This is a genomic window from Bordetella holmesii, assembly GCF_020735985.1.
GTDB classification, from domain to species: domain Bacteria; phylum Pseudomonadota; class Gammaproteobacteria; order Burkholderiales; family Burkholderiaceae_B; genus Bordetella; species Bordetella holmesii.
The window spans coordinates 908,640-1,021,415 of sequence record NZ_CP085973.1; the positions used below are offsets into that span (position 1 = coordinate 908,640).

Annotated in this window: 102 protein-coding genes, 5 tRNA genes and 6 pseudogenes (2 of these 113 running past the window's edge); 63 read left to right on the forward strand and 50 right to left on the reverse strand. The window is 62.3% G+C overall.

The annotated features are described in order from the left end of the window. A protein-coding gene (locus LK440_RS04265) for a heavy metal translocating P-type ATPase (protein WP_005014954.1) crosses the window boundary here: on the reverse strand, positions 1–1,084 show its beginning. Its footprint begins 1,190 nt before the window's first position; the window shows 1,084 of its 2,274 coding nt (coding positions 1–1,084); the start codon lies at positions 1,082–1,084; its stop codon lies beyond the left edge, outside the window. 101 nt (positions 1,085–1,185) lie between these two features. On the opposite strand from LK440_RS04265, the gene cadR reads away from it, so the two are divergent. Beyond that, complete coding sequence (gene cadR, locus LK440_RS04270; RefSeq protein WP_005014953.1) at positions 1,186–1,620, forward strand: Cd(II)/Pb(II)-responsive transcriptional regulator; 435 nt, start codon at positions 1,186–1,188, stop codon at positions 1,618–1,620. A gap of 157 nt (positions 1,621–1,777) precedes the next feature. After that, the gene (locus LK440_RS04275; protein WP_005014952.1) at positions 1,778–2,398 is read left to right on the forward strand and encodes a nitroreductase family protein; all 621 of its coding nucleotides are present in this window, start codon (positions 1,778–1,780) and stop codon (positions 2,396–2,398) included. Between the two features lie 54 nt (positions 2,399–2,452). Here LK440_RS04275 and argH read toward each other — a convergent pair whose 3' ends face one another. Next, positions 2,453–3,865 (reverse strand): argininosuccinate lyase, encoded by a 1,413-nt coding sequence (argH, locus tag LK440_RS04280; protein ID WP_005014951.1) that lies wholly within the window; start codon positions 3,863–3,865, stop codon positions 2,453–2,455. A 110-nt stretch (positions 3,866–3,975) separates the two neighbouring features. On the opposite strand from argH, the gene LK440_RS04285 reads away from it, so the two are divergent. Genes LK440_RS04285 through LK440_RS04295 form a run of 3 tightly spaced genes read left to right on the forward strand, consistent with a single transcriptional unit; the run spans position 3,976 to position 7,340 of the window. Next, positions 3,976–5,295: a mechanosensitive ion channel family protein gene (locus tag LK440_RS04285; protein WP_005014943.1), complete on the forward strand. Its 1,320-nt coding sequence runs from the start codon at positions 3,976–3,978 to the stop codon at positions 5,293–5,295. Between the two features lie 36 nt (positions 5,296–5,331). Then, entirely contained in the window at positions 5,332–6,966 is a 1,635-nt protein-coding gene (locus LK440_RS04290) for an NAD+ synthase (RefSeq protein WP_005014941.1), read from the forward strand. Between the two features lie 35 nt (positions 6,967–7,001). Beyond that, positions 7,002–7,340 carry a P-II family nitrogen regulator gene (locus tag LK440_RS04295; protein WP_005014939.1) on the forward strand — a complete coding sequence of 113 codons (339 nt, stop codon included), beginning with the start codon at positions 7,002–7,004 and terminating at the stop codon, positions 7,338–7,340. A gap of 55 nt (positions 7,341–7,395) precedes the next feature. Here LK440_RS04295 and LK440_RS04300 read toward each other — a convergent pair whose 3' ends face one another. Beyond that, positions 7,396–8,616 carry an ISL3 family transposase gene (locus LK440_RS04300; protein ID WP_005012861.1) on the reverse strand — a complete coding sequence of 407 codons (1,221 nt, stop codon included), beginning with the start codon at positions 8,614–8,616 and terminating at the stop codon, positions 7,396–7,398. Between the two features lie 75 nt (positions 8,617–8,691). On the opposite strand from LK440_RS04300, the gene LK440_RS04305 reads away from it, so the two are divergent. Beyond that, positions 8,692–10,164, forward strand: a complete 1,473-nt coding sequence (locus LK440_RS04305) for an amidase (protein WP_005014938.1) — start codon at positions 8,692–8,694, stop codon at positions 10,162–10,164. 656 nt (positions 10,165–10,820) lie between these two features. On the opposite strand, the gene LK440_RS04310 is transcribed toward LK440_RS04305, so the two are convergent. Next, positions 10,821–10,910: transfer RNA gene (locus LK440_RS04310), tRNA-Ser, on the reverse strand. 117 nt (positions 10,911–11,027) lie between these two features. Between LK440_RS04310 and LK440_RS04315 the strand changes: the two genes are divergently transcribed. From LK440_RS04315 to secG, 3 genes are all read left to right on the forward strand, one after another. Next, a complete protein-coding gene (locus tag LK440_RS04315; protein WP_005014935.1) occupies positions 11,028–12,002 on the forward strand; it encodes an NAD(P)H-quinone oxidoreductase in 975 nt (324 codons plus the stop codon). Between the two features lie 186 nt (positions 12,003–12,188). Beyond that, positions 12,189–12,941 carry a triose-phosphate isomerase gene (gene tpiA / locus LK440_RS04320; RefSeq protein WP_005014933.1) on the forward strand — a complete coding sequence of 251 codons (753 nt, stop codon included), beginning with the start codon at positions 12,189–12,191 and terminating at the stop codon, positions 12,939–12,941. 21 nt (positions 12,942–12,962) lie between these two features. After that, positions 12,963–13,397, forward strand: coding sequence for a preprotein translocase subunit SecG (gene secG / locus LK440_RS04325; RefSeq protein ID WP_005014932.1), 435 nt, complete (start codon positions 12,963–12,965; stop codon positions 13,395–13,397). A 44-nt stretch (positions 13,398–13,441) separates the two neighbouring features. Here secG and LK440_RS04330 read toward each other — a convergent pair whose 3' ends face one another. Next, positions 13,442–14,593 carry a glycosyltransferase family 4 protein gene (locus LK440_RS04330; protein WP_005014931.1) on the reverse strand — a complete coding sequence of 384 codons (1,152 nt, stop codon included), beginning with the start codon at positions 14,591–14,593 and terminating at the stop codon, positions 13,442–13,444. A 286-nt stretch (positions 14,594–14,879) separates the two neighbouring features. Here LK440_RS04330 and LK440_RS04335 point away from each other — a divergent pair, with 286 nt between their 5' ends. From LK440_RS04335 to LK440_RS04355, 5 genes are all read left to right on the forward strand, one after another. Continuing rightward, complete coding sequence (locus LK440_RS04335; protein ID WP_005014930.1) at positions 14,880–15,794, forward strand: siderophore ABC transporter substrate-binding protein; 915 nt, start codon at positions 14,880–14,882, stop codon at positions 15,792–15,794. A 2-nt stretch (positions 15,795–15,796) separates the two neighbouring features. After that, positions 15,797–16,786 carry an ABC transporter permease gene (locus tag LK440_RS04340; protein WP_005014929.1) on the forward strand — a complete coding sequence of 330 codons (990 nt, stop codon included), beginning with the start codon at positions 15,797–15,799 and terminating at the stop codon, positions 16,784–16,786. Between the two features lie 25 nt (positions 16,787–16,811). After that, the gene (locus LK440_RS04345) at positions 16,812–17,741 is read left to right on the forward strand and encodes an iron chelate uptake ABC transporter family permease subunit (RefSeq protein ID WP_005014928.1); all 930 of its coding nucleotides are present in this window, start codon (positions 16,812–16,814) and stop codon (positions 17,739–17,741) included. Next, positions 17,738–18,496, forward strand: a complete 759-nt coding sequence (locus LK440_RS04350) for an iron ABC transporter ATP-binding protein (RefSeq protein WP_005014922.1) — start codon at positions 17,738–17,740, stop codon at positions 18,494–18,496. Before LK440_RS04345 ends, LK440_RS04350 begins: the two co-directional genes overlap by 4 nt. 112 nt (positions 18,497–18,608) lie before the next feature. Continuing rightward, the gene (locus tag LK440_RS04355; RefSeq protein ID WP_005014920.1) at positions 18,609–20,198 is read left to right on the forward strand and encodes a mucoidy inhibitor MuiA family protein; all 1,590 of its coding nucleotides are present in this window, start codon (positions 18,609–18,611) and stop codon (positions 20,196–20,198) included. On the opposite strand, the gene LK440_RS04360 is transcribed toward LK440_RS04355, so the two are convergent. After that, entirely contained in the window at positions 20,193–20,993 is an 801-nt protein-coding gene (locus LK440_RS04360; protein WP_005014918.1) for an IclR family transcriptional regulator, read from the reverse strand. The genes LK440_RS04355 and LK440_RS04360 overlap by 6 nt on opposite strands. Positions 20,994–21,107: 114 nt before the next feature. On the opposite strand from LK440_RS04360, the gene LK440_RS04365 reads away from it, so the two are divergent. The 6 genes from LK440_RS04365 to LK440_RS04385 all read left to right on the forward strand — a co-directional run bounded on the left by LK440_RS04365 (position 21,108) and on the right by LK440_RS04385 (position 24,495). Next, positions 21,108–21,668, forward strand: coding sequence for a VOC family protein (locus tag LK440_RS04365; protein WP_005014916.1), 561 nt, complete (start codon positions 21,108–21,110; stop codon positions 21,666–21,668). Positions 21,669–21,695: 27 nt separating this feature from the next. Then, positions 21,696–22,526: a fumarylacetoacetate hydrolase family protein gene (locus LK440_RS04370; RefSeq protein ID WP_005014913.1), complete on the forward strand. Its 831-nt coding sequence runs from the start codon at positions 21,696–21,698 to the stop codon at positions 22,524–22,526. Positions 22,527–22,714: 188 nt separating this feature from the next. Further along, complete coding sequence (locus tag LK440_RS18060) at positions 22,715–22,918, forward strand: tripartite tricarboxylate transporter substrate-binding protein (RefSeq protein WP_080601044.1); 204 nt, start codon at positions 22,715–22,717, stop codon at positions 22,916–22,918. Then, positions 22,855–23,520, forward strand: coding sequence for a Bug family tripartite tricarboxylate transporter substrate binding protein (locus LK440_RS04375; protein WP_005014912.1), 666 nt, complete (start codon positions 22,855–22,857; stop codon positions 23,518–23,520). The genes LK440_RS18060 and LK440_RS04375 overlap by 64 nt, the downstream gene beginning before the upstream one ends. Before the next feature lie 9 nt (positions 23,521–23,529). Further along, complete coding sequence (locus tag LK440_RS04380; protein ID WP_005014910.1) at positions 23,530–24,297, forward strand: SDR family NAD(P)-dependent oxidoreductase; 768 nt, start codon at positions 23,530–23,532, stop codon at positions 24,295–24,297. A gap of 113 nt (positions 24,298–24,410) precedes the next feature. Continuing rightward, positions 24,411–24,495, forward strand: a tRNA-Leu gene (locus LK440_RS04385). A 94-nt stretch (positions 24,496–24,589) separates the two neighbouring features. Here the strand turns inward: LK440_RS04385 and LK440_RS04390 are convergent. From LK440_RS04390 to LK440_RS04405, 5 genes and pseudogenes are all read right to left on the reverse strand, one after another. Beyond that, positions 24,590–25,351 (reverse strand): annotated as a pseudogene (locus LK440_RS04390) (SDR family oxidoreductase). Positions 25,352–25,706: 355 nt separating this feature from the next. Then, positions 25,707–26,827, reverse strand: a protein-coding gene (locus LK440_RS04395) for an IS3 family transposase (RefSeq protein WP_370510769.1) whose coding sequence is annotated in 2 segments (ribosomal slippage) — positions 25,707–26,575 and positions 26,575–26,827 — 1,122 coding nt in all. Because the reading frame shifts where the segments join, the coding sequence is not laid out codon by codon here. A gap of 23 nt (positions 26,828–26,850) precedes the next feature. Further along, on the reverse strand, positions 26,851–27,120 hold the full coding sequence (locus LK440_RS18065; protein WP_370510756.1) for a trimeric intracellular cation channel family protein: 270 nt from the start codon (positions 27,118–27,120) through the stop codon (positions 26,851–26,853). Positions 27,121–27,177: 57 nt separating this feature from the next. Further along, positions 27,178–27,516: a trimeric intracellular cation channel family protein gene (locus LK440_RS18070; protein WP_017685860.1), complete on the reverse strand. Its 339-nt coding sequence runs from the start codon at positions 27,514–27,516 to the stop codon at positions 27,178–27,180. Further along, positions 27,513–27,779, reverse strand: coding sequence for an amidohydrolase (locus LK440_RS04405; protein ID WP_227944777.1), 267 nt, complete (start codon positions 27,777–27,779; stop codon positions 27,513–27,515). Before LK440_RS04405 ends, LK440_RS18070 begins: the two co-directional genes overlap by 4 nt. 208 nt (positions 27,780–27,987) lie before the next feature. Between LK440_RS04405 and LK440_RS04410 the strand changes: the two genes are divergently transcribed. The 5 genes from LK440_RS04410 (at position 27,988) to LK440_RS04430 (ending at position 37,293) form a co-directional block, all read left to right on the forward strand. Next, positions 27,988–28,506, forward strand: a complete 519-nt coding sequence (locus tag LK440_RS04410) for a sigma-70 family RNA polymerase sigma factor (RefSeq protein ID WP_005014906.1) — start codon at positions 27,988–27,990, stop codon at positions 28,504–28,506. After that, complete coding sequence (locus LK440_RS04415; protein ID WP_005014904.1) at positions 28,503–29,465, forward strand: FecR domain-containing protein; 963 nt, start codon at positions 28,503–28,505, stop codon at positions 29,463–29,465. The genes LK440_RS04410 and LK440_RS04415 overlap by 4 nt, the downstream gene beginning before the upstream one ends. A gap of 82 nt (positions 29,466–29,547) precedes the next feature. After that, positions 29,548–30,549: a TonB-dependent siderophore receptor gene (locus LK440_RS04420; protein ID WP_227944778.1), complete on the forward strand. Its 1,002-nt coding sequence runs from the start codon at positions 29,548–29,550 to the stop codon at positions 30,547–30,549. After that, on the forward strand, positions 30,546–31,952 hold the full coding sequence (locus LK440_RS04425; RefSeq protein WP_227944821.1) for a TonB-dependent siderophore receptor: 1,407 nt from the start codon (positions 30,546–30,548) through the stop codon (positions 31,950–31,952). The genes LK440_RS04420 and LK440_RS04425 overlap by 4 nt, the downstream gene beginning before the upstream one ends. Positions 31,953–32,613: 661 nt before the next feature. Further along, positions 32,614–37,293: an autotransporter outer membrane beta-barrel domain-containing protein gene (locus LK440_RS04430; RefSeq protein WP_005014902.1), complete on the forward strand. Its 4,680-nt coding sequence runs from the start codon at positions 32,614–32,616 to the stop codon at positions 37,291–37,293. A 240-nt stretch (positions 37,294–37,533) separates the two neighbouring features. On the opposite strand, the pseudogene LK440_RS04435 reads toward LK440_RS04430, so the two are convergent. The 9 genes and pseudogenes from LK440_RS04435 to LK440_RS04475 all read right to left on the reverse strand — a co-directional run. Continuing rightward, positions 37,534–38,098: pseudogene (locus LK440_RS04435) on the reverse strand (HpcH/HpaI aldolase/citrate lyase family protein); the annotation flags it as partial. Positions 38,099–38,101: 3 nt separating this feature from the next. Beyond that, the gene (locus LK440_RS04440) at positions 38,102–38,899 is read right to left on the reverse strand and encodes a GntR family transcriptional regulator (RefSeq protein ID WP_005014899.1); all 798 of its coding nucleotides are present in this window, start codon (positions 38,897–38,899) and stop codon (positions 38,102–38,104) included. Beyond that, positions 38,896–40,116: a CaiB/BaiF CoA transferase family protein gene (locus tag LK440_RS04445; RefSeq protein ID WP_005014898.1), complete on the reverse strand. Its 1,221-nt coding sequence runs from the start codon at positions 40,114–40,116 to the stop codon at positions 38,896–38,898. The genes LK440_RS04440 and LK440_RS04445 overlap by 4 nt, the downstream gene beginning before the upstream one ends. Further along, positions 40,113–41,285 carry an acyl-CoA dehydrogenase family protein gene (locus LK440_RS04450; protein ID WP_005019767.1) on the reverse strand — a complete coding sequence of 391 codons (1,173 nt, stop codon included), beginning with the start codon at positions 41,283–41,285 and terminating at the stop codon, positions 40,113–40,115. Before LK440_RS04450 ends, LK440_RS04445 begins: the two co-directional genes overlap by 4 nt. Then, positions 41,282–42,697, reverse strand: a complete 1,416-nt coding sequence (locus LK440_RS04455; RefSeq protein WP_017685857.1) for an MmgE/PrpD family protein — start codon at positions 42,695–42,697, stop codon at positions 41,282–41,284. The genes LK440_RS04450 and LK440_RS04455 overlap by 4 nt, the downstream gene beginning before the upstream one ends. Positions 42,698–42,702: 5 nt before the next feature. Next, complete coding sequence (locus tag LK440_RS04460; protein ID WP_005014894.1) at positions 42,703–43,683, reverse strand: Bug family tripartite tricarboxylate transporter substrate binding protein; 981 nt, start codon at positions 43,681–43,683, stop codon at positions 42,703–42,705. Positions 43,684–43,706: 23 nt separating this feature from the next. Then, positions 43,707–44,216 carry a MaoC family dehydratase gene (locus tag LK440_RS04465; protein WP_005014891.1) on the reverse strand — a complete coding sequence of 170 codons (510 nt, stop codon included), beginning with the start codon at positions 44,214–44,216 and terminating at the stop codon, positions 43,707–43,709. Positions 44,217–44,362: 146 nt separating this feature from the next. Continuing rightward, complete coding sequence (gene mnmH, locus LK440_RS04470; protein WP_005014890.1) at positions 44,363–45,469, reverse strand: tRNA 2-selenouridine(34) synthase MnmH; 1,107 nt, start codon at positions 45,467–45,469, stop codon at positions 44,363–44,365. Positions 45,470–45,515: 46 nt separating this feature from the next. Next, positions 45,516–48,095 carry a sensor domain-containing protein gene (locus LK440_RS04475; RefSeq protein WP_005014889.1) on the reverse strand — a complete coding sequence of 860 codons (2,580 nt, stop codon included), beginning with the start codon at positions 48,093–48,095 and terminating at the stop codon, positions 45,516–45,518. A 331-nt stretch (positions 48,096–48,426) separates the two neighbouring features. Between LK440_RS04475 and LK440_RS04480 the strand changes: the two genes are divergently transcribed. Next, on the forward strand, positions 48,427–49,809 hold the full coding sequence (locus LK440_RS04480; protein ID WP_227944779.1) for a hypothetical protein: 1,383 nt from the start codon (positions 48,427–48,429) through the stop codon (positions 49,807–49,809). A 19-nt stretch (positions 49,810–49,828) separates the two neighbouring features. Here the strand turns inward: LK440_RS04480 and LK440_RS04485 are convergent, their stop codons facing one another. After that, positions 49,829–50,383, reverse strand: a complete 555-nt coding sequence (locus LK440_RS04485) for a hypothetical protein (protein ID WP_005014885.1) — start codon at positions 50,381–50,383, stop codon at positions 49,829–49,831. 265 nt (positions 50,384–50,648) lie between these two features. On the opposite strand from LK440_RS04485, the gene LK440_RS04490 reads away from it, so the two are divergent. Further along, positions 50,649–51,170 (forward strand): DUF4142 domain-containing protein, encoded by a 522-nt coding sequence (locus LK440_RS04490; protein ID WP_005014883.1) that lies wholly within the window; start codon positions 50,649–50,651, stop codon positions 51,168–51,170. 224 nt (positions 51,171–51,394) lie between these two features. On the opposite strand, the gene LK440_RS04495 is transcribed toward LK440_RS04490, so the two are convergent. The 3 genes and pseudogenes from LK440_RS04495 to LK440_RS04505 all read right to left on the reverse strand — a co-directional run bounded on the left by LK440_RS04495 (position 51,395) and on the right by LK440_RS04505 (position 54,431). Next, the gene (locus tag LK440_RS04495) at positions 51,395–51,994 is read right to left on the reverse strand and encodes a hypothetical protein (RefSeq protein WP_005014882.1); all 600 of its coding nucleotides are present in this window, start codon (positions 51,992–51,994) and stop codon (positions 51,395–51,397) included. Between the two features lie 93 nt (positions 51,995–52,087). Further along, positions 52,088–53,374 (reverse strand): phospholipase A, encoded by a 1,287-nt coding sequence (locus LK440_RS04500; RefSeq protein ID WP_005014880.1) that lies wholly within the window; start codon positions 53,372–53,374, stop codon positions 52,088–52,090. Between the two features lie 105 nt (positions 53,375–53,479). Further along, positions 53,480–54,431, reverse strand: a pseudogene (locus tag LK440_RS04505) (IS481-like element IS481 family transposase). Between the two features lie 166 nt (positions 54,432–54,597). Between LK440_RS04505 and LK440_RS04510 the strand changes: the two are divergent. The 4 genes and pseudogenes from LK440_RS04510 to LK440_RS04520 form a co-directional block, all read left to right on the forward strand. Further along, positions 54,598–54,674: transfer RNA gene (locus tag LK440_RS04510), tRNA-Arg, on the forward strand. Between the two features lie 55 nt (positions 54,675–54,729). Further along, the gene (locus LK440_RS04515) at positions 54,730–55,647 is read left to right on the forward strand and encodes a LysR family transcriptional regulator (RefSeq protein ID WP_005014877.1); all 918 of its coding nucleotides are present in this window, start codon (positions 54,730–54,732) and stop codon (positions 55,645–55,647) included. A 269-nt stretch (positions 55,648–55,916) separates the two neighbouring features. Next, complete coding sequence (locus tag LK440_RS18170) at positions 55,917–56,207, forward strand: IS3 family transposase (protein ID WP_005013624.1); 291 nt, start codon at positions 55,917–55,919, stop codon at positions 56,205–56,207. Next, positions 56,204–56,989 (forward strand): annotated as a pseudogene (locus tag LK440_RS04520) (IS3 family transposase); the annotation flags it as partial. The gene LK440_RS18170 and the pseudogene LK440_RS04520, both read left to right, overlap by 4 nt. On the opposite strand, the gene LK440_RS04525 reads toward LK440_RS04520, so the two are convergent. Next, positions 56,907–58,183 (reverse strand): IS3 family transposase gene (locus LK440_RS04525; RefSeq protein WP_375371942.1). Its coding sequence is split into 2 segments (ribosomal slippage): positions 56,907–57,928 and positions 57,928–58,183, totalling 1,278 coding nucleotides; the frame shifts between segments, so codons are not numbered across the junction. The pseudogene LK440_RS04520 and the gene LK440_RS04525 sit on opposite strands and share 83 nt — an antisense overlap. A 91-nt stretch (positions 58,184–58,274) precedes the next feature. Between LK440_RS04525 and LK440_RS04530 the strand changes: the two genes are divergently transcribed. The 4 genes from LK440_RS04530 (at position 58,275) to LK440_RS04545 (ending at position 62,180) form a co-directional block, all read left to right on the forward strand. After that, the gene (locus LK440_RS04530; protein WP_227944780.1) at positions 58,275–59,273 is read left to right on the forward strand and encodes a threonine/serine dehydratase; all 999 of its coding nucleotides are present in this window, start codon (positions 58,275–58,277) and stop codon (positions 59,271–59,273) included. 64 nt (positions 59,274–59,337) lie between these two features. Continuing rightward, on the forward strand, positions 59,338–60,348 hold the full coding sequence (locus LK440_RS04535; RefSeq protein ID WP_005014872.1) for a DUF4392 domain-containing protein: 1,011 nt from the start codon (positions 59,338–59,340) through the stop codon (positions 60,346–60,348). Continuing rightward, positions 60,345–60,818 (forward strand): RidA family protein, encoded by a 474-nt coding sequence (locus LK440_RS04540; protein ID WP_005014869.1) that lies wholly within the window; start codon positions 60,345–60,347, stop codon positions 60,816–60,818. The genes LK440_RS04535 and LK440_RS04540 overlap by 4 nt, the downstream gene beginning before the upstream one ends. Positions 60,819–60,860: 42 nt before the next feature. After that, positions 60,861–62,180, forward strand: a complete 1,320-nt coding sequence (locus LK440_RS04545; RefSeq protein WP_032826798.1) for an MFS transporter — start codon at positions 60,861–60,863, stop codon at positions 62,178–62,180. Positions 62,181–62,739: 559 nt separating this feature from the next. On the opposite strand, the gene LK440_RS04550 is transcribed toward LK440_RS04545, so the two are convergent. Then, complete coding sequence (locus LK440_RS04550; RefSeq protein ID WP_005014866.1) at positions 62,740–64,200, reverse strand: phospholipase D-like domain-containing protein; 1,461 nt, start codon at positions 64,198–64,200, stop codon at positions 62,740–62,742. Between the two features lie 132 nt (positions 64,201–64,332). Between LK440_RS04550 and LK440_RS04555 the strand changes: the two genes are divergently transcribed. From LK440_RS04555 to LK440_RS04565, 3 genes are all read left to right on the forward strand, one after another. Beyond that, a tRNA-His gene (locus tag LK440_RS04555) sits at positions 64,333–64,408 on the forward strand. Between the two features lie 375 nt (positions 64,409–64,783). Then, a complete protein-coding gene (locus tag LK440_RS04560; RefSeq protein WP_005014865.1) occupies positions 64,784–65,113 on the forward strand; it encodes a carboxymuconolactone decarboxylase family protein in 330 nt (109 codons plus the stop codon). A 214-nt stretch (positions 65,114–65,327) separates the two neighbouring features. Beyond that, the gene (locus tag LK440_RS04565; protein WP_005014864.1) at positions 65,328–65,621 is read left to right on the forward strand and encodes a hypothetical protein; all 294 of its coding nucleotides are present in this window, start codon (positions 65,328–65,330) and stop codon (positions 65,619–65,621) included. Positions 65,622–65,624: 3 nt separating this feature from the next. Here LK440_RS04565 and LK440_RS04570 read toward each other — a convergent pair. From LK440_RS04570 to ypfJ, 3 genes and pseudogenes are all read right to left on the reverse strand, one after another. Beyond that, positions 65,625–66,388 (reverse strand): annotated as a pseudogene (locus LK440_RS04570) (DUF1828 domain-containing protein). Beyond that, complete coding sequence (locus LK440_RS04575; protein ID WP_005014861.1) at positions 66,385–66,936, reverse strand: hypothetical protein; 552 nt, start codon at positions 66,934–66,936, stop codon at positions 66,385–66,387. Before LK440_RS04575 ends, LK440_RS04570 begins: the two are co-directional and overlap by 4 nt. Positions 66,937–67,265: 329 nt before the next feature. Beyond that, a complete protein-coding gene (gene ypfJ, locus LK440_RS04580) occupies positions 67,266–68,111 on the reverse strand; it encodes a KPN_02809 family neutral zinc metallopeptidase (RefSeq protein WP_005014860.1) in 846 nt (281 codons plus the stop codon). Positions 68,112–68,175: 64 nt separating this feature from the next. On the opposite strand from ypfJ, the gene LK440_RS04585 reads away from it, so the two are divergent. From LK440_RS04585 to bamC, 4 genes are all read left to right on the forward strand, one after another. Beyond that, positions 68,176–68,802, forward strand: a complete 627-nt coding sequence (locus tag LK440_RS04585; RefSeq protein ID WP_005014859.1) for an L-threonylcarbamoyladenylate synthase — start codon at positions 68,176–68,178, stop codon at positions 68,800–68,802. Positions 68,803–68,886: 84 nt separating this feature from the next. Continuing rightward, positions 68,887–69,534, forward strand: a complete 648-nt coding sequence (locus LK440_RS04590; RefSeq protein ID WP_005014858.1) for a site-2 protease family protein — start codon at positions 68,887–68,889, stop codon at positions 69,532–69,534. Between the two features lie 85 nt (positions 69,535–69,619). Continuing rightward, a complete protein-coding gene (gene dapA / locus LK440_RS04595) occupies positions 69,620–70,525 on the forward strand; it encodes a 4-hydroxy-tetrahydrodipicolinate synthase (protein ID WP_005014857.1) in 906 nt (301 codons plus the stop codon). A gap of 17 nt (positions 70,526–70,542) precedes the next feature. Beyond that, on the forward strand, positions 70,543–71,661 hold the full coding sequence (gene bamC, locus LK440_RS04600; protein ID WP_005014856.1) for an outer membrane protein assembly factor BamC: 1,119 nt from the start codon (positions 70,543–70,545) through the stop codon (positions 71,659–71,661). Between the two features lie 70 nt (positions 71,662–71,731). On the opposite strand, the gene LK440_RS04605 is transcribed toward bamC, so the two are convergent. From LK440_RS04605 to mutS, 3 genes are all read right to left on the reverse strand, one after another. After that, complete coding sequence (locus LK440_RS04605) at positions 71,732–71,977, reverse strand: endopeptidase (RefSeq protein ID WP_169510522.1); 246 nt, start codon at positions 71,975–71,977, stop codon at positions 71,732–71,734. A gap of 245 nt (positions 71,978–72,222) precedes the next feature. Further along, positions 72,223–73,410, reverse strand: a complete 1,188-nt coding sequence (locus LK440_RS04610; protein WP_005014850.1) for a ribosomal protein uL16 3-hydroxylase — start codon at positions 73,408–73,410, stop codon at positions 72,223–72,225. After that, a complete protein-coding gene (gene mutS, locus LK440_RS04615; protein ID WP_227944781.1) occupies positions 73,407–76,034 on the reverse strand; it encodes a DNA mismatch repair protein MutS in 2,628 nt (875 codons plus the stop codon). Before mutS ends, LK440_RS04610 begins: the two co-directional genes overlap by 4 nt. A gap of 581 nt (positions 76,035–76,615) precedes the next feature. Here mutS and LK440_RS04620 point away from each other — a divergent pair. Beyond that, positions 76,616–76,882, forward strand: a complete 267-nt coding sequence (locus LK440_RS04620; RefSeq protein ID WP_005014849.1) for an LPXTG cell wall anchor domain-containing protein — start codon at positions 76,616–76,618, stop codon at positions 76,880–76,882. On the opposite strand, the gene LK440_RS04625 is transcribed toward LK440_RS04620, so the two are convergent. Beyond that, on the reverse strand, positions 76,879–77,898 hold the full coding sequence (locus LK440_RS04625; protein ID WP_005014844.1) for a zinc-binding alcohol dehydrogenase family protein: 1,020 nt from the start codon (positions 77,896–77,898) through the stop codon (positions 76,879–76,881). The two genes, LK440_RS04620 and LK440_RS04625, sit on opposite strands and share 4 nt — an antisense overlap. Positions 77,899–77,911: 13 nt before the next feature. Between LK440_RS04625 and LK440_RS04630 the strand changes: the two genes are divergently transcribed. From LK440_RS04630 to LK440_RS04635, 3 genes are all read left to right on the forward strand, one after another. Beyond that, entirely contained in the window at positions 77,912–78,661 is a 750-nt protein-coding gene (locus LK440_RS04630; RefSeq protein ID WP_456062016.1) for a LysR family transcriptional regulator, read from the forward strand. Positions 78,662–78,683: 22 nt separating this feature from the next. Beyond that, the gene (locus LK440_RS18175) at positions 78,684–78,902 is read left to right on the forward strand and encodes a LysR substrate-binding domain-containing protein (RefSeq protein ID WP_429791082.1); all 219 of its coding nucleotides are present in this window, start codon (positions 78,684–78,686) and stop codon (positions 78,900–78,902) included. A 65-nt stretch (positions 78,903–78,967) separates the two neighbouring features. Beyond that, positions 78,968–79,186, forward strand: coding sequence for a dodecin (locus LK440_RS04635; RefSeq protein WP_005014840.1), 219 nt, complete (start codon positions 78,968–78,970; stop codon positions 79,184–79,186). Between the two features lie 720 nt (positions 79,187–79,906). Here the strand turns inward: LK440_RS04635 and LK440_RS04640 are convergent. Next, positions 79,907–80,455: an NADPH-dependent FMN reductase gene (locus LK440_RS04640; protein WP_005014837.1), complete on the reverse strand. Its 549-nt coding sequence runs from the start codon at positions 80,453–80,455 to the stop codon at positions 79,907–79,909. A 70-nt stretch (positions 80,456–80,525) separates the two neighbouring features. After that, on the reverse strand, positions 80,526–80,897 hold the full coding sequence (gene hpxZ / locus LK440_RS04645; protein ID WP_005014835.1) for an oxalurate catabolism protein HpxZ: 372 nt from the start codon (positions 80,895–80,897) through the stop codon (positions 80,526–80,528). 190 nt (positions 80,898–81,087) lie between these two features. Here hpxZ and LK440_RS04650 point away from each other — a divergent pair, with 190 nt between their 5' ends. Beyond that, a complete protein-coding gene (locus LK440_RS04650; protein ID WP_005014833.1) occupies positions 81,088–81,618 on the forward strand; it encodes an antibiotic biosynthesis monooxygenase in 531 nt (176 codons plus the stop codon). Here LK440_RS04650 and LK440_RS04655 read toward each other — a convergent pair. From LK440_RS04655 to LK440_RS04680, 6 genes are read right to left on the reverse strand one after another with little or no spacing between them, the layout of a single operon-like run. After that, the gene (locus tag LK440_RS04655; protein ID WP_005014831.1) at positions 81,615–82,298 is read right to left on the reverse strand and encodes a GntR family transcriptional regulator; all 684 of its coding nucleotides are present in this window, start codon (positions 82,296–82,298) and stop codon (positions 81,615–81,617) included. The two genes, LK440_RS04650 and LK440_RS04655, sit on opposite strands and share 4 nt — an antisense overlap. Next, the gene (locus LK440_RS04660; RefSeq protein WP_005014827.1) at positions 82,295–83,674 is read right to left on the reverse strand and encodes an AtzE family amidohydrolase; all 1,380 of its coding nucleotides are present in this window, start codon (positions 83,672–83,674) and stop codon (positions 82,295–82,297) included. Before LK440_RS04660 ends, LK440_RS04655 begins: the two co-directional genes overlap by 4 nt. After that, complete coding sequence (locus LK440_RS04665) at positions 83,671–83,853, reverse strand: DUF4089 domain-containing protein (protein WP_005014826.1); 183 nt, start codon at positions 83,851–83,853, stop codon at positions 83,671–83,673. Before LK440_RS04665 ends, LK440_RS04660 begins: the two co-directional genes overlap by 4 nt. Before the next feature lie 21 nt (positions 83,854–83,874). Continuing rightward, a complete protein-coding gene (locus LK440_RS04670) occupies positions 83,875–84,696 on the reverse strand; it encodes an ABC transporter ATP-binding protein (RefSeq protein ID WP_005019742.1) in 822 nt (273 codons plus the stop codon). 3 nt (positions 84,697–84,699) lie between these two features. After that, positions 84,700–85,476, reverse strand: a complete 777-nt coding sequence (locus LK440_RS04675) for an ABC transporter permease (RefSeq protein ID WP_005014825.1) — start codon at positions 85,474–85,476, stop codon at positions 84,700–84,702. A 3-nt stretch (positions 85,477–85,479) separates the two neighbouring features. After that, positions 85,480–86,481 carry an ABC transporter substrate-binding protein gene (locus tag LK440_RS04680; protein ID WP_005014824.1) on the reverse strand — a complete coding sequence of 334 codons (1,002 nt, stop codon included), beginning with the start codon at positions 86,479–86,481 and terminating at the stop codon, positions 85,480–85,482. Positions 86,482–86,784: 303 nt separating this feature from the next. On the opposite strand from LK440_RS04680, the gene LK440_RS04685 reads away from it, so the two are divergent. From LK440_RS04685 to LK440_RS04705, 5 genes are read left to right on the forward strand one after another with little or no spacing between them, the layout of a single operon-like run. Beyond that, positions 86,785–88,083, forward strand: a complete 1,299-nt coding sequence (locus LK440_RS04685) for an imelysin family protein (RefSeq protein WP_005014823.1) — start codon at positions 86,785–86,787, stop codon at positions 88,081–88,083. A gap of 20 nt (positions 88,084–88,103) precedes the next feature. Next, positions 88,104–89,576, forward strand: a complete 1,473-nt coding sequence (locus LK440_RS04690; RefSeq protein ID WP_017685284.1) for a di-heme oxidoreductase family protein — start codon at positions 88,104–88,106, stop codon at positions 89,574–89,576. After that, positions 89,573–90,643 carry an imelysin family protein gene (locus LK440_RS04695; RefSeq protein ID WP_005014821.1) on the forward strand — a complete coding sequence of 357 codons (1,071 nt, stop codon included), beginning with the start codon at positions 89,573–89,575 and terminating at the stop codon, positions 90,641–90,643. The genes LK440_RS04690 and LK440_RS04695 overlap by 4 nt, the downstream gene beginning before the upstream one ends. Then, complete coding sequence (locus LK440_RS04700; RefSeq protein ID WP_005014820.1) at positions 90,633–91,733, forward strand: DUF1513 domain-containing protein; 1,101 nt, start codon at positions 90,633–90,635, stop codon at positions 91,731–91,733. The genes LK440_RS04695 and LK440_RS04700 overlap by 11 nt, the downstream gene beginning before the upstream one ends. A gap of 58 nt (positions 91,734–91,791) precedes the next feature. Further along, a complete protein-coding gene (locus LK440_RS04705; protein WP_005014819.1) occupies positions 91,792–92,634 on the forward strand; it encodes a mechanosensitive ion channel family protein in 843 nt (280 codons plus the stop codon). 16 nt (positions 92,635–92,650) lie between these two features. Here LK440_RS04705 and LK440_RS04710 read toward each other — a convergent pair. Continuing rightward, positions 92,651–93,406 (reverse strand): annotated as a pseudogene (locus LK440_RS04710) (IclR family transcriptional regulator). A 176-nt stretch (positions 93,407–93,582) separates the two neighbouring features. Here LK440_RS04710 and LK440_RS04715 point away from each other — a divergent pair. Next, positions 93,583–94,578 (forward strand): Bug family tripartite tricarboxylate transporter substrate binding protein, encoded by a 996-nt coding sequence (locus tag LK440_RS04715; protein ID WP_005014814.1) that lies wholly within the window; start codon positions 93,583–93,585, stop codon positions 94,576–94,578. Between the two features lie 102 nt (positions 94,579–94,680). Here LK440_RS04715 and LK440_RS04720 read toward each other — a convergent pair whose 3' ends face one another. Beyond that, entirely contained in the window at positions 94,681–95,490 is an 810-nt protein-coding gene (locus tag LK440_RS04720; RefSeq protein ID WP_017685279.1) for an RNA methyltransferase, read from the reverse strand. A gap of 144 nt (positions 95,491–95,634) precedes the next feature. Here LK440_RS04720 and LK440_RS04725 point away from each other — a divergent pair, with 144 nt between their 5' ends. The 3 genes from LK440_RS04725 to LK440_RS04735 all read left to right on the forward strand — a co-directional run bounded on the left by LK440_RS04725 (position 95,635) and on the right by LK440_RS04735 (position 99,089). After that, positions 95,635–96,414, forward strand: coding sequence for an inositol monophosphatase family protein (locus LK440_RS04725; protein WP_005014810.1), 780 nt, complete (start codon positions 95,635–95,637; stop codon positions 96,412–96,414). 204 nt (positions 96,415–96,618) lie between these two features. Then, positions 96,619–98,205, forward strand: a complete 1,587-nt coding sequence (locus LK440_RS04730) for a TerC family protein (RefSeq protein ID WP_005014808.1) — start codon at positions 96,619–96,621, stop codon at positions 98,203–98,205. Positions 98,206–98,225: 20 nt separating this feature from the next. Beyond that, positions 98,226–99,089 (forward strand): undecaprenyl-diphosphate phosphatase, encoded by an 864-nt coding sequence (locus LK440_RS04735; RefSeq protein ID WP_005014806.1) that lies wholly within the window; start codon positions 98,226–98,228, stop codon positions 99,087–99,089. Between the two features lie 110 nt (positions 99,090–99,199). Here LK440_RS04735 and LK440_RS04740 read toward each other — a convergent pair whose 3' ends face one another. From LK440_RS04740 to LK440_RS04750, 3 genes are read right to left on the reverse strand one after another with little or no spacing between them, the layout of a single operon-like run. Next, positions 99,200–99,970 carry a UDP-2,3-diacylglucosamine diphosphatase gene (locus LK440_RS04740; RefSeq protein ID WP_005014803.1) on the reverse strand — a complete coding sequence of 257 codons (771 nt, stop codon included), beginning with the start codon at positions 99,968–99,970 and terminating at the stop codon, positions 99,200–99,202. Continuing rightward, a complete protein-coding gene (locus LK440_RS04745; RefSeq protein WP_017685276.1) occupies positions 99,963–100,604 on the reverse strand; it encodes a peptidylprolyl isomerase in 642 nt (213 codons plus the stop codon). Before LK440_RS04745 ends, LK440_RS04740 begins: the two co-directional genes overlap by 8 nt. Then, positions 100,601–101,281, reverse strand: a complete 681-nt coding sequence (locus LK440_RS04750) for a tetratricopeptide repeat protein (RefSeq protein WP_005014797.1) — start codon at positions 101,279–101,281, stop codon at positions 100,601–100,603. Before LK440_RS04750 ends, LK440_RS04745 begins: the two co-directional genes overlap by 4 nt. 200 nt (positions 101,282–101,481) lie before the next feature. On the opposite strand from LK440_RS04750, the gene cysS reads away from it, so the two are divergent. The 6 genes from cysS to LK440_RS04780 all read left to right on the forward strand — a co-directional run bounded on the left by cysS (position 101,482) and on the right by LK440_RS04780 (position 107,191). Next, positions 101,482–102,939 carry a cysteine--tRNA ligase gene (gene cysS / locus LK440_RS04755; protein ID WP_005014796.1) on the forward strand — a complete coding sequence of 486 codons (1,458 nt, stop codon included), beginning with the start codon at positions 101,482–101,484 and terminating at the stop codon, positions 102,937–102,939. Positions 102,940–102,949: 10 nt separating this feature from the next. Next, positions 102,950–103,594 (forward strand): DNA-3-methyladenine glycosylase family protein, encoded by a 645-nt coding sequence (locus LK440_RS04760; protein ID WP_005014794.1) that lies wholly within the window; start codon positions 102,950–102,952, stop codon positions 103,592–103,594. Between the two features lie 33 nt (positions 103,595–103,627). Next, the gene (locus LK440_RS04765; protein ID WP_005014792.1) at positions 103,628–104,593 is read left to right on the forward strand and encodes an acetyl-CoA carboxylase carboxyltransferase subunit alpha; all 966 of its coding nucleotides are present in this window, start codon (positions 103,628–103,630) and stop codon (positions 104,591–104,593) included. Between the two features lie 17 nt (positions 104,594–104,610). Beyond that, positions 104,611–105,660: a tRNA lysidine(34) synthetase TilS gene (gene tilS / locus LK440_RS04770; RefSeq protein ID WP_005014790.1), complete on the forward strand. Its 1,050-nt coding sequence runs from the start codon at positions 104,611–104,613 to the stop codon at positions 105,658–105,660. Between the two features lie 84 nt (positions 105,661–105,744). After that, positions 105,745–107,004: an aspartate kinase gene (locus tag LK440_RS04775; protein ID WP_005014786.1), complete on the forward strand. Its 1,260-nt coding sequence runs from the start codon at positions 105,745–105,747 to the stop codon at positions 107,002–107,004. 94 nt (positions 107,005–107,098) lie between these two features. Further along, positions 107,099–107,191, forward strand: a tRNA-Ser gene (locus LK440_RS04780). Between the two features lie 64 nt (positions 107,192–107,255). Here LK440_RS04780 and LK440_RS04785 read toward each other — a convergent pair. Further along, positions 107,256–107,726: a nuclear transport factor 2 family protein gene (locus LK440_RS04785; protein ID WP_005014784.1), complete on the reverse strand. Its 471-nt coding sequence runs from the start codon at positions 107,724–107,726 to the stop codon at positions 107,256–107,258. 125 nt (positions 107,727–107,851) lie between these two features. On the opposite strand from LK440_RS04785, the gene LK440_RS04790 reads away from it, so the two are divergent. After that, positions 107,852–109,234 (forward strand): MFS transporter, encoded by a 1,383-nt coding sequence (locus LK440_RS04790; protein ID WP_169510540.1) that lies wholly within the window; start codon positions 107,852–107,854, stop codon positions 109,232–109,234. A gap of 15 nt (positions 109,235–109,249) precedes the next feature. Here LK440_RS04790 and LK440_RS04795 read toward each other — a convergent pair whose 3' ends face one another. The 3 genes in view from LK440_RS04795 to LK440_RS04805 are tightly spaced (at most 16 nt apart) and all read right to left on the reverse strand, a layout consistent with a single transcriptional unit that may run on beyond the window. Beyond that, a complete protein-coding gene (locus tag LK440_RS04795) occupies positions 109,250–111,343 on the reverse strand; it encodes a TonB-dependent receptor (protein ID WP_005014780.1) in 2,094 nt (697 codons plus the stop codon). After that, complete coding sequence (locus tag LK440_RS04800; protein WP_005014779.1) at positions 111,343–112,005, reverse strand: TetR/AcrR family transcriptional regulator; 663 nt, start codon at positions 112,003–112,005, stop codon at positions 111,343–111,345. The genes LK440_RS04795 and LK440_RS04800 overlap by 1 nt, the downstream gene beginning before the upstream one ends. A gap of 16 nt (positions 112,006–112,021) precedes the next feature. Then, positions 112,022–112,776 carry the 3' end of a membrane-bound PQQ-dependent dehydrogenase, glucose/quinate/shikimate family gene (locus LK440_RS04805; RefSeq protein WP_005014777.1) on the reverse strand. Its footprint extends 1,606 nt past the window's final position, so only the last 755 of its 2,361 coding nucleotides appear in the window; its start codon lies beyond the right edge, outside the window — the gene reads right to left on this strand; it ends in the stop codon at positions 112,022–112,024.

Consider the following 112,776-nt stretch of genomic DNA (forward strand, 5'->3'; position numbering starts at 1 on the left):
CGATAAAGCGCTGTGTCGGAGCACGCGCGCCTTGTGCCTGCTCGACAGCGTGGATGATGCGATCCAGGGTCGTGTTTCCGGCCGCGGCCGTGACGCGATAGTCGAATCCGCCGTCGGCGTTGATGGTGCCCGCGTATACCGGGTCCCCCACGGTCTTTTCCACCGGCAGGCTCTCGCCGGTGATAGGTGCTTGATTCACGGCGGAGCCGCCATCGATCAGGGTGCCGTCGGCGGCGATGCGCTCGCCGGGGCGCACACGCACGGCGTCGCCAATTCGCAGCGTGGCGGCCGGCACGTCGCTCCAACTGCCATCGGGGTTGCGGCGATGGGCGGTCTGCGGCGCCAGATCCATCAGACCGCGCACGGCATTGCGCGCGCGGTCCAGCGCGCGGGCCTCGATCAACTCGGCCACATTGAAAAGAAACATCACCATCGCCGCTTCAGGCCACTGCCCAATGAGCACCGCGCCCGTGACGGCGATGCTCATCAAGGCGTTGATGTTGAGATTGCCGTTGCGCACAGCGATCCAACCTTTCCGATAGGTACCCAGGCCGCTTGCTGCGATGGAGACCACGGCCAGAAGCGCCGTCAGCCAGATTGGCAAGGACGCGAAATGCGCTGCCTCGGCCAGGGCGGCAAGCATACCGCCTGCGGCCAGCAAACGCCAGGCGGTGTGCTTGGCGGACTGGGGCGACGCCGTTGTTCCGACCGGCTCTGGGGTCATACCCAAGCTGGAGATGGCCTCGATGACGGCATCCCGGCTGCCGTCGGCATGCACGACCGTCAGCACACGCTGCATGAGGTTGAACTCGAGCGCGTGCACTTGCGGCATGCCGCCGAGTTTTTTCCGGATCAGCGTCTCTTCCGTCGGGCAATCCATCTGGCCGATGCGCAGGCGCGACAGCTCCTGGCCGTCACCGGCCTGCAATCCCGTGGGATCAGGAAAGTCTGCGCGGCGGCTGGCATGCTCGTGACCATGAGCGTGGGTGTGTCCATGGTCATGCTCGTGGTGGCCGGCCGCATGGGCGTCATCGCGGTGCGAGCAGCAGGCGGCAGGGCGGTCGTCGTGCGTGGGCGTGGACATGATGATTCCGTATGTTGCGTCCCCAGTTGGAGCACAGGGTATGTTGGCATTGCACACCCTGGAGTTACTATAGGGTCAAGCCTTCCGATCCGGAGTTTCCTATGAAAATCGGCGAATTAGCCAAGGCAGCTGCCACCACGGTGGAAACCGTACGCTATTACGAGCGTGAAGGGTTGCTGCCCGCGCCCGAGCGCGGCATGAACAACTACCGCAGTTATGGGCAACTGCATCTGGAGCGGCTGCGGCTGATCCGCAATTGCCGCGCGCTGGACATGACTCAGGACGAAATCCGCGCCATTCTCAGCCTGGCCGACAACCATCAGGCAGGCTGTGGGGGTATCAACGAACTGTTCGATGAGCATATCGCCCATGTCGATGCCCGTATTGCCGAGCTCACCCAGCTCCGAGAGCAGCTGAGCGACTTGCGCCAGCGCTGCGGCTCGGCGCGTCAGGATGCGGAGGACTGCGGCATTCTGCATGGCCTGTCAGAGATGCAGGTCGAGGAAAGGCCGCAGCGCCACACTCACCTGGGTTGAACGGGCGCGGCAATACCCCCGCGGCCGAGCGGGGAGCTAAGGTCGCCGCCGGGGTAGGGCTTTACAATAGGAATGTTTCTCATTGATTGGCCCGGACTGACGGGCCGGCATATTGCAGCTTGCTACCATAGCCGCAATCCGTACCTATTCGAGCCCCATGACCGACGCCCTGACTCAACCCGCCCTGCATGCGCTGAATACCCGCCGTTCCGTGAAATTTCTCCGCGGTCCGGCCCCCAAGCCTGATGAGCAGGCCCTGATCCTTCAAGCCGCCATGAGTGCGCCCGACCATGGTGCCTTGCGCCCCTGGCGCTTTGTGCGCATCCAAGGTGATGCGATTGCCCGTTTTGCCGACGTGGCGCTGGATGCGGTCAAGCGTAGTGGCGACGCGCGCATGACCCCCGAGAAAGAAAAGTCGGTGCGCGCCTGGATGGCGGATGTCCCGCTGTTTCTGGCCCTGGCGGCCAAGATCGACCACAACTCCAAGGTGTGCGAGCAGGAGCAGGTGCTGGCTGCCGGCGCGGCGGTGATGAACATCCTCAACGCTACCCATATGCTGGGCTACGGTGCTTTCTGGAGCGCGGGCCTGGGCACATATGTTGAAGAAGTGCAGGAGATCCTTGGCCTCGACCCGCTGGACTATCGTTTTCTGGGCTATCTGGCCATCGGCACACCAGCTTGCGCCGTGCCGCAACACGAGCGCCCGGATTTCCACGATTTTCTGAGCGACTGGACGGGGGCTGAACCAGCCGCCGGCAGCCAGGCGCCCGAGGTCTGAAAAGCAAGTGGGCCCCACGTGTGGGGCCCACTTTGCATTGCGCCGAACGTGCGCTCAGGCGCTTTCTTCGATGACCCTCTGGGCTTCAATGCGCACGCGCTCAGGGGCGGTGCCACCGATATGCTTGCGCGCGGCCACCGAGCCTTCCAGGGTCAGCACCTCATGGATGTCGGCCCCGATGGAGGGGTGGTAGGCCTTGAGCTCATCGAGCGTGAGATCGGCCAGGTCGCAGCCGCGCCGTTCGCAATCGCGCACCGCGTGGGCAACGACTTCGTGGGCGTCGCGAAAGGGCAGGCCGCGTTTGACCAGGTAATCAGCCAGATCGGTGGCCGTGGCGAAACCCTGTAGCGCGGCGGCGCGCATGTTGTCAGGCTTGACCTTGATGCCACCGGCCATGTCGGCAAAGATGGTCAGCGTGTCGCGCACCGTATCAACGGTGTCGAACAGGCCTTCCTTGTCTTCCTGGTTGTCCTTGTTGTAGGCCAGGGGCTGGCCTTTCATCAGGGTCAACAGGGCGACCAGATGGCCGTTGACCCGGCCGGTCTTGCCGCGCGCCAGTTCGGGGACGTCAGGGTTTTTCTTCTGCGGCATGATGGAGCTGCCGGTGCAGAAACGATCAGCCAAGTCGATAAAACCCACGCGCGGGTTCATCCAGAGCACCAGTTCTTCGGACAGGCGCGAGACGTGCGTCATGATCAGAGCGGCGGCGGCGCAGAATTCGATGGCGAAGTCGCGGTCGGATACGGCGTCGAGCGAGTTGCGGCACACGCCGTCGAAGTCCAGGCTGTGGGCCACGCGCTCGCGGTCGATCGGATAGGACGTGCCCGCCAGGGCGGCTGCGCCTAGCGGCAGGCGATTGACCCGCTTGCGGCAATCGGCCAGTCGCTCGGCATCGCGGCCGAACATCTCGGCGTAGGCCAGCAGATGATGGCCGAAGGTGACCGGCTGGGCCACCTGCAGATGGGTGAAGCCCGGCATGATGGTGGCTGCGTTGTCCAGCGCCACTGTGGCTAGCGCATGGCGCAACTGGCGCAGCAGACCGATCAGGATGTCGATCTCATCGCGCAGCCACAAACGGATGTCCGTGGCGACCTGGTCGTTGCGCGAGCGGCCGGTGTGCAGGCGTTTGCCCGCATCGCCCACCAGTTCCACGAGGCGTTTTTCGATGTTCAGGTGGACGTCTTCGAGGTCGAGCAGCCACTGAAAGCTGCCCGCGTCTATCTCGGAGAGAATCTGCTGCATGCCCCGTTGAATGTCGGCCAGATCCTGGGCGGAAATGATGCCCTGGGCGGCCAGCATGTCGGCATGGGCCAGTGAGCCGCGAATGTCGTGGCGCGCCAGGCGCTTGTCGAAATCCACCGACGCGGTGTAGCGCTTGACGAGATCGGAGACGGGTTCGGAGAATCGCGCGGACCAGGCTTGGGCCTTGTTGGCGAACTGGTCTTGTTGGGAGGGATTATTTGCCATGATGTCGAGAATTATAGGGCCTTGAAGGCATACTGGCGCGCGGGCTTTGCCGCCCGCGATATCGGATAATGTGGCTGCAAGGACCCCGACGCAAGGAGCAAGCTTTGACAATGCAGTGGCAGACCGTGGCCGCAACCCTGGACGAGTACACCCCTGGCCAGCCCTGGGCGCAGACCCTGGTCGGCGTGGCCGTGCTTGTTGTGGCGGCGCTTTTCGTCCAGTGGGTCGTGGCGCGCCTGGTGCTCTATTTCGCCCATCGCCTGCTGCGTGCGTCCGGGCATGAGGACTGGGACAAGGCCTTGCTGCGCCGCCGGGCCTACCACAACCTTTGGTACGCCGTGCCATTTGCGGTGGTGTCGGTAGGTATCGGTCTGGTGCCTCATGCCGAACGCGTCGTCACGCTGGTCGGCCGACTGGCGCATGCCGGGGCCTGGATCTGCGTGTTCGTGGCCGTCAGCGGCGTGCTCAGCGCCTGGCAGGACACCTACTCGGCCACCACGCGCGCGCAGACCCGCTCCATCAAGGGCTATATCCAGATCACCAAGCTCGTCATGGTGGCCATTTGCGTGGTGCTGGTGCTGTCGATCCTGATGGACCGCTCGCCACTGTGGATGATTTCCGGCCTGGGGGCGCTGTCCGCCGTGCTGCTGCTGGTGTTCAAGGACACGTTGTTGTCGCTGGTGGCCAGCACGCAACTGACCTCCAACGACATGCTGCGCATCGGCGACTGGATCGAGATGCCGCAGGCCAACGCCGATGGCTTCGTCAAAGACATCGCGCTGCACACGGTCAAGGTGCAGAACTGGGACAACACGGTAACCACCGTGCCGACCTATAAGCTGTTTTCCGAAAGCTATCGCAACTACCGCCAGATGTTCGAATCGGGCGGGCGGCGTATCAAACGCACATTGCGCATCGATGCCACCTCGGTGCGTTTTCTGGACACCGCCGAGTCGCAGCGCCTGATGCGCTTTCGGCTGCTGCACGATTATCTCGAGGCCAAAGAACACGATCTGGCTCGGGCCAACCAGACCCTGGGAGATCTGGCCCAGGTGCCGGCCAACCGGCGGCGACTGACCAATATCGGCACGTTCCGCGCCTACGGGCTGGCATACCTGCGCCAGCATCCCGAGGTGCGGCAGGACATGGCCATGATGGTGCGCATGATGGAGCCCCAGGCCGAAGGCATCCCCGTGGAGGTTTATTGCTTCACGGCACTGACGGCCTGGGTCGAGTATGAGCGCATACAAGGCGACATTTTCGACCATCTTCTGGCTATTCTCCCCGAACTCGGCCTCAGGCTCTATCAGCAGCCTTCCGGCGCGGACCTCAGTGCCTTTTCCGGCCAACTGGGCCAGACCGCCCTGCGGCACGCGCGTCTGGAGCAGGCGCCGGCGGACGCGGGCTGGGACGAGTCGGCCATGCGATAATTTCACATCCCTTTGTCTGCATTGGAATCGTCGTTCATGAGCGTTGTCCGGGTAGGAATCGCGCAAATCAATGCCTGCGTGGGCGACCTGGCCGGCAACGCCGCCAAGGTTCTGCAGGCGGCCCGCGAGGCCCATGGCCTGGGAGCCGACATTCTGGTGGCTCCTGAACTGGTGTTGACCGGTTATCCCCCCGAAGATCTGTTGCTGCGTCCGCTATTCATCGAGCGCCAGCATGCCGAGCTCGAGAAATTGGCCGCAGAACTGGGCGCGTTGGCAGGTCTGCACGTGCTGGTCGGACATGTCCAGCGCCGCGAGGGGCGGCTCTACAACGCCGCTTCTTTGCTGGCTGCCGGGCGCAATCTGGGCACCTATTGCAAGCGCGAGTTGCCCAATTATTCGGTTTTTGACGAGCAGCGATATTTCACGCCGGATACCCGGCCCCTGGTCTTCGAGGTCAAGGGCCAGCGGTTTGGCGTGAATATCTGTGAGGACATCTGGTTCGAGCGCACGGCGCAGGCCGCAGTCCATGCCGGCGCTCAGGTTCTGCTGGTGCCCAACGCCTCGCCTTACAACCTGGGCAAGCAGGCCGAGCGCCTGATGATGGCGCAACGCACCGTGGCGCAGACGGGCTGCGCCCTGATTTACGCCAACATGGTGGGCGGCCAGGACGAACTGGTTTTCGATGGCGCGTCCTTCGCCCTGGATGGCGAAGGCCAGGTGCGCGCCCGTCTTGCGGACTTCGTCGAGGGCGTAAAGATCGTCGAGCTGCATCCCGGTGGCGTGATCGAGCCGGTCGGTGCCGATGCGGCCGTGCAGCCGGACAGCGACGAAGCGCAGGTCTGGAACGCGCTCGTATTGGGCACGCGCGATTATCTGGGCAAGAACCGGTTTTCCGGGGCCATCATCGGCCTGTCCGGCGGCATCGATTCGGCCGTGGTGCTGGCCGTGGCGGTCGATGCGCTGGGCGCCGACAACGTGCATGCCGTCATGATGCCTTCGCGCTACACCGCCGATATTTCTCTGACGGATGCCCGCGACATGGCCCAGCGGGTGGGTGTGCGATACGACGAGATCATCATCGGCCCGGTCGTCGATGCCTTCGAGGACGCGCTGGCCCCGCATTTCGCGGGCCTGCCGGTGGACGCGACCGAAGAAAACATTCAGGCGCGCGCGCGCGGTACCTTGCTCATGGCGCTGTCGAACAAGACTGGCCGACTGGTTCTGACCACGGGGAACAAGTCGGAAATGACCACAGGTTATTGCACGCTATACGGCGATATGGCGGGCGGTTTCGCGGTCATCAAGGATGTCCCCAAGACGCTGGTTTACCGGCTTGCGGCCTGGCGTAACACCCAGGGCGACATCATTCCCGAGCGCATCATTACCCGGCCCCCCTCGGCGGAGTTGCGTCCGGACCAGAAAGACCAGGACAGCCTGCCGCCGTATGATGTCCTCGATGGCATTGTGGTGCGCTACATGGAGCAGAACGCCTCGGCGGCCGATATCGTGGCCGAAGGGTATCCGCCGGAGGCTGTCGAACAGGTATTGCGGCTAATCCGCATCAATGAGTACAAGCGCCGGCAGGCGCCACCCGGCCCACGCATCACACCCCGCGCATTCGGCCGGGATTGGCGCTATCCTGTCACCAACGGATTCCGCGAATCTCCCTGAGCCGGCACGCCACAACAATCTCCAGGACTGCGAAAGTGAAACAAGTTACCGCCATCATCAAACCGTTCAAGCTCGACGAGGTTCGCGAGGCGCTGGCCGAGGTCGGCGTCAGCGGTCTGACGGTTACCGAGGTCAAGGGCTTCGGACGCCAGAAGGGGCACACGGAGTTGTATCGCGGCGCGGAGTATGTGGTGGACTTTCTGCCCAAGATCCGCGTCGAGGTGGTGCTGGCCGATGATCTGGTCGACCAGGCGATCGAGGCCGTCTTGAAGGCCGCACGCACGGGCAAGATCGGTGATGGCAAGATTTTCGTCACGCCCGTCGAGCAGGCCATTCGTATCCGTACGGGTGAATCCGACGAAGAGGCGCTCTGAATCGTTGTCACTCGGTTTGCCAGGAAACGCCGCATCCGCGGCGTTTTTTTTGGGTTCATCGAGGAATACCGGGGAATGCAGACCGGATCTTGAGGAAGAAGTACTCCTGATCGCGGTAGCCGTAGGCGCGGCGCTTGATGACTTTGATGGTGTTGTTGATGCCCTCGACGATGCTGGTGTTGAGCCGGTGGCGACAGCGAGACAGAATCCCGTGCAGATAGGCTTTTAGCTTGAGCGCGAAGTGAGCCAAGGCGGCGATGCCGCTGCCCCGAGCCTGTTGCAGCCAGTGATCCCATGCCTGGCGGGCGTAGCCGGGGTGTTGGTAGAACCACAGCTGTTTGAGCTCATCGCGCATCAGATAAGCGGTGAGCAAGGGCTGGTTGGCCTGGAGCAACTCGTCCAACTTTACCGATTGGCACGGATCGAGGTTTTTGCGATTGCGCAGCAGTAGCCAGCGACTGGACTTGATCACCCGGCGGGCCGGCTTGTCGTGCCGCAACTGGTTCGCTTGGTCTACACGCACCCGGTCTATCACTTCACGGCCGTACTTGGCCACGACGTGGAACAGGTCGTAGACGATCTCGGCGTTGGGGCAGTTGGCCTGGATCTCCAGCTCATAGGCCGTCGTCATGTCGATCGCTACGGCCCGGATCTGCTGGGCAACCCCAGTTGGCAGTTGTTCGAAGAAGGCTCTGGCCGTCTCGCGCGAGCGGCCATCACCGATCCATAGCACCTGACGGCGGATCGGATCGACAACGACCGTGGCATAACGATGGCCCTTGTGTAGAGCGAACTCGTCCATCGCTAGGTAGTGGATCTGGCTCCAGTCCGGCTCTTGGATCGCCCGTCGCAGCAGGGCCTTGTCCAGCGCCTTGACCGTGTGCCAACCCAGTTGGAAGAAGCGCGCCACGGCCAGAATGTTGCTGGACTCAAGCAACTGGCTGACCGCCTCGGCCAGCCGGTCGGTCACTCGCTGGTAACGGCCCAGCCAGCTCAGCCTCTCCAGATGCGGTCCACCGCACTGCTCGCACCAGACCCGCCGACGCGGCACTACCAGCGTCACTCGCAGCGCCATTAGCGGCAGATCCCGCACCCGGCGCGTGGTCGTCTCATGCACCTGCCGACATCGGTTGCCGCAGTGCTCGCAGTGCATCGTTCGCGCTGAAGGCTTCAGGTAAATCGTGACCGTCCGGCTCTCACCTTCAGGCCACACGACCCGCTCCACCCGATAACCTTCCCACCCACCCAACCTCTCGATCGTCTTGCGGTCCAGCATGATCCCGGCCTTGATCCTTGAAAAATCAAGGATCAAGCGTAACGGCAATCAAGCACGGCTCCACGCTATTCCGCGATGAACCTTTTTTTTTTTGCCCCTGACTACTCCATTCAAACCATGAATACATACGAAAACTGTGACGGCCTTGACCTGGCCTCGGCGGTTCGGCGCGGTGAAACGTCGCCGACAGAGCTCCTGCAGGAAGCTATTGCACGCATCAGAACTCGGAATCCGGTCTTTAACTGCGTTGCCTACTACGACGAAGATATCGGCAAAAAGGGCATCGAACAGGCGTCGCGTAGCGGACCGTTCTATGGTGTTCCTTTTCTGTTGAAAGATATTGGCGCGACCGCAGTCGGTATGCCCTTGAGCAATGGCTCTCGATTCTTCAAGGGGATTGTGTCCTCCGAAGATTCTGAATTGGTTACGCGTTATCGCCGCGCCGGGCTTGCCATCTTTGGCACCACGACCACGCCTGAGTTCGCCGTCAACTGCACGACAGAGGCCCTTGCCTATGGTGGACCGACCCGCAATCCGTGGGACATCTCGCGCTCCAGCGGCGGGTCCAGCGGTGGAGCAGCGGCGTCTGTTGCCGCCGGTATTGTCCCTGTGGCTCACGGCGGCGACGGCGGCGGGTCTTTGCGCATTCCTGCCTCGGCTTGCGGCCTGTTCGGCTTTAAGCCTTCGCGCATGCGTACGCCCACCGGCCCCAATGGCGGCGAGGGCTGGGGTGGCCTGGCTGGAGATCATGTCGTGTCTCGCTCGGTCCGCGATAGCGCCGCCGCGTTGGATTTCAGCCAAGGTGCGGATGACGGCACCCCGTACACAGCTCCGCTTTTTGGCGGCTCTTATCTGAAAGCGGTGGGGGAGGCGCCCCGCCGATTGCGGATAGGCCTTGTCACTCGCTCACCTTCCGGCGAGACCACCCATCCGGATTGCGTCGCCGCGGCGGAGGATGTGGCCGCGCTGTGCGTGTCGCTGGGGCACATTGTTGAGCCGATCGACTTTCCAGCGGCCATCGAGTACGAACGCTTCGGCCACGCCATGCGCCTCATCGTGGCTTCTGGCACGGCGTCTGCGGTTCAGGCGCGGGAACAGGCGCTGGGCCGCAAGGCCACCGAAGAGGACCTGGAACTGTCTATTTTCACGGCCGTCGATTTTGCCCGTCGCCATAGCGCGGTTGAGTATTTCGAAGCGATCTCGCTGATGCACACCACCGGCCGGCATTTGGGCCGCCTCATGCGCCAATACGATGTTTTGTTGACGCCCACGCTGGCGAGCCCTCCGGTAGAGCTGGGCGTGTACGCGGCCGACAAGGATTATGTTGCGCATCGCAGCGCAACGTTGAAATACACCGCCTTCCTTCCATACTTCAATGCCAGCGGGCAGCCGGCGATGTCCATTCCGCTGCACTGGAACAGCGTGGGCCTGCCGATAGGCGTGCAGTTTGCTGCGGCGCAGGGTGAAGAAGCTCTCCTGTTTAGTCTAGCTGGCCAGCTCGAGGCGGCCCGGCCGTGGTTCCATCGCCGGCCTGCCAACCTGCCGTAGACGCGGCTGCACACGGCCTACGATCCAAGTTCTATTGATGTAGCCCTTAGCGTTCGGGAATCCCGACGGTCCGGCAGCACGGCATCTCCGTGCGTCGATCGCCTGCACGTCGGGATCGTTTCCTGTGACCTGAAAGGGGCGAGGTACATCTTCAGGGGAGGTCTTGCAAGGTAGGGCGCTATGCGTTGACTTGGGCGGCCGATGGGTGCCCGTAAAGCTGCATGGGAGTTGGGTTTCGGATAAAAAAATAGACCTCGTGTTGAGGTCTATTGGCAGAGAATTGGTGCCCGAGGCCGGAATCGAACCGGCACGCCTTGCGGCGAGGGATTTTCTTACCACTTCGGCTTTCGCCGCCAGCGCGCGCTGTTGGTGGTCTGGAGCACGCCTTCACCTTAGCCTTGCAGCCTTAGGTGCCCGCCGTCTGCTCTCTACACCTTCCCGGGCCGGGGCCTGGGCTTGGCTCGGCGTTGGCTCGGATGCCGGGGCATCCAGGGCGTTCGCCGAATTTGACGGGCTTCACCTCTGGAGTTTCCTCCGGAGGGCTCAAATTGTTCAAGTCCCTTGTGTCTACCGATTTCACCACTCGGGCAGAGTGCGCATTGCACTGCAAATCTATCGCGCCATACTGCTGTGCGCCTGGCTTGCCACAGTGTGTATGGCGGAAGCGGTGGGATTCGAACCCACGAAGGGTATAAACCCTTGCCGGTTTTCAAGACCGGTGCCTTCAACCGCTCGGCCACGCTTCCTTGATTCGACGCCGCCAAAGGCGTCATGAAACCCTGTTGGCCGCCAGGACGTGGCGCAGGTTTTCCGTAAAGGGCGTCATAATAATCTATTTGCTCAACGAAGGACGGAGACAATTCATGCGCGCAGTGGAAATCAGCCAGCCAGGCGGCCCCGAAGTGCTGGTGCCGGCCCAGCGACCCACGCCCGAACCCGGAGCCGGGGAGGTTCTGATCAAGGTGACCGCGGCGGGCATAAACCGGCCAGACGTGTTTCAGCGCATGGGTAATTACGCGCCTCCGCCGGGAAGCTCGGATCTGCCCGGCCTTGAAGTGGCCGGCGAGATCGTGGGCGGCGATGCCGCGGCGGGCGGCTTCAAAGTGGGCGATAAGGTCTGCGCCTTGCTGGCCGGAGGCGGCTATGCCGAATACTGTGTCGCGCCCGCACTCCAATGCCTGCCGATTCCCAAGGGCTTGTCGGACGTCGAGGCCGCCGGCCTGCCCGAGACCTATTTCACGGTCTGGAGCAATGTGTTCGATCGTGGCGCGCTGTCGGCCGGCGAAACCCTGCTGGTGCATGGCGGGGCCAGTGGTATCGGCACCACAGCGATTCAGATTGCGTGCGCCTTGGGGCATACGGTTTACGCGACCGTGGGCAGCGACGAGCGCGTGGCCGCCGTCGAGCGGCTCGGTGCCAAGGGAATCAACTACAAAACCCAGGATTTTGTTCAGGAAATCAAGACCTTGACGGGCGGCAAGGGCGTTGACGTGGTGCTGGATATGGTGGCTGGCGACTATATCGGCCGTGATCTGAGCTGCCTGGCCGATGATGGGCGCGTCGTGATCATTGCCCAGCTAGGCGGCTCCAAGGCCACCATCAACACGGCGGATCTGATGCGTCGTCGTCTGACGGTGACGGGGTCCACGCTGCGTCCGCGTCCGGTAGCGTTCAAGGGGGCGATCGCCCAGGCCCTGCGCCAGAGAGTCTGGCCGTTGCTGGAGCAAGGCGCGATCAAGCCCATCATCCATGCCACCTTGCCACTGGAGCAGGCCGCCAAGGGGCACGCCATGATGGAAGCTGGCGAACAGGTCGGGAAGATCATCCTCACCGTGTAACACCCTTGGGGCGGCGGAAACCGCTCCAACAGGATACAATCGTGGGTTTAACCCGGGGTGCGGGGGTTTTCTGCGCTCCGCTGACTCGCCTGGCAGGCTTTGCGCCTCATCTTGGCGAGTGTCTGGTGGGCCTTTCTGGCCGACCGGACTTCACCATTTGTGAATAGCTTTCAACCCATAGAGCGCATGACCGAAAACGCCGCCACTCGTCGTACCCGCCTGGTGCTGGGCAACTGGAAGATGCATGGCAGCCTGGCCGAAAATGCCAGCCTGCTGGCTGCCCTGCGCGCCGCCGACCCCGTCTCGCATTGCGAGATCGGTGTCTGTGTGCCGTTTCCCTATCTGGCTCAGACACATGCCGAATTGTCGGGCAGCACCGTCAGTTGGGGGGCGCAGGATGTCAATGCCCAGGCCAAGGGGGCGTTTACCGGCGAGGTTTCAGCGTCGATGCTGAAAGAGTTCGGCTGCCGTTGGGCCCTGGCCGGGCACTCCGAGCGCCGCAGTTTGCACGGTGAGACCGATCAACAAGTGGCCGACAAGGCAAGTGCTGCGTTGGCCGCGGGGCTCGTGCCGGTCGTTTGTGTGGGCGAGTCTCTGGCTGAACGCCAGGCTGGCCAAACGCTGGCCATCATCGAGCGCCAACTGGCACCCGTTTTGGCATTGGGCCGCGAGGCTGTGGCGGGTATGGTTCTGGCGTATGAGCCCGTCTGGGCCATCGGCACCGGATTGTCGGCGACGCCCGAGCAGGCTCAGGAAGTCCATGCCGCCATTCGGGCGGCATTGACCACGTTGGGCGCAGCGCAGGTTCAGGTGCTGTATGGCGGTAGCGTCAAAGCCGCGAATGCCGCCACGCTTTTTGCCATGGCCGACATCGATGGCGCGCTGGTTGGCGGCGCCTCGCTGGTGGCCGAAGAATTCTTGCGTATTGCCGCAAACTAAAGTTTCCGTTCGGAGTCTGTAATGTCTTTGATGCTTACCATCCTGCTTGTCGTCCAGGTGATCTCGGCGCTTACCATCATTGCCTTGGTGCTATTGCAGCAGGGCAAGGGCGCTGACATGGGGTCGTCGTTTGGTTCCGGTTCCGCCGGCAGCCTGTTCGGTGCCACGGGTGCCGCCAACTTCATGTCACGCAGCACCAAGTGGGCGGCCGTGGTCTTTTTCGCCACGACGGCTGGCCTGGCGTATATGTCGCACAAGGGCAGTAGCGGCCCCACCGTTGAGAGCGGCGTGATGCAAACTTTCCAGGATCGCTCTGTGCCTCAGGCTCCGGGCACGCCGGCCACTGGTGGCGCCGCATCGGTCCCGCAAGCGCCGGCCGCTGCTCCGTCGGTGCCCAGTGCTCCGGCTGACGTGCCGCAAACGCCGGCAGCACCAGCTCCTGCCGAAAGCAAGTAATCGGCCTGGCCAATAAAACAACGGCGCCCAAGGGCGCCGTTGTTTTATTGGGTTTGACTGCGGGAGCTTGCAAAGCGCGTGGGCGCGACTTCGCGCAGCCAACGCCAGTACACATGTTCGGTTCGCTCAGCCAAGCGCCGCAGCGAGAACTTGTCTTCCCCGCGCACCCGCTGCTTGCCCGCTTGACCCATCAGGCGGCGTAACTCGGGCTCTGCAATGAAGCGCTGCAAGACAGCGCGCAGTGCCTCGATGTCGTCCGGGGGCACGAGCATGCCGGTTTCTCCGTCGTGCAGCATTTCGCTGACGCCGCCCACATCCAGTCCTACTACGGGCAGTCCACACGCGGCGGCTTCGACGAACACGGGGCCGGACGCTTCTTTGCGGGTAGGCAAGGCAAAAATGTCGCTGCCTGCCATGATATTTGGGACATCATCCCGAAAGCCCATCATGTGGACACGACCTTCGAGGCCATGCGCGTTGATCAGGGACTGCAGGGTCTCGAACATGGGCGAGCCTGTGCCAACGATGACCAGATGCACGCGCGGATCTGCCTTGATTACCGGTTGCAGCGCTTCGATCAGCTCGGGGTGCCCCTTGGTGGCTCGCAGCACGGCCACACTGCAGATCACGATGTCTTGATCCGACAGCCCGAGTTCGGCGCGCAGGGTGGATCGAAGATCGGCGGGTGGAAGCTTGATCGGGGAGTAAATGGTCTCCATGCGGGCCGAAGGCACACCGCGCTCGATCAGATAGTCGCGTACGTGGTTGCTCACCGTGCTGATGCGGTGCGGCACCCAGGTATAGGCCAGCATCGAATTGACGCGATTGCTGAGATGGCGGGTGCGAACGACCAGGGGGGTGCGTGCCAGGCGCGCACCGATGCCCGCCAGCAGGGTATCGATGCGGCTGTGGGTATTCAGGACGTCGAAGTGCCCTTGTTTCAGAATGCGCCGGATTTGCGGCAAACCGCGCAGCAGGTTTGCCATTCCGCCCATGGGCAGACGGTGCACGGTGAAACCGAGTTCGGCCGCTTTGGCGGCCATCTGCGCCTGGGGCTGGCAGATGAGTTCAACGTGGTGGCCGCGCTCGCGCATGGCGGCCATTTCTTTGAGAATGCGCCGTTCCTGACCGCCGAGGCCGGTCGCGGCTTCGGCATGAAGGATGCGCAATGGATGCAGGGGGAGAGAACTGGACATCAGAGTAATGCAGCGATGCGAGAAACATCGCCGAGGCTGGAGTAAACCCAACCTTACTTGCTATTCCGTGCCTGGTTTGCAATGAAAATGTGTTTTCCATGAGCGCAAAAAACAGCCGCCCCAGGGGAACCGTCAATACTGAAATCACCCGAAACACTTTATGAAAAACGGATGGGTTTAGTGCAGGGGGCGTAGCTGTCGGCAAGCTGAAGATACTGTTATATTGAGAACAATTCCTATTTGTAAAATTGGCTGCCTAAAGCAGCCGCTGTAACCAGGAAAAAACATGTCTCAATACCCAGGGCTGCGCCGCTGGCTGGCTGGTGCCGTGCTCGCCGCCTCTCCTTTTTTCGTGTCGGTCGCCGAGGTCGCGCATGCGCAAGGCAGCACGAACGTACCGCCGAATCCGGCCAAAACGGTCGTGATGGACTTGGCCGTGCTGGACACCCTGCATACGCTTGGCGTGGACGTCGCGGGTGTACCGTCTGCCACCAAATGGCCGGATCATCTGGCGCAGTACGCGGACAAACGCTACCCTAAGGTCGGGTCGATGTCCGAACCGGACTACGAGGCGATCCACCGCCTGGGGCCGGACGTGATTTTTGTTGCCGGGCGCTCGGCGCCCAAATATGCCGAGCTTGCTCGTCTGGCGCCGACAGTCGATCTGACCGTCGATCCCAAGGATCTGGTCGCAAGCGTGCAACGTAATACGCACACCCTGGCCGGCATCTATGGCCGCCAGGCGCAGGCCGATGAAAAACTCGCTGCCCTGAACGCTTCGATTGCCGCGCTGCGCGCGCGCGCTGGCCAAGCCGGCACCGGGCTTATCGTGTTGACGACCGGAGGCAAGATGAGCGCCTATGGCCCCGGATCGCGCTTTGGTGTCATCCACGATGCCTTTGGTGTGACGCCCGCTGCGCGCGATCTGAAGGTCTCCAATCACGGTCAGGCCGTCTCTTTCGAGTTCATCTCGCAGGTCGACCCTGACTGGCTGTTCGTCATCGATCGCGATGCCGCCATCGGGCGCGAAGGCACATCGGCAAACGCCTTGCTCGACAATGAGCTCGTCCGCCAGACCAAAGCCTGGAAAAACAAGCATGTGGTTTACCTTGACGCGTTCAATTGGTATTCGCTCGGTGCTGCCGGTCTGACGTCGTTGCAGCAAAGCGTGCAGGAAGTCGACGCGGCACTTGCGAAATAAGCATGGCCGAGGTTGCGCGGCGCAGGCAGTCCTGCGCGCTGGCTGCCGTGTGCGTACTCCTGCTCGCTTTGTGCATGACAAGCTTGGGGTTGGGGGCGGGGCAGTTTGCCTACGCGGATCTGTTTGCTCCTGCGAAGGCGGATCGCGCCTGGCAATTGTTGCTGGTCAGCCGTGTGCCGCGTACGGTGGCGCTGCTGCTGGCCGGGATGTCGCTGGCGGTGGCGGGGCTGCTGATGCAGATGTTGGTGCGCAACCGCTATGTCGAACCCTCCACGGCGGGCACCATGGAGTCGGCCACGCTTGGCATTTTTGTGGTGACTTTGTTGGCGCCTGGCGCGCCCGTTCTTGCCAAGATGCTCGCGGCCACCGGCTTCGGGCTGGCCGGCAGCCTGGTGTTTCTCGCGCTGTTGCGCCGCGTTCCCTTGCGCAGTCCGTTTCTGGTTCCGCTGATCGGCCTGATCCTCGGTGGGGTAATCCATGCCGTGACGACGTACGTGGCCTTGCAGCACGATCTTTTACAGTCGTTGCATGCCTGGACGACGGGCGATTTTTCGGGCGTGCTGCGAGGGCGCTATGAGCTCTTATGGCTAGGCGCCGTACTGACCTGTGTGGCCTACCTGGCCGCCGACCGTTACACCGTGGCCGGCATGGGCAAGGACTTCGCTTCCAATCTGGGTTTGAACTATGCGCGGCTGACCATGGTCGGGCTATTGATCGTCTCGGCGATTTCCGCCGTGGTGGTGGTGACTGCGGGCAGCATCCCGTTTCTGGGGTTGATCGTGCCCAATGCAGTGAGTCTGGTCATGGGAGACAACATGCGGCGCGCCATTCCTTGGGTGGCGTTGCTGGGCGCAGTGTTCGTGCTGGCCTGCGACATTCTTGGCCGGCTGCTGCTTTATCCCTATGAGGTCCCGATCGGCACGGTCGTCGGCGTGGTGGGCAGCGCGATCTTTCTGTGGCTGCTACTTAGCAAAAGGGGGCGTCTTGGTTGACCCTCTGCGCGGCAAGCCCACTCGCATGGGGCTTCTGGCCGCCATGGCCCTGCTTTGTTGCATTGCCTACATGACGCTGGATGCGCGCGGGCAGTGGTCTTTCGTCATTCCGTTTCGGGGTGGAAAGTTACTTGTCATGGTGCTGGTGGCCTACTGCGTGGCGTTGTCCTCGGTACTCTTTCAGACCATCACGCATAACCGTATCTTGACGCCGTCGATCATGGGCTTTGATGCGCTTTATGTGGCCATCCAGGCCGCCGTCGTCTACGGCTTTGGACTCAATGCGCTGAGTGGGCAACCGCCGGTATGGCAATTCGTCCTCGAGGCTGGCGCCATGGCAGGATTCGCCTGTTTGTTGTTTCGCTGGCTCTTTACCGGGGCGACACAGAGCCTGCATCGGATGATGCTGGTCGGCATCGTGTTTGGCCTTCTGTTTCGCAGCCTCTCGAGCTTTGCCATGCGTTTGATCGACCCGAACGAGTTTCTTGTGCTGCAGGACAGAATGTTTGCCAGTTTCAACAGTGTACGAACCGGCCTGTTGCCACTGGCCGCTGCGGTGGCGCTGCTGGTCAGCCTGGGTTTATGGAGAATGCGTCGCCGGTACGATGTCGTGGCGCTGGGTCGGGAAATCGCGATCAATCTCGGCGTCAGCTATCGCAACACCTTGCTGGCCACGCTGGCGGGTGTGGCGGTGCTGGTAGCCGTGGCCACGGCCCTGGTCGGGCCGGTCACGTTTCTCGGTCTCCTGGTCAGCAATCTGGCCTATCAGAGCATGGCGAGTGACCGCCATGCGTTGACCGTGCCCGCTGCCGTGCTGTGGGGCGTGATATTCCTGGTGGGCGGACAAACTCTGCTGGAGCGCGTGCTCGGCTTGAGCACCACGGTTAGCGTGGTGATCGAATTCATCGGCGGCCTGCTCTTTCTTATCCTGATCCTGCGCAAGGCACGCCCATGATAGAACTTCGATCGCTCAGCAAACGTTATGGGCAAAGCGTCGTGGTTGACGATGTCAACCTGGTCTTGCTCGACGCGGGCATCACGGCCATTGTCGGACCTAATGGTGCTGGAAAATCCACGCTGTTGTCCATGGTCAGTCGCCTGTTGCCTGTGAGTGGTGGACAAGTGCTGATAGACGGATTGGATGTCGCGCGCAGCGACAGCCGCGAGCTGGCCCGGCGGTTGGCGATCCTGCGGCAGGACAATCACTTGCCGCTGCAGCTGACGGTGCGCGACCTGGTCGCCTTTGGCCGTTATCCGCACACCGGCGGGCGGCTCACCATCGAGGATCGCAAGCACATCGACCGTGCCATCTCCTATCTTGATCTGGAACCTCTGGCGGGAAGATTCCTCGACGAAATGTCGGGAGGCCAGCGCCAGCGTGCGTTCGTGGCCATGGTGCTGTGCCAGGACACGCGCTACGTGTTGCTCGATGAGTCCTTGAATAACCTCGATATGAAGCATGCCGTGGCCATGATGCGCATCTTGCGCCGTGCCGCCGACGAACTAGGCAAAACCGTGGTCATCGTGTTGCATGATCTGAACTTCGCTTCGGCGTATGCCGACCACATCGTGGCCATGTGTCAGGGTAATGTCGCGTACCAGGGAAATCCTGAACAAATCATCCGCTCCGAGATTCTCAGCCAGCTCTATGCGCTGCCGATCGCCGTGCACGAGCTCGACGGGCAGCGCATCTGCGTCTATTACCGGTAATGGGTCGGGTACGGCGCCGCGGTAGCGCCCTGTCGTCATTGTCATGTTCTGTAAACCTGGCGATGGACGTGCAGGCTACAGTGCAGCGTACCCTCTCTGCATAGGTGGCGCCGTGCGCACTCCGCTCCTGTTTCTCTTTGGCATGGCGTTGCCCGCTGCGGGCATGGCAGCATCGCTGTCTTCCACGATAGATGCGGTCACCGTGTATCAGGACCGCGCCGTCGTGGCGCGTCATGCCAGCGTCGATCTGCCCGCGGGCGAGCACGAATTGGTGTTCGATAAACTGCCCGCCACCTTGCAGGACAACTCGGTTCAGATCGCGGCCAAGAGCAAGGGACAGGCCACGCTCCTGGACGTACGAACCGGCTCGGCGCTGACGGCAGAGAACAGTAACGAGCGTCTGAGGGCCGTCGATGAGCAGGTCCGTCAGTTGCAGGCGCGCCTGGCTGGCCTGGAGGATGAGGCCGCCGTTCTGGACAATCAGCGCGAATGGGTCATGCTCGTCCAGCGCGGTGCCGCCGAGCCCGCACGCGACGGATCGCGCCTGTCGCTGGAGCAACTCAACGGTATCCAGGCCGCCAGCGCCCAGACGCTGTCGGGCGCGTTGGCCGGTTTGCGACGCGTTGCCGCCGAGCGGGAGCAGCTCGGGCGCGAGTTGGCCGTCTTGCAGGACAGCCAACAGCAACTGCGCGGCGATCTCGGCCGTCGCAACAAGGCGGTGACGTTGCGCCTGAAGCTGGCGCAGGCGGGCAAGGTGGACCTGGGGCTTTCGTATGCCGTGCCTGGCGCACGCTGGACGCCTGCTTATGATGTGCGGTTGGGCAAACAAGATGGCCATGTGGAGCTGACTTATTTCGGCGTCGTGCAGCAGAACACTGGCGAGGATTGGAGCAAGGTCAGGCTGACGCTGTCGACGGCCCGTCCGGCTCTGGGCGGCGCGGCTCCCACGCAACATCCTTGGATACTGGATCAAGCGGTCGCGCCGCCGCCAGCCCCGGTGGCAGCCCTGAGTTACGAACGGTCACACAGCGCGCGCCCTGCCAGCGAGGCAGATGATGCGGCTGAGCTGGCGCAGGCCAAGGTGCATAACGAGCAGACCAGTGCCTCTTTTGCGATCGACAGCCCGGCGACACTACCCTCGGGCAGCGCGACGCAACGCGTGGCGATAACGACAGCGAGCCTGCCGGCGCAGTTGCAGTACGAGGCGGTGCCGGCCCTGCGCGAGACCGCGTATCTTACGGCCAGAGTGAGCAATGCCACCGACTATCCCCTGTTGGCCGGATCGTTGAACAGTTTCCTGGGCGATGCTTTTCTGGCCACCAGCAAAATCCCAACCGTGATGCCGGCCGAGCAGGTGGATCTGGCGCTGGGAGCGGACGAGGGCATAGCCATCAAGCGCACTCTGCTGGAGCGGAAAACGGAGAACACCGGCTTTTCCGGCAATGGCCGGCGGCAGACTTACGAGTACAGATTCACCATCAAAAACAACAAAAGCAGTGACGCGCAGGTGGTGTTCAGCGATCGCCTGCCGGTTTCTCGTCACGAGAAAATCGTGGTCAAGCTGATTGGCGCGAGCGACGCTCACAAAGGCGAGGATGGCAAACTCACCTGGAACTGGACACTTCACCCCGGGCAGTCGCGTGACGCCGTGTTGAAGTTTTCGATCGACTATCCCGGCGATATGGCCGTCTCCGGGCTATAAGCTGCCTGCTGTCGGCGCCGCATGTGCATTGAGGTCAGCGGCCGTAGGGCCCGCCGTGCATGCGCTGCCCAGCGTGGTGTGAATGCGTTGGGCGCACTCACGCAACGCGGCCAACAATGGCGTTTTGTCGCTAGTGGCCAGCCGCGTCTGCCTGGATACCAGCCCCAGGGAGGCCACGATATGCCGGTCGGGCTCGGTGAATGGCAGTGCCAGTCCGGCCAAGTTGGGGTCCAGCGCCCCTTCGGTGTAGGCATAGCCCCGGCGCCGTAGCTGCTTGACCTCATCGACAAACTCGTCCCAGCTCAGATCCGGGGGGGCATCTCCGCACTCTTGATGCAGCTTGCGCATCTGGGCGCGCGGCAGCGCGGCCATGATGCACAAGGACATGGCTCCTCGGAACATCGGCATGCGCCGCCCGCGTCCGAAGCTCATGCGCGCAGGATCTGCGCCTAATTCGTGATGCACCGTGATGATGCGGGCGCCGCAAATGGTGGCGAGGACGGCGTCCATGCCGGTGTCCGCTGCCAGCGCCGCCATCGGCGCTGCCGCGGCCGTGATGAGTGGGTCGCCGGTGCGGATATGGTAATCCAGCTCCGTGGCGGCAGGCCCGAGCACAAACGTCCCTCCCACGTCGCGGCGCAACAATCCGCAGGCCACTAATTCCCGGACATAGCGATAGACCGTCGGCACGCTGTAACTCATGGCCTCGGCGATAGCCTCGGCCGGCCATGCCGCGCGAGGGCTCTTGAATAGATCCAGGATGGCAATCATGCGGGCGAGGCTGGTTTCGGCCATGGGGTGGCGTGATCCTTAAATTTGAAAATTATCACTATAAGATAATTGACGAATTTTTTCAGGGCAGACACCATTTATCGTCGATTTATCAAATGGCGATAAAAAATGAATTCTATGACCTGGGAAGAGGGTCCTGCGCTCGCCTTCAGCCACATGGGCTTTTACGTCATCGACCTCGCGGCGATGACCCGATTCTACCAGCAGGCCCTGGGCTTTACCGTGACCGACAAAGGGACGATGGGGCAGGCGCAATTGGTGTTCCTGAGCCGTGATCCGGCCGAGCACCATCAGATCGTGTTGGTGTCAGGGCGCCCCGATGCGGTGCCGTTCAATGTGATCAATCAGGTGTCTTTTCGTGTTCCGGACCTGCCGGGCTTGCGGCATTTTCATGCGCGCCTGCTGGCCGCTGGCGTGGCCGACATGCAGGCCGTCACGCATGGCAATTCGGTGTCTTTCTATTGCCGCGACCCCGAGGGCAATCGTCTTGAGGTGTTCATGGATACACCGTGGTACTGCGAGCAGCCCCTGCGTCAGCCGGTGGATCTGACCCTGGACGACGCCAGCATCATGACGCTGGCCGAACGCATCGCGCGCGATCGGCCGGGTTTTCAGCCACGCACGGAATGGCAGCAGGCCATGCATCTGCGCATGCTCGCCGACCGGCGCCAACCTTGATTTTTTTTGACCCGAGACCTTTGCACTATGAAACTCATCAGCTTCCTCTTTGATAGCCAGGCCTCCTATGGCGTGTTGCAGGACCAGTATGTTCTGGATCTCGGCGCCCACTACGGAGCCCAGGCCCCTGATCTAAAGACCTTTCTGGCCGCAGGTCTGCCGGCAGATGTCGGGGCGCCGCGGCGGGAGTTGGCCGGACTGCGGTTGTTGCCCGTCATTCCCAATCCCGGGCAGATTTTCTGCGTAGGTCTGAACTATGCCGACCACGTCAAGGAGACCGGCCGCCAGTCGACCGAGCATCCCACCATTTTCATGCGCGTGGCAGATTCGCAGGTCGCGCATGGGGAAGCCATCGTCTTGCCTGCGGAGTCGTCACGGCTCGATTACGAAGGTGAAATTGCCATCGTTATCGGCAAGGCCGGCCGGCGAATCGCCGAAGCGGATGCCGGCGATTACATCGCCGGCTATGCCTGCTACAACGATGGCAGCATTCGCGACTGGCAAACCGCCACCTCGCAATGGACCGCCGGCAAGAATTTCTGGCGCACAGGCGGCTTTGGTCCCTGGCTGGTCACGGCCGACGAAATACCGTTCGGCTCGCCGATGACCTTGGTCACCCGGCTCAATGGCCAGGAGATGCAGCGCACCACGACCGATCTGCTCATCCATTCCTTCGCGCGGCAGATTGCCCATCTGTCGACGTTCACGCCTTTGGCGGTGGGTGATGTCATCGTCACCGGCACGCCCGGAGGCGTGGGTGCCAAGCGCCAGCCGCCAGTGTTCATGCGCCAAGGAGACGTGGTGGAAATCGAGGTCGACCGCATCGGCGTACTGCGCAATACGGTCGCCACAGAATAAGTCCTACACACGACAAAAAATTGGAGAAGACAATGAAAATGAAACCTGTCTGGTTGGGTGCGCTTTTGGCTCTGACACTGGGTTCGGCCTGTCATGCCGAAGTGTTTCCGTCCAAACCGATTACCGCGGTAGTGCCTTACGCCGCCGGAGGCCTGACGGATCAACTCGCGCGCGAGGTGGGGGCCAGGATGGCCAAAAGCCTGAGGCAGCCCGTGGTAGTCGAGAATCGGCCAGGGGGAGCCGCGCAGATCGCGATGAACTATCTCAAGCAATCGCCCGCCGATGGTTATCAGATTTTTTCGGTGACGTGCCCTCTTTGGCGACCAATATGGGCCTGTTTTCCAAGCTCAGTTATGACCCGCGTCGCGACCTGCGACCTGTCACGCAACTGATCGAGTCTCCCGCCCTCGTGGTGGTGCCCAACAATCGGTCGTATCACGACTTTCCCGCCCTGGTGGACGCGGCAGGCAAGCAGACGCTGGCTTATGCCTCGCAGGGCGTGGGGACGGGTGGGCAGTTGTTCGGTACGCTGTTGTCAGCCAAGATCGGTGCTCCCATGACGCACGTGGCCTACCGCGGCTCCACGCCGGGGTTGGCCGATGTCATCAGCGGTCAGGTGGATTTCATGTACGACGCTATTCCGACGTCGGGCGTATATGCCAAGGCAGGCAAGCTGAGGGCCCTGGCCATCGGGTCGGAGGCGCGTTCCGCACTCTTTCCGGAGGTCCCCACGTTGAAAGAACTGGGCTACGCCTCTATCGTGCCGACGTTCTGGTGGGGAGTGGCCGTCAAGGCGGGAACGCCTGAGCCGGTCGTGGCCAAACTGCACGATGCCATCGTCGCCGCCATTACCGATCCCGAGGTGGCCGCCAAGTTCACCGGGCAAGGGGTGCTTGTCAAAACCTCGTCGCCGGATGAGTTCGCTGCTTATATCGATAGCGAAATCAGCCGCTGGACACCCATCATGAAAGAAGCCGGAATGTCGGCCCAATAAGGATTGAGCATGCAGCGTTACGAAGGGAAGGTAGTATTCATTTCGGGAGGCCTGGGCGATATGGGGCAGGCCATCGCCCGGCGGTTGGCCGACGAGGGGGCCTCGGTCGTATTGGGCGATATTGCCGTGCGTTCTGGAGAGCGACGCGCGGGCGACGACCCTCTCCATAGGGTGCCGCTGGACGTCACCAAGCCCGGGAGTTGGGCAGATGCCCTGCAGGCGGTGCTCGACCTTCACGGCCGCCTTGATGTGGTGGTCAACAATGCGGGGGGCGTTTCTTCGGAGTCGGTCAGTTTCGAGGACATCGATGTTGCGGAGTGGGAACGCCTGTTCGCGATCAATGTGGACGGTGTTTTTCATGGGGTGCAGGCTGCCATGCGCGTCATGAAACAGCAGCCCGACGGGGGAGCCATCGTCAACATGGGGTCCATCGCCGGTTTTGTGGGTTCGGCGACGGGCGGCGCTTATGGCACGAGCAAGAGCGCGTTGCGCAATCTCACGCAACAGGCTGCGTTGAGTGCTGCCCGGGCGGGCTACCGCATCCGTGTCAATGTCGTGCACCCGGGGTATGTATGGACGGCGCTCATCGCCGAGAAGCTGGCCGCGCAGTTCGGCGGACAAGAGGCGGCGCGGGCGGCGGTTCGGGCCATGAATCCTATGCAGACCATCGTCACGGCAGAGGACGTCGCTGCATCCGTAGCCTTTCTGGGCTCCTCGGATGCCCGTATGATCACTGGTGCTGAGCTTGTGGTCGATGGCGGCAGGCTGATCCAATAGGCAGCGCAGACGGTCTGGGGCTTGCTGTTTTGCGAGCTAAAAAAACCGTGCTAGAATGCCCGACTTCCTAGGACGTGAATGTATTTTGTTTGCGAGCCAGGACGGAAGTTTTGGCCGACGTGGTGAAATTGGTAGACACGCTATCTTGAGGGGGTAGTGGCGAAAGCTGTGCGAGTTCGAGTCTCGCCGTCGGCACCAAGAATACTTAGCAGTACGCAATTGCAAAAACCCGCGATTCTCTTAGAGACGCGGGTTTTTTGTTGCCCGCCTTCTGGGCGGCGCCTTGGCGCATTTACGCGGCTTTGAGTGCGCCGTTATCGATGGGAATCACCTGCCCGGTGATGGACTTGCCTGCGTCGGAACTCAAAAAGACGCAGAGCGCGGCGATGTCTTTGGGGTCGACAAAGCTTTTGATCGACTGGATGCTGAGCATGGAGGCACGTTCGTCTTCGACCGTTTTGCCATTGGCGCTTGCCCGGCCTTGCAGCACATTTTCGATGCGCTGGCCTCCCACGGCGCCGGGAGCGATGGCGTTGACGCGGATGTTGTCGTTGCCCAGTTCGATGGCCAGTGTCTGCGCAAGGGAGATCAGGCCGGCCTTGGCCACGCCGTAAGGGCTGCGGTTGGGGTAACCGAATCACCCTCCCAACGACGACATGATGAGGATGCTGGCCGTTGGCTGCTGTTTGAGGTGCGGGATGGCCAAGCGGGTGACATTGAAGGTGCCGATCAGATCCACGGCAATGACTTGCTCCCATTTAGCGGGGTCTACGTCTTCGACCGTCGCGGTCGGCCCGGCGATGCCCGCGTTGTTGACGAGCACATCCAGGCCTCCCAGGGCCTTGATGGCAGCCGGGATCATTTTCTCGATGTCGGCGAGTTTGGCGTTGTCGCACAGCGTTGCCAGCAGGCCGGGGACTTCCCGTTGGGCAGCGTCGATCGCCTGCTGATTGATGTCGGTGATGAAGACGGTGGCGCCCGCCGCGACGTAAGCCCGGGCAATTTCAAGCCCGATGCCGGATGCGGCTGCGGTGATTAGAACTTTCTGGCTCATGTTGATCTCCCGTGTTTGGCGGTGAAGCTGTCGTCGGGCCCATGGCGTGGCGATGGTTCGCGCTAGCGTTCCGGCTCGACGACAGGGGTTGGGCAGCGCTCAGGAACAAACGATGGTCTGAGTCGCGAACGCCGTGTCTGTGGCCTTGCGCCAGTCGCCAAAGGCTTGCGCGCAAACTTGGGCGGGTCATGATCGCGCTCCCTGAGTGCGGCGATGCTCTGTAGGTATTCTACGGCGGGATATCTCACCGCGCGCGCAACACCGAATGCCAACCGAGCTATTGCTCTTTACGTGGCGACGGGATCAGTCGCTATGTTTTTTCCGTAGTCGGAGGCGCGCTGACCTGCCCCCAGATTTAGTACGGCACCGACATAGAGCCCAGGGGTAAAAGACCTTCTTTCTGATGAGCCTGCACGAATTGCGCCGGCGTTAAATATCCGAGCGCGCTGTGAGGCCGATCGGTGTTGTACTCGACTCGCCAGTTTTCGATCAAGCTTTTAGCCTGTCGCAGGGACAAGAACCAGTGCTCGTTAAGGCATTCGTCGCGGAACTTGCCGTTGAAACTTTCGATATAAGCGTTCTCCACCGGCTTACCCGGCCGAATAAACGACAGCTTTACGCCTGCTTGGTAGGCCCAGGCGTCCAAGGCTCTTCCGGCGAACTCTGGCCCGTTGTCCACGGTAATAGATCGCGGCAGGCCACGCATCTCCGCCAGCCGTTGCAGCACCATGGCAACACGCAGTCCCGGCAACGACGTATCGACCTCGATGGCCAGGCATTCGCGAGTGTAGTCATCGACGATAGTCAAACAGCGGAATCGGCGGCCATAGGCTAGGCCGTCGGCCACAAAGTCCATTGACCAACTCTGATTCGGCGCGATTGCCGCTAGGCGAACCACGCGCTCGGTCGCCGCGATTCGCTTACGCTTTCGTTTTCGCACGCTTAACCCTGCCAGACTGTACAGCCGCCAGATTCGCTTGTGATTTGCTTGCCAGCCTTCGCGACGTAAGAGCACATGGATCCTCCGATAGCCGTAGCGTCGTTTCGCCACTGCCATCTCTTTCATGCGCTCGGTCAGCGCAGCATCGCCTGAGCGTGTGCTCTCGTAGGCAAACAGCGACCGCGAAATTCCTACCAGCCCACAGGCCCGGGTAACACCCATGCTGCGCTCGGTCATTAATGTCCTGACCGCCTCGCGTTTGGCCTGCGGGCTGACTACTTTCGGCTTAGCAGATCCTGAAGCGCCGCCTTGTCCAGCATCGACTCGGCCAACAGCTTCTTGAGCTTGTTGTTCTCCTGCTCCAGCTCCTTGAGCCTCTGAGCGTCCGACACCGTCATGCCACCGAACTTCGCCTTCCAGTTGTAGTACGTTGCCTCGGAGATTCCGTGCTTGCGGCACAACTCTGCGGGCTTGGCACCTGCATCGGCTTCCTTGAGCACGCCGATGATTTGCTCTTCCGTAAATCGTTTCTTCATTGCCATTCCTTTGGGAACGGACTCTACATCGATTTCGTACTAATCACGGGGAGCAGGTCAGCGCGGCAAGTTCCATTTGCAGCGTAGCGACAGATACCGGAGGGCGAAACAAACAGCGCGAACCTGGTTCGCGCGCTCGACATCCATCCAAGGCGTTCTCCCACCACCTCGATGAGCGCGCCGACCAATGCGGCAGAGGCGTAGATTTCGCGTTGGAAAATGACCGGTACGCGGTTTAGCAGCACGTCACGCACCACGCCTCCGCCCACTGCGGTAAGGACCCCGAGCAACACGGCGGCCTCGGCGTTGTGTCCATAGAACAGCGCTTTCTGCGCTCCCGTGACCGCAAACTAGCCCAGCCCCAGGGAATCGAATAAGGTTACCGGGTGCGCCAAGCGGGCCACCAGAGAGCCTGCGGCGGTCGTCATGACAGCGGCCGCCATGGCCACGGTCAGGTTGCGCCAGTCTGTCAGGCCGGCCGGAGGGACCGCTCCGATGCACAGGTCACGCACGATGCCGCCGCCGCAAGCCACGGAGAAGGCGATGACCATGACGCCAAACCAATCCAGGCCGCGATTTCGGGCCGCCACCGCGCCGCTGATCGCAAAAGCAAACGTCCCCGCGAGATCAAGCACGATAAACAGACCGCGCTGATTCAAGGCCGCGAGGGCGAATTCGTGCGCGCTCATGGTGCCGGACACAAGCAGGCGTTGAGGGCGCGCAACATGCCCGCTGGTCCAGTGCCGTTTTTCATGAGGCTTACCACGCCTGCCACGCCGATATGGGGGAGCAGCTTGTAACCGTAACGCGGCATTGCCCGGGCAAGGATCGCGGCGCTGCACAGGTCCTGCATGGGCAGTTCAGGGAGTGGGTGCAGAGCCTTGTCGATGGCTTCGAGCTCGGCCAGCAGGGGCGGGCCTGGCTGCTTCAATGCTTGAGTCGGCGCTTGCAAGAGCGTTCCAGAAATAAATGACGGGAGCGGGCAGGTTGTCCCGAGCCGTTGCATGCCTGTCAATTCGTGCCTGGGGGGGGGGGCGGGTCTAGCGTCGGGCAGTCTTCCATGCCTTACGCCGCCGCGCCGCAGCGCGTGCCCGCACGTGCCCGTCTGATATAGAATGCGATCGATTCCCATTCCTGATGGAAGATCGGTCCGCGCCGCCATGCTTTCGCCGTCTACTCTTTTATCGGACCAGCAACTTCTGGTTCGCATCCATACCGAAGACCGGGCCTGGTTGTTGGGCAGGCTTTATACCCGGTTGCGCAACATCGAGGATGCTGAGGACATCGCCGGCGATACCTTCGTGCAATTGATTCAGACGCCGCGGCTGGCTTCTGTGCGCGAACCGAGGGCGCTCATCATCACAATTGCCAAGCGCCTGGTCTGGAAGTTGTGGCGCCGCCGGGAACTCGAAGCCGCCTGGCTCGAAAGCCTGTTTGCGCAGGGGGAGGCTCTCGCGCCTTCCCCTCAGGAGCAACTCAGCGCGCTGCAGACACTGCAGCAGGTCGACCAGATTCTCGATGGCTTGTCCTTCAAGGCGCGCGCGGCCTTTCTGTACAGCCAGCTCGATGGTTTGACGCACAAGGAGATCGCGGCCTCGCTGGGAGTGTCGGTAAGCATGGTGCGGCAGTACATCGCGCAGGCGCTGGCGCGCTGCTATGCGCTGGCGGAATCGACGTGAAGCGTGACCAGGCCGCAGCAGAACCCGGCGACAGAGCGATTGCTTTCTGGATGACGCTGACGTCGGGCGAGGCGACCGATGCTGACCGGCATGCCTGCGCCGTCTGGCGTGCCGCGGATCCCGCGCATGAGCGCGCCTGGGGCCGCTTGCAGCAGGGGTTGAATCAGTCGGTCGGGCGCCTGGAGTCGGTGATGAAAACCGAGTACCACGCGTTGCGCAGCACCTTGGAACGTCCCGCTCGGCGCCGGATTCTGCTGAATGCGGCGGGCCTGGTGGGCGCCGCGGCAGTGGGTGCCTGGGCCACGGATCACGTCACCCCCTTGGGCAATGTGCTGGCCGATCTGGGCACTGCCACGGGAGAACGCCGGTCCTTCACATTGCCGGATGGCAGCATGCTGACGTTGGACGCACGCAGCCGGGTGGATCTGGCCTTTGCGGGGCGGCAACACAGCATACGGCTGTTGGAGGGGGCGCTGCTGCTCCAGCCGCGTGAGGACCCCTTGGCCTTGTTTGAGGTGTTGACGCCGCACGGGCAGGTGCGTAGCGCCGGCGCCAGTTGCATGGTGCGTCTGGAGCGGCAGTCCAGCCTGGCGGTGGCCTTGCAAAGCCGCATCGAGGTCTTGCCGCGTGCCGGCGAGCCGGTCATGCTGGACGCCGGCGAGGGCACGCGTTTCGGGCAAACCTGGGCCGATCGGCCTCAGCCCATGGAATATGCCGCCGCCTGGCAAGAGGGCTGGCTCAAGGTGCGCGATCAGCCCTTGGGGACGGTGGTCGCGGCGCTGGAACGTTATCGGACGGGCTTGTTGCGGGTGAGTCCGCAGGCTGCCACGCTTGCGGTCTCCGGACTTTATCCTTTGGATGACGCTGATCGTGCCCTGAGTGCGCTGGAACACACCTTGCCCATCACCGTCAGCCGTTATACGCGTTGGCTAACCGTGATCGACGTGCGCGCGGCCTGAGTTTTTCTCAAAGCCACTGTCACTTTTCGGGTCTCGCGGCACATATCTCCATATCGCTGTGCGCAACGTATCGGAGATCCTCATGCGCGTGTTACCTGTTCCTTCCGCCCTGAGCTTGGTGGTGGCCCTAGCGGCCGTCAGCCTGTCTCAGCCCGTTCATGCCCAGTCATCGGCGCCGCTGGCATTTGCACTGCCTGCCGCGAGCCTGGACACCACGCTGACGGAAATCGCGCGGCTGGGCAAGATCGTCGTGTCCTATGACCCGCAGTTGGTGCGCGGCCTGCACGCACCCGCGGTGCGCGGCGTGTACACCGTCGACGCGGCGTTGCGCGCAGCCTTGGCCGGTAGCGGATTGGAGCCTGCGCGAGTGGCCGATGGCACGCTGACCCTGCGGCGCGTGGATGTACAGGCAACGACCCTGGCGCCCGTTGCCGTCTCGGCGCAGGCACGGACGGACTCTAGCGGCAGCTATGTGGTACCGGCCAGTAGCAGTGCGACCCGCCTGCTGCTGTCGCAACGTGAAACGCCGCAATCGGTCACGGTGGTGACGCGTCAGCGCATGGATGACCAGGCCATGCAGAACCTCGATGATGTGTTGCAGGCCACCACCGGCATTTCGGTCATCCAGAACGGATCGGAGCGCTCGGTCTATCAGGCACGCGGGCAGTTGGTCGACAATCTGCAGATCGATGGCTTGGCTACCAATATCAGCAATGCCTACTCGTTCGATGCCATCAACAAGCCCACCACCGAAATCTACGATCGGGTCGAGGTGGTGCGCGGCGCCACGGGTTTGCTTGAAGGCGCCGGGAACCCGGCCGCAGCCATTAACCTGATCCGCAAGCGGCCTGGCATGGAAAGCCAGGGGATCGTGACCGTCTCCGCAGGTTCCTGGGACGATTATCGGACAATGCTGGATGTCTCTTCGCCCTTGAACGCGTCCAAGACTTTGCGTGGCCGCGCCGTGATGGCCTACACCAATGCGGGTAGTTTCATCGATCATATGCGGGCAAGGAGAATCAGCTTTTCTACGGCATTCTGGAAGGCGATGTCACGCCGGCGACCACCGTCACCGCGGGCCTGAGCTACCAGAAGGATCGCAACCAGGGCTACGACTGGTCCGGCCTGCCTACGCGCGCCGACGGTTCCTTCTACCCGATGACACGCAAGACTTCCCTGGTCGGCAGGTGGAACTATCTGGACAAGCGCAATATCAATCTGTTCGCCGATATCAAGCATGAGCTGGACAATGGCTGGAAACTGACGCTGGCTGGCAACTGGCTGTCTGCCAAGTCTGATTTTCTGGGCAATTACACGCAACGCACCACCGGCGATCTGTTCACCCTGAATCCGCGCTTGTTTCAGTATGATGACACGCAATGGGGGCTGGATGCTTATGCATCGGGTCCCTTCCAGTTGCTGGGGCGTCAGCACGAGCTGGTCATCGGCGCGTCGACGCGCAAGGACGACTTCAGTTACCACGGCGGACGTGACGTCAGTTACCGCTATCTGGTTGATATGAACAACCTCGGGGCTTTTGACCCGCCGGCGCCGACCGGCCTGGATGCGGATATGTGGCATTACAACATCACGCAGAAACAGCAAGGCATTTATACCGCCGGGCGCTTCAGCCTGGCGCAAGGCACGACCTTGGTCGTCGGCGCGCGCATGAGCTGGTTCGATTTCGACCGATATGCCCAGACGACGGTGCGTACCGAAAGCCGTTATAAGCAGAGCGGAAAAATCACGCCTTATGCGGGTGTGGTGCAGGATCTGAATGAGGACATTTCTGCCTACGCGAGCTACACCGAGATCTTCAAACCGCAGGAAAACATCGGCGTGGACAATGAAGTGCTCAAGCCGATGACTGGGCAGAATTATGAAGTTGGCTTGAAAGGGGAGTTTCTGGAGAAACGGATCAATGCCGCACTGGCGGTTTTCCAAACGGACCAGAAAGGCCGGGCGGACTTGATCGAGAACAGTAATCTGTGCCCGCCTGGGGTTTTCTATTGCTATAGGGCTGCGGAGAAAGTGCGCAATCGGGGCGTAGATTTTGAGATCAACGGTGCGCTCACTCCGGCCTGGCATGTGAGTTTCGGGTATACCTACACACAGTCGAAATATGCCCAGGGCCCGCAGTCAGGGCAGGCGTTTGCCACGACCTACCCGCGGCATTTGTTGAAAGTGTCCACCGATTACCGCTTGCCCCAGCGCTGGAATCAACTGCGCATTGGCGGTTCGGTGTATGCGCAGAGCGGCATTTACAACGTCAGCGGCGCCAATGAGGACGAGTATCGTATTTCGCAGTCGCCTTATGCCCTGATTGGATTGCACGCGATCTATGAGGTCAATAAGAACCTGACGGTGCAGTTCAACGTAGATAACCTGTTCGACAGGGAATACTACCAATCCGTTGGTAATCCGAATTACTGGAGTTTCCAGGGCCAGCCGCGCACGTTCCGCCTGGCGCTGCGGGCTACCTTCTAGCCAGCAGGCCATCAAAACAATACCTCCGCTGGCATAAGGCTGCGGCCACTTCAGGTGCGGTCACGGTAGGGCCGCTTGGGCAGAAACCGCTTCTGTTCAGGCGGCCGCTGTAGTCCGTTGAGGTGCGACTGAGCGCAGGTATTTGCGCATCCATACCATATGGGCGGGCGCCAGGCACTTTGCGGTGTCGCGGCGGCCAAGGCGCGGTGCTGCTTCCGTGGATACCTGAGCCTGCCTGCCTCCTGCCGCGAAAAATGCGCGGGGCAGGCGCAGCGTCATGCGTAATATCTGTATCAGTTGCTATTTATTATTCGGTATGTGCCGATTTTGCAACATATAAATAATAGTAGCTCTCATCGCGGGTTAACTGCTAGGCTAAATCGCTCAGCGCGTTGCTAACGGATACTGGCAGTGCCACGACAACCTCATGGCAGTTGAGTGGTTAACGCAAGCGGCAGCGTCAAAGAAATTTTGGTTGTCTCACACACAATGGCTGTACAGGCGGTAACCACGGAGGTGAGTTATGCGTTCCAGTCTAGGCCGATTTACTCCTGCCCGCAGAGCCTTAATAGCGGCGCTGGTCTCCAGCCCCCTCATCATTGCAAGAACCGAAGCGTTCGCCGCTGCCTTTACTTGGGACCTGCCCGGGTCAGGCGACTGGATGACGCCAGGAAACTGGACGCCGGTCGGCCCGCCCGATGGCAGCGGCAATGTGGTGGTCGACAACGGGGGCACTGCGGTGTTGGCTCCCGGTTCCGGGACGTATGGGGGCAGCACCATCAATCTGGGCAGCACCAGAGGCACGGGCGCTTTGGTGGTCACCGGCGCGACGCTCACTACCGGCGGGTTATCGATCGGCGACAACAACACGGGAAGCCTGACGCTCAATAATGCGACCGTGTCCGCAGGGTATTACAACGTCATCGACATCGGGCTGGGCGGAAATGGCAACGGCCTTGTGACGATCAATGGCGGATCGCTGATATCCAATCAGTACCTGAATGTGGGCAGCACGGGTAAGGGCACGCTGATCCTCAATAGCGGACAGGTGCAGGCGGGCACCAACTGGTCGGTGAGAATCGGCGAACAGGCCGGGTCCAACGGACATGTCATCGTCAACGGGGGGGTGTTTCGGGGCAGCGTTGGTCTGGACAACTTCGTCGTGGGCAGATCCGGCGTGGGCCTGCTGGAAGTCCACAACAATGGCATCGTCAACACGTCGTGGACCTTTGTGGGCGGCGAGTACCGCGACGGCAACACCCCGACGTCGTCGGGCGGCACGGGCACCATCATTCTGAATGACGATGCGCTGCTGACCAGTGCCGATGGCATCGTCATCGGCGGACAGGGCAGCAAGGGCGATGTCACCGCCAACGACCGCTCGAGGATAACCAGTAGTGTCGACATCTACGTGGGGTATGGCGGACCGGGCACGCTCACGTTGAACGGCGCCCAGGCCAGCGCCACCGGTAGTTATTACGTGGGTTATACCGGGCAGGGTGTTCTCACCCTCGATGGCGGACGTGCCTCCGGAGCGCGGGCCATCATCGGCTCACAGGGCGGATCCACAGGCACGCTGCGTATCACCAACGGGGGAGTGTTTACGATTGATGGCGGTACGGTGGGCAGTGCGACCAATGCCGTCGGGAGCGCCCTGGTTTCCGGGGCGGGTTCCGAATGGCGGGTTAACGGGATACTTTATTTTGGCGGCAACGGGCAGGGCACACTGACGCTGCAAAATGGCGGCAAGGCCACCGTGACCTCCGATATTTCCTTGGGCCCGGGGGCCGGCAAGGGGGTGGTGAATATCGGCTCCGCGGCAGGGCAGGCGCCCGTCGCGCCGGGCACCGTGGACGGGCCGTCCGTGGTCTTTGGTCCGGGCACGGCTGAGTTGAATTTCAACCACACGTCCGCCAATTATGTCTTCTCTCCGGCGCTCAACAGTAGTGCGGCGGGCACGCAAAGCGTCAGTAATTACGCCGGGAAGACCACCTTGACGGGGGGCAACGCCAATTATCAAGGGAGAGTCAATGTATACGGCGGTGAACTCGCCGTGGATGCGGCCGCGACCACGAGTACCCAGAACCTGGGTACGGGAGGCATATTCATCGACCGCAATGGGTTGCTGACGCTCAACACCACCGGTGCCTTGGTCTTCACCAACGTGCTGACTGGAACGGGCACATTGCAGGCTAGCAATGGCGGGCAGAGTTTCAGTTTCGGCGCAGGCGTGGGCTCGGCTTATGCCGGTGCGGTGAAGTTAGGCCAGAACCGGTTTGAGCTCGGCGACGCCTCCGGCGCCAACGCCAATACCGCCGCGCTGACCAACGCCACCCTGGTGCTGCAGGCCGGCAACACGACCGACGTGGGGCAGGGGTCCCAAGCGATTGGCGGATTGATCATCGATGGCGGCACACTCAACTTCGATGTCACCACACCTTCCGCCTCCGTTTCCAATAGCACGATCGACACCAGTGGTTTGCTGCATGCCGGTCGCGTGGGTAATGTGGGCATCGTGTTGCCACCTGGTGTCGATATCAAGAACTACACCCCGACGGCCCCCGGCACCGCACATTTGTTCGACCAGCAAAAAGGTATCGGTGGGGTCGATATCAAGCTCGTCAATAGCCTGGGCTCCTTAAGTGGCACAGGGGCGAACCTGGTCTTGGTCGACCAGAGCAGCAATGTCATCACCGATGCGCAAGTGGCCAATCTCTTACAGGGGGGCGTGCTGGCTGCGGAGGCGACCTACGACTATCGTTTGCACACCGGCCGGCAAGATGACGGGCTCTACGCCGGTTATGGCTTGACCCAGTTGAATCTGATAGGGACGGGCGCCGATGCGCTGCTGCTGAACCTGTCGGGCGCCTCGGGCTTGGTCAACAATCTGGACGTCAAGGTGACCGGGGTGGGCGACCTCGCGGTGGACGCCCTGTCCGGGCGTTTTAACGTCATTTCATTGTCCGGCACGCACAACGATTACACCGGCGTGACCGATGTACGCACGGGCACGCTGCTCATGGCCAACCCCAATGTGCTTGGCAAGACCGCCGAGCTGTTGGTGCAAGGCGGCGCCATCGCGGACTTGGCGGGCTACAACCAAAGTGTGGGCAAGTTGACGACGTCGGCGGGTTCGGCGGTCCATCTCGATGGCGCGACCTTGACCGTCACGGATGCTCAGCGCCAGGCCGGTGACACGTCTGGCGGCTATCTGGCCAGCAATACGCTGTTTGGGCCTGGGCAATTGGTCATCGATCCTTCGGTGTTGGCCATCGACGGCCAGCAGAGTGGATTTGCCGGTTCGGTGACGGTCACGGGCGGATCCACGGTCGTGCTCAATACGGCCGACGCCCTGGATACGGCCGTGGGAACTCAGGGCGTGGCCGGGATTGGCGTCAATCTGGTGACCGCGGCGGATCGACTGGTGTTTGGCGATCTGTCGCAACGCACCAGTTCGGCCGTTACCGGTTTTCAGAATGGGGCGACCACGCTGATGATCGCCGGTGCCGGACAGGTACAGGTGATGGATAAGGCGGATGTGACCTTTCTGAAGGACATGACCTATACCGGAGGCACCACGATAGGCGCGGCCAGCCGGCTGCAACTGGGCAATGGCGGCACCACGGGTTCCATTATCGGCAATGTGGCCAATAGCGGGACCCTGGCCTTTAACCGTGCCGATGACATCACGTTTGCCGGCGTGATCTCCGGCAGTGGCGGCGTGACCCAGGATGGCGCAGGCACTACCATGCTATCGGGGGCCAATACCTATCGAGAAGCCAGGCAGATCAAGCAGGGCGTGTTGGCGGCTGGCGCGGCCAACGTATTCAGTCCCAACTCAGCCGTCACGGTGGGGGCGGCCGGCATGATGAAGCTCCTGGGCCTGCCCCAGACGGTGGGCGGCATGAACAACGCCGGGGTGGTGGATCTGGGCGGCGCGCCTGGCACCGTGCTGACCGTAAGCAACAACTATGCGTCCAATGGCGGGTCGTTGCTGACCCGAGTGGCGCTGGGCAACGACAGCTCCGTGGCCGATAAAGTCGTGGCCGGCAGCGTGACGGTCGACTCGGGCGGCGCTACGCGAGTGTTCGTCAGCAATGCGGGTGGACTAGGTGCGCTGACAGCGAACGACGGCATCGAACTCGTGCATGTGACCGGGGGAGCGGCCGCATCGGCGGTGGACGCCTTTGTCCTCGGGTCGGCCGTCAAGGCAGGCGCTTATGAGTACCAATTGGTTCAGCATGGCGTGCGGGATGCCAATGGCAACTGGTATCTGCGCTCTTCGCTGGATGTTCCGGTCGATCCGGTCGACCCGGTTATCCCGACAGACCCCTATCGGCCGGAAGTGCCGGTGTATATGAGCTCTCCGGGCTTGGCCAGCCGCTTTGGGCTGGCCATGCTGGGTACTTGCGATGACCGATCCGGCGCCTACGTCGACGCCATGACCACAAATTGTGGTGACGCGGGAGCAGGCAAAGCCGTATGGGGCAGGCTGTTCGGTCAGAGAGGCAACACGGATTTTGCCGGTTCAGGTTTTGCGGACAGGCTCGAAGCTTTCGCCAGCAAAGGACCCGCCTACCATTACACCTTGAGCGGATTTCAGACCGGGGTGGATTTGTACCGCAGCCTGGATGACAACAACGCGGGCAATATCGCAGGCGTTTATTTCGGGGCGGGGCAGGCACAGGCCAAGGTCGATCAGGCCAATGGCGGCCGTGTCGGCCGCGTCGATATGGACGCGTACTCCGCAGGCGCCTACTTCACGCGCCGCGCCAGTACCGGCTGGTATGTCGATGTGGTTGCGCAGGCTACCCGGTATGGCAGGATCAAAGCCAAGTCCGATGATGGCGAGCGCCTGCGCTCCGACGGCTGGGGCTATGTAGGCTCGCTGGAAACCGGTTATCCGATTGCCTTGAGCGAAAAATTCTCCTTCATTCCGCAGGCGCAGCTGATTTATCAGCATGTGTCCTTGACGGGAGGCAGTGACAGCTTCGGGAGCGTGGATTACCGGCCGAGCAATGCGCTGTATGGCCGGGTCGGTGGTAAGTTGAGCATGGATCTGTCCTCGCGCCCTGACCGCAATCTGAGCGCGTTTGCCCGGGCCAATCTGTGGCAGGACTTCGGCGCGAAGGCGAAAACCGAGTTCAATACTCTCGACGGCCAGAACCCGGTGCTGCTCAAAACCAAGCTGGGGGGCAGTTGGGCGCAGGTCGGCGCGGGCATCACGGGCCAGGTCGGCAAGAGCACCAGCCTTTATACCTCCATCGACTACAACTTTCCCATAGACAGCGGCAAGGGGTCGGGCATCGGAGCGATGGTGGGATTCAAATACCAGTGGTGAGTCCTGTGGGCCGGGCCGCATCCTGCGGCCTGGGCACAGCCGCCGCCTGGGCTTCATCCACGATGGCTTGCGCCAGCTTGGCGATGGGCTTGTCAACCAGCTTGCCGTCGACGGCCACCGCGCCCAGGTCACTTCGGCTTCGCTGGGCGCAAAGCCCTGATTGACCACCTCGACCTGCTTGGGGTGAATGCAGAGTTTGGCGCCCATGCCCCAACGTTTGGAGCGTCGCACCTCATCTTCCAGGCGGACGGCATCATCGGTGGCCAGCGATACCCCATCGATGGGCGGCAGCAGGCCGGCATGACGCGAATGCAATACCAAGTGGGTTCGCACCGCGTCGAGTTCCGGGCCGTCGCCCTGTATGCCCGAGTCGGCCATGAAATCAAAAGAGCCAAAGGCCAGCCGCTCGACGCGCGGGGCAGCCGCCAGCTCGGCCAGGTTGAACCATCCAGCTACGGATTCGACCAGCGGGAGGATGCGCTGTTTGGCCGCTGAGCAGGCGAGCGAGGCTTTCCAGGTCCGAGCGCGCCTGGGCTTTGGGTAGCATTACGCGGCTGACTGCCGGCCAGGCCAGCAAGGCGCGGTCGGCCTCATGCCAGGGGGTGTCCGCCGGATTGATGCGCAGGCAAACCCGGGCAGCCGTGTCGCGCAGCCACATGCCCACCGCCTCGCGCGCGGCATCCTTGCGTTGCGGAGTGACCGCGTCTTCGAGGTCGATGATGACCTGGTGCGCGCCGCTATGCACGGTTTTGTCGAAGCGCTCGGGACGATCTCCCGGCACGAAAAGAAAACTGCGATCTGTCATGAGTCAGCGATCCTTCATGCCCACGCCCCATTCGCGGCGCAGGATGGTGCTGTAACTGAAGCGGTCGGCCGGGTGGATGCTGGTGGCCAACTCGACGAGCTGGTTGCGCCGGTTGCGATATTTGCGGGTGACCAGCAGGGCGGCGGTGTGCGGCTGGGCATTGAGGGCGAGCGCGTCGGCATTGGTGAGCACGATGGCGCGGATCTCCTGTTCCACGGCGGCGATCACTTCGCCGAAATGCTGCTCGATCTGCGCATGCACGGCGCCCTTGAGTGGGCCATGCATGCCTTGGATGGAGCGAAACGCCGGATGTATCCAGATTTCGGTCGTGCAGATAGGCTCTTGCGGATTGCCGGCATGTCGCCGGCCACGCAGATGCAGCCAGGTCTCGCCAGCGGTGGCGTGCAGCGCGCGCGCGCGCTCCGCGTCGATCTCCACCGTCTCGCGCGCCTCGATGACCAGGGTGGTCTCCGATGCATATTGGTAGAGATCGCTGACATCGGCCACGCTTTGCCGGTAGCCGGACGATACGGTCCGTGCGCAGACCGTCGTGCCGATGCGCGGCTGACGCACCACCAGACCTAGCTCCACCAGCCGCTTGACCGCCTCGCGGGCCGTCGAGCGGCTCACGCCGAACTGCTCGCACAGCACGTACTCGGTGGGCAATTGCGAACCGACGGGGTACTGGCCGCTCTCGATCTCGCTCAGCAGCGTTTGCGCCAGCTGCATATAGCGCGGTTGGCTGGTCTTCAGCGCCGGGTTAGGTGCGAAAAGAGAGGCGGGAGCGGCGTCGGAGGTCATATTACAGAGCGTTGGCGAAGCTGATCGATATTCTCCGCATCGTAGCCGAGTTCCCGCAGAAGTTCGTCAGTATGAGCCCCCATGGACGGCGCCGGATTCACAGGGTGAGGGCCGGCGCGCACGGGCGAGGCGACCATGCGAACATCGCCTTCGGGATGCGCGAAGTCCAACACCCGCTCTTGCTCTCTGACAAAGTCGCTGTCGAGCGCCTGCTGCACGTCATAGACCGGAGCCGCAGGAACCTTGCCTGCGAAGCGGCGCATCCACTCCGCGGTGTCCTCCTGTTGCAGGACGGCGTCAAGCTCCTCGGTCAGGCGCTCGCGATTGGCCAGACGGTCCTTGAATGTCTTGTAGTGCGGCGCCGAGATCCATTCCGGTTTGCCGATGCACTCGGCCAGTACGCCGAAGAATTTTTCCTTGTTGCACATGAGAAAAATCCACCCATCGCGGGTTTTGTACAACTGGCTCGGGGTCAGCGAGGGATGGCCGGAGCGCGGTTCGCGGCCGATGGCTTTGCCGGCATTCAGGTACCAGGTCGCCACATAGGCCAGGTTGTGCAGTGCGACGTCGAACAGACTGACGTCGATGTCGCGTCCCTGGCCGCTGGCACGCGCGCCCAGGACACCGGCCAGCAGCCCCATGGCGGCCGTGGTGCCCGTCATCAGATCGATGATGGACAGGCCCATGCGCGCCGGGGGGCCGTCCGGTTCACCGGTCAGGGAGAGATAGCCCGCCTCGGCCTGCATGAGATAGTCGTAGCTGGGCCAGGCCGCGCGCGAACCGCTGCGGCCATAGGCCGACAGATGGCCGCAGACCAGTTGCGGATTCACGTCTTTGAGCTGTTCATAGGTCAGCCCCAGCTTGCCCGGTAGATCGCCGCGCAGGTTGTTGAACACCACGTCAGCACCGGCGGCCAGCTCGCGCAGCACCTTCTTGCCTTCGGGCAGCTTGAGGTCCAGGGTGATGCTTTTCTTGTTGCGATTGAAGGACTGGTAAAAATGGCTGTCCCCTGGCCCGAAATAGTACGGGCCGACCGAGCGGCCCACATCGCCGCCATCGCGCGGGTTCTCGATCTTGATGACTTCGGCGCCCAGATCAGCCAGATGCTGGGTGCCGAAAGGGCCGGCGCCGTACTGCTCGACGGCGATGATGCGCAGACCGGCCAGGGGCAGGCCTGCCTGCGGCAGGAAAGACGAGGGTTCGCTGGCGGCGCTCATGCCGGGTTCCTTTCGATCAATTGCTTGGCGATGATGATGCGTTGCAGTTCGTTGGTGCCTTCACCGATGAGCAGCAGCGGCGCGTCACGGTACAGACGCTCGACGTTGTATTCCTTGGAGTAGCCATAGCCGCCGAAGATGCGCATGGCTTCAAGCGCGTTTTCCTGTCCGGCCTCGGTAGCGAAGTATTTGGCCATGCCGGCCTCCATGTCGCAGCGCTCGCCGCGGTCAAACGCGGCGGCCGCCGCATACACGAGCAGTCGCGCGGCCTGGGTTCGGGTGGCCATCTCGCCCAGTTTCAGCTGGATGGCCTGATGCTCGGCGATGGGCTTGCCGAAGGTCTTTCTGACCTGCGCATAGGCCACGGCTTCGTCCAGCGCCACCTGCGCCACGCCCAGGCCCCGTGCGGCCACATTGATGCGGCCGAGCTCCAGGCCGCCGAGGACCTGTTGCAGGCCCTTGCCTTCGATGCCGCCGACCAGGCGATCGGCGGGCACGCGATAGTCTTCGAACGTCAATGCGCAGGTGTCGATGCCTTTGTAGCCGAGCTTCTCCAACTTCTTGCTGACAATGAAGCCGGGGCCTTTCTCGGCGATGAGCAGGCTCATGCCTTTGTGGCGCGGCTCGGCCTGCGGATCGGTCTTGACCAGCAGCGCCAGGCAGTTGCCATACATGCTATTGGTGATCCACATTTTGCTGCCATTGACCACGTAGGTGTCGCCTTCACGGCGCGCCACCGTGCGGATGGCCTGCAGGTCGGTGCCGGCGTCGGGTTCGGTCAGCCCGACGCCGCCGCGCAGCTCACCGGTGGCAAAGCGGGGCAGGAACTCCTGCTTCTGGGCCGGCGTGCCGGACCGCTGCACGGCCATCGCCATGATGAGATGCGAATTGATGATGCCCGAGATGGACATCCATACCGCTGACATGCGTTCGATGATCTTGGCATAGGTCGTCGTCGACAGGCCCAGCCCGCCATACTCAGGATCGATGATGCAGCCGAACAGGCCCATTTCCTTCATCTTCTCGACGATCTCTTCGGGGTAGATATCGTCGTGTTCGAGACGTTGGACATGCGGCTTGACCTCAACCGCCAGAAAGCGATCCAGCATGTCCAGGATCAGGCCCTCCTGCTCCGCGTCCTGTTGGGGGGCCAGCGATTGCGACGTCATTGACGATTCTCCATACGGGCTTGCACGCCCAACAGTTCGGACAGCGCGGCGGCGCTGCCGTGTTCGATGTTCAGGACAGCGTTGAGCACACGATCGGCATGCTTGCGGTCGACCGCGCGCGAGGCGTTCTCATAGAACTTCACGACGATGTCTTCATTGGTGATCGGGCGGCCCGGCGCGCCCCGGTTGATGGGTTCGGCATGCGAGAGCACGCGGCCATCGGTCAATTCGATATGGACCTCGCCACCGAAGTAGCGCGGAAAGTCCGCCTGCGGATCGGGCACGCACTCCACCAGCGCGGCCAACTGCAGGGGTTGCGGATCCTGCCAGGCTGCCGGATCGAGCGCATCGAGCGTGAATCGCCCGAAGCGCAGGCCGGTCGCCACGGAGTAGGGCACGCTGAACTGCGCCTCGTAGGCATTGGAGGGCCGCAGTTTCTTGTCGCGCGGTTCGCAGACGGCTTTCATGGCGCCGGGCGGCACCTTGGCCACGATGCGCCGGATCGGCGCGCCATCCCAGGTTTTGGACAACAGCCCGGCCGCATCGGCGAAGGCATGCGTGAAGTGGCAGGCGGGCACCGGTTTGATGGCGACATTCAGCGTTTCCCAGACTTCGCCCAGGCCTGCCGTGACCATGCCCAGATCGCACTTCTCGTACAGTGCGCCGAGGTGGCTGGGGTACAGACCGAAACGGCCCTCATACGCCGCGCCTGGCCCCACGAAGCCATGTTTGGCCAGGGTGGCCGCCGTGATGCCGGCCGCGGCGGCCCAACCGGGATGCAGCCGTTTGGTCCAGGCGCCATCCTCCAGGCATTCCAGGCTGCCGGAGGCGACCGACAGCGCGATACCCTGCGCGTCGATGGTGCGTGCGGTGTCCAGGCGCAGCAGCCGGGCTGCCGCCAGCGTGCAGCCGAACGCGCCTATCAACCCGGTCGGATGAAACCCGACCTGGTGGAAACCGCCCTTGGCGGCCGCGCCCAGGCGAGTGGCTGTTTCCATGCCGAGGACATAGGCATTGAGCAGGTCCCGGCCCGACGCATTCAGGCGCGTGGACAGCCCCAATACGGCGGGAAGCACGGAGGTCGTGGCATGAATGACCCCGCTGGGGTGCGTGTCGTCATAGTCCAGCCCGTGAACGAGCAGGGCGTTCATGATGACCGCGTCGCGCATGGGCAGTTTCTGGCCATGGCCAATGACGGGTTGGTCGCCGCCGGGGCCGGCCAGTTCGCGCAGACCGGCCAGGGTCTGGCGTGCGAAGTCCCATTGCGTCGAAGCCAGCGCGATGCCCAGGGCGTCGAGCATGAGATGGGTGGCGCGCAGGCGGACCTCGGCCGGAATGTGGTCGATATCGGCGTGCACGGCATGGTGCGCCAGTTGCGCCGACAGGCGCGTCGTCGTGTCGGATGTCGTCATCAGGATCAGTCCACCTTGGCGCCAGCGAGGTTCACCGCGATGGCCCACTTGTCGATTTCGGATTGGATATAGCTGCGAAACTCCGCCGGCGGCATCACCACGGCCTCCGCGCCCAGACCGTTGAGCACGCGCCCGACTTCCGGCGCTGTGGTCCAGTTCTTGGCCAAGGCCTGATAGATCTTGTCGATGACGGGCTGGGGAGTGCCTTTGGGGGTGGCCAGACCGACCCAGGCGGGCGCCACGAAATGGCCCAGGCCCGCTTCTTCCATGGTCGGGATCTCGGGCGCGGCGGGATTGCGTTTTTCGCTGGCGACGGCCAGCACGCGCAGTTTGCCGTTGCGCGCATAGGGCAGAAGGACGGCACCGGTGTCGATCATGGCGCTGACCTGGCCGCCGATGAGGTCGGTGGCCGCTGCGGGGCTGCCTTTATAGGGCACATGTACCAAGTCCATGCCTTGCTCGTACTTGAGCAACTCCATGGTGAGGTGGCTGGTCACGCCGCTGCCGCCCGAACCGTAATTGAGTTTGCCTGGCGAAGCTTTGGCGAGTTTGACAAAGTCGGCGGCCGTCTCGGCCTTGACGGACGGATTGACCACCAGGAACAAGGGTACGACCGAAAGCAGCGAGATGGGCTCGAAGTCCTTGAGCGGATGGTAGGGCAGATGCGAGTACAGGCTGGGATTGATCGCCATGGTGCCGCTGGAGCCCACCACCAGGGTGTATCCGTCCGGATCGGCCTTGGCGACCAGATCAGAGCCGATGCTGCCCGCCGCGCCGGGTTTGTTCTCGACGATGACGGGTTTACCCAGCGCATCCTGAATCTGTTTGGCAGCAATACGGGCGACGATGTCTGTTGCTTGCCCGGGCGGAAAACCCACGATCATGCGTATCGGGCGCTCAGGGTACTCAGCCTGCGCCGGCAGGCTGGCTGCGCAGGCGGCAACAAGCGCCAGGGCGACGTGCCAGGGGGGGGAAAGTAATCTCATTGCTTGTCTCCTCTTGTGCTTTTTTAGATTTGGTCGTCGACGCCATGCCCGCGTTTGGGAACGAGCGACATACGCAAAAACTCCATGACCATCACCCCGTTCTGATTGAAGGCGCGTGTGCGCGTGGTGACGATGCCCTGAGTGGGACGGCTTTTGGATGGCCGCACCTCCAGCACTTCAGACTCGGCATACAAGGTGTCTCCGCCGAACACCGGCGCGGTAAGCTTGATTTCCTTCCAGCCCAGATTGGCCACGGCCTTGGCGCTGACGTCGTTGACGGTCATGCCCAGCACCACCGCCAGCGATAATCCGCTGTTGACCAGCAGGCGGCCGAACTCGCTTTTGGCCGCGTAGTTCGCATCGCAATGCATGGGATGGGCGTTCATGGTCATCAACGAGAACTGGATGTTGTCGTTGTCCGTGATGGTGCGGCCCGGGCGATGTTCATACACGTCGCCAGGCTGGAACTCTTCGAGATAACGGCCGTAGGAAGCCCGGTAACGTTGAGGGCCGACTTCGATAGCTGACTGCATGAAACATCCTCCTCACTTATTTGTATGTATTGATCATTTGTTCGTACAAATAAGTGTAGGCGGATTGGATCTGGAAAGTATTGGGGTTTACCAGTAACCGGACTCGCCTGCGCTGCGGCCAGGCGTGGGTACGCGCGCCAGCAGGCTCAGCGCTGCCGCGACCTGTCGTGTGCCAGATAGTCCAGGACCGCGCGCTCGTCACCGGCAAAAACGATGCGGTCCTGCTTGGCCTTGCGTTGATAGCTGTACATGGGATCGTAGTACTGGGTCAGCAACGCGGTAATCCAGGCCCGATGCGCTTGAATGTCACCGCTGGCGGCCTGCCGAGTCAGTGCAGCATTCATCAAAGCGGCGATTTGCTGATAGCGCAGGCCTCCCAAGCGCTTGCGAATGGCGGCCAGGCTGTCTTGCAGACGCTGGGCAAAGGCGATATAGCCTTGCTCTTGACCGTCGCGCTGCACGAAATCGGCGCAGAGATCGATGACGTAGTCGCGCAGGATGCGCTCGACGCGATGGGTCAGACTGTCTTCGAGCCAGACCAGGGGGCTGACCTGCATCAGGCGGTACAGGTCTGGGGGCAAACTGCAGCTTCCGATGGCTTGCCCTTCGTCTTCGACCAGGAAGGTTTCGTGGCCCAGATGGCGCTTGCGCAGCACGTCTATGGCCAGGGCGTTGTCAAAGCCGACCTGCACCGGCTGGGGCTGAACCCGTTTGCCGAAGCTCGAGCCCCGATGGCAGGCATGGTGCTCGAGGTCGAGTGCGTAGGCAAGCGTGCGCAGGACATCAGTTTTGCCAGTGCCGGTCATGCCTCCGAGAACCATAACGCGGCATTCATGCAGGGCGCTTTGCAGGGTGGCAAGCAGAAAACCTCGCATGGCTTTGTAGCCGCTGGCCACCCGGGGATACGCCACACCTGCCTCGCTGCTGAGCCAGCTCTGCACGATCTGCGAGCGCAGTCCGCCGCGAAAACAATAAAGATAGCCGTCGGGATGCGCCTGGGCGAATGTCAACCACGCTTGAATACGCGCTTGCTTGAGCGCCCCGCTGACCAGCCGGTGGCCAAGCGCGATGGCGGCCTGCTGGCCGTGTTGCTTGTAGCAGGTTCCGACCATTTCGCGCTGCCTATCGTCCATCAGCGGGAGATTGACCGCGCCGGGAAAAGCGCCTTTGGCGAACTCAATGGGCGCGCGCACGTCCAGCAACGGGACATCGGCGAGAAACAACTCTCGATAGGTCTGGCAATCCTGGCGCATGACGACTTCCGGACAAGCGGGGCCACATTCTACGGACGCCGTCGGGCTAGCGGCCAGTCCGCGGCAATGGCAGTACCGAGGGGAGGTCGCGAGCGAACCACGCCTCGAGCTCACTGGCCGGCAGGGGGCGAGAAAAAAGGTGTCCCTGCGCCACCGGATACCCTTGCTGATGCAGCAGGGCGTTCTGCCTGCTGGTCTCCACACCTTCGGCCACGACGGTCAGGTGCAGGCTCTCGCCTATGCCGAGAATGGCCGCACTCAGCGCGCTGGCCGCCGCATCGTGATCGAGGTCGGCCACGAAACTGCGGTCCAACTTGAGTTCGGATACCGGCAGGCGCCGCAGATAGCTCAGGCTGGAGTAACCGGTACCAAAGTCGTCCATCGACAGCCGTATGCCCAAGGCATGCACCTGACTGATGGTTTGCATGGTGCTGGGGTGGGTGTCCAGCAGGATGCTTTCGGTCAGCTCCAGCGTCAGGTCTGCAGGTGCCAGCCCATGCCGACGCAACGTCTCGCAGATCAGGCGCGGCAGTTCCGGGTTGTGAAAGCTCGTGGGCGACAGGTTGACCGACACGGCGGGCACCGTCAGACCCTTGCTGCGCCACCCGGCTAATTGACGGCAGGCGGAACGCACGGCCCACAGCCCCAGATCGGCGATCAGGCCACACTCTTCTGCCAGGGGGATGAATCGCGAGGGGGGAATGTCGCCCAGCGTCGGGTGCGTCCAGCGCGCCAGGGCTTCGACGCCATACAGGGTGCCGGAGGCCAGCGCGATCTGGGGCTGATAGTCCAGGCGCAACAAGCCTTTTTTCAAGGCATGACGTAAATCGTTCTCCAGCGCCAGGCGCTCTTGGGCCAGGCGGTTCATCTCCGTGCTGAAAAAACTGAAACCACCACGCCCGGCTGCCTTGGCCTCGTGCATGGCCAGGTCAGCACGTTGCAGCAGCGTCTCCATGTCCCGGCCATCGGCGGGAAACAATGCAAGCCCCACGCAAGCCGAGACCGACAGATCGGTGTTGGCCAGCCGCAGGGGCCGTGCCAGTTCGCCTTGCAGATGTTCGACCACGTCGGCGGCACGGTCTGTCCCGGTATTCGACAGGACGACGACGAAATCATCGCCAGACAACCGTCCCATCAGATCGTTGGGCCGAAATTTGGCACGCATGCGCTCGGCCGCGGCACGCAGCAACTCGTCGCCCGCGACATGGCCCAGGGTGTCGTTGATCTGCTTGAATCGGTCCAGATCGATAAACAGCACAGCCAGCGGCGTCCTGTTGCGCGCGGCCGCGGCGATGGCTTGTTCGGCTTTGGCCAGCAGGAGATTGCGGTTGGGTATACCCGTCAGGTCATCGTAGAACGCCAGCTGGCGGATACGCTCGCGCGCATGCTCGCGCTCCAGCGCGAGCGCACACAAGTGCGTGCAGGCGTCGACCAGGCTTTGATGAAAGGCCTGCGCGGCAGCGTTGCGTGGATGGCGATAGTAAAACGCGAAATAGCCCACGACGGCGTTTTCGCTGCTGCGGATGGGTGTGGCGGCGCAGCCGGTAAATCCCTCCGGCAGTACCATGCCCAGGCAGTTGGAACACAGCAGTTCGATGGCATTGCCTGCGACGCTGCTGCCTTGCTGAGGCAACGGTGGCTCCAGGCCCGACGCGCAACCAGAACCTATCGATGTACTCTGCAACTCTTGGCAGAAGTGGGCAGGCAGGCTCGGCGCGGCCAGTGTCCGCAGGCCAGCCTCATGGTCCAGCTCAAGGATGATAGTGGCAATCTCGGGAGCAATACGTTCGACCTCCTTGCAGACGAGTTCAAGGACATCACTGAGCGCCTGTTCATGCACCATGGCCTCGAGAACCTGTTGTTGCAAGGCTTCATGCAGTTTCGCGTGCGTGATGTCCGTGAACATCGTGACGATATGGGTGATCTCGCCCTGACTGCCGAAGATGGGGTTGGTGATGATCTTGGCCCAGTAGCGCTGACCCTGTTTGCCGACGACGATTTCCTCGAGCTGCGACGACACTCCTTTGAGCAACTGCTTGTGGCGTGCCTGGGCGTAGGCGCTTCCCAGGTGCGGAGTGAGCAATTCAACGGTATGCCGGCCAATCACTTCCTCGGCACTCCAGCCAAACATGCGCGTGAAGCCGGCGTTTGCATAGATGAATCGCGTGTCGTTGTCGGCCATGATGACCGCGGTGTCGGATGCATCCGCGGCAAGCGTGAGGCGTTGCACGTTCGCGTACTGCGCCTGTTCCTGCCTTACCTGCTCGGTAATGTCGGTGGCGGCCTTGAGAATGTGTTGGATATTGCCCGATGCATCGTAGACGGGCGTATAGGTGGCTTGCAGCCAGCAAATTCTGGCGTCTCGTCCTATCTGTTCTTCTTTGACCGAGCACGCCTCGCCGGCGAGCAGCCCTGGCCAGAAATCGGACTCGCCCGTCACTCTCGAGCAGAAGCTGTTGCGGTGCCTGCCGAGCACCTCCTGGCGCGGCAGCCCCAGGATGGAGAGATAGAGATCATTGGCTCGTTGCAGCCGACCGTCGAGGCTGTATTCGGCTAACGCCATCAGCCGGTTCAGCGCCTCCAGTTGCGCCATGGGCCGATCGACAGGCTCGCTTTGCTTGAACATCCCCACCTTCTCGCAATGGCTTGCGGCGTCACATACCGCGGGTCAGGGGCTGGTGCCCCAACAGTTGCTGCGGGTAGTTGTCAGGGAGCGCGTCCGGATGTGCTTCGAGACGCCAGTGCCGACACGGCAAAGCGTGTTTGCTTTATAGAATGACGGACGGCGCTGCCCGCTCTGACTTTAAATCTTCTTTCGGGAATGTCAAACGAATTCTTTTCAACCCCATGCAAGCTTTTTTGACGCTGCCGGCGTCTTTCAAAAGGCAAGTTGCTTGGCGCTGCGTCTAACCTACAGTAAGCTCGCCCGGGGCGATAGTGGTTAAGACAGTGGTCAGATGAGCAGACTATCGGGCGCGATGCTGCTGCGCCGTTACGAACAACGCAGAAAGACGCGCTGGCTCAGACTCTGGCGCGATAGTCTTTTCACCAAGGATCCGGCCGGCGCCCGCCTGGCCATACCGCTTGCTGCCTGCCTGGTTTATCTGTTTGCCGAATGTGCGCTGAGTGCGTGGCTCATCGAGCTCTGCGCGGTGGACGCTTACGAAGCGGCGTCGTCGACCGTGTGTATCGTCGGGCGCACCCTCAGCGCGTGCGCGATCGTGTTGGTGGTCTGGCCTATGTTGCGCGTCCACACGCGTCGCAATCGGGCGCTGCTGGTCTCGTGTGTGCTGGTGGCAGGTTTGGCGTGGGCCGGCACGGGCATCGAGCGGGCTGTCCTCGCCCAATGGGTCGAGGATTCGAGTGCGCAATCGCGCGTCGCGGCGCTGACAAGCATGCCGCGGCGCTCCAGTCTGCCTGACGACGAGCCGGAGTCCATCTCGCTGGCGGCTCGATGGCCGAACGGGATGCCCGTTTCCGTCTCGGGCAAAACCGTGGCCGCCATGATTGGTTTTTTGGTGAAATCCGATCCCATGCCGCCCGATGAGGCCGGATTGGAGCAGGCCTATCAACGCTATGTGAACAGCCAGTTCACCATCCGTGACCGCTTTCTGGCTTACCGTGACCCGGATGCCTTCAGACATCAGGCCATGGGCCGCTGGCAAGAGAAGGGGCATGTTTCGATGACCGCTTCACGCGGGGAGCAAACGGCATTTGCCGCGAGAGGGCAAACAGTACTGCAGCAGCAGGCGCACATCGACGGCTTACCGTCTGGCCTGAGTCTGGGGCAGTTCGCCGCCCACCCCCTGGTTCAGGAAAGCTGGCGGACCTTGTTGGGCTATCCGCCAGGCAGCCCGCCTCTTTCCTTGACGCCCCTCGGGCGCGAGAACTTCGCGCTCTATTACTTTCGGCCTTTTCTGTCTGCCCATGCCGTCCAGGCAGCGGGGCGCAGCACCTTGGCCCCTCAGCGTTACGTAAATGGTGCCGAGCACGAGGCTCAGGGTCGACGGGCTTACGAGAGGATGGTGGCGCCCATTCTCGGCCTGGCCCTGTCGCTATTGGGCATGCTCACGCAGTTGTGCCGCGCAGGGCTGTTACTCATCCAGTATGCCAGCGGGTGGCGGTTTCGCCGCGTGGGATTCGAGTTGGCCGCGCTCGCGGCAGGGGTGTGGCTCATCTGTCTGGCGGCCAGTTGTCTGCCGCTCCCGCTGACTGCCGAGCCTCCTTATGCATTATGGTCAGCATCCGAAGGCGCAGGCAGCCGCTGGCTCGATGGCCTGATGCGTCTGGAGGTCATTGGCTATCCGTTGTTTGATCTGGTCTTTCACCTGCTGCCGTGATGCATGTCCGCGCATGACCTCATGGTGGGTTGTGATCGGCAAAACCCAGATGTTGCAATAGCGGCCATAAGTCCGGATAGGCATCCGTCCAGCGCAACTCCACGCTGGCTTGCAGCGGGGATGTCATGCGCTGTATGCCAACGGCACGCGCCTGGTCGGCGTCACTGGGCGTGAAGGCGCTGCCCGGAAACGCCATGAGTTGCCCGGTCAGGATGGGTTGTTTGCAGTGGCTGCAGTGGTTGGTCCACACCCCCCGGCGTTTAGGGTCCGGCGCGAAGCCTGGCGTGTAGGGGGTGATGCAGTCCAGGGTGGGCCGGTCCAGCAGACTGACGCCCGACAGAACGGCCCCGCTCGGGTCGCGGTGCCAACCGTCTTCGCGCAGAAGCCAGGCCTGAAAATCGCCGTCCGTCTGCCCCAGTGACTCTGTCTGCTCGTCGTCGCTGTCGTCCGGATCCAATGTTTCATGGGAGGGAGGTACAGCCAGCGCGTGCACCGCCGTGGTCTGTCCGCAGGACGAGCAGGTGCAGTGATTACTCAAAATCAGATAGTAGGGGGCACGCAGATTGTGGGGCATGGCCGTTGGTATGAAAGGGAGCAGGGCTGAGGTGAGGGGGCAGTGATGCAGGTGCGACCGGCAAGGTTGGGCCAGCGGCTGGATTGGCTCGCAGAGAGTGCAACAGTCAGGCGTTGTCGCCAAGCATCAAGAAGCAACAGACCGATGCCGTCTGTGTGCGGCAGCGGAGGACGACTTCGCACGCCAGGCAGGGTATAAAACGAGGACGTATACGATCCACCTGGTCTGGTGGCGCTTATCCAGGCGCCCATGTCATGGAGCAACGATGAATATTCAATCCCTGGTGCGCAACGGGCTGGTGTTGGCGGCCTTGTCTTTGTCCGCGGCATCGTTTGCGCAAGACGCGCTCGGCGAGGCCGACAAGCATTTCCTGGAGCGTGCCATCCAGGGCGGGTATGCGGAGATCGCGGGCGGAAAGTTGGCCGCCGCGAATGCATCGACCCGCAGAGTGAAGCAGTTCGGCGAACTCATGATCACCGACCACGCACGTCTGACCGACGATCTGCTTGCCTTGGCGCGCAAGAAGGGCGTGCAGCCGCCGGAAGACTTGTCGTTTGCGCAAAAGGGCAAGCTGGCTGTCATTGCCGCAGAAGGCGGCAGCGATTTCGACAAAGCCTATGTTGATCAACTGGCCGTGGCGGCACACGAGGACGCGATCAAGCTCTTCCAGCAAACGGAGTCGCAGGGCAAGGACGAGGACGTCAAAGCGTTTCTGGCCAAGGCGCTGCCGGTTTTGCAGCAGCATCTGGATATGGCGCGGACACTGCAAGGCCAGAAAACCCAATAAGTCAGCGCGTGCCGGGTATCGAGGACGCTTGACCTTTATCAAGGCTGGGGCGGGCGGTCCTGACTACCATGGGTTTGTCGCGGCTTGCCCGAACCGGTCGCGACAATTCGCAATAGGAACCTCGAGTTGGCCCTGGAGGCTTGCCTCCAGGGCTCTTTTTTTGCCCGGTCGGCAAGGGGAGGGCGTTTTCGCGATGACCGTCCCGTCACGGGGGGGCACGCGGGTTAGCGCGGCCGCAGCGCCGCGACCTTGGCCGGCATGGACTCAAGCACCCGCTGCACCAGTTGCGCATGGCCCTGTGGGTCATCTTCACGCGAAACGATCTGTACGACCACCAGACGCGGGCCGGAGCCGGCCAACAGGCTTGTGTTCAGGGTAGGCGTGCCCGCGAAACTGCCTTTGGCGTTGATACGCCGAAGGCCCAGCTCGCCGCTGCGCAAGCTGTCTTCATCAATGGGCTGGTAGTCCGCCGACGCCTGCTTCTGTTGGCTGACAAACCCTTGCGCTGCACCATTGAGGAAAACGTGGTCGTCATCTGCGGCGGCCACGCCGCCTGGCGTGGGCGCTTCACTGATCACCACGACCTGGCGTGCATCGTTATTCACAAACAACTGCCCGCTGGCGCCGGCAGTACCCTCTTCGGCGCTGCCGGCAGGCAGCTCGCTGGCGGTAAAGCCGCCCGGCAGTTCGAACTTCAGTTTGCCCTGCAGCAGGCTTACCTCCTGCTGCAGGCTGGCGGGATCGGGCTGGGACTGTTGGGCCTGAGAGCCGATGGCATAAAGGCAAAGGCTCAGGGTCAGGCTGATAAGCAGACGGCGGCGCATGGCGGTCTCCAGAGCGGCGGGCGGCTCACCATGCTACACGGCCCGAACCGTCAGCAACGTGACAAGATCTGTCTTTCGGGGGCGGATCGGATCTTAGGGCACCAAGGACAGACCGATCCGGAACTGCGATTCGTTGCGCTGGTTGTAGCCCAGCAGCGTTTCGCCATATCCGTTGAAATACTGCAGGTGCAGATAGCCATTCATGTCCAGGAAGGTTCGCTTGAGCGGCCAGGCAAAATCCAGCTGGGTGGTACGCCGCTGGTTGTCACCTTGTCGGTACATGGCCGAGACGACCGCGCCGCCGTCCTGTTGCCAGCGGAGTTTCCAATCCACATGGCCGGCATAGGCCGCGTAATCGCTGTTTTCGCTGGCCACGCCGAAGTAGGCGCGCACGCGCGGCGAGAACGACAGCGTGCTGCCGCCATCAAAGCGATAGTAGAGGGCCGGTTCGATATAGGCGTCATTGACTGAGCGCGAGTCATCGCCATCTTTGCCGTTAGAGCGATGTTCCACACCGGTGTTGACGCCCGTACGCCACTTCGCATTGGCCGATGACCACAGGCGATCGTTCTTCCAGAACACGCTGGGATTGAAGGTGGTGTCGATGAAGGGCATCGAATCCCCTTGCAGGTCCCACAACGAGGTCTGGGTGTAGCCGAGGTAAAAGTTTTCGAACCAGCGCGCATCGCGTCCGTCGGCCGGGCTGAAGAGACGGTACTTGGCGCTCAACTGGAAACGGGCTGTCGTGCGGCCGCGCCAACCGATGTCGAAGTACATGGGTTCGTAGGCCGATAACGCGATACGGAAGCTGTCAAAGCCGGAGTTCTGCGTCGTGGCCTGCTGGCGTGCCACGCTTTCTGGCGCCGGCCCGGCTTCGGGCGAAGCGCCCGCGGCCATGACCGCGGCAGCGGGGACTTCCTGTCCGCTATGCGCGTCGGTCACAGGCACATTGGCAGTCTGGCTGACCAGGTTTCCCGCCTCGCGTCCCGTGGCATCCAGTGCCATGAGCGCCGGTTCGCCTTCGATACTGATGGCCTGCAAACCTTGGGCCGATACCGGCACCACGGCCGCCCAGGAAAGACGCGCGAAGTTATTGACCGGCACGCTCAGCGCGGAAGGATTGCCCTTCAGGCGCGCAAATGTGCGCACCACCCGGCCTTGGGGGTCGCGCCATTGCAGCACCAGGCGCGCGGGCGGCTGCCACTGCGCTCGCGTGTTGCCGTCATTGAAATAAATGGCTTCGATGCGCACGGTCTCGCCGGGCGCCGCAGAAGGGCGGTCAAACCGGTAAGTGACGCCGGCGGCAGCGGGCAGGGAGGCGGCCAACAGAACGGCCAGCCCTAGGGCGCGCGTAGCGCCCGAGGCAGTCGCATAGGACATGGTGTGGTCAGGATAATAAGGACGGGGCAATTTAGCATTTTGTCCTATGCCCTGTTTCATCTGCCCGAAGCAGCAAGCGCAACCGCTTGTAAGGCCAAGCGGCGGTTAGCTGTGAACTGTCAATAGGTTGTATTCGTCCAGGTTGAGTCTGGAGATGGGTACAGCGCGCCCGATGCCTTGGTGGGGTCGATGCCAGTTGTAGTGGTGTAGCCAGGATTTCATGGCATCGGCTCGGTGTTGGGAGTTCTGGTAGGTGTGAGCGTAAGCCCACTCACGCAAGGCCGACTGGATGAAGCGTTCGGCCTTGCCATTGGTCTGTGGGCGGTAAGGTCGGGTAAAGCGGTGCTTGATGCCCAGCTCATGGCACAGCGCGGCGAAGGCGCGGCTGCGAAAGGCCGAGCCATTGTCGGTGAGCAAGCGCTGGATGGTCACGCCCAGGCGCTGGTAGTAGGCCACTGCGTCCTTGAGGAACTGGACGGCGCTGGGGAAGCGCTCGTCGGGGTGGATGTCGGTGAAGGCCACGCGGGCGTGGTCATCGATGGCCACGAAGACGAAGTCCCAGCCGGGCCCCCTCAACGGTATCGCGTCGGTTGCCCGTGACCCGGTGGCCAGGGCGCTGGATACGTCCCAGCTTCTTGATGTCGATGTGCAGCAGATCGCCGGGGGCCTGATGCTCGTAGCGCACCACCGGCTCGGCCGGCTCCAGGTCGGCCAGGTGCGACAGACCGGCGCGGGCCAGGACGCGGCTGACGGTGCTGGCTGACACGCCCAGCGCCTGGGCGATGCGCGCTTGGGTCAGCCGCTTGCGGCGCAGCTCCACGATAGCCAGCGCCTTGGCCGGCGCAATCGCTCGGGGCGAGACCGTCGGGCGCGAGGACGCATCGGCCAAGCCCGCCTGGCCCTGAGCCAGGAAGCGGCCCAGCCATTTGCGCACAGTCGGCGCGGTGACCCCATAGGCGCGGGCCGCTTCAGGCACACAAACTTGATGGGCGATCAATTGCTGGACCATTTCGAGTCGACGTAGGAAGGTCAATCGGGCATGCTTATGGGTGTTCATCCGGCCGGGCTCCTTGAGTGAACTGGGGGGTTGGCGATTTCCAGTTTCTCAAATCCGGTTCGGATGAACCATGCATACAACCTATTGAATCTTCACAGTTAGCCGGCCTCGGACGCGTAGGCCCGCACGCCTCAGAGTGGCCGCAACAGGTTACAATCCGGCCGCGCCGCCCTTAGCTCAGTCGGATAGAGCACTCGCCTTCTAAGCGAGCGGTCACACGTTCGAATCGTGTAGGGCGGGCCAATTCCGGCTCCTTCAGGCTGGGGTTGCCCTGACGCCCCTCAGGCAAGATGACCCCATGAGTTTCAAAAGTCTGGAAGTGTTTTATTGGGTGGTCACACTCAATAGCTTCAACAAGGCTGCGGCCAAGTTGCATACGACCCAACCGGCCGGCTCGCAGCGGGTGGCAACGCTGGAGTCGCAACTGGGCATCAAGGCCTTGGACCGTACGTCGCGCACGATCAAGCTCACGGCCAAGGGCCGCGTACTCTACGACTATGCCGAGCGCTTCATGGCCTTGCATTCCGAAATGATGCAGAAAGTGGCCGAAGAGCAGGCAGTAAGCGGGGTGATCCGTTTGGGCGTGGCGGAAACCATCGTCCACACGTGGCTGGTGGAATTTCTCGAGCAATGCCGCAAACGCTACCCCAGCGTCACGATAGATTTCGTGGTGGACATCACACCCGCTTTGCGCGAGGAGCTCAAAAGCGGCGCGCTGGACATGGCGTTCATGCTGGGGCCGACGCACGACGATGATCTGGTCGAGACCGCGCTTTGCAGTTATGAGCTGAATTTTCTGTCTGCACCAGGACTGCGGCTGGGCAAGGAGCCGCTGTCCAACAGTGACATCGCTGCCCATCCGCTGATCACGTTTCCGCGGCGCACGTATCCCTACACCTTCCTGCGGCAGGAATTGACCACGCCTGAGCATGGCGCGCCCCGCATATTCACCAATTGGTTGTTATCGACCATCGTTCGCATGGCCGAAGATGGCTATGGCATTTGCGTAGTGCCGCGGCTGGCCGTGCTCAAAGAGGTTGAGCAGGGCCGGCTCAAGGTGCGCAGCACGCAGTTGGCGTTGCGTGACCTGTCTTTCGCCGTCGCATATGCCCGTGGCAGCGACGAGCCTACCAAGGCCGCGCTGGCGGCGCTGGCCTGCGAGATAGCCAAAGCCTCGACGGTGGGGCATCGCCGGCGTCGGCGCCCTGCAAAATAAGGGGTAAGTGCTTTCCCTGATTGCCAGGGGCTTCGCGTACGGTGGCCGGCTGCGGTCTCCCATGAGAATGTTGAATCAATAAGATAATCTTATTATTCATGATAAAAAATCAAGATTTGTTGTTATAGAAGGGCTCCGCTGTAATGCCAGCGTGACCTGCCCCCAGATTTAGTACGGCACCGACATAGAGCCCAGGGGTAAAAGACTGAATCGCCCCGGGTTTCCTAGACACCTAGTTGCCTCACAATTAAGGCGATATGGAGGTGTGTATGGAAGGCAAGACATCGCGGCAGCGATTCTCAGAAGAGTTCAAGGTACAGGCGGTAAAGCAAGTCACCGAAGGGGGACACAAGGTCGGCGATGTTGCGACACGATTAGGCGTGAGTCCCCACAGCCTTTATGCATGGCTCAAGCGGTATTCGGGCAGTCCTGAGCAGCGGACGCATCAAGATAGCCAGAGCGCGGAGGTCCGTCGGCTTAAGGCTGAGCTCAAGCGGGTGAGCGAGGAGCGCGACATCCTAAAAAAGGCCGCCGCGTACTTTGCCAAGCAGTCCGGGTGAAGTACGCGTTTATCAAGGCCCATGAGGAGCAATACGCTGTGCGTCGCCTATGCGCAGTTTTGGGGGTACATCCCAGCGGCTATTACGCTTGGAAGGTGCAGCCTGTGAGTGCGCGCGGGGCACAGGATAAGCGCGTCGGCGCGCTCATCGAGCAGTGCTGGGAAGACAGTGGCCGGATCTACGGTTATCGTAAGATCAGCAGTGACTTGAACGATATGGGAGAGCGGTGTGGCAAGCACCGCGTGGCCCGCTTGATGCGCCAAGCTGGCTTGCGATCACACACAGGATACGGCCGTCGTCCGGGAGGCCGAGGTACTCGTCCCAGCGTTGTTGCTCCGAACCATCTACAACGCCAGTTCCGGGTCGATGCCCCCAACCAGGTCTGGGTGACCGACATTACCTACATCCGAACACACGAAGGTTGGCTCTATCTTGCCGCGGTATTGGATCTGTTCTCGCGGCAGATCGTGGGCTGGTCCATGAGCGATCGGATGACCCGAGAACTTGCCATCAACGCATTGCTGGCTGCGGTCTGGCGTCGTAAACCAGAGGCCGAAGTACTCGTGCATTCAGACCAAGGGAGTCAGTTCAGCAGTCATGACTGGCAAGACTTCCTGAAAGCCCATCGGTTGCGCCCCAGCATGAGCAGACGAGGAAACTGCTATGACAACGCCGTTGCTGAGAGCTTCTTTCAGTTGCTCAAGCGTGAAAGAATCCGACGCAAGATCTATTCCACTCGCGACCAGGCACGCGCCGATGTGTTTGACTATATCGAGTTGTTCTACAACCCACGACGGCGCCACAGCTATATCGGCCAGGTTTCTCCGGTAGAGTTCGAACGGCGCTACTTTTTGATGAACGGGACTGTCTAAGAAACCCGGGGCGATTCAGACCTTCTTTCTGATGAGCCTGCACGAATTGCGCCGGCGTTAAATATCCGAGCGCGCTGTGAGGCCGATCGGTGTTGTACTCGACTCGCCAGTTTTCGATCAAGCTTTTAGCCTGTCGCAGGGACAAGAACCAGTGCTCGTTAAGGCATTCGTCGCGGAACTTGCCGTTGAAACTTTCGATATAAGCGTTCTCCACCGGCTTACCCGGCCGAATAAACGACAGCTTTACGCCTGCTTGGTAGGCCCAGGCGTCCAAGGCTCTTCCGGCGAACTCTGGCCCGTTGTCCACGGTAATAGATCGCGGCAGGCCACGCATCTCCGCCAGCCGTTGCAGCACCATGGCAACACGCAGTCCCGGCAACGACGTATCGACCTCGATGGCCAGGCATTCGCGAGTGTAGTCATCGACGATAGTCAAACAGCGGAATCGGCGGCCATAGGCTAGGCCGTCGGCCACAAAGTCCATTGACCAACTCTGATTCGGCGCGATTGCCGCTAGGCGAACCACGCGCTCGGTCGCCGCGATTCGCTTACGCTTTCGTTTTCGCACGCTTAACCCTGCCAGACTGTACAGCCGCCAGATTCGCTTGTGATTTGCTTGCCAGCCTTCGCGACGTAAGAGCACATGGATCCTCCGATAGCCGTAGCGTCGTTTCGCCACTGCCATCTCTTTCATGCGCTCGGTCAGCGCAGCATCGCCTGAGCGTGTGCTCTCGTAGGCAAACAGCGACCGCGAAATTCCTACCAGCCCACAGGCCCGGGTAACACCCATGCTGCGCTCGGTCATTAATGTCCTGACCGCCTCGCGTTTGGCCTGCGGGCTGACTACTTTCGGCTTAGCAGATCCTGAAGCGCCGCCTTGTCCAGCATCGACTCGGCCAACAGCTTCTTGAGCTTGTTGTTCTCCTGCTCCAGCTCCTTGAGCCTCTGAGCGTCCGACACCGTCATGCCACCGAACTTCGCCTTCCAGTTGTAGTACGTTGCCTCGGAGATTCCATGCTTGCGGCACAACTCTGCGGGCTTGGCACCTGCATCGGCTTCCTTGAGCACGCCGATGATTTGCTCTTCCGTAAATCGTTTCTTCATTGCCATTCCTTTGGGAACGGACTCTACATCGATTTCGTACTAATCACGGGGAGCAGGTCAAGCGCAATCTCGCATTCAGCAAGGAGCCGTCTTGTCTACCCCCTCTTCTCAAGCCGCTTTTGCAGTGTCGTTCAGCGACGTGCAGCAAGCCTACGAACGCATCCGTTCGCACATCGTCCGCACCCCATTGCTGGAGAGCGCCACACTCAATGAGTTGCTGGGAGCCCGCGTTCTGGTCAAGGCCGAGTCGTTGCAAAACGCCGGTGTGTTCAAATTTCGCGGTGCCGTCAACCGGCTCCTGCAACTGAGCCCGGCACAACGCCAGGCGGGCGTGGTGGCATTCTCGTCAGGCAATCACGCGTTGGCCACATCTGCGGTGGCACGCAAACTGGGGATCCCCGTCTCCATCATCATGCCGTCGGACGCACCCAAGGCCAAGATCGATGGCGCGCGTGCAAACGGCGCGACGGTAGTGCTTTACGACCGCCAGAAAGATGACCGCGAAGCCATCGGTGCAGAGATCGCCGGCCGTACCGGGGCGGCGATCGTCCCGCCTTACGATGACCTCGACATCATGGCCGGGCAGGGCACGGTGGGCCTGGAGATCGTCGAGCAGGCCAGGGCAATGGACGCGCGTCTGGATGCGGTCATCGCCGCGTCCAGCGGCGGTGGCCTGGTTGCGGGAGTGGCAATCGCCGTCAAGGCCCTGTCGCCCGATACCGCCATCTTCGCCGGCGAGCCGGCAGGCTTTGACGAACTGGCCCGTTCCCTGGCCTCGGGTCAGCCTGAGAGTAATGCGCCCGGAGCAGTGTCGATCTGCGACTCGCTGCAAGTCATCAAGCCCGGCAAGCTCACATTCCCCGTGAATCTGCATTACCTGGCTGGCAGTCTCGTGGTGACCGACGATGAGGTACGGCGGGCCATGAAGGCCGCCTATCAACATCTGCGTTTGGTCGTCGAGCCAGGCGGCGCGGTACCGCTGGCAGCGTTGTTGGCCGGAAAGCTCGATGTCGCGGGCAAAACCGTTGCCATCGTGCTGAGCGGCGGCAATGTAGACACCTCTGTATTCATCGAAGCACTCAACGCCTGAACTCATCAGGCTCAATTCTGATTCGAATACCTATCATCGCGTCGCGCGCACGATCGATGATTTCATGCGCATCGACTATACCGGCGTGGGCTTGATCGGCCACCTGTACGCTGCCCTGCAATCCCGCCAGCCTGGTTACGCCTGCATGGGGGCGGCCGAACGACTGTTCAAGGCGTCCCAGGACAGCACGGGCCCGATTTTGATCGCCACGGGTTTCCCGGAGGGCGGCGGGGCGCCCGAGACCGATGGTCCCATTGGCGCGGCTCTGATGGCGCGCGCTTTCTTTCTCGGTCTGCGGCGCGAAACCGTCATCGTCATCGATGAAGATTGGGAAGAGATGATGGTCGCCACGTGTCGCGGTGCCGGATTGGCGCCGATGCCGTTTCCGGCCGACGGGGTGATCAAGCCGCTTGACTTCCTGCGGCCGGTCTACATCAAGACCGTACCGAAGGATGACAAGGGCGCGCATGCCATTTGTGACGATCTGATTGCCGTGACCCGTCCATGCGCGGCCATCGCCATCGAACGTCCGGGCCGTAATGCCAAAGGGTTGTATCACGGGCTTGGCGGGCGCCCGCTCGATGGGCTGGTGGCCAATCTGGATTACCTGTTCGACAAGGTCAAGGGCGCCGGCATCCCTTTCATTGGCATTGGCGACGGCGGCAACGAGCTTGGCATGGGCGTGATTGCCGAAGACCTGCCGCGCTTTTCCCCCAAGGCGGCCGACACGGGCACGCCAGGTCGCGGCGGGGTGGCGGCGGTGACAGCCGCCGACTGGCTGGTGGTGGCGAATATTTCCAATTTTGGCGCCACGGGCGTGGTGGCGGCCCTGGCCGCGTTGCTCGAGAACCCGGTGGTGTTTCACGAGCCGGAGCTGGAGACTCGCAGTACGCAGTTGTGCGTGGCCAGCGGTGGGGTGGACGGAATGTTCATGGCGCCTGAACCGGCACACGACGGCATTGCCATGCAAGAGTATGCCGGCATGGTGCAGGCCTTGCACGGCAGTGTGATGCGCGCGCTGGGACATTCGGTCAATTGGCAGGGGCATCGCGGCGACTGGAGGCAACTGAAATGAGCCACACAACCTTCTCCGGGCGGCTGGCCGAACTGGGCAAACGCTTGCCGGCCGTCAATCCGCCTCGTGGTAGCTATGTTCCGGCTGTGCTGGCCGGCGAGTTGCTGTTCATCGCCGGCCAGGCACCTCGGCTCGACGGCGTGCTCAAGTACGCCGGTCGGGTCGGCCGGGATCTAAGCGTGCAGGCAGGGCGCGAGGCTGCGGAATTGTGCGCGCTGAACGTGCTGGCTCATCTGGCCGCTGCCTGCAACGACGAGCTCAGCCGGGTCGTCGGTGCCGTGCGGTTGGCCGGTGTCGTCAATTGCGCCGAGGACTTCGATGCGCACTCCAAGGTGCTGGACGGGGCATCGGAACTGATTGCCGCCGTGCTGGGCGAGCGCGGGCGGCACGCCCGCATTGCCACCGGAGCCTCATCACTGCCATCGGGGATGGCGGTGGAAGTCGAAGCCATCTTCCAAATCAAACCATGAGTTCATGGCGGTAATTACGCCAGACATAGCAAGGGGAAAAACGTGCAAGCAATTCTGACTCCGTCTACAACTGCGGCACAACCACTGGACCGCCACGCCGTCTATCGCAAGATCGCATTGCATATCATGCCGTTCTTGATGCTGTGCTACGTGGCGGCGTATCTGGATCGCATCAATATCGGCTTTGCCAAGCTGCACATGCTCAATGATCTGGGCTTTAGCGATGCAATCTACGGGCTGGGCGCGGGTTTGTTCTTCATCGGCTATCTGATTTTTGAGGTGCCGAGCAATCTGCTGATGATGCGTATCGGCGCGAAGAAAACCATCTCTCGCATCATGATTCTGTGGGGCTTTATCTCGGCGGCTTTTGCCTTCGTGGAAACGCCGACGCAGTTCTATGTGTTGCGTTTTCTGCTGGGCGCGGCCGAGGCCGGTTTCTACCCTGGGGTCATTCTCTATTTGACCTACTGGTTCCCCACCAACAAGCGCGCGAAGATGGTTGCTCTTTTTGTGGGCGCCGTACCTTTGTCGGGCATGATCGGAGCGCCGCTGTCCGGAGCGATCATCGGGCTTGGCCATGGCGCCCACGGCCTGTCTGGCTGGCAATGGATGTTCCTCATCGAAGCCGTGCCATCGTTGATTCTCGGGCTGCTGTGCCTGAAGTTCCTCGCGGACACGCCGGCCAAGGCAGGTTGGCTGTCTGCCGCAGAGCGCCAACTGGTGCAGGATGAACTCCAGGCAGAGAAGGCGCTGACGCAGCACGACAAATCCACCGGTTCACTCGCCGCCACGCTCAGGGACAGGCGCGTCTGGAAGATGACCATGATCTGCTTCTGCTCGGCGATCTGCTCCTACGGGGTCTCGTTCTGGCTGCCAACCTTGGTGCAGCAGCTCAACGTGGGCGACGTCATGCACGTTGGCCTGTATACGGCCGTTCCTTTCACCGCAGCCTTCGTCATCATGTATTTGATCGGGCGCAGCTCTGACCGCATGCGTGAACGCCGCTGGCACTTGGTTGGGCCGTTCAGCTGCGTATGCGTCGGTCTCATCGGCAGTGTGATCTTCCATGATTCGATGGGCCTGGCGTTGCTGTCGCTGACCGTGGCGGCCGTGGGGGCCTACAGCACGACATCGATGCTGTTCACCATACCTGGGTTGTTCCTGTCTGGTGTAGGCATGGCGGCAGGTGTGGCCATGATCAATTGCTTCGGCGGCCTCGGTGGCTTTGTCAGCCCTTATGTGGTGGGTCTGGTCAAGGACATGACAGGCAGCACGGACAATGGCGTGATCTTCATCGCCACCATTGCCCTGGTCGGCGCGGCGCTGACGCTGACCTTGCCGAAAAAACTCGTCAATCGATAGTTTCCGGTACGGCCATGACCGCCATGGCTGGCTAATCCGCTCTCCGAGTTTGCACCCGGCCCCTCGCCACCTGGCTCCGCCAGCGCGGCGAGGGGCTATCCATGTGGGGGCTGCGGCGGCTCGCCGTCGTCCCCGGTCGTGCTCGTGCCCTCAGGATTGGATGTGCGCTGCCTGGTGTCAGGGGTAGCTCCCGCACGCCAGCGTGCCGATAAGGAGACGTCATGGATCCATGGGTTAATCAGGTATTGCAGGGTTATCAGACCCGCATGGATCAGGAGCGGGCGCTTCCGCGAACGGAGCCGCCGGGCGGCCGCGATGGTGGTCATGATCAGCGCATGCGTGCCACCGGCGCGCAGACTGGTGACGTCGATTTTGTGTGTGTGGATCTCTGGAAGGAAAGGCCTATGCCCGAGCCCTGCGCGCCAAGCCCGGCACACAGAGCGTGCTGCTGCCTGTTGGCTCCGGAATCGAGGTCAGCCGCTATTTGCCGGCCCGATTGTCGGCTGACGCAAAAAAAAGCGGCCTTGCAGGCCGCAGCGTCCGGGTGCTTTGGCGACGTTTAAAGATAGGGCGTTGCCAACCAGATCACTTTATTGCGTAATCGGGTGGCAAAAGGTCTGGCCAGCAACGACTCCAATGTGACGCGCTGACCCGCGGCGATGCGGGCATCGATGCGGGCAGACACCCATTGCGCCAAGCTGGCATCGTAGACTTCCGTGTCCAGTTCAAAATTCAAGCGCAGGCTGCGCGGATCCAGATTTGAGGACCCCACGTACGACCAGACACCGTCGACGGTCATCAGTTTGGAATGGTCAAACGCACCGCCCGCGCGCCACACTCGGCAGCCGGTGCGAACGATCTGATCCAGTTGTGCCTGCATGGCGTAATCCACCAGGCGCAGATTGTTCTTGTCCGGGATGACGACATCGACCACCACACCCCGCCGGGCTGCTGTAGCCAGCGCGCCGATCAGTGTCTGGTCTGGCAGGAAATAGGGCGACTGGATGCGCACATGATGCTGCGCGACGGCCAGGGCCCCGAGCAGCATATTGTGGTTGTTGCCCAGCGCGCGATCCGGCCCCGAGGCCACGCAGCGCACCGGCACGGTACCGGCGGATTCGGTCAGCCTCGCGGAAAACCAGGGTTCGCCGGCCAGGGTTTCGTGGGTGGTGAAATTCCAGTCATGGGCGAACACCGACATCAACTGGCCCACGACCGGACCATGAAGTTCGAAGTGGGTGTCGTGATTGGTTTGCGCGCCAGACAAGGCGGACACGAAGGCCGCTCGGATATTCATGCCCCCGGTCAGGCCATGGCAGCCGTCGACCACCAGAATCTTGCGGTGGCTGCGCAGATTGGCATAGGGCATGCGCAAGACCCCCAGGGGGTTGGTCATGAAGCGGGCCGTGGGCACACCGCCTTTGATCAGCCGGCCCACGATGGGCGGGTGGGAGTAGCGGCTACCCACGGCATCGATGAGCACCCTGACTTGCACACCGCGAGCCTGCGCCTCGATCAACGCGTCGGCGATTTCACGCCCGATCGGATCGTTGTCGAAGATATAGCTCTGCATTGCGATGCAGTGTTGGGCCTGACGAATGGCGGCCAGCATGGCGGGATAGGTCTCGTCGCCGCCATTGAGTGGGCGTACGCGATTGCCACCCAGAAGCTGAAAATAACTTAACTGGTCACCCAGCGTGCGCAGGGAGGAAAACTGTGCGGCGCTATAAGGCACGACGTCGCCCAGTGTGGCCGAACGCAGCAGATCCACATTGGCGACAGCCGCTTCGTCGCGCTGCTGCGACACCAGGCTGCGATGCGTGCGGTTAACGCCGGCCACGAAGTAGAGCAGGGCGCCAAAGATCGGCGAAAACATGGCTACGCCTACCCAGGCAATGGCGGCGCGTACGTCCTGTTTGGTCATGGCCACGTGTATGGCGGCTACGGTCCCTGCGATGACGCTGATGGCAAATACCAAGTGCGGCCAGTACTGGCTCAGAAGTTCGTCAATATGCTCCATGCGCATTCCATACGGCTGAAGTCGCACCGCGCGACTCTGTTCCCGCGCAAGGATAGCAATCCTGGCCGCTTGGTCAAACGGAAATTGGCGCACACCGTAAATTTTGTGCTAGAATTCTTTTTCTTTGCAGCGGTGGCTGTAGCTCAGTTGGTAGAGTCCCGGATTGTGATTCCGGTTGTCGTGGGTTCGAGCCCCATCAGCCACCCCACCGAATGTAGATGAATCAGGCGCTTGAGCGATTGCTCAAGCGCCTTTTTTATTTTCTTGCGCGGGCCGCAAACGCCTGGCGGGCTCGCTGTCTGCGGGCAGGTTTGCGGCGGTGCCTGAGTGTGCCGAACCACCGCAGCCGTGGCCCATTATGTGGTCTGATTCGACTGCATCACGCATCTCCTGCGTGTGGCCCGCCTCGATGCGGCAATGAGATCGCCGTTGCGCCAGCCGTTCGGAGCGTGTCGGGGTGGCGCCGGCGGCTCGTACTGCAAAATGCGCCAAGCGTCTATTTCAAGGTTGGCCGGGGCCTCGCACAATGGCAGTCGCAAACGCAATGGCGCGTTTGCTCACAGCCTGATGCCAAGGAATCGCCATGCTCGATTGGGACGACTACCGTAAAGACTTGAAGACCCGTATTGCCGAACTGGGCGTGCTGTCGCCCGGCACGCTCAGTGGGTATCAAATGCTGGCCGGGGCCGCCGGCAAGACCGCGCAACTGGACGGAAAAACCCGCGAACTGATCGCCTTGGCGGTAGCGGTGACCACACGTTGCGATGGCTGCATCGCGGTGCATGCTGCGCAGGCCGGCCGGGAAGGGGCCACGAAGGAAGAGATCGCCGAGGCGCTGGGCGTGGCCGTCGCGCTCAATGCGGGTGCCGCCATGGTTTACTCGGCCCGTGTGCTCGATGCGCTGTCCGATTAGGGAGCCGCGGAGACATGCCGCGCAGCATCGGGGGCGTTTTTCTGCCGTCGGCCGCCGCACCGTCGGGCGGTCACATACGGCGTCTATCCTGAGCGGCGCGGGATGGTGGTAGTAAGCCAAGATACGCGCAGGCTTCTTTCGCTTGGCCAGTAGGGTGCACCAAGCGTTCTAAGCAATTACAAAATATATCGCTACTGAACAAAAGATACGGGGTATGCTCATAATCAGAGAGGGTGTCCCAGTGTTAGCAAACAACTCGGTTTACAAGGGATACCGCCTGACGGCAAAGGTGGCGCGCGAGGTGAGTCCAGCCGCTAGTGGCCCGTTGTTTACGGCGACCATAGTCGTTGTTCAGGCGGATTCCATTCACGACGAAGGTGATGAGTATCCGGTGCCCTGCTTCGCGGAGGGGGCCAGCGTCTACAGCCCTAGAGAGGCTGTCCATGCGGCGGTCACGCATGGCCGCGAGATCGTCGACGGCCTGATCACGATGTCCCGCGCCGTCTGAGTGTCAGCCGGTGAACAACTCGGTCCAGTTGCGCGTCCGATTGAGGGTGCGCACCAGCGCTGATTGTTCGAGAATGGCCGTAGCCTTTTTGAATTCCTCAGTAGAAGCGCCATCTTCCAGGATGACCATGCGCGCATTGCGCGCATCGGCCATTTTGACGTCCGACATTTTTCCGTGGGTTTGATAAACCTGGGTCCAGTCGACTTTTTTCCGGCTTTCAGGGCAATCGGCTCGATGTAAGTGACCGAGTTGTTTTGTTCGGCGCGTACGGCAAATACAAAATCGGCGGCATGGCCGCTGCTGCCCTGTGCGCGTGCGCCCTTGAGCAGGCGGTTCGGCCCCAGGGCATCGAGCAGTGCTCGACCCACTTGGGCCCGGAAGCGCAAGCGACTGAATTTGGGCATCCACTTGGCGCATTGGAAAGACAGGGCCATGGCTAGCTTCACGGCATCCCAGAGCGCTTCCTGCAACTGGCTCTTGGGGCCGCTGGCCACAATGGCTCCGCCTTCGTCGAAACTCGCGAGAGTCACGCCCGGCGTCTGGTTGAGGACTTCCAGGCGCTTGCTGACAAGTTCGATCCCGTAGTTGGCCGCGTGCATCGCGGTTTCGCCGCCATCGGTCAGATAAAAGCTTTCGTCATCCGGGTACGCGATGAAAAAGGCGGCGTGTTGCCCGTCCAGGCCTAGCGTCATGGGGGCAATGGCGCGGATGGCGCGTTCGCCGGCGGGGATGACCGTCCAGCCGGAAGCTTCGAGGAAATTGCTCATAGGATCAATTCGATTTGGCGGCCTTTCAAGGGATGGGCAAAGCCGCCGGCCAGCGTCAGATTCGCACGCGGCAGAAAGTAGTCGATCAGTGCCGAGATGCTGCTCAGCGCCGGGATGATGGGTTCGGCATAGCCTTCGCCTTCGGCTACCCAAATGTGCTGGTGGCTGCGATCGGTCAGCACGCGGCGATAATTGGGCAGGCCGTTGCCCACCAGGCTGCTGTGGAAGCTGTCATCGCTGTCCACACTCAATACTCGGTGCGGGCCGACAAACAGGCTGGCGCTGAAGGTCTCGCCCATCATGATTGCGGCCTGGCCTTGCACGCTCGTGCGTGGGCTGCGATAAAAGACGCGAAAAATCACATCCTCGCGGACCTCGCCTTTGACCTTACAGGCTGAACCAAACTCCATCCACAAGCCAGGCGCAGCCGTGCCCGAGGCATTCAGCGGCCGGTGCACCCAGGAAATCGGTTTTACGGTTTCCTTTGGTTCGGCCAGGATCTCCTGGACCTCGTCCGGGGTGATGAGGGGTTCGACTTTGTTGGCCATGGGCGAAAAAAAGAATGAATGCGTATGCCAGTCCAGGAGCGGGGCGCCGCCCCTCCAGCCAGTGAGGTCTTGCGCGCAGAGCCTGCCGCCAACCTTGGAGCCTGACCGATGGGATTGGGCTCCCTGGATGGGTTGCGGCAAAAAGTGCCTCGCCAAAGAGACATCCAGGCGACAGAGCCGCACGCTCGAACAAGTGCGATCCAGTCATGTACGCAAAAGGGGCGCTATCTTACAAGATAGCCAGCCTTCAGGCTGAATGACCGCATCCGGTATGGTAACTGGCTAGAAAAACCACAAAGTATGCGGGTTTTATGTGCGAGCGACAAGTCTTAGAGCTGGCCTGCGCCGAAGGTGTCACAGTGGCGCAGATCGCCGGATTCCAGGCCGCGCTTGAACCAGCGCACGCGCTGGGCCGAGCTGCCGTGCGTGAAGGCGTCAGGCACGACATAGCCTTGACTCTTGCGTTGCAGGGTATCGTCGCCGATGGCGCTGGCGGCGTTCAGGCCTTCTTCGATATCACCGTTTTCCAGAATGTGGCGCGCCTGATTGGCTCGCCGTGCCCACAGGCCGGCAAAACAGTCCGCCTGCAGTTCCGTGCGAACCGACAACGCATTGGCCTGAGCCGGGTTGAGTCGCCTGGCCTGATCGACCTGGTCGGCGATGCCCAGCAGGTTTTGGACGTGATGGCCGACCTCGTGAGCGATGACATAGGCCTGGGCAAAGTCGCCCGGCGCGTTGAGCTTGCGCTGCATTTCGTCGAAAAAGCTCAGGTCCAGATAGACCTTGCGGTCGGCAGGGCAATAGAACGGCCCCATGGCTGCCTGTCCGGTGCCGCATGCCGTTTGCGTGGCGCCACGGAAGAGCACCAGCTTGGGCGCGACATACTGGCGGTTGAGGTCGCGCTGGAATATCGTGCTCCAGGTGTCTTCGGTTTCGCCCAGGACACGGGCGATGAACCGGCTGGCTGGATCATCGCTACGCGGCGCCGGCGCCTGCTGTTGCCCGGAGTCGGGGCCTTGGGCCATTTGCAGCACGACTGAGGGGTCGACCCCAAAGTACATGGCGACCAATGCGAGCACAATGGTGCCCAGGCCGATGCTGCCCTTGCCAAGGCGTGGGCCTTGGCTGCGGCGGTCTTCAATATTGTCACTTTCGCGCGAATCATCCATGCGCATGGCGCTCTCCTTGGGCGTAGCCGGCTGCATGGCCGGTTCGCAGGACTAATGGTAGGATAAATCCATGGCTCTGCATCTGACTATTCATCCCGATAACCCACAGGCGCGTCTGCTCAAGCAGGCCGCGCAGTGCATCAGTGACGGCGGTCTGGTCGCCGTCCCGACCGACTCCAGCTATGCGGTGGTCGCCCGGCTGGACGACAAGGACGCCGCCGACCGTCTGCGTCGGCTGCGGGGTCTGGATGAGCGCCATCACCTGACGCTGTTGTGCCGCGATCTGGCCGAGATCGGCCACTTCGCCAAGGTCGACAACCGGCAGTACCGTTTGCTGAAGCTGGCAACGCCGGGGCCGTGGACCTTTATCCTCGAGGCAACACGTGAAGTGCCGCGGCGCGTATCGCATCCTTCCCGCAAGACCATAGGGATACGCGTGCCCGAGCATGCGGTCGCGCTGGCTTTGCTCGAGCAGGTGGGTGCCCCTTTGCTGTCGACGACGCTTATCCCCCGCGACGAAGAAGATGCCCTGAACGATCCCGAAGACATCGGGCTGCGCTATGCGCACGAGTTGGCCGCCGTGATCGACGCCGGTGCGTGCGCGCAGCATCCGACGACGGTCATTGACCTTACCGGTGACGAGCCGGTGGTGCTGCGGCGCGGACGCGGTGATCCGCAAGCGCTGGGTTTGTCCTGATCGGGCAGGCAGCAAGTGCTCTCTCAGTGTTGATTTGCGACGGCATGCCCCACGGCGCCAAGCTGCCTCTACAATGGCGCGGCCATGAACGACATCATTCAGACCATCGCCGTCTACGCGATCCCTGTTATTTTCGCCATCACCTTGCATGAGGCTGCGCACGGCTACGTTGCTCGCCTGTTTGGCGACCCGACCGCCCAGCAGGCAGGGCGGGTGACGCTCAACCCGCTCAAGCATATCGACCCCGTGGGGACTTTGCTGGTGCCGGTCGTCATTTTGTTGACCTCCAAGCTGTTGGGCGCCGGCGGTTTGTTGTTTGGTTGGGCGAAACCCGTTCCAGTTGATTTCGGACGTCTGCGCCGCCCCAAGCGCGATATGCTCTGGGTTGCGCTGGCGGGGCCGGCGTCGAACCTGCTCATGGCCATTGTCTGGGTGCTCTGTTTTCGGCTCTATCGCGAAATGGAGCTGACTGAAAATTTCTGGTACGAAATGGCCCAGGCCGGCATCAGCGTTAATTTGGTGCTAATGGCGCTTAACCTGCTGCCTATTTTGCCGCTTGATGGCGGGCGGATTCTGTTTAGCCTGCTGCCGCACCGTCTGGCTTGGCAGTATTCTCGGATCGAACCCTATGGTCTGATCATCGTCCTGTTGCTGTTGGTGACGGATGTCCTGTGGGTGTTGATGGAGCCGATCTTTTCCCTCGGGGCCAGTATCGTGAACTGGTTTCTCTAGGATTTTGTTCAATATCCGGTAAACTCGCCGGTTCAATAGATTGACGCCTGGAGCATGGGTTCCAGGTCAGGAGCCCCTCGAAATCATGGCATCCTCTGCTTTGACCGCAGACATTACTTTCAAGGGCAGCATGGTGGCTTTGGTCACCCCGATGCAGCCCGACGGTAGCCTGGACTACACCGCATATCGGGCGTTGATCGACTGGCATGTCCAGGAAGGTACGAACGCGCTGGTCGTGGTCGGCACGACAGGCGAGTCGCCCACCGTTTCCATGGACGAGCACGCCGAGTTGATCCGCGTAGCCGTGGAGCATGCGGCAGGCCGTATCCCCGTGGTCGCCGGAGTCGGCGCCAACTCCACCGATGAGGCCATTCATCTGGCGCGCCATGCCAAGGCTGTGGGCGCGCAGGCCGGCCTGTCGGTGGTGCCCTACTACAACAAGCCTACCCAGGAAGGCATCTACCAGCACTTCCGTGCCATTCAGGAAGCGGTGGATCTGCCGACCATTCTGTATAACGTGCCCGGCCGTACGGTGGCCGACATGTCCAACGAAACCGTGTTGCGCCTGGCCCAAGTGCCGGGCGTCATCGGCATCAAGGATGCGACGGGTGACATCGCCCGTGGCGCCTTGCTCCTGCGTGAAGTTCCGGCGCAGTTTCAGATCTTCAGTGGCGATGATCCCACCGCCGCGGCTCTGATGCTGCTGGGCGCGCAAGGCAATATCTCCGTGACCGCGAACGTAGCGCCCAAGCTGATGAGTCAGCTGTGCGCCGCCGCCCAGGCCGGTGATGTGCCCCGCGTCCGAGAGCTTAACGCCCATCTGGCCCGTCTGAACAAGGCCTTGTTCGTCGAGGCCAATCCTATCCCCGTCAAATGGGCGCTGGCTCAAATGGGACGCAGCGCGCTGGGTTATCGCCTGCCGCTGGTCGAACTGGGGGCTGCGCATCACGACACTGTTCGTCGCGCACTCCAGGAAGTCGGTCTGCTTTAAATATCGTGAGGACGCGTATGAATACTCGTCATGCCGGCATTTCGGCATTGATGGCCCTGATGTTGTTGTCGGGTTGCAATGACATCAACCAGCTCATGGGCAATGATGAATCCATTGACTACAAGAGCACTCGCCGTGGCGAACCGCTCTCCATTCCGCCAGATCTGACTCAGGCAAATGCCGATCCGCGCTACAAGGCGCCAGCGTCGGGCTCGACCACGTTCTCTCAGTATCAGGCGCAAGGTCAGCAGGTTGTGTCGGCCCCGCAAAGCAGCAATGTCCTGCCGCAGCGTGATGACATGAAAGTCGAGCGCGATGGCAATCTGCGCTGGCTGGTGGTGCAACGCTCACCAGAGCAGATCTTCCCCAAGGTGGTCGATTTCTGGACCGACACGGGCTTTACCGTGGCGACCAATGATCCGCGTTCGGGTCTGATCGAGACCGAATGGGCAGAAAACCGCGCCAAGATTCCTGAAAGCTGGCTGCGTCAGTTGCTCGGTGCCGTGCTGGAAACGGCCTGGGATAGCGGCGAGCGCGAAAAATTCCGCACTCGGGTCGAACGCGTCAACGGCCACACCGAGATCTTCATCAGCCATTCGCAGATGCTCGAGAAGCGCACCGGTCCCGATGGCGGCCAGGTGCAGTGGACCAACGGCAAGGAAGATCCCGGCCTGAACGCCGCCATGCTGGCGCGTTTGATGGTCTATCTGGGCACCGATGTGGACGCTGCGCGCAAGCTGGTGGCTCAGGCCGAGGCCGCGCCCCAACGTCCGGCCGTCGAGCAAAGCGTGCGTGCTGAAGGTGCGATGCTGGTGGTCGCAGAGTCCTTTGACCGGGCATGGCGCCGCGTGGGCGTGGCGCTGGATTCGGGCGGCTTCGCAGTGGATGATCGCGACCGTAGTGCGGGCGATTACTTCGTGCGCTATGTCGACAGCGACACGGGTCTGAAGAACGATGAGCCTGGCTTCTTCAGCCGGCTGTTCGGTGGCGATAAGAAGGCTGCCGCCGCGCAATACCGGATTCATGTGGCCGGCTCAGGGGATCAGACTCAGGTCACCGTGCTCGACAGCAATGGCCAGCGCGATAACAGCGCGACGGCGCAACGTCTGCTGAGCGTGCTCAAGGACAAGATGTAAGTCCTGATGCTGCAATGAAAAACGGCCTTCCGCGATGGAAGGCCGTTTTTTTAGGCGCTGCGCAACCTGATCAGGAGGCCGGCGTGGTGGCTCCACCGCTGGGCGTCGTCGAACCGGTGCCCGGCGTGGTGTCGGGAGCGCTATCTGCCGGAGCCGGATTCGTGCTCGGCTCCGGGGTGGTGCTCGGGGCCGATGGCGAAGAGGTGGGCGTGGTCGGGGTCGGCGTGGCAGCCGGCGCGGCGGGCTCTTCCTTCTTGTTGCACGCAGACAAAGCGACGGCCAACACCGAAGCAACGATCAGGGTTTTGCTCATCATATCGAGACTCCTGTTTGTGGGATTGTGGTGTATCCCTTGGGTATTAGGGGAAACCAGAATCCAGGCTACAGGAAACTGTCAGGCGCTTGGGTGTTGAAATTAAAGCGGTGGCATCCCAATTGCAACAGGGCTTGCGGTTATGTGTATTGCATGTCGAATTGTTGCAAAGCGTGGGCGCAACGGCAGCCGCTTGGGCAGATTCGTCCTAGAGTCGGCTGCACGTCTGAGTTTTTGGGCGCCTAGGATCATGCCCGATAGTGCAGCCAGCCTGAGTCCAGCCAGTCTGCCAGACAGCTGCGTGCGTCGTCAGATAACCGCTTGCAGCGTGGATCTGCGCAGTCGAGCACGCGGGCGTCGGCGAGTTGCTTGAGGGCAGGCTCGGCGCAGACCATGGCCGTTTCGCCGTTGATGAAGAGTTGCTTGCCTCGATAAAGCATGCGGCTGCGCCGGTCCAGAACGAGTCTGCCCAGGGCGGGCCAGTTGTCTTCGAGATCCACGTCGGTTTCGGCGCCGTCGAAAACCGCCAACTGACTGGGCTCCGTGAGCCAGCAGCCGAGAAAACGGGACGCGAGTGCATCATCAAAACGCAACTTGGACAACGTATCCAAGGTGGCTTCTACCAGCGCATCGGGTAGCGCGGCAGGCGTTCGGGTGGCGGCCTGGCCGGGGTCGCGATAGAGCCCATCCAGTTTAGGGCCGGGCAACGCCGGCTCGCCATAAGGGCCTCCTAGCAGGCCGATGCGCGCCATGGCCTGGTCGGCAGCCGCCTCGAGCAAGCCACGGGCCAGTGCAGCCTGTGTCGGCGCCCGAAAGCCGATGGAGATGGTCATGCAGTCATCTCCCACCGCCACGCCATCATGTGCGGCCTGAGGGGGCAGGTAGAGCATGTCGCCCGCCTCCAGGACGACATCGTGTTCGGGCTCGAAGTGACTGAGTATCTTCAGGGGCAGATCCGGTTCGAGCGACAGGTCTTTCTGGCGGCCATAGCGCCAGCGGCGTTGACCGGCGGCTTGGAGCAAAAAGACATCGTAGCTGTCGAAATGCGGACCCACCCCACCACCGTCCGACGCCACGCTGACCATGAGATCATCGAGCCTTGCGTCCGGGATGAAGCGAAAGCGCTGCATCAGCTCTGCCGCGGCATCGCTGTGCAGGTCGACGCTCTGCACCAGCAGCGTCCAGTCCGGCTCGCTGGCCTTGGGCAGACGCGCAAACGGGCCGTTCTCCATCTGCCACTGGCCTTGCTCGCGCCAGATCAAACGCGATTCGACGTCGTCGCGCCGGGCGAGCTTTTTCAGTGCTGCAATCGTCTCCGGCGGCTTGAAGCCAGGAATGGCCTGCCTGATCAACAGGGGCTTGCGCTGCCAGTAGCGGCGCATGAAGTCGTCGGGGGAGATCCCGCCCAGCAAGGCGAGAGGCTGATCGAGGGTCATTGCAGGGCCTTCAGGCGGTAAAGGGCGTCCAGCGCTTCGCGCGGGGTGAGGCTGTCGGGGTCGATATCGGTCAGTGCGGCGTGCAGCGCGGCGCGAACGGCATCGTCCTCGTCACGGTCGGCTTGCGCTTGGTGGTGGGCATCGGCATCGAGCGCAGCGGAAAACAATCCTAGTTGCGGGGTGGGGGCACCTTGCGCCTCCAGGCGTTCGAGTTCACGCGTGGCATGCCGGATGACGGCGGCAGGAATACCGGCGCGTTGAGCGACCTGTATACCGTAACTGCGGCTGGCCGGGCCTTCGCGCACTTCGTGCAGAAAGACAATGCCACCCGCGGATTCGGCTGCGGCCAGATGCACATTGGCTGCCGCGGGTTGCTCCGAGGGCAGCCGAGTGAGTTCGAAGTAATGTGTCGCAAAGAGCGTAAGGGCCCTGTTGTGCGTCACAAGCCGCAAGGCTATGGCCCAGGCAAGCGCCAGGCCATCGTAAGTCGACGTGCCCCGGCCGATTTCGTCCATCAGCACCAGGCTGTGCGGGGTACTGGCGGCCAGTATGGCAGCGGCTTCGGTCATCTCCATCATGAACGTGGAGCGGCTGCCCGCCAGGTCGTCGGCGGCGCCGATGCGGGTGAAGATGCGATCGATCCTGCCCACGCGGGCACGCCGGGCGGGCACGAAACTGCCCGTGCGCGCCAGCAGTGCGATGAGCGCGATCTGTCGCATATAGGTTGATTTCCCGCCCATGTTGGGGCCGGTGATCAGCAACATGCGGCGCGTGGCGTCGAGGCGGCAATGATTGGGGGTGAAGCGTTCGATGGTGCGCTCGACGACTGGATGCCGGCCGGCATCGATATCGATTTCGGCGGTTTCGATCAGGTCCGGGGCGACCCAGTCATGGCGGCGGGCGTGTTCGGCCAGGCTGCCCAAAGCATCCAGCTCGGCCAGTGCCGCGGCCGCGTCGGCCAGCGGTCGAACATAGCCCGCCAGCGCATCGAGTACCTGCTCGAAGAGCCACTTCTCGCGCGCAAAGGCGCGATCCTGAGCCGAGAGGACTTTGTCTTCCCAGCTCTTGAGTTCTGGGGTGATATAGCGCTCGGCGTTTTTCAGCGTCTGCCGGCGTCGATAGTCCGTGGGTACCTTGTCGGCCTGGCCTTTGGATACTTCGATATAAAAGCCGTGGACACGATTGAACTCCACCCGCAGATTGGATATGCCGGTACGTTCGCGCTCCCTTGCTTCGAGTTGCAGCAGAAATTCGCCGCTGTCGGCGGCCAGTACGCGCAACTGGTCGAGTTCCGAGTCAAAGCCCGTGGCGATGACGCCACCATCGCGTAGCGCCAGAGAAGGCTCCTGAGCAATGGCGCGCATCAGCAGGTCGGCAATGGCAGGGTCGAGCGTGAGTTGATCCGCCAATTCGGCCAACCGAGCAGATTCGGCAAGCGGGGCGACCAGCATGCGCAGTTGCGGCAGGGTGCCCAAGGCATCCCGCAGGCTGGCCAGCTCACGGGGGCGCACCGAGCGCAAGGCGAGGCGTGCGGCAATGCGCTCGATATCCGGAAACACTCCCAGGGCCGAACGCAGCGCATCGAGCAGGCCGGCCGCGCCGAAGGTCTGCGCCATGTCCAGCCGCGCGGTCAGCAGCGTGGCGATGGCCTGCTGGCGAGCGGCCACGGGTGCATTCTCGCGCAGCGGATGATGGAGCCAGCGACGTAGTAACCGGCTACCCATCGGCGTGCAGCAATCGTCCAACAGGGAGAACAGCGTCGGGGCATCCTCGCCGGAGAGCGTTTGCGTCAGCTCCAGATTACGCCGCGTGACCGGGTCCATCAGGACATAAAGCCCGGCCCGCTCGGCGCTGATGGTTTGCACGTGCGCCAGGGCCTGGGATTGGGTGCGGGCCGCATAGCGCAGCAAGGCACCCGCCGCGCAGACGGCCACCGGCATGTCCTCGATGTCGAAGCCGGCCAGCGAGTCGGTCTGGAAATGCGCCAACAAGTGCGCGCGGGCACCGTCGGCCTCGAAATGCCAATCGGGTACGCGGGCACGTGCGCCCCCATAGCTTGTATCCAGCTCTGCGCTATCGGCGTAGATGAGCTCGGCCGGACCTATGCGATGCAGCTCCGAATCCAGTAGAGCAGGGGCGCACTCGGTGACGTGGAACTCGCCGCTGGCCAGATTCAGCCAGGCAATCCCTGCGCGAGGGTCGCGCTTGCCCGAGATGCAGACCGCGGCCAGCGCACGATCGGCTTTAGCCGGCAGCAATGCGTCGTCGGTCAGCGTGCCGGGCGTGACGATACGCACGATCTTGCGCTCGACCGGACCTTTGGAGGCCGCGGGGTCGCCGATCTGCTCGCAGATGGCCACGGACTCGCCTAGTGCCACCAAACGGGCCAGGTATTGCTCCATGGCATGTACCGGCACACCCGCCATGGGTATGGGCGCTCCATTGGAGGTGCCCCGTTTGGTGAGCGTGACGTTCAGAAGACGCGCGGCTTTCTCGGCATCCTCATAGAACATCTCGTAGAAATCCCCCATGCGATAGAACAACAGCAACGACCCGGCCTCGGCTTTCAGGCGCAGGTATTGCTGCATCATCGGGGTATGTGCAGAGTGATCTGATTTATTCATTGAATTCGACAACTGGCGGCATCCTTGATCGCCCTTGGGTGATTGTGCTGTCTTGCGAGCCAGGCCGGTCAATGCCGGCAGCCGGCCATGTCTGCAGCTTACTGGAGGACGCCCAGCGTTGCTGCGTCGGATGGCTCGTCAAGCGTGCACGCATAGGTGTCACCTGCCGGCGCAGGCGTGACGGGTTTCGCATCGGCGCTGCGCTGAGGTGCCGCGCAGGATCCCGCGTGGCCTCGGTTCACCTGGGCCTGGCCTCGCGACGGGCCTGGCGGGCACCGGCGACGGCCAAAGACAGCCATCCGGGCGTCGGCGAGGGACCCGGTTCGCAGCGGCGAGCCGGGGAAACACCTGAGCCGGATTGTACGCGCAATGCGGGCCGGTTCCGCGAGGTGATGGCCAGCGAGCGGGGGCCCTGGAGCCGCGCGCGTGTATCGCATGGAGGCCGCGTATCGATCGGGCGAAATTCAAGGCTTGCCGGTCAAGCCCGGCTTGCCGCCACGGTGCAATCACTGGGCAAAGAGCACGGGCATGTTCTACGCTTTGGGGTATTGCCTGGCAGTGACCGGGCGCGGAGATCATGCATGTTGACCATCGTCTTCACGGCCATGGGTCTGGCCATTCTCGGGCTGTTCGGCTATTTCGGGCGCCGGCGGCCGCAACTGGCCTATTTCGGTTTTATCGCCGCATGGTTGGCGCTATGTGTGGCGCATTTGACCTACGCAGTCCGAGTGGCGGCGCTGGGCGATAGTGAAGAGGTGGCCGGTCACGCCGTGGTCTTTGGCGTGCCGGCGCTGGTGGCGTTCGTGCTCGGCGTGGTGGCCGCGCGCAGCGCAAAGGTGCCAGATTAAGCGGCAAAACCCTCCAGTACGATTTTCCCGCGCGCGCGCCCGCTTTCGATGAAGGCATGAGCTCGTCGCAGGTTGGCGGCGTTGATATGACCGTAGTGCTCCCCCAGGGTGGTCCTCAGGCGTGCGGTATCGATCAGCGCGGCGACTTGCTCGAGCAGCTCATGCTGGGCTGCCATGTCGGGTGTTTGGAACATCGAACGAGCAAACATGAATTCCCAGTGCAGCGATGCGGACTTGCTCTTGAGTTGACGCACGTCGATGGCCGACGGGTCGTCGATCACGGCCATGGCGCCCTGCGGTGCGATGGCTTTGACGAGTTCGGGGAAATGCTGGTCGGTCTGGGTGAGGGCGGCGATGTAGCGCACTTGATCATGCCCGGTGGCTGCCAGTTGGGCGGCCAGCGGGCGGCTGTGGTCAATGACATGATGCGCGCCCAGTTCGGTGACCCAGGCCCGGGTTTCGGGGCGTGATGCGGTGGCGATGATGGTCAGCCCGGTCAGTTGGCGAGCCAGTTGTACGAGGATCGAACCCACGCCGCCTGCGGCTCCCACCACCAGGATGGCGTCCTGGCTGGGGCGCTGATTGTCCAGCACACGCAGTCGGTCAAAGAGCAACTCCCAGGCGGTGATCGCCGTCAACGGCATGGCCGCGGCCTGGGCGAAGTCCAGCGAGCCGGGCATGTGCCCGACCAGCCGCTCGTCGACCACATGCAGTTCGCTGTTGGCTCCAGGCCGATTGAGCGCGCCGGCATACCAGACGCGATCACCAGGTTTGAACAGACTGACTTGTGGGCCAACGGCCTCCACGACACCGGCGGCATCCCAGCCGATGACCTCGGGTTGGCCGTCCTGCGGCTTGCGGTTGTGGCGGATCTTCACGTCCACCGGGTTGACCGAGATGGCGTGCACCCGCACGCGCAAGTCGCGCGGTCCGGCGTCGGGCACGGGCAGGTCGATATCCTGCAATGCTTGTTCGTCGCTGGCGGGCAGGTTGCGGGTAAAGGCGATGGCTTTCATCTGTGATCCTCGAGTGCGTGGGGGACTGCATCATCCTGACCCGGTCAGCCTTGTAGAAAAACCCGCTAAGATCTGCTTCAGTTTCAAAGGATTTTTGAAAATGGCCGCCGAGCGAGTGGAAGACCTGCGCATTTTTGTATCCGCCGCGGCGGCAGGGAGTTTTTCCGCCGCCGCACGTGAGTTGGGCTTGACGCCGGCCGTGGCCAGTGCCGCTGTCAAACGGTTGGAAGGGGCATTGGGTGTCCGGCTTTTTGTACGTTCGACCCGCAGCTTGCGGCTCACCGTCGAGGGTGAGCGGTATCGCGACCACGCGCATGCCGCGCTCGCGGCGCTTGCGGCCGGGCGAGGGTCGGTCCAGCGCGACCGTCACTCGATATCGGGTAAGTTGTCCTTGTCCATGCCGTCTGATTTGGGGCGGCATATGCTGCTGCCCTGGTTGGATGATTTTCAGCGTGAGCATGCAGGCATACGCTTGCAGATCCGTATCAGCGATCGTTTGACGGACCTGCATCGGCAAGGGGTAGATATTGCCATTCGGTACGGCGACCCTGGTGATTCAACCATGATCGCGCTTCCTCTGGCGCCGGATAACCGTCGGGTGCTTTGTGCAGCGCCAGAGTATTTTGCGCGCCGCGGTATGCCCCGTGTGCCCGAAGATTTGCATAACCACAATTGCCTGACATTCATGTTGAGCGACGCTCCGCACGATCGCTGGCGTTTCGAGCGCGACGGGAAACACACTGACGTCGCCGTGGAAGGGTGATCGCGCTGCCGATGATGGCGATGTGGTCAGGCGCTGGGCGTTGGCGGGCGACGGGCTGGCTTACAAGTCCTATTTCGACGTTTGCGAGGACTTGCGAGCAGGTCGGTTGGTGGTGGCGTTGCCGGATTATCAGGGCGAGCGTTGTCCGGTATATCTTTTGTGCGTGGAGCGTTCCCGTCTGTCTCCCGCAGTAAGGCGCTTACGCGATTTTCTGTCTGCGCGCTTTGCGCAGGCGGCTTGAGCCCATGTTGGCCTGCCTGCTTGCGGCATGGTTCAATGGGGTTCACTGGCTGAAGGGAGATTGTGATGTCCAAGAAAGCACATGTGTATAAACAGATAGAGCTCGTGGGGTCTTCGTCGGTCTCGACCGATGACGCGATCAAACAGGCCATCGAACGGGCCTCGCGCTCGTTGCGGCATCTCGATTGGTTTGAGGTCACCGAGGTGCGTGGCCATATCAAGGATGGCAAGGTCGAGCATTGGCAGGTCGGCCTGAAACTGGGCTTGCGTCTCGAGGACGAGTGAGCGCTCTGCATCTTTTTTGATCGGCCGTTGCAAGTGGCTGTCGAACAAGGGGATTTTGCCTTTGTTCGGCAACTATTCAAGGGTTTGTCCACATTTTGCGGGGATAACGCACAGAGCCGTTTGCCGCCGTCGTCACCAGTCGCCCGAGCAATTTTTGATCACGTCTTGCAAGTGCCCGGCCCGTATAGGGTTTTCGGGTTTGCCCCAAAGCTGTTCAATACCTTGTCCACACTGCACGGGGATAAAAGGCCACGGGTCGTCGAGCGGCGACGGCCCGTGGCGGCCGTCAGTGTCCTGGGCAGTTGTTGCTCGTGGTCGCTAAGTCATTGATGGGGATCATTGTTTTGGGCTTGTGCGCGAGCTATCAAGCGCCTTGTCCACACATGCAGGGGATAAGTGTGCAGGAGCCGGCGAGGCATCTGAAGAACTGCCCTGCTGACTCGCGGGTTAACCCTGAACTGCTCTTTTTTTCGAACGAAGGACCTTAAGATTTTGATTTGAAAAGAATTTTTTAGGATGTGAGCAATCTGTCCTCATGCTTATCCACAAAATGCGGGGACAACTTGAGAGCTTGCATGAAGTGTTGATCAGATATTGATCATTGAGATCAAGTCATTGATATGACGGAGTAATCCGGGAGTACCCGCCATCTGTCCTCAAGCTTTTCCACATCGGCCGGGGATAAGACTGCCGCCCGCAGGCGAGCGGCAGTGGAGCAGATCACACGGACTTGGAAACCCAGTCTATATACCGGTCCACCCAACCTTGCAGGAATTTGCGAGTGTCTTCGTTGGTGATCTGGTATTGGGCGTCGATCAGGCCGTCCTTCATTTGCAGAAAGACTTCCGGTGTGGTGAGGACATTGACGCCTTCGGCAGCCAGGATATTGCGCAGATGTTGTTGTGCCATGGCCGTGCCGGCTGCGCTGGGCGAGGTGCCGACGATGCCGCCTGCCTTGCCTATCCACACATTCTGTCCCCAGGGCCGGGTACCCCAATCGATGGCATTTTTCAGCGCCGCCGGGATGGAGCGGTTGTGTTCTGGCGTGACGAACAGCACGCCTTGGGCGTCTTTGATGTGCTGCTTGAGCTTGGCCGCTGCCGCAGGCATGTCGTTTTCGAGATCCTGATTGAACAGCGGCACGTTCAAATCCACGTAGTGGAATTTGACCTGTCCGGGAACGAGTTTTTCCAGGGCGCGCGCCAGGCGCAAATTGATCGACTCGGCGCGCAGGCTACCGACAAAAACCGCGATATTGAGGGTGCTCATGAAAGGCATGCTCCGGGGTTGACGGGAAGCCCAGTGTAGACCTGTAACGAAGACGGCTCAATGTATGCGCTCAGGTCATCTGGCTGACATGCGCGGCGATGACTCGCCAGCCGTCAGGGGTGCGCATCCAGGTCTGGCTCTGCCTGCCGATGGCTGCGCCCCGGGTGAACTCGAGATGTGTGGTGGCGAAGTCTTCGCCGTAGGTCGTGACTTGGGTTCGCAGCACCTCGCGCTGCAATCCCGCTGCATTGCGCTGTCGGCGAAACGCCTGGATCGCGTCGTAGCCATAGAGATGTTCGCTGGCGCCAAGGCGCACGGTGTGTGGACTGTTCCAGAACAGTTCATCCAGCACAGCGATGTCATTGTTGACCAGGGCGTGTTCGTAGCGGTCGAATGCCTGTCGAACTTCGGCCAGGATATGGGGCAGGTTGATGGCGGTCATGAGGACTCCGATGCACCGAATCGGTGCTAGGGTTATCACCAATATGGTGTGGGGTGTGGTGCGGGAAAAAGCTCTGACAGGGTTGGCCAGCGACGGCCAGAGGCGAAATGCTGTGCGGCAAGGTTGGCACGGCGATTGCTAGGGTAAGTACCGAGGCGCGATGTTGGCGCCGCTTGCCTAGGAGTCTGCGATGTCCCACCCTGTCACGATGTTGGTCACCCGGCGCATTTCGCCACAGCGCTATGGGGCTTTCCTGGCCTGGATGCGCCAGGGAGAAACCCTGGCGGCCGGTTTTCCTGGCTTTCTGGGCTCCGGGGTGTTGCAGCCTCCCGAGGGTGGCGATACTTACCAGATCGTGTTGCGTTTTGAGGACGAGGCCAGCCTCAAGCGCTGGGAGAGTTCGCTGCCGCGGCGCATGTGGCTCGAGCGTGGCGCAAGCCTGGTGCAACACAGTCAGGTCGAGCGTGTCAGTGGTATCGAAAGCTGGTTTGGTGCGCGTAAGTTCACGCCGCCACGCTGGAAGCAAGCCATCAGCATTTGGTTGGCTTACTTTCCCATGCTTTTGCTCTTTAGCACTCTGCTCAACGAACAATTGAGCGCTCTGCCGGTATTCTGGCGCGTGTTGGTGACCACCCTGAGCATGACGCCGGTACTGTCCTTCATCTGCATTCCGGTGATTTCGCGCGTTTTGCATCGGTGGTTGCACGCCGGCCGCGCTTAGGCCGCCGGCGCACCGCGTCGCGAGTACAGCCGGTGCAACGTGATCTTGCGCACTTCTGCCTGACTGGCGGCAATGTGGGTGCGCAGCAGGGACATGGCGCGCGCGGCATCGGCTGCGAGGACGGCTTGCAGGATAGCTGCGTGTTCCTCGCAGGTTTTTTCCACTCGCTCGGCAAGGGTGAAGTCCAGGTGCCGCACGATACGGATACGTTCGGTGGCTTCACGATGAATGCGGGCGATCTCCGGGTTGCCGGCCGCGCGCACCAGTTCCAGGTGGAACTGTTCGTCCAGGCTGGCTACCTGCGCGGCGTCACGGTGCGGCCCGGCCACCAGCCAGATATCCACCAATGCCTGCAGCGTGTTCTTGACTCCCGGCAGGCGGCATAACCCTTCGACCGCGGCTTGCTCAAGCACCAGGCGCAAGTCGTAGAAATGGTCCAGGGTTTCGAAGTCCAGCGGCCGTACCAACCAGCCATTGCGGTGGCGCACCTCGAGATAGCCTTCGCGTTGCAGCCGGAACAGGGCTTCGCGCACCGGGGTACGACTGACCATCAGCCGTTCGGCCAGTTCGGTCTCGGTGAATCGGTCACCGGGTGCGAGGCGATAGTCGAGAATGTCCTGTTTGAGCGTGTCGTAGACGGAATCGGCGCGCGACCGGATTCCGGCGGCACCGGCGCTCATGCCGCTACCTTGCGGGTGTATGCCACACCCGCGCGCTCCAGCAGGCGAGCCGCGGCCAGGCAAAGGTCCTCGCGCCAAGGAGCCGCTATCAACTGCACGCCCAATGGCAAATGCGCCGTGTCGCCCTGGCCTTGCCATAGCGGAGCGGTCGCCACGGGCAGGCCAATGCAGGAGATGGGCTGCGTGAGCAGGCCCATGCTGGCGCGCGCGGGCAGTTGCTGCCCCGCGATGCTCAGCGTGTCGGTTCCTATCGGCGTAGCCGGCACCGGAGTGGCTGCGGCGATCAGGACGTCGTAGTGCTCGAACCACGGCAGCACGGCGTCTCGGAAGCGTCGTCGTATACGTTGAGCCTGTGTCGTCCAGGTGGCAGGGATCAGGCTGCCTGCCGCCAGGCGATCGCGTGAGTACGGCTCATAGTCGTCGTAATGGGTGGTGAGCCGTTGACGATGCAGGGCGCCGCCTTCGGCGCCCGTGATGATGAAGGCGGCCGCGCGCGCCTGATCGGTGCCTTCGAATTCCACCACATCGCGGGCGCCGAGCGCGGCGGCCGCCTGTGCCACGGAGCGCCGGGCCTGGGGGCCGGCCCATTCATCGAAATAGCCCCCGAGTATGGCAACGCGCAGCGGACGCCCTTCCAGAGCTGGCAGGCTAAGTTCGGGTTGACACTGCGCGCACGCCGGATCCTCGGCCCAGGCACCTTGCAGGCTGTCATAGGCCAGGGCGAGGTCCGATGCCGTGCCGGCAAACGGGCCCAGGTGGTCCAGGCTGTAGACGAACGGAAAGCTGCCCGAGCGCGGGAGCCTGCCGTAAGTGGGTTTCAGTCCAAAGACGCCGCAAAGCGAGGCAGGTACTCGGATGGATCCATTGGTGTCCGAACCCAGCGTCAGCGGTACCAGCCCGGCGGCCACCGCTGCAGCGCTGCCGCCCGAGGACCCGCCGGCAATCCGACCGGGGTCGTGAGGGTTGCGGCATGGGCCGAAGTGCGTGTTCTCGGTCGTGAAGCCATAAGCATGCTCATCCATGTTGAGCGCGCCGACCAGAACCGCGCCCGCGTCCCGCAGACGCGTGATCAGGGCGGCGTCCCGATGCGCCGGCGCGTTGCCCGCATTCACTTTGCCGCCGGCCAGGGTCACGACCCCCGCGATGTCATACAGGTTCTTCACGGCGTAGGGCACGCCGGCCAACGCGGGCAGCGCTTCGCCTCTGGCGCGGCGGGCATCGATCTCGGCCGCCTCGCGGTACGCACGTTCGAGCGTCACCTCGGTAAAGGCATTGCTGCTGTCGGCACGTACGCGGGCCAGAGTGTCGTCCAGCACATCGACGGCACGGCGCTGGCCCGCAGCGATCTGTTTGGCGATGTTCAGTGCGCTGCTCATGCGCGGTATACCGTGGCAGGTTCGGTCTCGAGCGGTAAAAGCTCTGCGGCAAAGCTGGCGGCGATGGCCTGGATGCGCGCGAACTGCAGGCTGACCTCCTGCGTGGCGGCTTCGCTCAAGCGGTAGCCCTGTAAAAGCAGCGCACTGCGGACATAGTGATCGATGGTGTCTTGCGTCATGCTGAACTCCCGGAGCGGTGCTTATTTGCGGACTTCGCGCTGGAAGATTTCCAGGCTCAGTTTCTTGGCTTGGATGAACGACGGCTCGCTCAACGTCTCGACGGTGCGCGAACGCGGATCGTCGTAGTGCAGGATCTCGGCCACGCGGGTGGGGCGCTTGGTCAACAGCAGGATTTCATCGGCGAGATAGACGGCCTCTTCCAGATCATGCGAGACGAGCAACATCGTGGTGCCTGTCTGCATATGGACTTCTTGCAGTTTTTCGCGGATGAACAGCGTCATTTCGAAATCCAGTGCGGAAAACGGCTCATCCAGAAACAGCACCTCCGGCCCCGGGGCCAGCGCGCGCATGATGGATGCGGTCTGTTGCTGGCCGCCTGACAACTCGTATGGATAGCGGTTCAGATCGAATTTCACATCGAATGAGGCGATGAGTTCCTCGACACGACGTTGTACGTCCGCCTTGCTGCGGCCTTCGAGGCGTAGCGGGTAGGCGATGTTGTCGATGGTGCGCAGCCACGGGAAGAGGGCTTCCCGGTAGTTTTGAAACACATACCCGATCTTGGTCTGCGCCAGCGACTTGCCGTCAAACAGGATTTCTCCCGAGTCGATGGGGATCAGGCCGGCGATCATGTTGATCAGTGTGGATTTGCCGCAACCGTTGGGGCCGAAGACCGAGACGATCTTGCCCTTCGGGATGTCGAGATTGAAGTCCTTGTACAGCGGCGCGCCAGCGAATGTCTTGTGCAGACCGCGGATAGTGATGTGCGTGCCGGTTGGGCCTGGCTGGAAAGGCGCAGGACGGGGTTCAGGCCAGATGGTGGGATTGATGACGGTGCTCATGGTTTACCTGCCACTCCAGTGGACGATGCGCTTTTCGATCAACAGAAAAAGAATGTTCAGCAGGTAGCCCAGCGCGCCCGCGGCCAGGATCGCGGCATACATTTCGCGCACGTTCAACACCTGTTGGGCATTGATGATGCGGTTGCCCAGACCGCTTTCGGCACCAATGAACATCTCGGCCACGATGACGATGACCAACGCCATCGATACACCGCTGCGCAGGCCGACGAAGGTCTGCTGCAGGCTCTCCCAGATCAACACATCCTTGAACACCCGCCAGCGGGAAGCGCCCATCACCCGCGCAGCCATCACGCGTTGTTTGCGAGCATTGAGCACGCCATAAGCGCTGTTGAAGACGATGACCAGCAGCGAAGCGAATGCGGCGATGGCGACCTTGTTCATGTCGGTCACGCCAAAGATCATCAGGAACAGCGGAATTAGCGCCGACGATGGAGTGGAACGGAAGAAGTCGATCAGGAACTCGACGCTGCGGTAGAGTTTTTCGTTGCTGCCCAGCAGGACACCCAGGGGTACGCCGATGATGGCCGAGATCACGAACGCCTGGAGGCTGCGGTTGACCGATGCAATGAAATCATTGAGCAGGGGGCCGCCAGCCAGGCCCTTGACCAGGGCCACCAGGGTGGCCCCCGGGGTGGGCAGCAGTACCGGGCTGACCAGGGACAGGCGTAGCGTGAGGTCCCAGACGAGGAAGAGGACCACAGGTCCGATCAGAGGCAACCAACGCGTGAAATCGCGGCCTCGCTTGGTGGATGTGCTCATGACTCAACCCTTGTAGAGCATGCTGGCCACGTCGACTTTCTGCGCGAACACACCTTTGTCGGCGAACAGATCGAAGAACTTCTGGAAATATTGAACGTCGCTGTCGGTGAACTCGTTGTAGAGCGTGTAGGCAGCCAGCGGCACCTCTTGAGTCATTGGGCCTTCGATCGCGGTATAGCCCTTCATGTACTGGCGGGCCTCGTCGGGATGCTTGCGTACCAGATCGATGCCGCGCGCGTACGCCTGGATGAAACGCTTGGATTCTTCGGGGTGCTTCTTCAGAAAAGCCGTGGTCAGCGAGGCCGAGCCGCCGAACCACGGTGCCATGGGGTCACCCAGCACGTACTTGGCGATGACGCCTGCTTCGAGCACGCGGGTGGTGCCATTGAGGCGGCCCACTGTACCGGTAGGCTCCAAGGTGTAGCAGGCGTCGAGCTGGCCAGCTGCCACCGCCGCGACGTGCTGGCTGATGGCCAGTTCCACAACGGTCGCGCCGGTTGCGCCGGCACGCTCGAGCACGGTGCGGGCCAGCGTGGCGTTCTGTATGCCAGGGCCGGAACCGACTTTCTTGCCCTTGAGCTCGGCAATGGACCTGACCGGGCTGTCCTTGGCGACGATGAATTCGTCCAGCACATATTGAGCGTTGCTGGGGTTGGAGGCGAAGATTTTGAACAGCCCCGGTGAGGCGATTTCGCCGATAGCCAGGTTGGCCGAACCCGTGCCGTTGGCACTGCCGTCGGAGCGTCCGGCCAGCATGGCCTCCATGACCTGCTGAGCACCCGCGAACTTCTGCGGTTCAACGTTCAGGCCGGCCTCTTTGAAATACCCTTTTTCGACGGCGGCGTAAAACGGCAGGCCGGCGGCAACGGGCCAGAAACCGATGCGGATGACCGGGCCGCTCTGGGCCCTGCCCAGGGCGGGCAGCCCAAGGCAGGCTGCGCCCAGAGCGGCGCTTTGCACGAGACGGCGGCGGGAAAGATTGATGGCGGACGTACGTTGGCTCATGAATGCGCTCCGGTTGGCGCTTGTCTTGGCGACAAGCTTGTATACCAACCCAAGCAAGGAGCGTGCCAGCTTTGCTAAAGCCTGCCGTCTGACCCGCTGCCGCAGGGGGCAGACGACCTCTGCCCTCTCGGCGGGCCTGATGCCTGCACCGCCATGGTGCTTGGAAACTGCCCCAAAGCTGGTCCGATGGAGCTGAAAGCTGACGGAATTCTGAACGGCAAACGAAAATTGTTTACACTTGCAGCCACTAAAAAGTCATCAAACGGGCCGGCCGCGGGGCTGCCCTCAATCAGGAGAAGTTGGATGCGCAAGTTGCTGCAAGGCATGTTGCTGGTGGCCGCCGTCGTTGCTGGGGGCGCTCAGGCAGCCATCGAGCCCAAGGCCGTGGTCAAAACCTATGCGGACATCGCGGCGGCCGGCTACCAAGATTCGCTGACCACGGCACAAGCCCTGCAGAAGGCGATCGATGCGCTCATCGCCAACCCCAGCGAGGCCACACTGGCTGCTGCCCGCCAGGCCTGGATCGAAGCCCGTGTCCCTTATCAGCAGACCGAAGCTTTCCGCTTCGGAAACCCTATCGTCGATGACTGGGAAGGTAGCGTCAATGCCTGGCCGTTGGATGAGGGGCTGATCGATTACGTGGATGCCTCTTACGGCACCGAGAGCGACGAAAACGCCTTTTACGCCGTCAATGTCATCGGCAACGCCCAGATTTCCGTCGGCGGTAAAACCATCGATGCCAGCAAGATCACGCCCGAGCTTCTGTCGGAGGTGTTGCACGAAGCCGATGGCAATGAAGCCAACGTGGCCACGGGGTATCACGCCATCGAGTTTCTGCTTTGGGGGCAGGATCTCAACGGCAGCGGCCCCGCGCCCAAGGACAGGGCGGGCACCCCGCAGCAGCGCCATGCTGGCAATCGTCCGCATACCGATTTCGATCCCAAGCACTGCACTGGGGGCAATTGCGAGCGCCGCATCGAGTTTCTCAAGGCGGTGACTCAGCTGCTGGTCGACGACCTGAAAGACATGTCCGAGCAATGGAAGGCCGATGGCGCAGCCCGCAAAGCCGTGGCCGAAGATCCCAAGGCTGGCCTGGTGGCCATGCTCACGGGACTGGGCAGCCTGTCATATGGTGAGTTGGCCGGCGAGCGCATGAAGCTGGGGCTGATGTTGCACGACCCCGAGGAAGAGCATGATTGCTTCTCGGACAACACGCACAATTCGCACTACTACAACCAGTTGGGCATCCGTAATGTCTACCTGGGCAGCTATCAACGCCCCGATGGCAGCAAAGTGCAGGGCGAAAGCCTGTCTGACCTGGTCAAGGCGAAGGATGCCAAGCTGGATGCCGAGGTCCGTACCAAACTGGACGCTACGGTGGCCGCCATGCAGGCCATGCGCGATCGCGCCGAAAAGGTTGAGACCTACGACCAGATGATTGCCGAAGGCAACAAGAAAGGCAACGCCGTGGTTCAGGCAGCCATCGATCGCCTCATCGATCAGACGCGTAGTCTGGAACGTGTCATCGCCTTGCTGGAGTTGGGCGACGTAGCCATCGAAGGTTCTGACAGCCTCGACAAGCCTGACGCCGTTTTCAAGTGAAACCTTCGCTTGTTTGGCTGATGGTGGCGCTGGCCTCGGCCGGCGCCAGCGCGCGCAGCGACCTGAGCGCTGCCGATACGGAGCGTGTGCAGCGCATTACGGCAGCGACCAGCGATTTCTCGGCGGCCGAGCCTTTCGAGACCATGCAGGCGGGGGCGGCTACCATCAAGAAGCTCATCAATGCCGATATCTTCTCGCATGCCTCGGCCAATCTTAGTTTCGAAGGGCGGCAGCAATTCTTGGTGGGCAACGGGTTGTTTCGCAAGGACTGGGTCTCCGCGCCATCGTCGACCCAGGCTTCTGACGGGTTGGGGCCGCTGTTCAATGCGCGCTCCTGCCAGGGTTGCCACGTTAAGGACGGCCGAGGCTCTGTGCCGGGATTCGATCCTATGGAGCGCACCGACGCGGTAGCGCTGCTGTTGCGCCTGGCCGTGGCGGCGGTGCCGGCCGCCGGGCAACCCGCGCTGTCGACCGCGGAGCTCGCCTCCCTGCCTGATCCGGTGTATGGTACCCAATTGCAGAATTTCTCGGTCGCGGGCCTGCCCAGCGAGGGGCGCCTGGAGGTGGATTACACCCCTGTCACGGTGCCGTTGGCCGGAGGCGAGACGGCCACCCTCATGAAACCGGCCTATCGGATCGAGGACTTGGGCTATGGCCCCATGCAGCCCGGTGTGCAGCTATCGCCGCGCCTGGCTCCGCCCATGATCGGCCTGGGGCTGCTCGAAGCCATCGACGAGCAGGACATCCTGGCCAACGCCCGTGCGGACAAGGGCGACGGAATCCGCGGTAAACCGAATTGGGTGCTCGATCTACGCACAGGCAAGCAGGCATTAGGACGCTTCAATTGGAAGGCTGGTCAGTCCACTGTCGAGCAACAAAGCGCCTCGGCATTCTCCAATGATATGGGGCTGTCTTCACCGCTGTTTCCGAGCCATTATGGCGACTGCACCGCCGCGCAGCAGGCCTGTGCGCAGATGCCGCATGGCGCGCAAGCTCACCTGGGCGAGCACGAGGTCCCTGGCCGGCTGATGGACTTCGTGACCTTTTATTCCAAGAACCTGGCCGTGCCCCAGCGCCGCGATGCCGATGACGCGCGCGTGCTGGCCGGCAAGAAGCTGTTCTATCAGGCCAACTGCATAGGTTGCCACGTGCCCAAGTACGTCACGCGCCGCGATGCCTCCCAACCGGAGCACCAGTTCCAACTTATCTGGCCCTACACGGATCTGTTGCTGCATGACATGGGCGACGGGTTGGCCGATGGCGTCAGCGACGGTCAGGCCAGCGGACGCGAATGGCGCACGCCGCCACTTTGGGGCATAGGGCTGACCGCACAGGTCAATCCCAGCGCGACCTATTTACATGACGGCCGTGCCCGAAGCCTGCTGGAGGCCATCCTCTGGCACGGTGGCGAGGCCCAGGCCGCCCGCGACCGCGTCGTCGAGATGACGCCGGCCGAACGTGCCGATCTGATCCGCTTTCTGGAGTCTTTATGAAGTCCCCGCTCTTTGTGCTGGCTGGCGTGCTGTGCTCGGTTCCCGCATGGGCGGCGCCGCCGTCCGACCTGGGCCAGCGTCTGGCCGAGGGCTATGCGCGGCCGGCCATGGCGACATTGGACGACAGCGCGCGCAGCATGCATCACGAGCTGCAGGCATGGTGCAAGACGCCCTCCCAGGCGGGTACGGAGAAGGTGTCGGCAGCCTTCGCCACCTTGGCTCGGGCGTGGTCCGCTGTCGCATTTCTGCGCTTTGGACCGCTGGTCGACAATAACCGTTTCGAGCGCCTGTATTTCTGGCCCGACACGCGTGGCGTGATGCCCAGGCAACTGCACAGCGCGCTGGCGGCCGCCGATTCTGCGGTGCTGGCCGAGGGTGGGTGGGCAGGCCGCAGCGTGGCCATTCAAGGCCTGCCTGCGTTGGAGTATCTGCTCTATGGCGATCCGGCCTTGCTGCGCGCCTCCGAACCCCAGGCGGCGGCATCCCAATATGCCTGCGCCTATGCCACGGCGGTGGCCGGCAATATTCACGATGTGGCCGCGCAGTTGCGGCAGGCCTGGAGCGCGCAGGCGCAGTTCGGCCGCCAGTTCACCGCGCCTGCGCAGGATAATGATCTTTACCGGGGCAGCGAGGAGGTCGCTGCCGAGGCCATGAAGGCGCTGTCGACCGGGCTGCAGTTTGCGCGCGATGTCAACTTGCTGCCCGTATTGGGCGCCGATGCGCAGGCGGCGCGTCCCAAACGTGCCGCCTTCTGGCGAAGCGGTCAGACTGGTGCGACGCTGGCGGCGAGCCTGAACGGATTGCTGGCGTTCTATCAAGCCGGAGGCTATGTGTTTGCTACGGGCTCACAGGGGCTGGCCGACACGTTGACGCACGAGTTAAAGCAGGCCGCTGCGCTGGTGGCGTCCGTGCCGGCGTCGGCCGAAGCCGCCTTCACGCAGGCGCAATCGCGAGAGGCCTTGGTATTGGCGGCCATGGTCATCAAGAACGCCAAAGATGTGGTGGACCAGGATATCGCGCCAGCCCTGGGCGTGACCATAGGATTTAATGCACTCGATGGCGATTGACCGGCGGGATTTCTTAGCACTGGGCGCCAGCGCACTCTTATTGCCCGGGCGCCTGTCCGCGGCGCTGCCGCAGGGTGAGCTCTATGTAACGGCGCGTCTGCGAGGCCGACGGCATGAGGTCGTCGTGCTCGACGAACGGGGGCGCGATCGGCATGTGGTTGCCATGCCCGATCGAGGCCATAGTTTCGCCATCGATGGCGAGCGCGCCACCGTATTTGGCCGCCAGCCAGGGTTTTTCGCTTTGAGCTTCGATCTGCGTGGCCAACGGCCGCCGCAGGTCATCGAGGCTGCCGCTGGGCGGCATTTTTTCGGCCACGGGGTGTACCTGCCCGGCGGCAGGCTGATGCTGGCCACCGAAAATGACTATGACGCCGGGCAGGGCGTTATTGGCATTTACGATGTCAGTGGTACGCCGCGCCGGGTGGGTGAGTTCTCCAGCGGCGGGATCGGGCCGCATGAGGTCATCCTGTTGCCTGATGGCAAAACGCTATGCGTGGCCAACGGCGGCATTCTCACCCATCCCGATTATGGCAAGCTCGAGCTGAACCTGGATACGATGCGGCCGTCGCTGGCCTATCTGGATGCCACCAGCGGGACATTGTTGGAAAACGTCGAATTGCCCGCGCGTTGGCATCGGCTGTCCATCCGGCATCTGGCCTTGGCTGCCGACGGCGCGGTGTGGTTCGGCTGCCAGCACATGGGGCCGGCCAATGAGCGTCCGGCCTTGGTTGGCCGGCATCGGCGCGGCCAGCCAATGGAGTGTTTTGCCGGCGATCCGGAACGATTGCGGGGCATGCGCAACTATGTCGGATCGGTGGCCGCAGACGCCAGCGGCCACGTCATGGCGACTTCCAGCCCCGTGGGCGGGCAGGTGCTGTACTGGGATGCCCTCAGCGGCAGGCAACTCGGCGCCACAGCATTGGCCGACGGTTGCGGGGTCGCGCCTGCACCGGGAGCCGGGTTTCTGGTTTCCAGCGGGTTGGGCGCGATGGTCGCAGCCGGTCCCCACACGCCGAGCGCCCCGTTGATATCTGCCAGCCGCGATCAGTCCTGGGACAACCATTTCCGCCGCGTGCCGCGCTTGGGGTGATCCGGCGCTTCTGCTAGAGTCCGGAAGTTGCTGACGCCGGGACTGGCCAGGAGTACACATGAAAGAATGGTTTATAGGCATGGGCGCTCTCATGCCCCAATTGCTGGAGCTGGGCATCAACCTGCTCGTGGCGCTGTTGATCCTTATCATCGGCTGGTGGGTCTCTTCGGGTTTGGGCCGATGGGTCCGCCGGGTGGCGCAACGCTCTGCGCGTATCGATCCCACCATCGTGCCGATGTTCCAGACTACCGTGGTCTGGGCCGTGCGCATCTTTACCGTGATTGCCGTGCTGGCCCGCTTTGGCGTGCAGACCGCCAGCCTGATCGCCGTACTGGGCGCGGCCGGCCTGGCCGTTGGCCTGGCGCTGCAAGGCACACTGCAGAACATTGCCGCCGGGATCATGCTGTTGATACTGCGGCCCATCCGGGCCGGCGAGTATGTCGCGCTGAGCTCGGGTAACGAAGGCACTGTGGAAGAGGTCGGCTTGTTCCTGACGCGATTGGTGCAGTCCGATGGCATCAACATCACCATGCCCAATAGCGCAGTGTGGACATCGACCATCACCAACTACAGCCGCAACGTCAATCGCCGTTGCGACATCCCGGTGATCATCCATTATGCCGACGATCTGGAGGCCGCCGTCAGTCGCCTTGAGGCATTGGTCAAAGACCATCCGCTCGTCGATGCCACGCCCGCACCGGTGGTCCGCGCCATCGAGTATCGCGACAACGGCACAGTGGTCAATGTGCGCGTCTGGACCAAGGCGGCAACCTACTGGGATCTGCGCTGGGACTTGTTCCAGCAGATTCGGAGCAAGCTGGCCGAGGCAGGCTTTCGCCCGCCCATCCCGGTACGCGAAATCCAGGCCCCGCCGTCTGCGGATAAGGACGCCGCGGCCTGACCTCAGGCCGGCCCGCTCAGGTCTTGAGCCGGGCCAGCTCGGTTTTGATCCAGCCAGCGATCTCGCGCTGACGCTGCGCTGGCATGCGGTCGATGATAGCCGTCACGCTGACGGCCAGCAGAGGCAAACCCTGCCCATCGAGCAGGGCACAGCCGACGCCCAGGGCGCCGCGCACGGCGTGATTGCCCACGACCGAATAGCCGCGCGAACGCGTGTTTTCGATGAGGCGATGCATTTCGTGCGTTGTCATGCCACCAAACTCATCCAGCCGGCCAGAGTTGCGAGCCACGATGTCGTGGGCGCTGTCGTCGGCCAACGCGGCCAGGATGGCCATGCCGCCCGATCCCACACCCAAGGGTTGGCGTTTGCCAGCGTAGGTCGCGAGAATCTGCACCGGATAACTGCCGATTTCGCGGTGCAGGCTGACCGAGTCGTCGCCGTCGCGCACGACCAGAAAGACGGCGTCGCCAGTGCGGTCTGCCAGACGCTTCAGGATGGGCAACAACGGGCGCACTCGCGGGTCGGGCGAGATGATGTCTGGCTAGGCCCCGAGTTCTGCGCGGTATTTTTTGCTGCCCTGGACGGTTGACACCAGCCCTGCCTCCAGCAGGGCGGCCAGCAGCCGATAAATGGTCGGGCGCTGGATGCCGGTTTGTCGTGCAATGTCGGTGACGCTTAGCCCGTTATTGCCCTGATCGCGCAAAGCCGCCAGTACGGTTAGCCCCCGGCGCAGGGTACGCGGCCCGGCAGCCGCGGTCTCACTCTCTTGCATGTATGTCTCTGATTATCTAGGCCAAATCGCGGCTCGTCGGGCCCTGGCGCCCGGTGGCTGGCCAGCGTCCGTAAGGTGGACTCTACCTTGCCTTAACCGCCATGTATAGCGCATCATCCAAACAATCATAATTTTTATACGTCCATACCATGGACACTTTGCATGGAGACAATCGCATGACATTGGCCAAAAAGCCTCGTCTGGCGCGCGCCCTCACCGGATTGATCGCCGGTACTGTAAGCGCTTTTGCCCTGAGTTCGACCCCCGCGCTGGCTGCCTATCCGGACAAGCCCGTGCGTATCGTGGTGGGGTTTTCCGCCGGGGGCACGACCGACGTGATCGCCCGAATCATGGCCAAGGAACTGACCGAGGCACTCGGGCAATCCTTCGTGGTCGAGAACAAGCCGGGCGGCGGCAGCAATATCGCCACGGACTATGTCGCCCGCGCGACTCCCGATGGCTACACGCTGCTGTTCGTGGCCGTGACCAGTGCGATTAATCAGACGCTGTATTCGAACGTCAATTTCGATTTGGTCAAGGATTTCGCGCCGGTGGCGCTGGGTGCGAAGGTGCCCAATGTCCTGGTGATCAATCCGCAAGTGCCGGTCAAGTCCGTGCAGGAACTGGTGGCTTATGCCAAGGCCAACCCAGGCAAATTGGCTTTTGCCTCCTCAGGCAGCGGCACTTCCATTCATATGGCCGGCGAGCTGTTCAAGCAACGCGCCGGCATCGATGTGCTGCATGTGCCCTACAAGGGCAGCGCCCCAGCGGTGACCGATCTGATCGGCGGCCAGGTGCAATTCATGTTCGACAACATGCCTTCGTCCTGGCCCCACGCGCAATCGGGCAAGCTGCGCGCTTTGGCAGTGACCACGGCCGAACGCTCCAAGAGCGCACCGGATCTGCCCACCATGCAGGAGGCCGGCTTTGATAAATTCGATGTGTCGTCGTGGTTCGGTCTGGTCGCGCCTGCTGGCACGCCGAAGGATGTGATCGACACGCTGAACGCGGCCATGATGAAGGGTCTGGATAAACCTTCCGTGCAAAAAGCCTATGAAAGCCTGGGGGCGATCGGACAGAAAACCACGCCGGCCGAGTTTGGTGCGTTCATCAAGTCGGAAGTCGAAGGCTGGGCCCCCGTGGTCAAGACTTCGGGTGCGCGCGTCGATTGATTGTTAGCACGGCGAAGCAGGGGGGCTGACGCGGTGCGTCGCCCCTTTTTTTATTGTCTTGCGGTGCGGCAGCCGGCCGCATCCTCTTTTGGCCGCCCGAGATCAGTTCGCTTCGTCGCGGCGGCTTTTGCGCGGTGCGGCCCGGCTGGCGACGTCGAGCATGGCGGTGCAGACACCGCGAAGCATATCGATTTCGTCACGGGTCAGGGCCGCGCGAGTAAACAGGTGCCGCATGCGTGGCATGAGTTTCTTGGGGTGGGCCGGGTTGAGAAAATCCACCGCCACGAGGGCCTGCTCCCAGTGCGCGAGCATGGCGTGTACCGCTTCGCCGCTGGCCAGTTGCGCGCCAGGATCCGGTTGTTGCGCTCTGGATGGTGGCAGCAGCGTGGCTCCGGCGCCGTCGAGCAGTGCATAGCGCAACTCCCAGGCTGCCAGTTGCAGCGCCTGGGCCACGTTCAGCGAACTGTATTCGGGATTGGCGGGGATGTGGCAGATACGCTGGCAGAGCCCGATCTGCTCGTTCGTGAGCCCTGATCGCTCTGTCCCTAAAACAATGGCCACCGCGCCTCCCGGATTGTTATCCAAGTGTTCGCGGCTGAGCGTGGCCGCCTGGCGGATGTCGCACGGCGGAGGGCCGAGATCGCGCACGCGCGCGGTCAGGGCAAACGCCAGGGTTACCGGTGCCAGCGCTTCTTCGAGGGTGGCGCAGATGTGGGCGCGCTCGAGGACGTCGACCGCGCCGCTTGCCAGGGCCAGCGCCTCGGGCTGGACCGTCATGTCAGGCATTTTAGGGTCGACCAGAACCAGATCGGCAAAGCCCATGGTCTTGATGGCGCGGGCTGCCGAACCGACGTTGTCGGGGTGGCTGGGCTGCACCATGATGAAGCGAGCACGTGAAAATTCTTGAGTCATTTAAAATGGGAAGTTTGGCTTTGTGCTTTCCTGGGTTTTGCGGGGCGCCAGGTTGGGAGCCGCAGGGCAAAATGCCTTCAGGCGAAGTACGATACTCCCTTGCCATGCATCCGCGCAGGCCAGGCCTTTACCGAACGGAATTCTATGCACCCGATGCTCAATACCGCCATCAAGGCGGCTCGCCGTGCCGGCGCCATCATCAATCGCGCCAGCCTCGATCCCGACCGCCTGACCGTGGCGCGCAAGGGTCCGCGCGATTATGTCACGGAAGTGGACCGCGCCGCGGAGGAGGCCATTGTCGAGTTCCTGCGCGCGGCTTACCCCGATCATGCCGTGCTGGGCGAAGAATATGGCCTGCAGGGCCCAGATCAGGCAGAGTTCCAGTGGATCATCGATCCTCTGGACGGCACGACCAATTTTATCCACGGGCTGCCGAACTACGCGGTTTCTATCGCGCTGACGCAGCGCGGCCAGGTGACGCAGGCCGTCGTCTATGATCCGGCACGCAATGAGTTGTTCACGGCCAGCCGTGGCGGCGGCACCTTCCTCAATGACCGCCGTGTGCGCGTCTCTGGCCGCATCCGCTATCACGAAGCCTTGCTGGGCGCACACTGGCCCACGCCAGCCGATGCGGATCAGGGATCTTCGCGGTTCCGCAACATGGCCGAAGGCAGCACCGGCGTGCGTCGTCTGGGGTCGACCGTTCTGGAGCTGGCTTATGTCGCCAGCGGCCGCCTCGATGGTTTTTGCGGCGTGGGCCTCAAGCCCTGGGACGTGGCCGCGGGCAGTCTGCTCGTACTGGAAGCCGGCGGTCTGGTGGCCGATTTCGACGGCGAACAGGGCTGGATGGACACCGGCAATGTGTTGGCCGGCAGCCCCAAGATCTTCACCCATATGCTGACGGCGCTTCAGGCCAAGGCCTGATCTGCCAGCGCTAGCAGGCGTGCCCGTGCTGGCACGCCGGACGGACCCCCGAGCTTGGACAAACATCCAGGTTGCGGGGGTTTTTCATCGGTTTGTCAGGTTTGTTGCCGGGCATGCGCTCGCCATGGGCCGCCAGGTTTTGTCACCCGCGTGACACATTTTTTCCATGTACGATAATCGGTCCTGTAACTTGTGGAGTGCCTGATGGAGTGGCTGCTGGACCCCGCCGCGTGGGTCGGCCTGCTTACCCTTGTCATCCTTGAAATCGTCCTCGGGATAGACAACCTCATCTTCATCGCCATCCTGGCGGACAAGCTGCCTCCTTCGCAGCGTGACCGCGCGCGCATCGTCGGCCTGAGTCTGGCGTTGGTCATGCGGTTGGGCCTGTTGTCGGTGATGTCGTGGTTGGTCACGTTGACCCGGCCGCTGTTTTCCCTTGGGCCCTTTTCGTTTGCGGGCCGGGATCTGATCCTGATGCTGGGCGGCTTCTTCCTGCTCTTCAAGGGCACGATGGAACTGCACGAGCGGCTCGAGGGCGGCGGGCAGGAGGTGGTGGGAGGCTTGCGCTCCTACCCGAGCTTCTGGGTCACGGTCACGCAGATCGTGGTGCTGGACGCGGTGTTCTCGCTGGACTCGGTGATCACTGCCGTGGGCATGGTCGACCACCTGGCCATCATGATGATCGCTGTGATCATCGCCATGGGGATCATGCTGGCGGCCTCCAAGCCGCTGACCCGTTTCGTCAATGCCCATCCGACCGTGGTTGTGCTGTGTCTGGGCTTTCTTCTGATGATCGGGTTTTCGCTGCTGGCCGAAGCGTTTGGCTTCAAGGTGCCCAAGGGCTATCTGTACGCCGCCATCGGATTCTCAGTACTCATCGAGGCGCTCAACCAGGTGGCGCGGCGCAATCTGCTCAAGCTCGATGCCCGCCGCCCCATGCGCGACCGCACCGCCGAGGCGGTGCTGCGCATGCTGGGTAAGCGGCCGCAGAAGGTCGACGCCGACCTCGAACCGGATCGACAGGCACCTGCTACAGCCGCCTTCGGCGTGGAGGAGCGCAACATGGTCAGTGGCGTGCTGACCCTGGCCGAGCGCTCCATCCACTCGATCATGACCCCGCGCATCGATGTGTCGTGGGTCAATATCGAGGATGATCCCCAGGCCATCCAGAAGCAGATCATGGATACCCCGCACAGCTTTTTTCCCGTCTGCCGGGGTTCGCTGGACGAGGTCATCGGCATAGGCCGCGCCAAGGACATGGTGGCTGACCTGATTGCCGAGGGTCAGGTGCGCCGCAACCGCCTGCGCGATCCGATCATCGTGCACGAATCCATCGGTATCCTGCGTCTAATGGAAACCCTCAAACGTTCGCGCGGCCAACTGGTGCTGGTGGCCGATGAGTTCGGCGCCATCGCCGGGCTGGTCACGCCCATCGATGTATTCGAGGCCATTGCCGGCGAGTTCCCCGACGAGGATGAGGTGCCCGATATTATCGCCAAGGACGATAGTGTCTGGGAAATCGACGGCGCGGCTGATCTGCGGCATGTGGAGCAAGTGCTCGATACCGAAGGGTTGATCGACGAATCCGAGGATTACTCCACGCTGGCAGGTTACCTGCTGATGCGCTTTGGGCAGTTGCCGCAGCCGGGTGACAGCTGCGAGTACGAGACACCTTATTTCCGCTTCCGTTTCGAAGTTCTGCGCATGGATGGCCGCCGCATCGCCTCCGTGCGGGTGGAACGATCCATCAACGAAGCGCTCGAAGATCCCGACAATTACGATCACGACTAAATTTTTCGGATGTACATTCTGTGAGCGACAGCACGCTTTACCTTCTGAAGGCTTTTTTCCTCGGCATCATCGAGGGCCTTACTGAATTCATACCCGTCTCCAGCACGGGTCATCTCATTCTCTTTGGCGATTGGATACAGTTCGAGTCCGGCTCGGGCAAGGTGTTCGAGGTGGTGATCCAGCTGGGGTCCATTCTGGCGGTGATGTGGATTTTCCGCGCGCGCTTGTGGCAGTTGGTCCGCGGCACGCTCTGCGGCGAGCGCCAGGAGCTCCTGTTCACACGCAACCTGCTGCTGGCCTTTCTGCCGGCTGCGGTCATCGGTGCCATTTTCATCAAGAGCATCAAGCAGACGTTTTACCACCCGGGGGTGGTCGCGGTCACGCTGGTGCTCGGCGGCTTGATCATGCTGTGGGTGGAGTGGCGGGCTCCTAAAACTCCGGGTGACGCCCCGGGGGCGGCCGATGACACGGCCTCGGATGAGCGTGCGACGGCGCGTCGCCTGGAAGACATCAGTTGGAAGCAGGCGCTCGGAGTGGGCGTGGCGCAGTGCCTGGCCATGATTCCAGGTACCTCGCGCTCGGGTGCGACCATCATTGGCGGCATGATTGCCGGCATTCAGCGCAAGACCGCGACCGAATTCTCTTTTTTCCTTGCCATGCCGACCATGCTGGGTGCGGCTGTCTATGACATGTACCGCAATATGGATGTGCTCACCAGCCATGACCTGAGCGGGATTGCGGTCGGCTTCGTTGCCGCGTTTCTGAGCGCGCTGGTGGTGGTGCGCGCCGTTCTGCGCTTTGTGGCGAATCATACCTATCGCGGCTTCGCCTGGTACCGCATCGCGCTGGGTATCGTGGTGGCCATCTGGCTGTTGTCCAAATGACTGACGCTGGCGCAAGAAGCTCCAACTAAAAAGCCTGAACCCGGCCACGCGCCGGGTTCAGGCTTTTTTGGGCACCTTGCGCAGACAAGAGCCCAGGCCGCTGCGGTGTTTTAAGCCGCCACGTCCAAGTCGTACAACTGCAGGCCGTCGCGGTCGATGACCAGCCAGCCACCGCGTGACTCGCCGTGGTCACAGTCCCAATCGGGCAGTACCCAGCGCTCGCGCTTTTTGCCGTCGACCGCCATGACATGACGGTCCGGGCGATGCGTATGGCCATGGACGATGATGGCGACGTCAGCGTCACGGAAGGCGGACTCGACTGCCTGCGTGTTGACGTCCATGATCGCCATGGTTTTGGTCTGGTTGGCTGCCATGCTTTCGCCGCGGGCCTGTTGGGCCATCTGCAGTCGCTCGGGGATGGTCTTGGCCAGAAACTGCGCCTGCCAGCGGGGATCGCGCACCATGGTGCGGAACTGCTGGTAGGCGACGTCGTCCGTACAGTACTCGTCGCCGTGCGTAATCAGCAGCGTACCGAAGTCCGAGTCGATCAGGGCCGGCTCGGGCAGCAGCGTGGCGTTTACGGCATCGGCCAGTTCCTGGCCGATCAGGAAATCACGGTTGCCGCGACCCAGGTAGACCGGGATGCGCGCAGCCGTCGCCTTGATGCCCTGCAGTGCCTGGGCGAGCCAGGGCGGTGCTGCCCGGATGACATCGTCGCCGATCCAAGCGTCGAAGATGTCGCCGGGCAGCAGCAGTGCGTCGGCCTCTTCGGCGGCAGCCTGCAGAAAGCCCATGAAGGCTTCCGAGGTGGCCACGGTGGCCGGCCCCAGGTGCACGTCAGAGGCCAGCCAGATCGAGCCTGGCAGTGCCAGCTTATTCAAGGACTTCGGCCTTCTCGATGATCACGTCCTCTTTGGGGACGTTCTGGTGAAAACCGTTGTTGCCGGTCTTCACGCCGCGGATCTTGTCGATCACGTCGGTGCCTTCGGTGATCTTGCCGAACACCGCGTAACCCCAGCCCTGGGGCGTGGGGGCGGTGAAGTTCAGGAAGTCATTGTTGGCGACGTTGATGAAGAACTGGGCGGTGGCCGAGTGCGGATCGCTGGTGCGGGCCATGGCGACGGTGTACTTGTCGTTCTTCAGGCCGTTATTGGCTTCGTTTTCGATGGGCGCCTGGGTGGGTTTTTGCTTGAGGCCCGGCTCGAAACCGCCGCCCTGGATCATGAAGCCGTCGATCACGCGGTGAAAGACCGTGCCGTTGTAGAAGCCGTCTTTGACGTAGGTAAGGAAGTTTGCAACCGTCTTGGGGGCCTTTTCGGCATCCAGCGTGATGACCATATCGCCCTGGTTGGTTTGCAGTTTGACGCGAGGATTGCTCATGGAGGTAGTGCCTTCTGAAAGAGAGGGGGAGGAGGAGGCCGGTTGCGCGCCAGCGCTCAGGGGCAGCAGGGTCGCCAGCAGGAAAGCGCCGGCCCACTGGCCCAGCGGCTTGATGCGAGAAACAAAAGCGGTCATGAGTGCGATTTGTCCTTCAGTAGCTTGTCCAGCTCCTGGGCTTTTTCCTTCATGCCCGGAACGCCGCGCGCAGCTTCTTGCCGATAGCTACGCAGGGTGATCATGAGCTGGATGTCGCCCAGATTGGAGCGGGCGGCCGCGTAATTCGGATCGGCCCGCAACGCCATGTTAAGCGCATCCTGGGCCTGATTGAGTTCTCCCCGGGCGGCATAGAGCACCGCCAGGTTGTTCCAGGGTTCGGGCAGCTCCGGAAAACGCGTGGTCATTTCAGCATAAATGGCCTCGGCCTCCTGGGGGCGCTTGAGGGCCGCGAGCGCCCGGGCGTGCTGGAACATCAACTGCACGTCGGTGCCAGGGATCTTGCGCGAGGCCTGCTGCCGCGCTTCGATCATTTTCAGGGCTTCTTCGTTGCGGCCGGCGTTGAGCAGCTGCTCGATATGGTCGGTGATCTGCGAGGCAGTGGGATCCAGGCGGGTGTCCACGCCGGGTTTGACGGCTTCGAGTACCTTGGCCAGGCCATCCCAGCCACCTTCGGGCCGCGGTTCATCGAGCTTGGTCATGTTGGCGTTGCGTCCTTCGGATGCGCCGCCGTACATGGACTGGGCCTGAACGACCGGGGCCGCGCCGCACAAGGCCAGCGCCAGCAGAAAAGAGCGGATAAGCGGCTTGTAGGTCATGGGGGTCCGTTGGTCTATGGCCTGTCCGAAAGCGCGGCAGCAGGCCGCTTGCTATACTTTACGATCGCCATTTTAGCCCCGGTTGCGGCAATGGCCTTCAGGCATGCCTTCGAAGGGCGGCATGCCTATCGCCCACCCACCATGTCGGGGGTCGGGCTGGCAACCTTCCCGACGACGCCCAGATAGCCCAAACGAGCGCCATGCTGCACATCTACAACACATTGTCGCGTACCAAAGAAGTCTTCACACCGGTGCACGCCGGCCAGGTGCGCATGTACGTGTGTGGCATGACTGTCTATGACTATTGCCACCTGGGGCATGCCCGCATGCTGGTGTCGTTTGACGTCATTCAGCGCTGGCTGCGTGCCAGTGGCTATGCCGTCGACTATGTGCGCAATATTACCGATATTGATGACAAGATCATTCGCCGCGCCGTTGAGACGGGGCGTCGCATGCACGAGGTGACCGAGTATTACATCGATGCCATGCATGCCGATGAACGCGCGTTGGGTGTGGCGCGGCCGGATCAGGAGCCGCGTGCCACCGAGTATGTCAGCGAGATGCTCGACATCATTGGCCGCTTGCAGCAAAACGGTCTGGCCTACCAGGCCGACGACGGCGACGTGAATTATTCCGTGCGCGGCTTTGCAGGCTATGGCAAGTTGTCGGGCAAGTCCCTGGATGATCTGCGTGCCGGCGAGCGGGTGGCCGTTGATTCCTCCAAGCGCGACCCGCTGGATTTCGTACTCTGGAAGTCGGCCAAGACCGAAGAGCCGCCGGAAACCAAATGGGAGTCGCCCTATGGTTTCGGCCGTCCTGGCTGGCACATCGAGTGCTCGGCCATGAGTAAAAGCCTGCTCGGCCTGCCACTCGATATCCATGGCGGTGGTCCGGACCTGAAGTTTCCCCATCACGAAAATGAAATCGCCCAGACCGAAGGGGCCTTCGGCGGTACCCTGGCCAATGTCTGGATGCATTGTGGCCCGTTGATGGTCGACGCGGACAAGATGTCCAAGTCGCTGGGTAATTTCCGCACCATCCGTCAGACCATCTCGCAAAACGAGGGGCCCGGCAATCGCGCGGATTACGTCGTCAATCCGCGCGAGGCGGAGATGTTGCGCTTTTTCATCGTGCGTAATCACTACCGCAGCGCCCAGAATTACACCCCGGACAATCTGATCGACGCGCAGAATGCGCTCGATCGTCTCTACCAAGCGTTGCAGAATGTGCCGGCCGACACCGCAGGCATCGACTGGACGGAAGCCCAGGCCCAGGCCTTCAAGGCTGCCATGGACGATGACTTCAACAGTTCCGGCGCGGTCGCTGCGCTGTTTGAATTGGCCGGCCGCGTCAATCGTGAGCGTGACAGCCGCGCTGCAGGCCAGTTGAAGGCGTTGGCCGCCTTGCTGGGCCTGCTGCAGCAGGAGCCGCAAGTCTATTTCCGTTCGCCCACACGGTATTCCGCGGCAGCCATGCAGCAGGAGGGGGCTGGCGCCCAACTAGAGGCTGGCCAGATCGACGCGCTGATCGTCGAACGTGCACAGGCCAAGCAGGCGCGCGATTTCGCCCGGGCCGATGCCATCCGTGGCGAATTGCGTGCGGCAGGCATCGAGTTGGACGACAAGCCCGGTGGCGTGACCCAGTGGCGTCGCGCCTGAGATCCCGCTCATGTCCAGTACTGATCTCGAACTCGTCAAACCCGACTATTGGGAAGAGGCCGTGGCGCATCTGATGCGTCGCGACCGCATTCTGAAAAAAATCATCCCGCAGCACAGCCATACCTGGCTGAGTTCGCGCGGCACGCCATTCGTGACGCTGGCGCGCGCCATCATCGGCCAGCAGATTTCGACCAAGGCGGCCGATGCGCTGTGGGCGCGTCTGCTGGAGGTCGCTGGTAAGCGTCCGACGCCGGCCACGGTGCTGCGCGCCGGTGTCGCCGGGCTGCGTGCCGCGGGTCTGTCCCAGCGCAAGGCCGAATACGTGCAGGATCTGGCTGATCATTTTGGGCAGCGCAAAGTTCACCCCGAGCGTTGGGCGACGATGGATGATGAAGCCGTCATTTCGGAGCTGGTTGCCATTCGTGGTATCGGGCGCTGGACGGCGGAGATGTTTTTGATTTTCAATCTTCAGCGTCCGGATGTGCTCCCGCTGGATGATCTTGGGTTGCTCAAGGCAATCTCGTTACACTATTTCAGCGGCGAGCCCGTTTCCCGCTTCGAGGCCCGCGAGGTCTCTTTAGCGTGGCAGCCCTGGCGTACCGTGGCGACCTGGTATCTGTGGCGCAGTCTGGAACCGACCCCGGTCCAGTACTGAGCTTGCCGGCGCCCATCAACGGAACCACACTTCATGCGCAATACATTTCTGGAATTTGAACAACCGCTCGCCGAACTTGAGAACAAGATCGAGCAGCTGCGCTATGTGCAGGCCGATTCCGCTGTCGATATTTCCGATGAAATCGGACGTCTGCAGCAGAAGAGCCAGACCTTGGCCAAAGAGATCTACGCCAAGTTAACGCCCTGGCAGACGGCGCTGGTGGCGCGCCATCCGCAACGCCCGTATACGCTGGATTATGTGCGCGAGATCTTCACCGATTTCCATGAGTTGCATGGCGATCGCATGTATGCCGATGACCAATCCATCATCGGCGGTATGGCGCGATTCAACGGCATGCCCTGCATGGTGATCGGTCACCAGAAAGGCCGTGACACGAAAGAACGCGCTGCGCGCAATTTCGGCATGCCGCGCCCGGAAGGCTATCGCAAGGCATTGCGCCTCATGCGGCTGGCCGAAAAATTCCGGTTGCCTATCTTTACGTTCGTGGACACGCCGGGCGCCTACCCGGGCATTGGCGCCGAAGAGCGTGGCCAGTCCGAAGCCATTGGCCATAATCTGTATGTGATGGCCGAGTTGAAGGTGCCCGTCATCGTCACCATCATCGGCGAGGGCGGCTCCGGTGGCGCGCTGGCCATTGCCGTGGGCAACGCCGTGCTCATGCTGCAGTACTCGACCTATTCGGTCATTTCGCCGGAGGGATGTGCATCCATTCTTTGGCGTAGCGCCGACAATGCTCCCGACGCGGCCGAGGCCCTGGCCATCACCGCGCCGCGCTTGAAGGATCTCGGCCTGATCGACCGCGTGGTCAATGAACCGGTCGGCGGCGCGCATCGTGATCCACGTGTCATGGCCCGCCTGTTGCGCCGCGCCCTGGGCGATTCGCTGCGCCAGTTGCAGGGCTTGAGCCCCGAAGCACTGGTCGCGCAACGCCTCGAGCGGGTACTGGCCTATGGCCGCTACCAGGAAGTTCGCGGCTAAGTCCGCCAGGGCGACGCATGTCTCGCCGCCCGCTTGACGCAGCGTATGCGCAGGTTCTCGGGCCGGCAGCCGTCGGGCGGGTGCGCGCGGCGCTAAGCGACGTGCCGGCAGGGCAGGCCGTGGCCGTGGCGCTGAGCGCGGGAGCCGATTCGGCCATGCTGGCGTTGGCGGCGGCGGCAGCTGCGGTGGACAGACCGCTGTTGGCGTTTCATGTCCATCATGGATTGCAGGCGCAGGCCGACGAATGGGCAGCCCATGCGAGGCGATTAGGCGATTTGCTCGGCATCGCGGTGCGCGTGGTGCAGGTGACGGTGCCGATGGATGGCAGCGGCATGGAGGCTGCTGCTCGTGCGGCCCGCTATGCCGCGCTGGCCGATGCGGCGCGCCGCGACGGGGTGAGTCATGTATTGCTTGCTCACCATCAGGATGATCAGGCCGAAACCGTACTTCTGCGGCTGCTGCGTGGCAGCGGCGTCGACGGCATGGCGGCCATGCGTGCATCAAGCCAGCGCGACGGGGTGACCTACCTGCGCCCCTGGCTGGACCTGAACCGCCAGGAAATCCGCCGTGCTGCCACGGCATTTGCCGAGTTGACGGGCTGGCAGGCCGTCGAAGATCCCAGCAATGCCGATCCGCGCTATACGCGCGCCGCTGTGCGTACCGCGCTGTCTCCTTTGCTGGACGCGCGCTGGCCTGGGTGGCAGGCCATCGTGGCGCGTCACGCGCGGCAGATGGGCGAGGCGGCGCAGATCCTGCACGAGGTCGCCGGCGAGGATTTTGCCCGGCTGCAGCCGGATGCTGATGGCCGAGGGTTCGGTCTGGCCGCCTGGCGCGAACTGTCGCCGCCACGCCAAGCTCAGGTCTTGCGCTATTGGCTGGCGCAGGCCGGCCTGCGCATGCCCGCCGAATCAAGGCTGGCCGAACTCATGCGTCAATTGCGGCAATTGCATGCGCTCGGGCATGATCGGCAGTTGCGGGTCAGGCACGAGGGCCATGAAATTCGTTGTCATCGCGGCAGGGTATGGCTGGAGATCGCCCCAGGTCCGGTCGACGCTGCGCCGCGCTGACGCAAAGCTGTCTGCGCAAATTTTCACCATGCGCTAGAATCATCGACTTTGCCCGACTTTGCGGGCCCCCAGCCAGAGTACGAGATGTCCCTGATCGTTCACAAGTATGGCGGTACGTCGATGGGCTCCATCGAGCGCATCAAGAATGTGGCGCGCCGCGTCGCGAAGTGGCACGCCGCCGGCCACCAGGTGGTCGTGGTCCCGTCGGCCATGTCGGGCGAAACGAATCGCCTGCTCGGTCTTGCTCGCGAAATCACGCCGCAGCCCAGCGGCCGCGAACTCGACATGATTGCCGCCACGGGCGAGCAGGCCTCCAGCGGTTTATTGGCCATCGCCTTGCAGGCCGAGGGCGTGCAGTCGTGTAGCTACGCTGGCTGGCAAGTCCCCGTTGTGACCGATTCGGCCTATACCAAGGCACGTATCACCTCCATCGACGATGCCCGCATCCGCGCCGATCTGGACGCCGGTCGTGTTGTCGTCGTCACCGGTTTCCAGGGCGTGGACCCCGAAGGCTACATCACAACGCTGGGCCGGGGTGGTTCAGACACCTCGGCGGTCGCTGTGGCCGCCGCGCTGAAGGCTGATGAATGCCTGATCTACACGGACGTCGATGGTGTGTACACCACCGACCCGCGTGTGGTTCCCGAGGCTCGCCGCATGCCCGTGGTCTCGTTCGAGGAAATGCTCGAAATGGCCTCCCTGGGCTCGAAGGTGCTGCAGATCCGTTCGGTCGAGTTAGCCGGTAAATACCGTGTGCCGACCCGCGTACTGTCCTCGCTGACCGACCCGCTCATTCCGCTCGAAGAAGAAATGGTTTCGGGCACGCTGATTACTTTTGAGGAAGACGAAAAAATGGAAGCCGCCGTTGTCTCCGGCATCGCCTTCAGCCGCGACGAAGCCAAGATCACCCTGTTGGCCGTGCCCGACAAGCCGGGTATTGCCTATTCGATTCTGGGCCCGGTTGCCGCGGCCAATATCGATGTCGACATGATTGTGCAGAACCAATCGGTCGCCGGTACGACCGATTTCTCCTTCACGGTCAACCGCAATGAATTTCTGCGCACTGTCGAACTGCTCAAGCGTGACGTGATCCCTGCGGTCAGTGCCCGCGAATTGATCACCGACGAAAAAGTCGCCAAGGTGTCCATCGTTGGCATCGGCATGCGCTCGCATGTCGGTGTGGCCAGCCTGATGTTCCAGACGCTTTCGCAAGAGGGCATCAACATTCAGATGATCAGCACCAGCGAGATCAAGACGTCGGTTGTCATCGACGACAAGTACATGGAGTTGGCCGTTCGCGCCCTGCACAAGGCCTTTGGCCTGGATCAGGCTCCGGCTGCGTGATAAGAGGCGGATGCTTATGCGTCCGCTTTTTTGCATTTTTTCCGGGCTCATCCGAAAAAACTGTAAAAAATTCGTGTAAAATCTCGGATTCTTCGGAGACGTGCCCGAGAGGCTGAAGGGGCTCCCCTGCTAAGGGAGTATGTGGCTAAAAACTGCATCGTGGGTTCGAATCCCACCGTCTCCGCCAAGATTTAAGGCCCGCGATTTTTATCGCGGGCCTTTTCATTTGGCGCAAGCCATTTGCCAGTGGTTTACAACCCCAGTTCACTCAGGCCCGGGTGATCTTCTGGCCGCCGACCCAGTGGCCAGCGAAACAGACGGTCGTCTTCGCGCAGGGGCATGTCGTTGATACTGGCGTGGCGATAGCGCATCAAGCCCTGATCGTTGAACTCCCAGTTTTCATTGCCATACGCGCGAAACCAGTTACCTGAGTCGTCGTGCCACTCATAGGCAAAGCGCACCGCGATATGGTTGCGGTCATGCGCCCACAACTCCTTGATCAGCCGGTAATCCAGCTCGCGCGCCCATTTACGCCTGAGAAAGGCGATCACCGCTGCGCGCCCCTCAATGAACTCAGCGCGATTTCGCCAGTGCGTGTCAGGCGTATAGGCCAGGCTCACCTTGACGGGGTCGCGCCCATTCCAGGCGTCCTCAGCGGCGCGCACTTTCAGGACGGCGCTTTCATGGCTAAATGGCGGCAGAGGCGGTCTCGATTCCTGCATGGCTGCTCCTCTCATGGTTGGGGCTAGACAGCGCGGCGTAAGCGGTGATTCGCGACTTATCGATGTTGGCAGTATAGTGAAGGCCAACTCATATATAAGACTTGGGCCTCGCCTTTCCTGTAGCCATGCTGTTGACCTTCTCACGCAATGAAGTCCATCCGGCCGGCGCCGGCGTTCCACAATCCGAACGGTTTGGCGCCATGGTGGCTGTCATGCTGGCAGTCTGCATGGCCAGTCTGGATACGGCGATCGCCAACACCGCGCTGCCGACGATCGCGCGCGAGATCAATGCGACCGAGTCAGCCTCGATTTGGGTGATCAGCGCCTACCAACTCGCCATGGTGGCCGCGTTGCTGCCGGCGGCGGCCATGGGCGATGTATTCGGCCATCGACGTGTCTATCTGGTGGGGTTGATTGTCTTCATTCTCTCGTCTCTGGCCTGTGGGCTGGCCCCCTCGCTGCCGGTGCTGGTGGCCGCGCGCATTCTGCAAGGGTTGGGCGCAGCCGGCCTGATGGGCATCAACGGGGCGTTGGTGCGCTTTATCTACCCTTCGCATGCATTAGGGCGGGGCGTCGGGACCAATGCGCTGGTGGTTGGCCTGTCGTTTGCCGCCGGGCCCACGCTGGCGTCGCTGATACTGGTTTACGGCTCGTGGCACTGGCTGTTTCTGATCAACGTGCCGGTAGGTGTCGTGGCGCTGGTGCTCGCCTTGCGCGGTTTGCCCGCGACCGCACGTTCGGGACATCGCTTCGAGTGGCGTGCGGGTTTGCTATGCGCGGGCTTTCTGTCTTTTCTGGTGTTGGGGCTGACAGAAGCCGGTCACTACGTGCCGGTCTGGCGCGTGGCCTCGGAACTTGCGATCGCCGCCTTCTGCCTGGTGCTGTTGTTGTATCGGCAAGCCGGTCATCCGGCGCCCATACTCGCCGTGGATCTGTTGCGGCGGCCCGTTTTTGCACTGTCGGCCGCCACGGCCGTCTGCGCGTTCGCGACCCAGGCGCTGGCCTTCGTCTCGTTGCCCTTCATGCTGCAACAGGTGTTGGGATACACGCAGGTCGAGACAGGTTTTCTGATTACGCCATGGCCGGTGGTGGTGGCGGTGATGGCATTGATCGCGGGCCGGATGTCGGATCACTATCCTGCCGGTCTGCTGGGCGGCGCCGGTCTGGCCGTACTGGCGCTGGGCATGCTCAGCCTGGCGACAATGTCCGCGCAGCCGACTGCCTGGGATATCGGTTGGCGCATGGCGCTGTGCGGAGCGGGTTTTGGTTTTTTCCAGTCTCCCAATCTGCGGGCCATCATCGGCGCAGCACCGCCCGGACGGGCGGGCGGGGCCAGCGGCATGGTCGGCACGGTGCGTCTGCTGGGGCAGTCCTCCGGCGCGGCCCTGGTGGCAGCCTGTCTGCACCTGGCCGGGGTTGGCGGAACCGCCTGGGCTCTGTGGCTAGGCGTGCTGTTTGCCGCGCTGGCCAGCATTGCCAGCTTCGCGCGCCTGCGTTTTGCCGACTGACGGTGGCCGGCTTGCTCAGAAGCGGTAGGTCGCGGTCAGGCCCGCGCTCCAGTTGCGGCCCGGGGCGGGCTCGAAGTAGCGACCATTGCCTTCGTTGACGATGACCGAGCCGGCGTAGCGGCGGTCGAACAGATTGTCCACGCGGGCATAGGTGCTCCAGGTCCAGGGCCCATGCTTCCAGATGTAGCCTGCCGATAGCGCCGCCACCACATAGCCGGCGGCCGCATCGCTGTTGGCGTCGTCGACGTACAGCTTATCCAGATACCGGCCTTCGATACCGGCCTGCCAGCCTTGCGGCGGCGCCCAGGCCAGCGCGGCGTAAAGGGCCTGGCGGGCAATGCCGGGGATCGTATTGCCCGCTGCGATGCCCGTGCCGGCCACGTCGTCGCGGTAGCGCGCATTGATATAGGTATAGGCCAGACGCGTTCGCCAGTGGGAGCCGAACTCGCCGTCCCAGGCCAGCTCCAGCCCGTCGCGGCGTGTGCGTCCGCCATTGCGGAAGGCGCTGCGGCCGTCGATGCTACCTGCCGAGACGATTTCGTTTTCTGTGCGGGTGTGAAAGACCGCCGCCGTCGCCAGGCCGGTCGGAAAACGGCGCTTGATACCGGCTTCCAGATTGGTGCTGACCGAGGGTTGCAGGCCGAAGTTCAGGCCTGGCTGGCCGTCGGGACGATAGGATATCTCGTTCATCGTCGGCGTCTCGAACCCCTTGCCGAAAGAAACATAGACATTGCTGTCATCGTCTAGCGCATAGCGCAGGGTGGCCACCGGCAGAGCGCGCCGATAGCGTGCGTCGCCGCTGTCATCGCCATTGCCCGCCACGATGTAGTGATCGCGCGAATCGAAGTCAACGCTGCTATAGCGCAGGCCGGTGTCCAGGGTCCAGCGGGGCAGAAATTCCCACGACGTCTGCAGGTAAGGGTCGAGGTTGTAGACCTCATTGGTCTCATCCCGGCGCAAGGCGCCCTTGGTGCCCAGCGTCGCGCCGCCACGGGTGAAGTTTTCATAGCCTTTGCGGATCTCGTGCAGGCTGTCGTAGGCCAGTCCGCCCACGACGGTAAAGGGCTGGCCGGCCAGGGTCATATGAGAAGTCCAGCGCACGTCGGCGCCGCCATAATCACGGCGCAGGCCGATGACGCCGCCGGACTGCGCAGGCGGACTCTGCACGGCTACGGGGATGCTCTGATATTGCCAGGTTTCGCGTTGTCCGTAATACACCATGACGCGCAATGCATTGTCGGCATCGACCTGGCGCTCATACACCAGGCCGCCTTGCGTCTGCAGCACTGTCTTGCGGGTGTTGAAACGCTGCGCCGCGGGCGAGGCGGCACGCGGATCGTCGTCGAACTCCTGTCGCGTCAGGCCCATGGGATCCTGGGCTTTCAGGTCGACCCTGTTGAGCACCAGTGTCAGCCGGCTGTCATCGTCGAGTTGTAGACCGAGTTTGGCGTTGGCCAGATTCTTGCGCGCGCCACTGTGATCGCGATAGCCATCGCTGGTGAAGCGATTTATGCCCACGACATAGTCCAGGTCGCTTGCACCGGTGCCGCTTGCTCCGCTGGCTTGTACGCCATAGCGAAGCGTGTTGAAGCTGCCCGCGGCCATGCTGGTTTGCACGTGCGGTGGACGGGCGCCATCTTCGGTGAAGACCTGCACCACGCCGCCCGATGAGTTTCCATAGAGCGCCGAGTAGGGCCCTCGCAGGACTTCGACCCGGTCGGCCGAGCTGATGTCGATATTGGAGGTCTGCCCCTGCCCGTCGGGCATGGTGGCCGGGATGCCGTCGACATAAATCCGCACGCCACGCACGCCGAAGGTCGAGCGTGCGCCAAAGCCGCGGATGGACAGTTGCAGATCCTGCGCGAAGTTCTGGCGATTCGGTATCTGCAGTCCGGGCACTGCGCTGAGGTTCTCTGAGAGATTGACCTGCAGGGCGTTGGCCCGCAGCGTGGCGCCGTCGATGACATCCACCGATGCCGGTGTGTCCAGCACGGAAGTGCCGTTGCGGGTGCCTGTGACGACTATAGGGGCGAGCGTGGACGTTTGCCCCAGTGTGGGCAGGGGCAGCAGCAGCAACGCGAGCCGCAGGAGAGGTCGGAAAGGATGCACTAAGCCTCGATGGAGAGCCAGCGTCTGGCGCTGCGCACCAAGGCGTCGACGGCTGCGTCGATAGCCACGCTGTCCGGGTGCGCGCCGAGCATGACGGTGCGGGTGAAGAAGTCATAGACGAGGGCCCCATGCAACTGGGTGGCGACTTCGTCGATGCGTGTGTCGGGATGAATGGCGCCCAGGTCGATCTGGACCTGGAGCAAACGGGTAAAGGCTACGCGTGAAGCGACCGGTCCGTGGGCGAACCAGGCGCGGCCGACCTCCGGCAGTCGTGCCGAGGTCGCCACCACCATGCGGTAGAAGGCGACCTGGCGCGGATTCAGCATGGCATGGATCAAGGCGCGAGCCAGGCGGCTCAATGCGCCTTCCAGGCCGCCTGTCTGGACATCGAGGTCCGATAGGGCAGCCAGGAAATCATCGCAGAGATATTCCACCACCCGGCAGAAAAACGCCTGCTTGCTGCCGTAATAACGGTAGATGTTGGTTTTCGAGCCACCGGTCTGAGCCACGATCTCGTCCAGCGTGACGTTGTCGTAACCGTGGTCAAGGAAGAGATCGGCGGCCACACGCAGCAGACGATCGCTGCGGTCGCGGCCGCGTCGGGTGACCCGCCCGCCGGGCGGCAGAGAAGATCGTCTGGCGGTCGGGTCGCAGGGACTCATGGCGTGGCTCGCGGCCTTATGGCTTGCCGGGCAAGGCGTAGGCGATGACGTAGTCGCCGCGATCGGGCGATTGGCGCGCGCCGCCTACGGACAAGACCACGAACTGCCGGCCGCTCTTGGGCGAGACGAAGCTCATGGGCGTGGCCTGCGCGCCAACGGGCAGGCGGGCCTTCCAGAGTTCCTTGCCCGAGGTGGTGTCCATGGCGCGCAGGTAGTAGTCCTGTGTGCCAGCATAAAACACCAGGCCTGAAGCCGTGGTCAACGGGCCGCCCAGCGTAGGCATGCCGATAGGGATCTGCAGCCCGGTTTTCATGCCCAGGGGGCCGGTGTCCTGCAGCGTGCTCATGGGCACCTGCCACATCAGTTGGCGGCTCTTCAGATCGATGGCCGACAGCGTGCCATAGGGCGGTGCGTGGCAAGGCACGCCCAACGGCGACATGAAGCCATTCTTGGATACGCCGTAAGGTGTGCCGGTTTGTGGAGCAAAACCGTCATGTACGCCGGCCGCGCCTTCCTTGTCGGCGTCGGCGCGGGGGATCAGCTGTATCCATTGCGGCATGCGGATATCGTTGACGATCAGGTAGCCACGAGACTCATCGACCGAGGCGCTGCCCCAGTTCATGCCGCCGTAGTAGCCCGGGTATTGAAGGCTGCGGTGGGTGGAGGGCGGAGTGAACTCACCCTCGTAACGCATTTTCTTGAACTCGATGCGGCACCAGAGCTGATCGAAGAACGTCCCGCCCCACATCTTGGCTTCCGACAGCGGCTGCG

Excerpts from the sequence above, each read along its gene's own strand:
- LK440_RS04790 (WP_169510540.1), top strand. The coding sequence starts at position 107,852 with ATGCTGTTGACCTTCTCACGCAATGAAGTCCATCCGGCCGGCGCCGGC.
- LK440_RS04490 (WP_005014883.1), top strand. The coding sequence starts at position 50,649 with ATGAATATTCAATCCCTGGTGCGCAACGGGCTGGTGTTGGCGGCCTTG.
- LK440_RS04625 (WP_005014844.1), bottom strand. The coding sequence starts at position 77,898 with ATGAAAGCCATCGCCTTTACCCGCAACCTGCCCGCCAGCGACGAACAA.
- LK440_RS04750 (WP_005014797.1), bottom strand. The coding sequence starts at position 101,281 with ATGACCTACAAGCCGCTTATCCGCTCTTTTCTGCTGGCGCTGGCCTTG.
- argH (WP_005014951.1), bottom strand. The coding sequence starts at position 3,865 with ATGGCAAATAATCCCTCCCAACAAGACCAGTTCGCCAACAAGGCCCAA.
- LK440_RS04665 (WP_005014826.1), bottom strand. The coding sequence starts at position 83,853 with ATGACGCAAGACACCATCGATCACTATGTCCGCAGTGCGCTGCTTTTA.
- LK440_RS04610 (WP_005014850.1), bottom strand. The coding sequence starts at position 73,410 with ATGACCCTCGATCAGCCTCTCGCCTTGCTGGGCGGGATCTCCCCCGAC.
- LK440_RS04785 (WP_005014784.1), bottom strand. The coding sequence starts at position 107,726 with ATGCAGGAATCGAGACCGCCTCTGCCGCCATTTAGCCATGAAAGCGCC.
- LK440_RS04730 (WP_005014808.1), top strand. The coding sequence starts at position 96,619 with ATGGAGTGGCTGCTGGACCCCGCCGCGTGGGTCGGCCTGCTTACCCTT.
- LK440_RS04670 (WP_005019742.1), bottom strand. The coding sequence starts at position 84,696 with ATGAGCACCGTCATCAATCCCACCATCTGGCCTGAACCCCGTCCTGCG.
- LK440_RS04445 (WP_005014898.1), bottom strand. The coding sequence starts at position 40,116 with ATGAGCGCCGCCAGCGAACCCTCGTCTTTCCTGCCGCAGGCAGGCCTG.
- LK440_RS04575 (WP_005014861.1), bottom strand. The coding sequence starts at position 66,936 with ATGGCCAACAAAGTCGAACCCCTCATCACCCCGGACGAGGTCCAGGAG.
- LK440_RS04695 (WP_005014821.1), top strand. The coding sequence starts at position 89,573 with ATGAAGTCCCCGCTCTTTGTGCTGGCTGGCGTGCTGTGCTCGGTTCCC.
- LK440_RS04340 (WP_005014929.1), top strand. The coding sequence starts at position 15,797 with ATGGCCGAGGTTGCGCGGCGCAGGCAGTCCTGCGCGCTGGCTGCCGTG.
- cysS (WP_005014796.1), top strand. The coding sequence starts at position 101,482 with ATGCTGCACATCTACAACACATTGTCGCGTACCAAAGAAGTCTTCACA.
- LK440_RS04410 (WP_005014906.1), top strand. The coding sequence starts at position 27,988 with ATGCTTTCGCCGTCTACTCTTTTATCGGACCAGCAACTTCTGGTTCGC.
- LK440_RS04465 (WP_005014891.1), bottom strand. The coding sequence starts at position 44,216 with ATGCAGTCAGCTATCGAAGTCGGCCCTCAACGTTACCGGGCTTCCTAC.
- LK440_RS04330 (WP_005014931.1), bottom strand. The coding sequence starts at position 14,593 with ATGTCCAGTTCTCTCCCCCTGCATCCATTGCGCATCCTTCATGCCGAA.
- LK440_RS04550 (WP_005014866.1), bottom strand. The coding sequence starts at position 64,200 with ATGGAGCATATTGACGAACTTCTGAGCCAGTACTGGCCGCACTTGGTA.
- LK440_RS04775 (WP_005014786.1), top strand. The coding sequence starts at position 105,745 with ATGTCCCTGATCGTTCACAAGTATGGCGGTACGTCGATGGGCTCCATC.
- LK440_RS04565 (WP_005014864.1), top strand. The coding sequence starts at position 65,328 with ATGCTCATAATCAGAGAGGGTGTCCCAGTGTTAGCAAACAACTCGGTT.
- LK440_RS18170 (WP_005013624.1), top strand. The coding sequence starts at position 55,917 with ATGGAAGGCAAGACATCGCGGCAGCGATTCTCAGAAGAGTTCAAGGTA.
- LK440_RS04690 (WP_017685284.1), top strand. The coding sequence starts at position 88,104 with ATGGTGGCGCTGGCCTCGGCCGGCGCCAGCGCGCGCAGCGACCTGAGC.
- LK440_RS04475 (WP_005014889.1), bottom strand. The coding sequence starts at position 48,095 with ATGTTCAAGCAAAGCGAGCCTGTCGATCGGCCCATGGCGCAACTGGAG.
- LK440_RS04420 (WP_227944778.1), top strand. The coding sequence starts at position 29,548 with ATGCGCGTGTTACCTGTTCCTTCCGCCCTGAGCTTGGTGGTGGCCCTA.
- LK440_RS04635 (WP_005014840.1), top strand. The coding sequence starts at position 78,968 with ATGTCCAAGAAAGCACATGTGTATAAACAGATAGAGCTCGTGGGGTCT.
- LK440_RS04765 (WP_005014792.1), top strand. The coding sequence starts at position 103,628 with ATGCGCAATACATTTCTGGAATTTGAACAACCGCTCGCCGAACTTGAG.
- LK440_RS04540 (WP_005014869.1), top strand. The coding sequence starts at position 60,345 with ATGAGCCACACAACCTTCTCCGGGCGGCTGGCCGAACTGGGCAAACGC.
- LK440_RS04350 (WP_005014922.1), top strand. The coding sequence starts at position 17,738 with ATGATAGAACTTCGATCGCTCAGCAAACGTTATGGGCAAAGCGTCGTG.
- mnmH (WP_005014890.1), bottom strand. The coding sequence starts at position 45,469 with ATGCGCCAGGATTGCCAGACCTATCGAGAGTTGTTTCTCGCCGATGTC.
- secG (WP_005014932.1), top strand. The coding sequence starts at position 12,963 with ATGTCTTTGATGCTTACCATCCTGCTTGTCGTCCAGGTGATCTCGGCG.
- LK440_RS04675 (WP_005014825.1), bottom strand. The coding sequence starts at position 85,476 with ATGAGCACATCCACCAAGCGAGGCCGCGATTTCACGCGTTGGTTGCCT.
- LK440_RS04705 (WP_005014819.1), top strand. The coding sequence starts at position 91,792 with ATGAAAGAATGGTTTATAGGCATGGGCGCTCTCATGCCCCAATTGCTG.
- LK440_RS04285 (WP_005014943.1), top strand. The coding sequence starts at position 3,976 with ATGCAGTGGCAGACCGTGGCCGCAACCCTGGACGAGTACACCCCTGGC.
- LK440_RS04360 (WP_005014918.1), bottom strand. The coding sequence starts at position 20,993 with ATGGCCGAAACCAGCCTCGCCCGCATGATTGCCATCCTGGATCTATTC.
- LK440_RS04275 (WP_005014952.1), top strand. The coding sequence starts at position 1,778 with ATGACCGACGCCCTGACTCAACCCGCCCTGCATGCGCTGAATACCCGC.
- LK440_RS04620 (WP_005014849.1), top strand. The coding sequence starts at position 76,616 with ATGTTGACCATCGTCTTCACGGCCATGGGTCTGGCCATTCTCGGGCTG.
- LK440_RS04685 (WP_005014823.1), top strand. The coding sequence starts at position 86,785 with ATGCGCAAGTTGCTGCAAGGCATGTTGCTGGTGGCCGCCGTCGTTGCT.
- LK440_RS04455 (WP_017685857.1), bottom strand. The coding sequence starts at position 42,697 with ATGACGACATCCGACACGACGACGCGCCTGTCGGCGCAACTGGCGCAC.
- ypfJ (WP_005014860.1), bottom strand. The coding sequence starts at position 68,111 with ATGCGCATGGATGATTCGCGCGAAAGTGACAATATTGAAGACCGCCGC.
- LK440_RS04480 (WP_227944779.1), top strand. The coding sequence starts at position 48,427 with ATGAGCAGACTATCGGGCGCGATGCTGCTGCGCCGTTACGAACAACGC.
- tilS (WP_005014790.1), top strand. The coding sequence starts at position 104,611 with ATGTCTCGCCGCCCGCTTGACGCAGCGTATGCGCAGGTTCTCGGGCCG.
- LK440_RS04305 (WP_005014938.1), top strand. The coding sequence starts at position 8,692 with ATGAACCTTTTTTTTTTTGCCCCTGACTACTCCATTCAAACCATGAAT.
- LK440_RS04760 (WP_005014794.1), top strand. The coding sequence starts at position 102,950 with ATGTCCAGTACTGATCTCGAACTCGTCAAACCCGACTATTGGGAAGAG.
- cadR (WP_005014953.1), top strand. The coding sequence starts at position 1,186 with ATGAAAATCGGCGAATTAGCCAAGGCAGCTGCCACCACGGTGGAAACC.
- LK440_RS04300 (WP_005012861.1), bottom strand. The coding sequence starts at position 8,616 with ATGCTGGACCGCAAGACGATCGAGAGGTTGGGTGGGTGGGAAGGTTAT.
- LK440_RS04365 (WP_005014916.1), top strand. The coding sequence starts at position 21,108 with ATGACCTGGGAAGAGGGTCCTGCGCTCGCCTTCAGCCACATGGGCTTT.
- bamC (WP_005014856.1), top strand. The coding sequence starts at position 70,543 with ATGAATACTCGTCATGCCGGCATTTCGGCATTGATGGCCCTGATGTTG.
- LK440_RS04650 (WP_005014833.1), top strand. The coding sequence starts at position 81,088 with ATGTCCCACCCTGTCACGATGTTGGTCACCCGGCGCATTTCGCCACAG.
- LK440_RS04380 (WP_005014910.1), top strand. The coding sequence starts at position 23,530 with ATGCAGCGTTACGAAGGGAAGGTAGTATTCATTTCGGGAGGCCTGGGC.
- LK440_RS04535 (WP_005014872.1), top strand. The coding sequence starts at position 59,338 with ATGCGCATCGACTATACCGGCGTGGGCTTGATCGGCCACCTGTACGCT.
- dapA (WP_005014857.1), top strand. The coding sequence starts at position 69,620 with ATGGCATCCTCTGCTTTGACCGCAGACATTACTTTCAAGGGCAGCATG.
- LK440_RS04725 (WP_005014810.1), top strand. The coding sequence starts at position 95,635 with ATGCACCCGATGCTCAATACCGCCATCAAGGCGGCTCGCCGTGCCGGC.
- LK440_RS04290 (WP_005014941.1), top strand. The coding sequence starts at position 5,332 with ATGAGCGTTGTCCGGGTAGGAATCGCGCAAATCAATGCCTGCGTGGGC.
- LK440_RS04590 (WP_005014858.1), top strand. The coding sequence starts at position 68,887 with ATGAACGACATCATTCAGACCATCGCCGTCTACGCGATCCCTGTTATT.
- LK440_RS04515 (WP_005014877.1), top strand. The coding sequence starts at position 54,730 with ATGAGTTTCAAAAGTCTGGAAGTGTTTTATTGGGTGGTCACACTCAAT.
- LK440_RS04430 (WP_005014902.1), top strand. The coding sequence starts at position 32,614 with ATGACGCCAGGAAACTGGACGCCGGTCGGCCCGCCCGATGGCAGCGGC.
- LK440_RS04585 (WP_005014859.1), top strand. The coding sequence starts at position 68,176 with ATGGCTCTGCATCTGACTATTCATCCCGATAACCCACAGGCGCGTCTG.
- LK440_RS04715 (WP_005014814.1), top strand. The coding sequence starts at position 93,583 with ATGACATTGGCCAAAAAGCCTCGTCTGGCGCGCGCCCTCACCGGATTG.
- LK440_RS04375 (WP_005014912.1), top strand. The coding sequence starts at position 22,855 with ATGGGCCTGTTTTCCAAGCTCAGTTATGACCCGCGTCGCGACCTGCGA.
- LK440_RS04440 (WP_005014899.1), bottom strand. The coding sequence starts at position 38,899 with ATGACCTCCGACGCCGCTCCCGCCTCTCTTTTCGCACCTAACCCGGCG.
- mutS (WP_227944781.1), bottom strand. The coding sequence starts at position 76,034 with ATGAATAAATCAGATCACTCTGCACATACCCCGATGATGCAGCAATAC.
- LK440_RS04450 (WP_005019767.1), bottom strand. The coding sequence starts at position 41,285 with ATGACGTCGCAATCGCTGGCCCCCCAACAGGACGCGGAGCAGGAGGGC.
- LK440_RS04660 (WP_005014827.1), bottom strand. The coding sequence starts at position 83,674 with ATGAGCAGCGCACTGAACATCGCCAAACAGATCGCTGCGGGCCAGCGC.
- LK440_RS04460 (WP_005014894.1), bottom strand. The coding sequence starts at position 43,683 with ATGAGATTACTTTCCCCCCCCTGGCACGTCGCCCTGGCGCTTGTTGCC.
- LK440_RS04655 (WP_005014831.1), bottom strand. The coding sequence starts at position 82,298 with ATGAGCGCCGGTGCCGCCGGAATCCGGTCGCGCGCCGATTCCGTCTAC.
- LK440_RS04800 (WP_005014779.1), bottom strand. The coding sequence starts at position 112,005 with ATGAGTCCCTGCGACCCGACCGCCAGACGATCTTCTCTGCCGCCCGGC.
- LK440_RS04640 (WP_005014837.1), bottom strand. The coding sequence starts at position 80,455 with ATGAGCACCCTCAATATCGCGGTTTTTGTCGGTAGCCTGCGCGCCGAG.
- LK440_RS04745 (WP_017685276.1), bottom strand. The coding sequence starts at position 100,604 with ATGACCGCTTTTGTTTCTCGCATCAAGCCGCTGGGCCAGTGGGCCGGC.
- LK440_RS04720 (WP_017685279.1), bottom strand. The coding sequence starts at position 95,490 with ATGACTCAAGAATTTTCACGTGCTCGCTTCATCATGGTGCAGCCCAGC.
- LK440_RS18060 (WP_080601044.1), top strand. The coding sequence starts at position 22,715 with ATGGCCAAAAGCCTGAGGCAGCCCGTGGTAGTCGAGAATCGGCCAGGG.
- hpxZ (WP_005014835.1), bottom strand. The coding sequence starts at position 80,897 with ATGACCGCCATCAACCTGCCCCATATCCTGGCCGAAGTTCGACAGGCA.
- LK440_RS04560 (WP_005014865.1), top strand. The coding sequence starts at position 64,784 with ATGCTCGATTGGGACGACTACCGTAAAGACTTGAAGACCCGTATTGCC.
- LK440_RS04680 (WP_005014824.1), bottom strand. The coding sequence starts at position 86,481 with ATGAGCCAACGTACGTCCGCCATCAATCTTTCCCGCCGCCGTCTCGTG.
- LK440_RS04485 (WP_005014885.1), bottom strand. The coding sequence starts at position 50,383 with ATGCCCCACAATCTGCGTGCCCCCTACTATCTGATTTTGAGTAATCAC.
- LK440_RS04370 (WP_005014913.1), top strand. The coding sequence starts at position 21,696 with ATGAAACTCATCAGCTTCCTCTTTGATAGCCAGGCCTCCTATGGCGTG.
- LK440_RS04345 (WP_005014928.1), top strand. The coding sequence starts at position 16,812 with ATGGGGCTTCTGGCCGCCATGGCCCTGCTTTGTTGCATTGCCTACATG.
- LK440_RS04495 (WP_005014882.1), bottom strand. The coding sequence starts at position 51,994 with ATGCGCCGCCGTCTGCTTATCAGCCTGACCCTGAGCCTTTGCCTTTAT.
- LK440_RS04605 (WP_169510522.1), bottom strand. The coding sequence starts at position 71,977 with ATGATGAGCAAAACCCTGATCGTTGCTTCGGTGTTGGCCGTCGCTTTG.
- LK440_RS04335 (WP_005014930.1), top strand. The coding sequence starts at position 14,880 with ATGTCTCAATACCCAGGGCTGCGCCGCTGGCTGGCTGGTGCCGTGCTC.
- LK440_RS04700 (WP_005014820.1), top strand. The coding sequence starts at position 90,633 with ATGGCGATTGACCGGCGGGATTTCTTAGCACTGGGCGCCAGCGCACTC.
- LK440_RS18070 (WP_017685860.1), bottom strand. The coding sequence starts at position 27,516 with ATGAGCGCGCACGAATTCGCCCTCGCGGCCTTGAATCAGCGCGGTCTG.
- LK440_RS04315 (WP_005014935.1), top strand. The coding sequence starts at position 11,028 with ATGCGCGCAGTGGAAATCAGCCAGCCAGGCGGCCCCGAAGTGCTGGTG.
- LK440_RS04500 (WP_005014880.1), bottom strand. The coding sequence starts at position 53,374 with ATGTCCTATGCGACTGCCTCGGGCGCTACGCGCGCCCTAGGGCTGGCC.
- tpiA (WP_005014933.1), top strand. The coding sequence starts at position 12,189 with ATGACCGAAAACGCCGCCACTCGTCGTACCCGCCTGGTGCTGGGCAAC.